At 74.8% G+C, this 115,343-nt stretch carries 88 protein-coding genes and 1 pseudogene (2 of these 89 cut by a window edge); 41 read left to right on the forward strand and 48 right to left on the reverse strand.

What is annotated here, in order from left to right:
• From ACFVVX_RS25250 to ACFVVX_RS25260, 3 genes are all read right to left on the reverse strand, one after another.
• A protein-coding gene (locus ACFVVX_RS25250) for a thioester reductase domain-containing protein (RefSeq protein ID WP_387948890.1) crosses the window boundary here: on the reverse strand, positions 1-1,493 show its start. The gene continues 2,011 nt to the left of window position 1, outside the view; only the first 1,493 of its 3,504 coding nucleotides appear in the window; it begins with the start codon at positions 1,491-1,493; its stop codon lies off the left edge, out of view.
• Positions 1,490-1,831, reverse strand: coding sequence for an acyl carrier protein (locus tag ACFVVX_RS25255; RefSeq protein ID WP_387948891.1), 342 nt, complete (start codon positions 1,829-1,831; stop codon positions 1,490-1,492). Before ACFVVX_RS25255 ends, ACFVVX_RS25250 begins: the two co-directional genes overlap by 4 nt.
• A gap of 98 nt (positions 1,832-1,929) precedes the next feature.
• Positions 1,930-3,735, reverse strand: a complete 1,806-nt coding sequence (locus ACFVVX_RS25260; RefSeq protein ID WP_387948892.1) for a non-ribosomal peptide synthetase — start codon at positions 3,733-3,735, stop codon at positions 1,930-1,932.
• 160 nt (positions 3,736-3,895) lie between these two features.
• Between ACFVVX_RS25260 and ACFVVX_RS25265 the strand changes: the two genes are divergently transcribed.
• Positions 3,896-4,591, forward strand: coding sequence for a 4'-phosphopantetheinyl transferase family protein (locus ACFVVX_RS25265; RefSeq protein ID WP_387948893.1), 696 nt, complete (start codon positions 3,896-3,898; stop codon positions 4,589-4,591).
• 319 nt (positions 4,592-4,910) lie between these two features.
• Positions 4,911-5,102, forward strand: a complete 192-nt coding sequence (locus ACFVVX_RS25270) for a hypothetical protein (protein WP_387948894.1) — start codon at positions 4,911-4,913, stop codon at positions 5,100-5,102.
• A 41-nt stretch (positions 5,103-5,143) separates the two neighbouring features.
• Here the strand turns inward: ACFVVX_RS25270 and ACFVVX_RS25275 are convergent, their stop codons facing one another.
• From ACFVVX_RS25275 to ACFVVX_RS25285, 3 genes are read right to left on the reverse strand one after another with little or no spacing between them, the layout of a single operon-like run.
• Entirely contained in the window at positions 5,144-5,419 is a 276-nt protein-coding gene (locus ACFVVX_RS25275) for a hypothetical protein (RefSeq protein ID WP_387948895.1), read from the reverse strand.
• Positions 5,416-6,015 carry a SigE family RNA polymerase sigma factor gene (locus ACFVVX_RS25280; RefSeq protein WP_387948896.1) on the reverse strand — a complete coding sequence of 200 codons (600 nt, stop codon included), beginning with the start codon at positions 6,013-6,015 and terminating at the stop codon, positions 5,416-5,418. The genes ACFVVX_RS25275 and ACFVVX_RS25280 overlap by 4 nt, the downstream gene beginning before the upstream one ends.
• Before the next feature lie 10 nt (positions 6,016-6,025).
• Positions 6,026-7,564 carry a sodium:solute symporter gene (locus ACFVVX_RS25285; RefSeq protein WP_387948897.1) on the reverse strand — a complete coding sequence of 513 codons (1,539 nt, stop codon included), beginning with the start codon at positions 7,562-7,564 and terminating at the stop codon, positions 6,026-6,028.
• Positions 7,565-8,028: 464 nt separating this feature from the next.
• On the opposite strand from ACFVVX_RS25285, the gene ACFVVX_RS25290 reads away from it, so the two are divergent.
• The 14 genes from ACFVVX_RS25290 (at position 8,029) to ACFVVX_RS25355 (ending at position 25,745) form a co-directional block, all read left to right on the forward strand.
• Entirely contained in the window at positions 8,029-9,573 is a 1,545-nt protein-coding gene (locus ACFVVX_RS25290; RefSeq protein WP_387948898.1) for a BTAD domain-containing putative transcriptional regulator, read from the forward strand.
• 422 nt (positions 9,574-9,995) lie between these two features.
• Entirely contained in the window at positions 9,996-10,184 is a 189-nt protein-coding gene (locus tag ACFVVX_RS25295; protein WP_387948899.1) for a hypothetical protein, read from the forward strand.
• 215 nt (positions 10,185-10,399) lie between these two features.
• Positions 10,400-11,209, forward strand: a complete 810-nt coding sequence (locus tag ACFVVX_RS25300) for a 2OG-Fe(II) oxygenase (protein WP_387948900.1) — start codon at positions 10,400-10,402, stop codon at positions 11,207-11,209.
• Between the two features lie 56 nt (positions 11,210-11,265).
• On the forward strand, positions 11,266-15,570 hold the full coding sequence (locus tag ACFVVX_RS25305) for an amino acid adenylation domain-containing protein (RefSeq protein WP_387948901.1): 4,305 nt from the start codon (positions 11,266-11,268) through the stop codon (positions 15,568-15,570).
• Positions 15,571-15,579: 9 nt separating this feature from the next.
• Positions 15,580-16,374 (forward strand): SDR family oxidoreductase, encoded by a 795-nt coding sequence (locus ACFVVX_RS25310; RefSeq protein ID WP_387948902.1) that lies wholly within the window; start codon positions 15,580-15,582, stop codon positions 16,372-16,374.
• A 90-nt stretch (positions 16,375-16,464) separates the two neighbouring features.
• Entirely contained in the window at positions 16,465-17,238 is a 774-nt protein-coding gene (locus ACFVVX_RS25315) for an SDR family NAD(P)-dependent oxidoreductase (protein ID WP_387948903.1), read from the forward strand.
• A 59-nt stretch (positions 17,239-17,297) separates the two neighbouring features.
• The gene (locus ACFVVX_RS25320; RefSeq protein WP_387948904.1) at positions 17,298-18,587 is read left to right on the forward strand and encodes an ATP-grasp domain-containing protein; all 1,290 of its coding nucleotides are present in this window, start codon (positions 17,298-17,300) and stop codon (positions 18,585-18,587) included.
• Positions 18,584-19,855, forward strand: a complete 1,272-nt coding sequence (locus ACFVVX_RS25325) for an acetyl-CoA carboxylase biotin carboxylase subunit family protein (protein ID WP_387948905.1) — start codon at positions 18,584-18,586, stop codon at positions 19,853-19,855. The genes ACFVVX_RS25320 and ACFVVX_RS25325 overlap by 4 nt, the downstream gene beginning before the upstream one ends.
• Entirely contained in the window at positions 19,840-21,090 is a 1,251-nt protein-coding gene (locus ACFVVX_RS25330; protein ID WP_387948906.1) for a hypothetical protein, read from the forward strand. The genes ACFVVX_RS25325 and ACFVVX_RS25330 overlap by 16 nt, the downstream gene beginning before the upstream one ends.
• Before the next feature lie 42 nt (positions 21,091-21,132).
• Positions 21,133-21,834, forward strand: coding sequence for an aspartyl/asparaginyl beta-hydroxylase domain-containing protein (locus ACFVVX_RS25335; protein ID WP_387948907.1), 702 nt, complete (start codon positions 21,133-21,135; stop codon positions 21,832-21,834).
• 109 nt (positions 21,835-21,943) lie between these two features.
• Positions 21,944-22,075, forward strand: a complete 132-nt coding sequence (locus ACFVVX_RS25340; protein ID WP_387948908.1) for a hypothetical protein — start codon at positions 21,944-21,946, stop codon at positions 22,073-22,075.
• A 4-nt stretch (positions 22,076-22,079) separates the two neighbouring features.
• Entirely contained in the window at positions 22,080-22,760 is a 681-nt protein-coding gene (locus tag ACFVVX_RS25345; RefSeq protein WP_387948909.1) for an alpha/beta hydrolase, read from the forward strand.
• 115 nt (positions 22,761-22,875) lie between these two features.
• A complete protein-coding gene (locus ACFVVX_RS25350) occupies positions 22,876-23,253 on the forward strand; it encodes a zinc ribbon domain-containing protein YjdM (protein ID WP_387948910.1) in 378 nt (125 codons plus the stop codon).
• Positions 23,254-23,867: 614 nt separating this feature from the next.
• The gene (locus ACFVVX_RS25355) at positions 23,868-25,745 is read left to right on the forward strand and encodes an FHA domain-containing protein (RefSeq protein WP_387948911.1); all 1,878 of its coding nucleotides are present in this window, start codon (positions 23,868-23,870) and stop codon (positions 25,743-25,745) included.
• A gap of 56 nt (positions 25,746-25,801) precedes the next feature.
• Here ACFVVX_RS25355 and ACFVVX_RS25360 read toward each other — a convergent pair whose 3' ends face one another.
• The 26 genes from ACFVVX_RS25360 to ACFVVX_RS25485 all read right to left on the reverse strand — a co-directional run bounded on the left by ACFVVX_RS25360 (position 25,802) and on the right by ACFVVX_RS25485 (position 57,642).
• The gene (locus ACFVVX_RS25360) at positions 25,802-27,163 is read right to left on the reverse strand and encodes a DUF6519 domain-containing protein (protein WP_387948912.1); all 1,362 of its coding nucleotides are present in this window, start codon (positions 27,161-27,163) and stop codon (positions 25,802-25,804) included.
• 66 nt (positions 27,164-27,229) lie between these two features.
• Positions 27,230-29,866, reverse strand: a complete 2,637-nt coding sequence (locus ACFVVX_RS25365; protein WP_387948913.1) for a hypothetical protein — start codon at positions 29,864-29,866, stop codon at positions 27,230-27,232.
• Positions 29,863-32,718 (reverse strand): putative baseplate assembly protein, encoded by a 2,856-nt coding sequence (locus ACFVVX_RS25370; RefSeq protein ID WP_387948914.1) that lies wholly within the window; start codon positions 32,716-32,718, stop codon positions 29,863-29,865. The genes ACFVVX_RS25365 and ACFVVX_RS25370 overlap by 4 nt, the downstream gene beginning before the upstream one ends.
• Positions 32,715-35,585, reverse strand: a complete 2,871-nt coding sequence (locus ACFVVX_RS25375; protein ID WP_387948915.1) for a hypothetical protein — start codon at positions 35,583-35,585, stop codon at positions 32,715-32,717. Before ACFVVX_RS25375 ends, ACFVVX_RS25370 begins: the two co-directional genes overlap by 4 nt.
• Positions 35,582-35,977: a GPW/gp25 family protein gene (locus ACFVVX_RS25380; protein ID WP_387948916.1), complete on the reverse strand. Its 396-nt coding sequence runs from the start codon at positions 35,975-35,977 to the stop codon at positions 35,582-35,584. The genes ACFVVX_RS25375 and ACFVVX_RS25380 overlap by 4 nt, the downstream gene beginning before the upstream one ends.
• A complete protein-coding gene (locus tag ACFVVX_RS25385) occupies positions 35,974-36,300 on the reverse strand; it encodes a hypothetical protein (RefSeq protein ID WP_387948917.1) in 327 nt (108 codons plus the stop codon). The genes ACFVVX_RS25380 and ACFVVX_RS25385 overlap by 4 nt, the downstream gene beginning before the upstream one ends.
• A 57-nt stretch (positions 36,301-36,357) precedes the next feature.
• On the reverse strand, positions 36,358-36,936 hold the full coding sequence (locus ACFVVX_RS25390; RefSeq protein ID WP_387948918.1) for a phage baseplate assembly protein V: 579 nt from the start codon (positions 36,934-36,936) through the stop codon (positions 36,358-36,360).
• Entirely contained in the window at positions 36,933-38,069 is a 1,137-nt protein-coding gene (locus ACFVVX_RS25395; RefSeq protein WP_387948919.1) for a hypothetical protein, read from the reverse strand. The genes ACFVVX_RS25390 and ACFVVX_RS25395 overlap by 4 nt, the downstream gene beginning before the upstream one ends.
• Positions 38,062-38,424 (reverse strand): LysM domain-containing protein, encoded by a 363-nt coding sequence (locus tag ACFVVX_RS25400; protein ID WP_387948920.1) that lies wholly within the window; start codon positions 38,422-38,424, stop codon positions 38,062-38,064. Before ACFVVX_RS25400 ends, ACFVVX_RS25395 begins: the two co-directional genes overlap by 8 nt.
• Positions 38,421-39,080: a hypothetical protein gene (locus ACFVVX_RS25405; RefSeq protein ID WP_387948921.1), complete on the reverse strand. Its 660-nt coding sequence runs from the start codon at positions 39,078-39,080 to the stop codon at positions 38,421-38,423. The genes ACFVVX_RS25400 and ACFVVX_RS25405 overlap by 4 nt, the downstream gene beginning before the upstream one ends.
• A complete protein-coding gene (locus ACFVVX_RS25410) occupies positions 39,077-39,430 on the reverse strand; it encodes a hypothetical protein (RefSeq protein ID WP_387948922.1) in 354 nt (117 codons plus the stop codon). The genes ACFVVX_RS25405 and ACFVVX_RS25410 overlap by 4 nt, the downstream gene beginning before the upstream one ends.
• A complete protein-coding gene (locus tag ACFVVX_RS25415; RefSeq protein ID WP_387948923.1) occupies positions 39,421-42,000 on the reverse strand; it encodes an ATP-binding protein in 2,580 nt (859 codons plus the stop codon). The genes ACFVVX_RS25410 and ACFVVX_RS25415 overlap by 10 nt, the downstream gene beginning before the upstream one ends.
• Positions 41,997-43,226 carry a DUF4255 domain-containing protein gene (locus ACFVVX_RS25420; RefSeq protein WP_387948924.1) on the reverse strand — a complete coding sequence of 410 codons (1,230 nt, stop codon included), beginning with the start codon at positions 43,224-43,226 and terminating at the stop codon, positions 41,997-41,999. The genes ACFVVX_RS25415 and ACFVVX_RS25420 overlap by 4 nt, the downstream gene beginning before the upstream one ends.
• Positions 43,223-44,164, reverse strand: coding sequence for a hypothetical protein (locus ACFVVX_RS25425; RefSeq protein ID WP_387948925.1), 942 nt, complete (start codon positions 44,162-44,164; stop codon positions 43,223-43,225). The genes ACFVVX_RS25420 and ACFVVX_RS25425 overlap by 4 nt, the downstream gene beginning before the upstream one ends.
• On the reverse strand, positions 44,161-44,994 hold the full coding sequence (locus tag ACFVVX_RS25430) for a hypothetical protein (RefSeq protein WP_387948926.1): 834 nt from the start codon (positions 44,992-44,994) through the stop codon (positions 44,161-44,163). Before ACFVVX_RS25430 ends, ACFVVX_RS25425 begins: the two co-directional genes overlap by 4 nt.
• A 4-nt stretch (positions 44,995-44,998) precedes the next feature.
• Positions 44,999-45,505 carry a phage tail protein gene (locus ACFVVX_RS25435; RefSeq protein WP_387948927.1) on the reverse strand — a complete coding sequence of 169 codons (507 nt, stop codon included), beginning with the start codon at positions 45,503-45,505 and terminating at the stop codon, positions 44,999-45,001.
• A 60-nt stretch (positions 45,506-45,565) separates the two neighbouring features.
• Complete coding sequence (locus ACFVVX_RS25440; protein WP_387948928.1) at positions 45,566-47,356, reverse strand: phage tail sheath C-terminal domain-containing protein; 1,791 nt, start codon at positions 47,354-47,356, stop codon at positions 45,566-45,568.
• Between the two features lie 34 nt (positions 47,357-47,390).
• Positions 47,391-49,031, reverse strand: coding sequence for a phage tail sheath family protein (locus ACFVVX_RS25445; RefSeq protein ID WP_387948929.1), 1,641 nt, complete (start codon positions 49,029-49,031; stop codon positions 47,391-47,393).
• Positions 49,032-49,193: 162 nt separating this feature from the next.
• Entirely contained in the window at positions 49,194-49,958 is a 765-nt protein-coding gene (locus ACFVVX_RS25450) for a BTAD domain-containing putative transcriptional regulator (protein ID WP_387948930.1), read from the reverse strand.
• A 243-nt stretch (positions 49,959-50,201) separates the two neighbouring features.
• Positions 50,202-51,296: an LLM class flavin-dependent oxidoreductase gene (locus tag ACFVVX_RS25455; protein WP_387948931.1), complete on the reverse strand. Its 1,095-nt coding sequence runs from the start codon at positions 51,294-51,296 to the stop codon at positions 50,202-50,204.
• 85 nt (positions 51,297-51,381) lie between these two features.
• Positions 51,382-52,431, reverse strand: a complete 1,050-nt coding sequence (locus ACFVVX_RS25460) for an LLM class F420-dependent oxidoreductase (RefSeq protein WP_387948932.1) — start codon at positions 52,429-52,431, stop codon at positions 51,382-51,384.
• A 73-nt stretch (positions 52,432-52,504) separates the two neighbouring features.
• Positions 52,505-54,124, reverse strand: a complete 1,620-nt coding sequence (locus ACFVVX_RS25465) for an ABC transporter substrate-binding protein (protein ID WP_387948933.1) — start codon at positions 54,122-54,124, stop codon at positions 52,505-52,507.
• A gap of 87 nt (positions 54,125-54,211) precedes the next feature.
• Entirely contained in the window at positions 54,212-55,087 is an 876-nt protein-coding gene (locus ACFVVX_RS25470) for an ABC transporter ATP-binding protein (protein ID WP_387948934.1), read from the reverse strand.
• The gene (locus ACFVVX_RS25475) at positions 55,084-55,866 is read right to left on the reverse strand and encodes an ABC transporter ATP-binding protein (RefSeq protein WP_387948935.1); all 783 of its coding nucleotides are present in this window, start codon (positions 55,864-55,866) and stop codon (positions 55,084-55,086) included. The genes ACFVVX_RS25470 and ACFVVX_RS25475 overlap by 4 nt, the downstream gene beginning before the upstream one ends.
• Positions 55,863-56,696 (reverse strand): ABC transporter permease, encoded by an 834-nt coding sequence (locus ACFVVX_RS25480; protein WP_387948936.1) that lies wholly within the window; start codon positions 56,694-56,696, stop codon positions 55,863-55,865. The genes ACFVVX_RS25475 and ACFVVX_RS25480 overlap by 4 nt, the downstream gene beginning before the upstream one ends.
• Before the next feature lies 1 nt (position 56,697).
• Positions 56,698-57,642: an ABC transporter permease gene (locus tag ACFVVX_RS25485; RefSeq protein ID WP_387948937.1), complete on the reverse strand. Its 945-nt coding sequence runs from the start codon at positions 57,640-57,642 to the stop codon at positions 56,698-56,700.
• Positions 57,643-58,226: 584 nt separating this feature from the next.
• Between ACFVVX_RS25485 and ACFVVX_RS25490 the strand changes: the two genes are divergently transcribed.
• The 7 genes from ACFVVX_RS25490 (at position 58,227) to ACFVVX_RS25520 (ending at position 66,036) form a co-directional block, all read left to right on the forward strand.
• Entirely contained in the window at positions 58,227-59,159 is a 933-nt protein-coding gene (locus ACFVVX_RS25490) for a LuxR C-terminal-related transcriptional regulator (protein WP_387948938.1), read from the forward strand.
• Between the two features lie 312 nt (positions 59,160-59,471).
• Positions 59,472-60,239 carry a hypothetical protein gene (locus ACFVVX_RS25495; RefSeq protein WP_387948939.1) on the forward strand — a complete coding sequence of 256 codons (768 nt, stop codon included), beginning with the start codon at positions 59,472-59,474 and terminating at the stop codon, positions 60,237-60,239.
• Positions 60,240-62,075 (forward strand): asparagine synthase (glutamine-hydrolyzing), encoded by a 1,836-nt coding sequence (gene asnB / locus ACFVVX_RS25500; RefSeq protein ID WP_387948940.1) that lies wholly within the window; start codon positions 60,240-60,242, stop codon positions 62,073-62,075.
• 86 nt (positions 62,076-62,161) lie between these two features.
• Entirely contained in the window at positions 62,162-62,695 is a 534-nt protein-coding gene (locus tag ACFVVX_RS25505; RefSeq protein WP_387948941.1) for a flavin reductase family protein, read from the forward strand.
• Positions 62,692-64,206: a 4-hydroxyphenylacetate 3-hydroxylase family protein gene (locus ACFVVX_RS25510; protein WP_387948942.1), complete on the forward strand. Its 1,515-nt coding sequence runs from the start codon at positions 62,692-62,694 to the stop codon at positions 64,204-64,206. The genes ACFVVX_RS25505 and ACFVVX_RS25510 overlap by 4 nt, the downstream gene beginning before the upstream one ends.
• Positions 64,203-65,045 (forward strand): class I SAM-dependent methyltransferase, encoded by an 843-nt coding sequence (locus tag ACFVVX_RS25515; protein WP_387948943.1) that lies wholly within the window; start codon positions 64,203-64,205, stop codon positions 65,043-65,045. Before ACFVVX_RS25510 ends, ACFVVX_RS25515 begins: the two co-directional genes overlap by 4 nt.
• Before the next feature lie 112 nt (positions 65,046-65,157).
• Positions 65,158-66,036, forward strand: a complete 879-nt coding sequence (locus ACFVVX_RS25520; RefSeq protein ID WP_387948944.1) for a helix-turn-helix domain-containing protein — start codon at positions 65,158-65,160, stop codon at positions 66,034-66,036.
• Between the two features lie 36 nt (positions 66,037-66,072).
• On the opposite strand, the gene ACFVVX_RS25525 is transcribed toward ACFVVX_RS25520, so the two are convergent.
• Both ACFVVX_RS25525 and ACFVVX_RS25530 read right to left on the reverse strand, forming a co-directional pair.
• Entirely contained in the window at positions 66,073-67,371 is a 1,299-nt protein-coding gene (locus tag ACFVVX_RS25525) for an MFS transporter (RefSeq protein ID WP_387948945.1), read from the reverse strand.
• Positions 67,372-67,605: 234 nt separating this feature from the next.
• Positions 67,606-69,036: a helix-turn-helix domain-containing protein gene (locus tag ACFVVX_RS25530; RefSeq protein ID WP_387948946.1), complete on the reverse strand. Its 1,431-nt coding sequence runs from the start codon at positions 69,034-69,036 to the stop codon at positions 67,606-67,608.
• A 335-nt stretch (positions 69,037-69,371) separates the two neighbouring features.
• Between ACFVVX_RS25530 and ACFVVX_RS25535 the strand changes: the two genes are divergently transcribed.
• Positions 69,372-72,578 carry a M28 family peptidase gene (locus tag ACFVVX_RS25535; protein ID WP_387948947.1) on the forward strand — a complete coding sequence of 1,069 codons (3,207 nt, stop codon included), beginning with the start codon at positions 69,372-69,374 and terminating at the stop codon, positions 72,576-72,578.
• 115 nt (positions 72,579-72,693) lie between these two features.
• Here the strand turns inward: ACFVVX_RS25535 and ACFVVX_RS25540 are convergent, their stop codons facing one another.
• The gene (locus ACFVVX_RS25540) at positions 72,694-74,028 is read right to left on the reverse strand and encodes a cytochrome P450 (RefSeq protein ID WP_387948948.1); all 1,335 of its coding nucleotides are present in this window, start codon (positions 74,026-74,028) and stop codon (positions 72,694-72,696) included.
• 378 nt (positions 74,029-74,406) lie between these two features.
• Here ACFVVX_RS25540 and ACFVVX_RS25545 point away from each other — a divergent pair, with 378 nt between their 5' ends.
• Positions 74,407-74,835 carry a protein-tyrosine phosphatase family protein gene (locus ACFVVX_RS25545; protein WP_387948949.1) on the forward strand — a complete coding sequence of 143 codons (429 nt, stop codon included), beginning with the start codon at positions 74,407-74,409 and terminating at the stop codon, positions 74,833-74,835.
• Between the two features lie 52 nt (positions 74,836-74,887).
• Here the strand turns inward: ACFVVX_RS25545 and ACFVVX_RS25550 are convergent, their stop codons facing one another.
• The 7 genes from ACFVVX_RS25550 to ACFVVX_RS25580 form a co-directional block, all read right to left on the reverse strand.
• Entirely contained in the window at positions 74,888-76,177 is a 1,290-nt protein-coding gene (locus ACFVVX_RS25550; RefSeq protein WP_387948950.1) for an MFS transporter, read from the reverse strand.
• Positions 76,178-76,269: 92 nt separating this feature from the next.
• On the reverse strand, positions 76,270-77,625 hold the full coding sequence (locus tag ACFVVX_RS25555) for a helix-turn-helix domain-containing protein (protein WP_387948951.1): 1,356 nt from the start codon (positions 77,623-77,625) through the stop codon (positions 76,270-76,272).
• A gap of 225 nt (positions 77,626-77,850) precedes the next feature.
• Entirely contained in the window at positions 77,851-78,918 is a 1,068-nt protein-coding gene (locus ACFVVX_RS25560; protein WP_387948952.1) for a DUF4157 domain-containing protein, read from the reverse strand.
• Between the two features lie 384 nt (positions 78,919-79,302).
• The gene (locus ACFVVX_RS25565) at positions 79,303-80,046 is read right to left on the reverse strand and encodes a hypothetical protein (protein ID WP_387948953.1); all 744 of its coding nucleotides are present in this window, start codon (positions 80,044-80,046) and stop codon (positions 79,303-79,305) included.
• Positions 80,043-84,407, reverse strand: coding sequence for an NEW3 domain-containing protein (locus ACFVVX_RS25570; protein WP_387948954.1), 4,365 nt, complete (start codon positions 84,405-84,407; stop codon positions 80,043-80,045). The genes ACFVVX_RS25565 and ACFVVX_RS25570 overlap by 4 nt, the downstream gene beginning before the upstream one ends.
• A gap of 49 nt (positions 84,408-84,456) precedes the next feature.
• On the reverse strand, positions 84,457-86,901 hold the full coding sequence (locus ACFVVX_RS25575) for a discoidin domain-containing protein (protein ID WP_387948955.1): 2,445 nt from the start codon (positions 86,899-86,901) through the stop codon (positions 84,457-84,459).
• Positions 86,902-87,333: 432 nt separating this feature from the next.
• A complete protein-coding gene (locus tag ACFVVX_RS25580) occupies positions 87,334-88,398 on the reverse strand; it encodes a LacI family DNA-binding transcriptional regulator (RefSeq protein ID WP_387948956.1) in 1,065 nt (354 codons plus the stop codon).
• A 132-nt stretch (positions 88,399-88,530) separates the two neighbouring features.
• On the opposite strand from ACFVVX_RS25580, the gene ACFVVX_RS25585 reads away from it, so the two are divergent.
• The 7 genes from ACFVVX_RS25585 to manA all read left to right on the forward strand — a co-directional run bounded on the left by ACFVVX_RS25585 (position 88,531) and on the right by manA (position 98,716).
• The gene (locus ACFVVX_RS25585; RefSeq protein ID WP_387948957.1) at positions 88,531-89,817 is read left to right on the forward strand and encodes an ABC transporter substrate-binding protein; all 1,287 of its coding nucleotides are present in this window, start codon (positions 88,531-88,533) and stop codon (positions 89,815-89,817) included.
• Between the two features lie 144 nt (positions 89,818-89,961).
• A complete protein-coding gene (locus ACFVVX_RS25590; protein WP_387948958.1) occupies positions 89,962-90,834 on the forward strand; it encodes a carbohydrate ABC transporter permease in 873 nt (290 codons plus the stop codon).
• A gap of 4 nt (positions 90,835-90,838) precedes the next feature.
• Complete coding sequence (locus tag ACFVVX_RS25595; RefSeq protein ID WP_387948959.1) at positions 90,839-91,813, forward strand: carbohydrate ABC transporter permease; 975 nt, start codon at positions 90,839-90,841, stop codon at positions 91,811-91,813.
• A 68-nt stretch (positions 91,814-91,881) separates the two neighbouring features.
• Complete coding sequence (locus tag ACFVVX_RS25600; protein WP_387948960.1) at positions 91,882-93,159, forward strand: glycosyl hydrolase; 1,278 nt, start codon at positions 91,882-91,884, stop codon at positions 93,157-93,159.
• A 117-nt stretch (positions 93,160-93,276) separates the two neighbouring features.
• Positions 93,277-96,330 (forward strand): alpha-mannosidase, encoded by a 3,054-nt coding sequence (locus ACFVVX_RS25605; protein ID WP_387948961.1) that lies wholly within the window; start codon positions 93,277-93,279, stop codon positions 96,328-96,330.
• Positions 96,331-96,421: 91 nt separating this feature from the next.
• Positions 96,422-97,372 carry an ROK family protein gene (locus ACFVVX_RS25610; protein WP_387948962.1) on the forward strand — a complete coding sequence of 317 codons (951 nt, stop codon included), beginning with the start codon at positions 96,422-96,424 and terminating at the stop codon, positions 97,370-97,372.
• A 9-nt stretch (positions 97,373-97,381) separates the two neighbouring features.
• Positions 97,382-98,716 carry a mannose-6-phosphate isomerase, class I gene (gene manA, locus ACFVVX_RS25615; RefSeq protein WP_387948963.1) on the forward strand — a complete coding sequence of 445 codons (1,335 nt, stop codon included), beginning with the start codon at positions 97,382-97,384 and terminating at the stop codon, positions 98,714-98,716.
• A 206-nt stretch (positions 98,717-98,922) separates the two neighbouring features.
• On the opposite strand, the gene ACFVVX_RS25620 is transcribed toward manA, so the two are convergent.
• From ACFVVX_RS25620 to ACFVVX_RS25630, 3 genes are all read right to left on the reverse strand, one after another.
• Positions 98,923-99,474 carry an acyl-CoA thioesterase gene (locus ACFVVX_RS25620; RefSeq protein ID WP_387948964.1) on the reverse strand — a complete coding sequence of 184 codons (552 nt, stop codon included), beginning with the start codon at positions 99,472-99,474 and terminating at the stop codon, positions 98,923-98,925.
• Positions 99,471-99,824: a hypothetical protein gene (locus tag ACFVVX_RS25625; RefSeq protein ID WP_387948965.1), complete on the reverse strand. Its 354-nt coding sequence runs from the start codon at positions 99,822-99,824 to the stop codon at positions 99,471-99,473. Before ACFVVX_RS25625 ends, ACFVVX_RS25620 begins: the two co-directional genes overlap by 4 nt.
• Before the next feature lie 188 nt (positions 99,825-100,012).
• Entirely contained in the window at positions 100,013-100,549 is a 537-nt protein-coding gene (locus tag ACFVVX_RS25630; protein WP_387948966.1) for a nuclear transport factor 2 family protein, read from the reverse strand.
• A gap of 291 nt (positions 100,550-100,840) precedes the next feature.
• Between ACFVVX_RS25630 and ACFVVX_RS25635 the strand changes: the two genes are divergently transcribed.
• From ACFVVX_RS25635 to ACFVVX_RS25650, 4 genes are read left to right on the forward strand one after another with little or no spacing between them, the layout of a single operon-like run.
• The gene (locus tag ACFVVX_RS25635; RefSeq protein WP_387948967.1) at positions 100,841-102,550 is read left to right on the forward strand and encodes an ABC transporter substrate-binding protein; all 1,710 of its coding nucleotides are present in this window, start codon (positions 100,841-100,843) and stop codon (positions 102,548-102,550) included.
• Positions 102,547-103,530: an ABC transporter permease gene (locus ACFVVX_RS25640; protein WP_387948968.1), complete on the forward strand. Its 984-nt coding sequence runs from the start codon at positions 102,547-102,549 to the stop codon at positions 103,528-103,530. Before ACFVVX_RS25635 ends, ACFVVX_RS25640 begins: the two co-directional genes overlap by 4 nt.
• Positions 103,527-104,384 carry an ABC transporter permease gene (locus tag ACFVVX_RS25645; protein WP_387948969.1) on the forward strand — a complete coding sequence of 286 codons (858 nt, stop codon included), beginning with the start codon at positions 103,527-103,529 and terminating at the stop codon, positions 104,382-104,384. Before ACFVVX_RS25640 ends, ACFVVX_RS25645 begins: the two co-directional genes overlap by 4 nt.
• Complete coding sequence (locus tag ACFVVX_RS25650) at positions 104,371-106,215, forward strand: dipeptide ABC transporter ATP-binding protein (protein WP_387948970.1); 1,845 nt, start codon at positions 104,371-104,373, stop codon at positions 106,213-106,215. The genes ACFVVX_RS25645 and ACFVVX_RS25650 overlap by 14 nt, the downstream gene beginning before the upstream one ends.
• Before the next feature lie 36 nt (positions 106,216-106,251).
• Here the strand turns inward: ACFVVX_RS25650 and ACFVVX_RS25655 are convergent, their stop codons facing one another.
• From ACFVVX_RS25655 to ACFVVX_RS25665, 3 genes are all read right to left on the reverse strand, one after another.
• Entirely contained in the window at positions 106,252-107,163 is a 912-nt protein-coding gene (locus ACFVVX_RS25655; protein WP_387948971.1) for a DUF6528 family protein, read from the reverse strand.
• Between the two features lie 293 nt (positions 107,164-107,456).
• On the reverse strand, positions 107,457-108,881 hold the full coding sequence (locus ACFVVX_RS25660) for an NAD(P)/FAD-dependent oxidoreductase (RefSeq protein ID WP_387948972.1): 1,425 nt from the start codon (positions 108,879-108,881) through the stop codon (positions 107,457-107,459).
• Positions 108,882-109,195: 314 nt separating this feature from the next.
• The gene (locus ACFVVX_RS25665; protein ID WP_387948973.1) at positions 109,196-109,678 is read right to left on the reverse strand and encodes a cysteine/serine endopeptidase inhibitor; all 483 of its coding nucleotides are present in this window, start codon (positions 109,676-109,678) and stop codon (positions 109,196-109,198) included.
• Between the two features lie 269 nt (positions 109,679-109,947).
• Between ACFVVX_RS25665 and ACFVVX_RS25670 the strand changes: the two genes are divergently transcribed.
• From ACFVVX_RS25670 to ACFVVX_RS25690, 5 genes and pseudogenes are all read left to right on the forward strand, one after another.
• Positions 109,948-110,148 carry a hypothetical protein gene (locus tag ACFVVX_RS25670; protein WP_387948974.1) on the forward strand — a complete coding sequence of 67 codons (201 nt, stop codon included), beginning with the start codon at positions 109,948-109,950 and terminating at the stop codon, positions 110,146-110,148.
• 221 nt (positions 110,149-110,369) lie between these two features.
• Positions 110,370-111,437 carry a 3-oxoacyl-ACP synthase III family protein gene (locus tag ACFVVX_RS25675; RefSeq protein WP_387948975.1) on the forward strand — a complete coding sequence of 356 codons (1,068 nt, stop codon included), beginning with the start codon at positions 110,370-110,372 and terminating at the stop codon, positions 111,435-111,437.
• A 4-nt stretch (positions 111,438-111,441) separates the two neighbouring features.
• Positions 111,442-112,263 (forward strand): 2-oxo acid dehydrogenase subunit E2, encoded by an 822-nt coding sequence (locus tag ACFVVX_RS25680; RefSeq protein WP_387948976.1) that lies wholly within the window; start codon positions 111,442-111,444, stop codon positions 112,261-112,263.
• Positions 112,260-113,345 carry an alpha/beta hydrolase gene (locus ACFVVX_RS25685; RefSeq protein ID WP_387948977.1) on the forward strand — a complete coding sequence of 362 codons (1,086 nt, stop codon included), beginning with the start codon at positions 112,260-112,262 and terminating at the stop codon, positions 113,343-113,345. The genes ACFVVX_RS25680 and ACFVVX_RS25685 overlap by 4 nt, the downstream gene beginning before the upstream one ends.
• Positions 113,346-113,462: 117 nt before the next feature.
• Positions 113,463-115,343, forward strand: a pseudogene (locus tag ACFVVX_RS25690) (type I polyketide synthase) (its annotated part continues 6,365 nt past the right edge of the window); the annotation flags it as partial.

A 115,343-nucleotide genomic window follows, 5' to 3' on the forward strand; every position in this document is an offset into this window, starting at 1 on the left:
TGCGCGGTCACCACGCGGCGCTCGGCGAAGGCCTGGCGGCCGGTGCGCAGGGTGTACTCGACGTCGGGGACGGCCGTCCCGCCGCGCTCCAGCGCGTCGGCCAGCCGGCGCGACTGCTCGTCCAGCTCGGCCCGGGTGCGGGCGGAGAGGACCAGTCGGGCCACCGGGCGGGCGGGTGCCACGGGCCTGGTCGGCTCGGGCGGCGGGGCGAGCACGGCGGCCGCGTTGGTGCCGCCGACGCCGAGCGAGTTCACCAGGACGTGGCGGTCCTGGTCCGGGCAGCTCTGCGGGCTGGTGGTGACGAAGAACGGGCTGTCGGCGAGCACCTCGGGGTCGCGCGGGCGGTCGAACAGCGGGTGCGGCGGTATCGCACCGGTCCGCGCGACGTGCACCGCCTTGATGAAGCTGGCGATGCCGGCGGCCGCGCCGGTGTGCCCGATGTTGGTGATCACCGACCCGAGCCCGCAGTACCCGCTCTTGCCGGTGGTCCGCCGGAACGCCTTGGTGAGCGCCAGCAGTTCGATGTTGTCGCCGACCGGGGTGGCGGTGCCGTGGGCGGCCACGTAGCGGATCAGCTCGGCCGGTACGTCGGCCACCTGCAGGGCGGTCGCCACCACGTCGGCGATGCCGGTCGGACTCGGGGCGACGTAGCCCATCCGGTCGCGCCCGTCGTTGCCGACGGCGCTGCCGCGCAGGACGGCGAGCACCGGGTCGCCGTCGGCCAGTGCGTCGGCGAGTCGGCGCAGCACCACCACGCCGATGCCGGAACTGTAGGCCGTGCCGGTGGAGTCGGCGGAGAAGGAGCGGCAGAAGCCGTCCTGGGAGACGCCCTCGTCCGGTCGGTGCAGATAGCCGCGGAAGGGGTCCACCACGGTGGCGCCGCCGGCCAGCGCGATGTCGCACTCGCCGGAGAGCAGGCTGAGCGTCGCGTAGTGCACGGCGTACAGCGAGGAGGAGCAGCCGGTCTGCAGGCTCAGCGCCGGGCCGCGGGCGCCGAACTTGTACGCGGTGCGCGAGGTGAGGAAGTCGGGCTGCCCGCCCACGGTGAGGTCGAGGTCCTCGACGGCCGAGCGCAGGCCGTGCCGGTTGGCGTGGGCGTGGAACAGCGCGGCCGAGTAGCCGCCGGCCGCACTGCCCGCGAAGACGCTGAGCACCAGGTCGCCGTCGGGCGGGTGTCCGGCGGACTCCAGGGCCTCCCAGGCGGCCTCCAGGAAGATCCGCTGCTGCGGGTCCATCAGCTCGGCGTCGCGCGGGGAGTAGCCGAAGAACTCGGCGGCGAACTGGTCCACGCCCGGCAGCGAGGTCGCCGTGCCGACGAAGTTGGGCGCCCGCATCTGCTCGGCGGTGAAGCCGGCGGCCGTCAGCTCGGCCTCGCCGAGCGGGCGCATCGCCACCCGTCCGCTGTCGATGTTCTGCCAGAACTGCTGGGGCGTCCAGGCGTCGGGATAGCGGCACCCGACGCCGACGACCGCGATGTCCGTGTCGCTCGTCATGATGCGCGCTTCACCCGGCCGAGCAGGTTCGCCCGCTGTTCGGCGCCCGCCGAGGCCTGCGCCCGGGTGGCGGTGCCGGCCAGCAGCCGGGCCTGGCCGCGCACCGTGCTGTGCTCGAAGAGGTCCGACACCTTCAGCTGCAGCTCGGTCAGCCCGTGCAGCTCCTCCCAGAGCATGATCAGCAGCAGTGAACTGCCGCCTGCCTCCAGGAAGTTGGTGTCCAGCGGGACCTGCGCGGGGTCGTCCAGGTCGAGCACCTCGGCCCACGCCTTGCGCACCTGGTCGGTCAGCTCGGATTCACCGACCGTTGACAGGCCGGTGGAAACGCCGTTATCCACGAATTCTCCTTGCGCGGGGCAGGGCTGTACCGCCCTGCCGTTCATTCAGGGAAGGGGACTGGCGGGAATCTTCTTGCGGTCCGGCGGTTTGGAATCGGCTATCGGCGGTTTTCGGCCGGGAATTCCGGCACCGCGCCGTTCTTTTCCGTCCGGAGGTCTTCCACCCGCGTGGCCAGCTCGCCCATCGTGGCGGCCAGCAGAATTTCGGCCGGCCGTACCCGGACGCCGAATACGCGGGAAATGCGGGAGGCCAGCTGGGTGGCGCCGAGGGAGTTCCCGCCCGCGTCGAGGAAGTTGTCGTCGGAGCGCGGTGACCGACCGCCGAGCACCTGCCGACAGAGTTCCAGCAGCTCGCTCTCCAGGGGTCCGGCCGGGTCGGCGCCCATCGGCGCGGCCGCCACGGCCGAGGCCAGCGCGGAGCGGTCCACCTTGCCCGTCGCGCCGAACGGGATCCGCGCCAGGACGTGCCAGCGCGGCGGCAGCATGTACGAGGGCAGCCGTCCCGCGAGCCGGGCGGCGAGCTCCCCGGGCAGGGCGGCGGCGTCGGTGCCGGGCGCCGGGAGGACGTATCCGGCCAGCACGGCCGACGGGCCGTCGCCCTCCTTCTCCACGAAGGCCGCGTCCACGAGTCCGGTCGCCGTGGCGGCCAGCTCGATCTCCGGGAGCTCGATCCGGAACCCGCGCAGCTTGACCTGGCGGTCGCGCCGGCCCAGCACCTCCAGGGCGCCGGAGGGCAGCTGCCGGGCGAGGTCCCCGGTGCGGTACAGGCCGGGTCCGCCGTCCGGGTCCGCGACGAAGCGCTCCGCGGTGAGCTCGGGGCGGCCCACGTAGCCGAGGGCGACCCCGGCCCCGCCGACGCACAGTTCGCCGACCTCGCCGGCCGTCACCGGGCGCAGCGCCTCGTCCAGGACGTACAGCTCGGTCTCCTGCAGCGGGTAGCCGACCGGCACCCGTTCCAGGCCGGCGACGCTCTGCCCGGTGCAGTCGAAGTAGGCGGCGAAGGTGGTGGTCTCGGTGGGGCCGTAGCCGTTGACCAGGCGGCCGGGCGGGCCGGCGGCGAGCACCCGCCGCACGGCCGGCAGCTCCAGCTGCTCGCCGCCGACCACCACGGTGGCGAGCGAGGAGCAGGCGTCCGGCACCTCCCGGGCGAGGGCGTGGAAGAGCGAGGTGGTCAGGAACATCGCGGTGATCCGCTCGCGGCGCACCAGCGCCACCCACTCGTCCATGGCCAGCTCGGCGACGGACGGCAGCACCACCACCTCGCCGCCGGCCACCAGGGTGTTCCAGACCTCGAAGGTGGTGGCGTCGAACGCCGGGCTGGAGAGCTGGGCGACCCGGTCGCCGGGCTCGACGGTGCAGAACCTGGCCGCCACCGCGAGCCGCAGCACGGCCCGGTGCGGCACCAGGACGCCCTTGGGCCGGCCGGTCGAGCCCGAGGTGAACAGGGCGTAGGCGGGATCGTCGCCGCCCGTCTCGGGGAGGACCGACCTGCCGGTGACCGGCGGCTGCTCGGCGGCCAGGACGTCGAGGTGGGGCGCGACGTCGGCGAGCACGCTGTCCGGGCGGCCGTCCGAGACCGCCACCTTCACCCGGACGTCGTCGAGGATCTCCGCCACCCGCCGGGCCGGCGCCCGGGTGTCCAGCGGGAGGTAGGCCGCACCCGCCCGGAGGATGCCGAGCATCGCCACCACCAGATCGGTCGACCGGGCGGAGTCCACCACCACCAGGTCGCCCGGGGCCACGCCCCGCCGCACCAGGGCGGCGGCCAGCCGGCCGGACCGGGACCACAGTTGCCGATAACTCAGGCTCTTCCCCAGGAGGGGGTCGGTCACCGCCGGAGCGTGTCGGCGTAACTCCACCGAACGTCTGACAGCATCCGCCACTCCAGGACCCCTACGTAACACCAGACCCCCCGGGCCTATGAGAATTCGGTTTCATCGCGTGTCACGGATCGATGTCATCTTGCTGGCCGTTCACCCTCTGCGTCAAGGATTGATCGAGAGTGACTGGAGCCGCCATCGGAATGCGATCTTCCGTATTCCATTCACTGTAAGAGGGGAATTCATGAAGGCTCAGACCACTGAAAACCACCCGTCCGATCGTACCCGAACCCTGGTGCTGACCAGCAGGTCAGCGGCCGTACTGGACCGGGTGCGCGACCCCCTCGCCGCCCTCACCCCGGCGGAGCGCCGACGGGCCGCCGCCCTCCCGGACCGGGACGACCGGGACACCTTCACGGCGGCACACCTACTCGCCCGGATCGCCGCCGCCGAGCTACTCGGCTGCGCCCCCGAGGATGTGACGATCCGTCAAGAATGCGAGTACTGCCCGGCGGAGCACGGCCGGCCGAGCATCCCGCTGGTTCCGGGCCTCGCCGTCGGCTGGTCGCACACCCGGGGCGGACTGGTGGCGGCGGCGGCCGGCGCCGGTCCGCTCGGCGTCGACATCGAGACCACCCCGGCCCGGCACTCCCCCGCCCTGGCCCGCCGGTCGCTCGCCCCGGCCGAGTACCGATGGATGTCCGAGGCGCCCGATCCCGCGGCGGCCTTCCTCGACCTCTGGGTCCGCAAGGAGGCCCTGATCAAGGTCGGCCGGCTCACCCTGGGCACCCTCGCCCGCGTCGACCTGGTCGGCAACGACCTTGAGCCCACGGCGAGTTGGGAAGGATTTCAGCTGGTCCCGGTCCGCCGTGGACCGCTCATCGGGGCCTGCGCCCTGCCCGCTCCGGCGGCCGACCGGCTCACCGTCCACCACCTGTGAGCGGGCACCCGGCACACCGCGATCCACCCACCGCGCGCAACGGTAGGCGTGGCCGAAACACGTGCACCCCGGCCGCCGGGGAGGGCGGCCGGGGCACCAACCGGCGGGGCACCGGCGGGCGGGGCGGGTCAGATCTGCGCGGTGGTGCTCGGCCTGTTCGTCCTGGCGGCGGGGTTCGCACCCTGGCTCGCCCCGCAGGACCCGGCCTTCGGCGAGCTCGGCAACGGCTTCGCCGGCCCCGGCCCGGACCACTGGCTCGGGACGGACGGCGGCGGGCACGACACCTTCTCGGCGCTCGTCGAGGGAGCCCGCAGCGGTCGTGCGCTACATCTGCGACGAGGCCCTGGTGATGTACCGCGGCCGGACGGTCGAGCACCGGCCCGTCGGCGACCTCCTCACCGCGCCCCGGCACCCCTGCACACGGCTGCCGCTGTCCTCCGTCCCGCGCCCCGGGTGGGACCCGGGGGCCATCGGCGCCCAGCGCCGCGAGCTCGCGGCGGCGGTCGGCTGAGGAGAGGCGAGGAGAGGAGGTGGAAGAGAAGGGAGACGGCGCTACGGAGAGCCCGGGGGGAAGAGCGTGCTGGGGCGGCGGGTGTGGTCGTCGAAGATGACGTGCTGGCCGGGGGAGGCGCCGGACAGCGCCCACAGGCCGATCGCGCAGGCGACGGCGACCAGGACGAGCGCGGTCGAGACCATGATCGCGCGGCGTCGCACCTCGCAGCGCTTCCACGTCCGTTGGGCGCGCTGGTAGGCGTCGGGGGGCGCATCGACGGTCGCCGCGAGATGCGCGAGAACGGTCCGCAACCGCTCTTCGGTGGAAGCGCTCATGCCTGGGTTCCCTTCATGACGCTGCTCAGCCTCGCCATCCCTCTGGAGGCATGGGACTTCACGGCGCCCGGTGAGATACCCATGATCTCCGCGATCTCCGCCTCCTTGAGGTCGAGCCAGTATCGCAGAACCAGCACCTGGTGCTGCCGGGCCGGAAGGGCCGCCAACGCCTTGACCACCAGCCGGTGTTCGTCCCTGATGATGGCCTGGGCCTCGGCCGACAGCTCCAGCCGCTCGATGTGGTGGGTGTGCTTGCGAACCACCCGGAGGTGGCGCAGCCGCATCCGGGCCATGTTGCAGACGGTGCCCCTGAGGTACCCCAGCGCGGCGTCCGGCGAACGCAACCGCGCCCATCGGCGGTGGAGTTGGTAGAAGGCCTCGGCCACCACGTCCTCGGTGTCCCCGTCGGCGCCGAGCAGGAAGGCCAGCCGGAGGAGTCCGCGGTGGTGGGTGGCGAACAGGTGGGCGATGGCGGCGTCCCGGTCGGCGTCGCGCAGGTCGAACTCCTCCGGCCGTCCGGGCTGTTCCCGGTCCGGCGGCCCGCTCCCCCGGTCGGCCACCATGAAGGCCTCGGACGCCTGGGCAAAGTGGCTCACGCCCCGCTCCTCATCCGTCGACCCGCACCGCGAATCGCGAGCCTCTGCGCTGGACATCCCCGACCTCCTCCCCCGGGGGCTCGGACCGGCGCGGCACACCGACGCGATCGAGTACCGGGGTCAGGACCACGACCACGAGGAGGTTGGCGCAGAGCGCCGTGACCGCGACGTACACGGGCAGGTGGACGAGCCCCAGGCCCACGTCGACGACCGAGGAGAAGCCGCCGCTGACCACCATCGCCGTCCCCAGCAGCATGCCCCCCGCCCAGCCGGCGAGCAGGGCCCGGTGGTGGAACCAGCGGGTGAACGGCGCGAGCCCGACCGCGGGCAGGGTCTGGCTGATCCAGACCCCGCCCAGCAGGTGGAGGTTGATCGCGTCCTGCGGGTGGAGGGCGAGCGCGAAGGCGAGGGCGCCCACGATGATCACCACGGCGGCGAACCGGGCCGCGCGGACCTCGTGCTTCGGGGTGGCGGTGGGGTTGAAGTACTCGGCGTAGATGTTGCGGGCCATCAGGGTCGAGATCCCGATGGCCATCACCGCGGCCGGGAGCAGCGCCGCGATCGCCAGCGCGCCGAGGAGCAGTCCCTCGACCGGGGGCGCGTCGAGCCGGCGGAGCAGCATCGGCACCGCCAGTTCCGCGTGCCCGACCGGGGTCCGGACGTCCAGCGCCAGCGCGACGAAGCCGAGGTAGGCGAACAGGCCCAGCGCGGCCGTCCACAGCGGCAGCGACAGGACGGCGCGGCGCAGGGCGTCGGTGCTGCGGGCGGCGAAGGACACCGTGAGCACCTGCGGGTACATCAGCTGGGCGAGCACCGATCCCAGGGCGAGCGTCAGGTAGGCGGTCTGGGAGCCGGGCGGGGTGAGCGAGCCGAGGCCCTCGGCGGACAGCCGCCGGCCGGCCACCTCGAACACCTCGCGGGGGCCGGCCACGTTCCGGGTGACCAGGACCAGCACCACGGCCAGCATGCCGAAGATCAGGACGGCCTTGAAGCGGGCGAACCAGGAACAGGCCCGCAGTCCGCCGGGGAGCAGGACGAGGACCAGTACGGCGAACACCCCGGCGAGGCCGAGGAGTCCGACGAGGCCGCCCGGGTCGATCCCCATGACCCGCAGGACGGCTTCGAGTCCAACCACCTGGAGGACCAGGTAGGGCATCGCGGCCAGGATGCCGGTGAGGGCGACCGCGAGCGCCAGCGCGTGCGAGCGGTGCCGGACCAGCGCCAGGTCGGCCGCCGTCATCAGCCCGTGCCGGACGGCCAGTCGGCGCAGTTGCGGGAGCACCACCATGGCGACGGGTTGCAGCAGTACGGTGTAGGCGAGCGCGTAGAGCCCGAACCCGCCGGTGGCGTAGGTGAGTCCGGGGACGGCCACCACGGTGTAGGCGGTGTAGACGGTGCCGCCCAGCAGGACGGCCGTGCCGCCCGGACCGAGCCGCCGGCCGGCGAGCGCCCAGCCCGACGGCTGCGGAAGATCCCCCCGGTCCGAGCGCCGTACGGCGACGCCCACGGCGACGGCCACTCCCCCCACAACCATGGCGAACGAGGCCAACGAAACATTGTAGGACATCTGCCGCCTTCGTCTGCGTTCCTGTTCAGGCGTTCGTCATGTTCATGCGACAGGACCGTAATCCGGCGACGTGACGGACGCAACAAACCCGGAGACTCTTCCCGCGTGCTGAAACACCCACGCGTCCAAACCGGGCGAATTGTCGCGAAGCTCGCCATATGCCCGCAGTCACGAACTGTGACGTGCCTCACATGCCCAATCCCGGGGTGCCGGTAAACCGAAGGGCCCGTCCCGGCAACTCCCCTGTGAGGCGGAGCCTTGGGCCGCCCGTACCGGGTGGGTACGGACGGCCGACAACGAACCTCGTGGAAGGACGACGGGGACGGTGCGCCGGTCACCGCAAGGGCCGGCGCTCACACGGAGGACCCTTTCCGAATATCCGACCGGAGTACGGAATGCCCCTTTCAGAAAGCTTTCGAGACATTCGAGACAACGGTGCCGATCCGATGCGGCTGCGCTCCCTGCCGGCCGGGGCCAGCTACGCGGCCCATGCCGCCCCGGCCGGCCGCGGCCGGCCGGCGCCCGCGCCGGAGACCCCGGCGAACCCCCTGCCGGACCGCCCGCCGCGCCCGGCGGCCGAGCAGGTGATGTTCCGGCTGCTGGGACCGCTGGAGGTGGTCCACGACGGCCGGCTGCTGCCGCTGGGCGGCGTCATCCAGCGGACCACGCTGGGGTTCCTGCTGCTGCACGCGAACCGGGTGGTCTCCACCACCCAGCTGCTGAAGGCGATGTGGCCGCAGGAGGCCCCGCCGACCGCGCGGAAGATGCTCCAGAACGCCGTGTCGGGCCTGCGCGGGCTGCTGGCCCGCGCCCGCGTCGACCCGCGTGCGGCCGAGCTGGTGAGCCGCGCGCCCGGCTACATGCTGCGGATCGACACCAGCCGGATCGACCTGGCGCACTTTCAGTCGCTCGTCCAGGAGGGCCGGGCCAGACTCGTCGCGGGCTCGCCGGGCGACGCGGCCCGGCTGCTCCGGGAGGCGCTGGACTGCTGGCGCGGACCGGTCCTGGAGGACCTCGCCGAGACCGGGATCGACTGGCCGGAGCTGGCCGCGCTCCGCAACTCCCGGATGGCCGCCCTGGAGGACTTCTTCGAGGCCGAGTTGGAGGGCGGCCGCCACCACGAGGTGATGGCCGAGCTGGAGGCCGAAGTCGCCCTGGCCGCTCCGCGCGAGCGGATGTGCCACCTGCTGATGCTGGCGCTCTACCGCTGCGGTCGGCACGTCGAGGCGCTGGGCGTCTACCGCCGGCTCCGGCCGCGGCTGCTGGAGGAGTTCGGGCTGGAGCCCGGCAGGGAACTGCAGGACCTCTACCGGGCGATCCTGCGGCACGACCCCTCGCTGGACCTGCCCGCGGCGCCCCGGGGCACGACCGGTCGGCCGGCCGGACCGCGCCACCAGCCGGACCGGCAGGGGGTCGGCCCGGGCACCGCGTACTGCGCCGAGCCCCTGCCCGGCCCGGGGCTCGGAGCCGCCCCGGAGCGCCGGGGCACCGTGCGGCCGGCCACCGCCCCGGAGCTCCCCGGAAGCGCCCTGAACTCCCCCGACCGGACGGCCGAACTCGACCTGCTGATCAGCCTGTTGACGCTCGTCCGGCGCAAGCGCAAGCCGCACGTGGTCACCATCCTGGGCAACCGGCACACCGGGAAGAGCGGGCTGGTCACCGACTTCGGCGACAGCCTGCGGCGGGACGGCGTGGCGACGCTCTGGAGCACCGACGGGGTCGCGCAGCCGCGCGGGCACAGCTCCGGCGGCCTGCACAGCGCGCTCGAACAGGCGGCGGCCGGCCACCCGCTGGTGGTCGTCCTGGAGGACCTGCACCACTCCGACGACCCGGTGCTGGACTCGCTCGGCGAGGCCGTCCGCACCCCCGGCCCGCTGCCGCTGCTGGTGATCGTCACGGCCCGGCCGGAGCTCGCGGACCGCCGGCCGAGCTGGGACGACACCGTCCCCTGGTCCACCACCATCACCCTCGAACCCCTCTCGGCGGCCTGACCGGGAGCGGACGGACCGTCAGGGGGCGGACAGCACAGAGAAGAACGGGCGCCTCGCCGCCCGAAGATGACGCACCGCCAGGAATCGGGGGACGGGCGCCTGCGCACGGTACGGCGACCCGACCGCCGTACGGCTCAGGCGCCGAACCGTGCGGCCGGTGCGCGGCCAGGGCGGCGCACCCGGGAAAGCATGGCATTTCGCCTTCGCGGCCGCCGACAGTTCGTCCATCATCCGGTAATCGCCGAGGAATCGGACAGGCAGTGGCGCGCCCGGTGGACCGCCGATTACCGCGGAGTGGAAATGGAGAGAGCGATCTCCCTGGACAGCCCGGACGGCGGTCACCTAGCGTGTTCCGGGCCGGGGCGGTCGACCGGCAGCGAAGATTCGTACAGAACACGGAATTCGGGGAGGGGTTCGATATCATGAACCGGCATCTCGATTTCCTTTCGCAACGCCTGGCGGACCCGACCGGCGGCAGCCCGTCCGAGATCGGTGCCCGGTACAGCAACGACCATCTCGGAGCGGGCCGGCGTAGCTCCGTGACCGCGGCCGTGCGGCGGGCCGTCGAGGATTTCCGTGCCGGTTCCGGCGGCCCCCGGAAAAACACCTGACCAATCACCACCACGTACTCCCGGAAAAGGATCCGGCCGATCTCCGGGCAAGGAGAAGGCTCTCCTGTTCACCTCCGGACATACCGCCGACGACGGCGCGCCCGCCGTCCCGGCCGGCCTTTCCGGTGAATGCACGGTATTCCCCCGGCCCGACCGCCGAAGGCACCGCGCCACCCCCGCACACCCCTTTCCGTCCACCAAAAGGAGCGCATTCCGTGACCGTCACCTCCCAGGTCGTCAGGTCGGCGACCAACAAGATCGCTGACGAGCTCACCACCGAGAGCCTGCTCCAGCTGGCCAACCGCGAGATCGGCGCGATCCACGTCCGCGGCTACTACCCCGTCGACATCGCCAAGGAGGTCGCCCAGAAGGCGATCAACCACCAGGCCCTCGGCAACTACCACAAGCAGCACACCAGCAGCGTCGGCCGCGTCTACATGCCGCACATCGACACCAAGTGGGACACCGAGCTGACCAAGAAGTACCACGACGCGGCCCTGCCGGCGATCGAGGACGTCCGCTCGATGTTCCACCCCTACCTCTCGCCGATCGACCGGGTCCGCCTCCAGCTCCAGGAGCTGTGGCCGACCGGGGCGAACCTGCTGCGCCTGCGCGGCCGGGCCTGCTTCGTCGGCGCCTTCCGGGTGTTCCAGCCGACCACCTCGGAGTTCTACCCGCACAACGACGCGATCGACCAGGAGAGCGACGCCCCCGAGATCGAGGGCGTGCTCAACCAGCTGGTCGCCAACGTCTACCTCCAGGTCCCGGCGGAGGGCGGCACCCTGCAGCTGTGGCTGCGGGAGCCCACCGAGGAGGAGACCAAGGTCATCCTGGAGGTCGAGGGCCTGGAGCGGGACTCCGTGGAGGCCCCGGTGGTCGAGATCCACCCGGACGCCGGCGACCTGATCATCTTCAGCCCCCGGATGCTGCACGCGGTGACCTCGGGCCAGGGCGAGCACCGCGTCGGCGCGGCCGCCTTCATCGCCTCCAAGGGACCGCAGGAACCGCTGCTCTTCTGGAGCTGATCCCGGCTCCCCGCCCGTCCATCGATCAAGAGTCGACACGCAGAGGACTACGGCAGATGCTCCCGGCGCTGGTTCACGCGCACGCGAAGGCTCATCCGAACCGAACAGCCGTCACCGCAGGTCGCGACCACCTGACCTACGCTCAACTCGACGACAGGGTTTGTCGGCTGATCCACCGCCTGCGCCACCGGGGCATCGGCCGCGGCCACCTCGTCGGCGTCTACCTCGACCGCACGCCGGACGCGGTGGCGGCCCTGCTGGCCGTGCTCGGCGCGGGCGCCGCCTACACGGTGGTCGACCCCGCCGAGCCGGCCTCGACGAACACGGGCGGCCTGGCGGCCGGCCCCGACCTCGTCCTCAGCTCGCCCCGGTACCAGGAGGACCTGCGCCGGCGCGGACTGGACGTGCTGGACGTCTCGGGCGTGTTCGAAGCCGTGGACGTCCGGCCGCCGCACGAGGACGGGGCCGACCGCCCCGGGCCCGAGGAGGGCGACACCGCGTACGTGCTGTTCACCTCCGGCTCCACCGGGGTGCCCAAGGGCGTCATGGTCACCCACGGGAACATCCGGCACTACACCGAATCGCTGCTCGACCGGCTCGCCGTCGACGAGCCGCTGCACTACGCGCACGTCACCACGCTCGCCGCCGACCTCGGCAACACCGGTGTCTTCCTCGCCCTGTGGACCGGCGGCACCCTGCACCTGGTGGACGAGGCGACCCGGCGCGACCCCGCCGGCCTGCTCCGCTACCTGCAGACCGAGCGGATCGACGTCCTCAAGACCACCCCCTCGCACTGGACCGTCCTCTTCCAGGCCTACGGGCTGGACGAGCACTCCCGGCCCGCCCTGCGCCACCTGCTGCTCGGCGGCGAGCTGCTGGCCCTGCCGCTCGCCCGCCGCATCCTCGCCTCCGGCGTCACCCGCACCCTGGTCAACCACTACGGGCCGACCGAGGCGACGGTCGGCGTCGCGACGCACCTGCTCACCGGTGAGGCCGACCTCGACGCCCTGGGCGACGCCGCCTCCGTCCCCATCGGCAGCCCGCTGGGGACGAGCCGGCTCTTCGTCCGCACCCCGGACGGCGTGTTCCACCAGCGGGACGCCACCGGCGAGCTGTACATCGCCGGGCCCTCGGTGGCACTCGGCTACCGGGCGAACCCGCAGGCCACCGCGGCGGCCTTCACCGACGAGCTCGACGCCGCCGTCCCCGGCACCGGCCGCGCCTACCGCACGGGCGACCGGGTGCGCGCCGACGCCCGGGGCGTCCTGGAGTTCCTCGGCCGCGGCGACCGGCAGGTCAAGGTCGGCGGCTACCGGGTGGAGCTCGGCCACGTCGAGGCCGGGCTGCGCCGGCTGCCGGCCGTGGCCGACGCCCTCGTCCTGCTGCTCCCCGGGGAGCGGACCAGACTGGTCGCCGCCGTCGCCGCCCGGGCCGACGCGGACGGCCCCTCCGCCGACCTGCGGGAGCAGTTGCGCGAGATCCTGCCCTCGTACATGATCCCCTACCGGATCGAGGTGTTCGAGGCCTTCCCCCGCACCGGCAACGGGAAGACCGACCAGGGCGCGCTGCGCGGCCTGATCGAGAGCCGGCTGGCCGACCGCACCGAGCAGGCCCGCGCCACCGACGACCCGCTGCTCGCCGAGGTGTGCGAGGCCTGGCGGCGCCAGCTCGGCCACGACGACTTCGGCGTCCACGACGACTTCACCCTGGTCGGCGGCAACTCCATCGACGCCATCCAGGTCATCGCGGACCTCCAGGCCAGGGGCCACCGGGTCTCGGCCGCCGCCTTCCTGGCCGAGCCCACCGCGGCGGCGCTGGCCGCCCGGCTGCGGGCCGGCCGGGCGGCCACCGAACCCGGCCCTGGCGCCCACCGCGGACCGGGCCCGGGCCCGGCCCCGGCGGACGACACCGCGCTGTCGCCGGCCCAGGAGTGGTTCTTCCGGCAGGAGTTCGCCCAGCCCGACCAGTGGAACCAGGCCCTGCTGCTGGACGCCGACCGGTCCGTGCGGCCCGCCGAACTGGCCGCCGCCGTGGCGGACGTGGTCGCCCTGCACCCCCTGCTGCACACCGCCTTCCGGCCCGAACCCGGCGGCGGCCACCGCCGGGTGGCCGTCGACCCCCCGGCGGTGTTCACCACCTCCGCCCTGCCCGCGGACGAGGCGGCGGCCGCCCGGCACATCCGGGACACCGCCGCCGACCGGCAGTCCCTGATCCGGATCGCCGACGGCACGCTCTTCCGGGCCCACCTCTTCCTCGGCCCCACCCGGGCCCACCTCCTGCTCGTCGGCCACCACCTGGCCGTCGACGCCGTCTCCTGGCGCATCGTGGTCAACGACCTCAGCCGCTGCTACAGCGAGCGGATCCGCGGCGCCGCCCCCGGCACCGCGGCGTCCCCGACCGACTTCGGCGCCTGGGCCACCCATCTGCGCGCCCAGGCCCCCGCCCTGCGGCCGGACCTGGCGCACTGGGAGGACCTCGGCCGGTTCCCCACGGTGCCGAGCCGCTCCCCGGCCGACGACAACCGGGAGGGGGACGCCCAGGCAGTCTGGTTCCGGCTCTCCCGCGCCGAGACCGCCACCCTGGCCCGCGCGGCGGCGGCGAGCACCGGCATGCCCCCGCAGGCGGCCCTGCTCGGCTCCTTCGCCCAGGCGCTCTCCCGCCGACGCGGCACCGACGAGATCGTGGTGGACGTGGAGAGCCACGGCCGGGTCTCCCTCGACGAGTCCGTCGAGGTCTCCCGGGTGGTGGGCTGGTTCACCTCGACCTTCCCCGTCCGGATCGACACCGTCGCCGACGACGCGGCCGCCACCGGCAAGGCCGCCGCGGCGGCCCTGGCCGACATCCCCCGCTACGGCGTCGCGTACGGCCTGCACGACCGGCCGCAGCGCACCGACGTGTGCTTCAACTACCTCGGGGCGCTGGCCCTGCCGCACGGCGACGACCTGCACCTGGCCCCGTCGCGCCAGCAGCTCGGCCCGGTGCGCGGACCGCTCAACGACCGCGGCCACGCCCTCAAGCTCACCGCCCGCGTCCACGACGGGCAGCTGGTCGCCGACCTGTCCTACCCGCCGGGGCGGCACGACCCCGAGCAGATGCTCGCACTGGCCCGCGCCACCCGCGCGCACCTCCTGGAGGTCGCCGGACTCCCCCCGGGCGAGGGGCAGTTCGTGGTGGAGCACGGCTCCAGCACCGGACTGCTCGCCCAGGTGCCGCGCGCCCTGCACTGCGAACCCCCGGCCGGCTCGGTCCGCGAGTACGACAGCGTGCTGCTGACCGGCGCCACCGGCTTCATCGGCGCGCACCTGCTGCACCTGCTGCTCACCCGCACCACGGGCCACGTGCACTGCCTGGTCCGCGGCCGGGACGGCCGGCCCGCCGCCGAGCGGCTGCGGGACGCCTACGCCTGGCACCTGCCGGGCGAGGACCTGGACCGGTACGCCGGCCGCTTCACGGTGCTGGCCGGGGACCTCGCCGAGCCCGGCTTCGGCCTCGCGGAGGAGGAGCACGAGCGGCTGCGCCGCGAGGTCGGCGCGATCTACCACCTCGCCGCCGACACCCGGCTGTTCGGCGACCGCGACACCTTCGACCGGCTGAACATCGAGCCCCTGCGGGCACTGATCCGGCTGGCGTCCACCGGCCGGCCCAAGGACCTGCACTACGCCTCCACCCTCGCGGTGTCCGGCAGCGGCCCGGAGGGCGCCGCGGCGGTCTTCTCCGAGGAGAGCCTGAACGTCGGCCAGCGGTTCCTCAACGAGTACGAGCGCAGCAAGTTCGACGCGGAGCGCCTGGTCCACGCGTTCGTCGCGGCCGGCGGCTCCGGGTTCATCTACCGCTCCGGCAACGTCTCCGGGCACTCGGTGTCCGGCCGCTTCCAGCGCAACGGCGGTGACAACCGGCTGGTCCAACTCCTGCGCGCCGCCGTCCGGATCGGCAGGGTGCCCCGGGTCGGCGCCCGGACCCTGGCGCTCAGCCCGGTGGACCTGGTGGCCGAGGGCATCCTGGAGATCTCCCGCAGCGAACGGGTGCGCGGCGGCACCTTCCACGTCGACACCCACCACGAGGTCGGCTACGAGGACGTCTTCACCGTCCTGCGCGAGCTCGGCTGCACGCTGGAGCAGGACGAGGCCGCCGACTTCGCCTCGCTGTTCGGGCGCTACCTCGGGGATCGCGACGAGCAGGTCGTCCTGGCGCACTTCTGGGCGAGCCGGCCCGAACGCAACGTCCGGTACGACCACACCCGCACCAGGCGCCTGCTCGCCCACCTCGACGTGGAGTTCCCCGCGCCCGAACGCGGCTGGCTGCACAAGTACTTCACCGGCCTGATCGACCAGGGCGAGTTCTCCCTCGCCGCAGAGAAGTAGGGGTACGACATGACAGAGGGACGCATCGCCGTCGTCACCGGGGCCTCCTCCGGGATCGGACGGGCCGTCACCCGCCACCTCGCCCGCCGGGGCGTCCACGTGGTGGCCGCCGGGCGGAACGCCGAACGACTCGCCGAACTCGCCGAACCCGCAGGCGAGTCGGGCGAGCTGGGCGAGTCGGGCGCGCCGGGCGACGGGCCGGGCCGCATCGTCCCGTTCGCCGGCGACATCACCGCGCCCGGCCACACCGAGGAGCTGCTCGCCGCGGCCGAGCGGGAGTGGGGGCCGGCCGACATCTTCGTCGCCTCCGCGGGGCTCGGCCTGCCCGGGACGGTCCTGGGCTCCGACCCCTCCAGGTGGGAGGAGCTCGTCCAGGCGAACTACCTCGCCGTGCTGCGACAACTGCGGGCCTGCGCCGCCGAGTTCGTCAAGCAGGCGGAGGCGGACGGCGGAGCCCGGGTGCGGGACCTCGTGGTCATCGGCTCCACCGTCGGCCGGCAGGTATCGGCGGCCAACCCGGTGTACGGCTCGACCAAGTTCGCCGTGCACTCGCTGGTCGAGGCGCTGCGCCAGGAGGTGTGCACGCACAACATCCGGGTGACCCTGGTCGAACCGGGCTTCGTCCGCTCCGGATTCCAGGCCGCCGCCGGGTACGATGCCGCGTGGTTCGAGGCCATCGCCGAGGAGAACGGGCCGCTGTTGACGCCCGAGGACGTCGCCGACGTCATCGGGTTCGCGATCGGTCGCCCGAAGCACGTCCACCTCGACGACATCCGCCTTCGCCCCACCCGCCAGCGGGCCTGAGGCCGGCGGTCGGTGCGCGGGGGGCCTCCGGCCCGGCCGGGCGCAGTACCCGCCCGTCCGCGAGTCCCGCCACCTTCGAAGGAGCCACCGTTGGACGCGTTCATCGACGACCTGTTCTCCCTGAAGGGCCGTCAGGCCCTCGTCACCGGAGGAAGTTCCGGAATCGGACTGGCGATCGCCTCGGCCCTGAGCCGGGCCGGCGCCGCGGTGGTCCTCACCGCGCGCCGCGCCGACCCGCTGGCGGAGGCGGTCCGCACGCTGCGCGCCGAGGGCGGCACCGCCGACTGGATCGACGCCGACCTGGGCGACCGCGACGCCACGCACCAGCTCGCCGACACCCTGCTGGAGCAGTACGGCGCCCCGGACATCCTGGTCAACTCGGCCGGGGTCAACATCCGCCCCCCGCTGGAGGAGTTGACCGAGTCCGACTGGGACCGCACGCTGCGCACCAACCTGGACGCGCCGTTCGTGCTCGGCCAGCGATTCGGCCCGCGGATGGCCGAGAAGGGCTGGGGACGGATCATCAACATCGCCTCCCAGCAGGCCGTCCGGGCGTTCGGCAACAGCGGCGCCTACGGGGTGTCCAAGGCCGCGCTGACCGCACTGACCCGCTCCCAGGCGGAGGCCTGGTCGGCGCGCGGCGTCTGCGTCAACGCCATCGCGCCGGGCTTCGTCCACACCCCCCTGAACGAGGCCGTCTTCCGGGACCCGGTCCGGACGGAGGCCATGGCGCGCCGCACGATGGCCGGACGCAACAGCGAACTGGGCGACTTCACCGGGGTCGCGGTCTTCCTGGCGAGCGCGGCCTCGTCCTACGTGACCGGCCAGACCATCTTCGTCGACGGGGGTTTCTCGGCCACCTGACAGCCGCGGAGCCCGATCCGCCCGTCGGACCAACAGCACGAGGAGCACGAGGAGTTCCGTTGTCACGCAACAAACCGGTGGTGGTGCTGGTCGATGCCTACACCTCGGGCAAGTACCTCCCGCCCGAGTTCATCGCGCTGGGCGCCGAGACGGTGCACGTGCAGAGCACACCCGAGTTCATGCCCTCGATGCCGGCTCCCGACCTGGGCGACTACCTGGCGAACATCGTCCACGAGGACGTCGACACGACCGTCGAACTGCTGTCCAAGTACGAGCCGGTGTGCGTGCTGGCCGGCCAGGAGCCCGGGGTGACGCTCGCCGACACCCTGTCGGAGCGGCTCGGCGTGCCGACCAACGGAACCCTGCTCTCCGAGGCCCGGCGGGACAAGTACCTGATGATCGAGACGCTGCGGGCGGCCGGGCTGCGCTGCGCCGAGCAGTTCAAGAGCGGCGAGGTGGCGGACCTGGTCGGCTGGGCGCAGCGCGCCGCGGCCTACCCCGTGGTGGTGAAGCCGCTCAAGTCCGCCGCCGGCGACGGCGTGTTCATCTGCGCCGACGCCGACGAGGTGCGGGCGGCCGCCGAGGCCGTCCTCTCCTCGGACACGATCTACTGCGAGACCAACCGGGAGGCGCTGGTCCAGTCGTACCTGCACGGCGCGGAGTACGTCGTCGACATGGTGTCGTACGGCGGCCGGCGCTACGTCTGCGGGGTGTGGATGTACCACAAGCGGCTGCTGCCCAACGGCCGCAACATCTACGACTGGGAGCACCTGCTGGGCGCCGACGAGGGCCCGGCGCCGGCCCTGATCGACTACGTGGACCGGTCGCTGACCGCGCTCGGGGTCGACTACGGCCCGACGCACGCGGAGGTCATCCTCACCCCCGACGGCCCCGCCCTGGTGGAGGTCGGCTCGCGGATCGCCGGGAACATGCACCCGGGCTTCCACGACGCGTGCGCGGGCGGCAACCAGGCCACCCTGACCGCGCTCGCCTACCTCGACCCGGCGCGCTTCCTGACCGAGTACGCGGGCCGCCGCTATACCCTGCGCGGCCAGGGCGTCTGCTCCACCACCTCCACCGGGCTGTCCGGCGTGGTGACCGGCGCCGACCAGCAGGTGGTGGCCGAACTCACCGGCCTGGAGACGGTGTTCGGGCTCAACCTCAAGATCGAGCCGGGCGGGCGGATACGCCCGACCGTGGACCTCTACTCCAGCACCATGAGGATCTTCCTGCACGGCTCCACGATGGACGCCGTGCGGCGCGACCAGCTGCGCATCGAGGAGCTCAAGGACCGCGTGTACCTGATCCGTCCCGACGAGTCCGTCCCGACGAGTGTGAGTGAGTCATGACCAGTGTGGTAGTTGCCATCGTCCCGGGCGCGGCCGTCAGGCCTGCCGAGATCGCCGCGGCCGCGGACGCCTGCGGGCAGACCCCGGTCTTCGTGGCCCTGGCCGGCGCGCTCGGCGAGGCGGAGCTGGCGGAGTGCGCGGCCCTCGGCCCGGTCCTCGCCTGCGACCCGCAGGCCCCGGGCCGGACGGTCGAACAGCTGCGGGCCCATCACCCGGCCGGCGTCACGACCTTCAGTGAGGCCATGGTCCCGCTGATCTCCGAGATCGGCGACGGACTGGGCCTGTCCTTCCACGACCCCGACACCGTCACCCTGCTCACCGACAAGTGGGCCCAGCGGCGGCGGCTGGCCGAGGCCGGGGTGGACGCCGTCCGCTGCACCGTGGTCACCGACCGGGACGCCCTGCTGGCCGAACTCGCGGCCCGGAACGGCCCGGTGGTGGTCAAGCCGGTGCGCAGCCAGGGCAGCCGCGACACCTACTTCGTGCCGGAGCCCGGCGCCCTGCCGGTCGGCCTGGTGCCCACCCCCGAGCGCCCGTTCGTGGTCGAGGAGTTCCTGGTCGGCCGCGGCGAGGGCGACTTCGCCGACTACGTCTCCGTCGAGGGGCTGGTGGAGGACGGCCGGGTGCAGACCCTCGCGATCAGCGGCAAGCTGCCGATGATCACCCCGTTCCGCGAGGTGGGCGCGTTCTTCCCCTCGCACCTGCCGGAGGCGGAGCTGGACGCGATCGCCCGGCTGGCCGCGGACGCCGTCCGGGCGCTGGGCGTGCGGCGCGGACTGGTCCACAGCGAGGTCAAGCTCACCGCCGACGGCCCGCGGCTGATCGAGGTCAACGGCCGCATCGGCGGGTACAAGAGCGAGCTGTACGGCCGGGTGACCGGGGCGGACTGGCTGGCCCTCGGCATCGCGGTGGCCTGCGGCCTGCCGGTGGGCACGGTCGCGCCCGCGCGCTCGGACACCGTCGAGTTCCAGTTCTTCAACAACCCGCCGCTGGAGGGCGGGGTGCTGCGCCGGGTCGAGGGCGTGGACGCGGTCCTCCGGGAGCCGGGGGTGATCGACCACCTCGCGCGGTTCCCGGTGGGCAGCACGCTGGCTCCGGAGGGCGGCACGCTCTGGATGGACCTGCTGCGCGGCAGCGCGCCGGACCACGCCGGCATGCTGAAGACCATCGACCAGTGCCTGGCGCAGATGCGGTTCCACATCGAGGCGCCGGACGGCGTCACCCGGGTGTGGCAGGCGGGCCGGGGCGGACTGTGCGCCGTCGACTAGCCGCCCTCCTCGGCGCGCGCCCGCCGGAGGGCACCGGCGGGCTGCTGGCCGCCACCCTGGTGCTGTCCGTCGGCAAGGGCACCTTCCTCGCCACCGTGATGGTCTACCTGCTGAAGACGGCCGGGCTGGGGACGCTGGCCGCGTCGACGGCGCTCTCGCTGTGGGGCGCGGCGTCGGTCGCGGTGGCGTTCCCGGTCGGGGCGCTGATCGACCGCGGTCTGGGCCGGCAGGCGGGGGCGCTGTCCGCCGTCTGCACGGCCGTCCTGGTGCCGCTCACCGGTCAGGTGCACACCCCGTGGCTGCTGATGCTGGTGCTCTGCGCGGCCGGCGGCTTCGACAGCGCCGGCAACGTGGTGCGCCGGGGCCTGATCGCGGGCGCGGCCGGCAGCGGGGTGAAGGGGCTCGCCTGGGCGCGCACCGTCACCAACGTCGGCTTCGCGCTGGGTGCGCTGGTGGCGGTGCGGCTGTTGTCGGCGAACTCCGCCTCCGGGTACGCCCTGGCCTACGGGGTGATCGGCGGCGTCTACGTGCTGATGGCCGTCTGCTTCCTGCTGACGCCGCTCGGCGCCCGGCCCGCACCGGCGGCCGCCACCGCGGCCGGGCGGGACGGCGGGGACGCCGCGGGCCGGCCGCGCGAGCGGCGCAGCGGCGGGCTGCTCGCGCTCTCCACGGCCATCCTCACCGTGCACACCACGCTGCTCACCACCGTGCTGCCGCTGTGGATCACCGAGCACACCGACGTCCCGGTGTCCGCGATGGGGTGGCTGTTCATGATCAACACCCTGATCACGATCGGCGGCCAGATCCCGGTGAGCCGGCTCGCCACGACCACCGAGGGAGCGCTGCGGTGTTTCCGGGGCTCGGCCGTCTGGACGGCGTCCTGCTGCGTGCTGCTGGGCCTGGTCAGCCATGTGCCGACCGCCGTCCAGGTGGCCGTGCTGGTCACCGCGACGATCGCGCTGACGGTGGGTGAGCTGCTGGAGGCCGCCGGCGAGTGGGGGCTGTCCGCGACCCTCGCCGCCGAGGGCGAGCACGGCTTCTACCAGAGCGCCTGCGTGGTCGGCGAGGCCACCCAGAGCGCCGTCGGCCCGCTGCTCGTCGGCAGCCTGCTCACCGCACTGCCGGTGGCCGGCTGGGTGCTGCTGATGGGCGGGATCGGCACCGGCCGGTACGTCGCGGGCCGGGTCCTCCCGTCCGCCCGGGCCGGCGAGGTCCGGCCGGCCCCCTCCCTCTGATCGGAACCACCGACGCCCAACCACGACAACCGGGAGCATTCCATGAAGGGTTCACCCAGCGTCAACGGTGCGCGACTGCGGGCCGTCACCAACTGGGTCTTCCTGCGCGCGGCGGGCGACAGCCGGCCGCGGATCATCCCCTCGCGCACCGTCTTCCCGGCGGTGCGGAAGCTGGAGACGGTCTTCCCGACCCTCCAGGCCGAGGTCGACGCGCTGCTGAAGACCAGGAACATCCCGAAGTACGGCACCTTCGACCCGGTCCGGGCCGCCCAGGTGTCGGAGGACTGGAAGCTGTACTACGCGTACATGTTCGGCCGGCCGAACGAGCTGGCCCGTACCGAGCTGCCGTCGCTGCTCGCCTTCGCGGAGTCCACGCCCAACGTCGTCAACGCCTTCGTCTCCATCCTCGACCCGAAGGTCCCGCTGCCCGCGCACCGGGACCCGTACGCGGGGATCCTGCGCTACCACCTGGGCGTGCGGATACCCAAGGACAACCCGCCCCGGATCCGGCTGGAGCGGGACTACTACACCTGGCGGGAGGGCGAGGGCACCGTCCTCGACGTCTCGCACGAGCACGAGGTGATCAACGAGAGCGAGGAGCCGCGGATCATCGTGATCGTCGACTTCCGGCGTCCGATGGGCGTGTTCGCCGACCTGCTCAACCGGTACTGCCTCTGGCAGAAGCGCAAGTGGGCGCCGCAGTTCGTCGAGGCGGCCAAGTACGACGTCATGCACGCGGCCTGACCCCACGGGGGCGGTGGCGGCGGGCGGGTCGGGGAGGTCCTCGGCCGACCCGCCCGCCGCGCCGCCCTGGAGTGCTCCGCGCCCATCGACATCGTGAAGGGGAGCCAGCGTGGACAGTCGGATCGTCATCACCGGGACGGGCGTGGTCACACCCGTCGGCGCGACGGTGGAGTCCTTCTGGGAGGCCGACCCGGCCGACCCGGCCGACCGGTCGGGGCTCCTCGCGGCGGCCCGGGGCTGAGCACGTGCTGGACGTCGTCGAGCTCTCCCTCGGACCGCCGCACTACGCGGACGAGCCGCCCGCAAGCGTGATCTGGCTGCACGGCATGGGCCAGGAGCCGTCCGCCCTGATCCCGACGGCCCGGCTGCTCGGCCCGCCGGGCCGGCCCCCGCGGGGGCTGTTCCCGTGCGCGCCCCAGCAGCCGGGCGGGCTCGGCGGTGGCCGCCTGGTGCGCGCCTGGTTCCCGCAGAGCGTCTTCCGCCTGGACCGGATCGGCCTGCCGGACGTCCTCGCCATGGCCGAGCGGCTGCGCGAGGTGGTGGACGCCGAGACCAGCCGTACCGGCGCGGGCCGGGTCCTGCTGGCCGGCTTCTCGCAGGGCGCGGTGATGGCCCTGGTGACCTGTCTGCTCCACCCGGCCCCGCTGGCCGGCCTCGCCCTCAGCGCCCCGTACCTGCCGGCCGGCCTGGCCGCGCACCTGGCGGAGCGCCGGACCGCGGCGAACGCGGCCACCCCGGTCTGGATCGCCCACGGCGCCGACGACTGGGTGATCCCGCCCGCGGCCGGCGCCCTGGTCCGGGACACCCTGCTCGGCTGGGGCCATCCGGTCAGCTGGCACCACCTCCCGGCCGGCCACACGCCGTTCCCCGCCCCGCCCGCCCTTCTGCACCACTTCCTGCACAGCTGTCAGGCCGGCCGCGGGTGAGCGGGTGCGGGGTGCGCGGGTGGCCGGGCGGGGGTGAGCGAGCCGGTCGCCGTCGCAGCGGGGGTCCGCTGCGCACCGAGCGGGGCGGGTGTCCGGATTCGGATACTCTGCCCGGGTGAGTGAGAACCTTCCCCCCTGCCCCGAGTGCTCCAGCGAGTACACCTACGAGATGAACGCCCTGATGGTCTGCCCCGAGTGCGGCAACGAATGGGTGGCCGCCGAGGGCGCCGCGGAGGACGCCGGCGCCGCGGGCGCCGCGGGTGCCTCCGGGGAGCGGGTGGTCAAGGACGCCGTCGGCAACGTGCTGGCCGACGGCGACACGGTGACCGTCGTCAAGGCCCTCAAGGTCAAGGGCAGCCCCTCGGGGATCAAGGCGGGGACCAAGGTGCGCAACATCCGGCTGGTCGACGGGGTCGACGGCCACGACATCGACTGCCGGATCGACGGCTTCGGGCCGATGCAGCTCAAGTCGAGCGTGGTCAAGAAGGCCTGACCGGCGGGGAGGAGCCGGGCGGGGTGCGCGCGCAGGAGTGCCGAAGGGGCGTACGCGAGCGCTCCCGCACGCCGCCGGGCCTCCGTGCGCCGAGCGGGCGGCGGAACCGCTGACCGGCGTCTCCGCCGGAACACCGCCGTGCAACTGATCGGCAACTTCCGGCGTCACGGCCTTGCGCGCGGCTGCCCGTGACGACAACCTGGAGCCCACCGATTGACACACGGAGTGACGGGCGTGGGGGCCATGACTGTCTGGGTTGGGTTGTCGATGTCCGGGACGGTGCGCGTCGGCGGGGTGGCGCCCGCACGGCCGGAGCGGATCGGGCGGCCGTCCGGGCCGACCCCTCCGAGGAACAACGCCGCAGGGTGAACCGCCTCCGCCCCTGAGCCCACCCCCGCTGCCGGCCCCGACGCCGCTGCTGAGCCCACTCCCGCTGTTTGCCCCGCCCCGCTGCTGGCCGATCCGCCGGCCGCCCCGCGTCCGGCCACCGGACCCGATCCCCGCCCGCCCCGATCCCTGTCCGCAGCACCGACGTTGGCGAGAGGCGATTCGGCGGCCCCAGGCCGGCCGCCGGTCGAGGACGAGTACCGACAGACCCAAGGAGCGGAGTGCTCATGCCAGCTGCGATCATCGGACGCGAGGGGCCCCTGACCGGGCGGCGGTTCCCGGTCGGCGAACGGCCGGTCACCTTCGGCCGCAGCAGCGACAGCAGCGTGGGGATCACCAGCGGAAGCGCCTCCCGCCTGCACGCGGAGGTGCTGCGGGAGGCCGGCCGCTATGTGCTGTACGACCGGGGAAGCCGCAACGGGACGCTGGTCAACGGCAGTCGGGTGACCTCCCACGTCCTGGTGTCCGGCGACGTGATCACGATCGGCGGCGAGGTCTTCCGCTTCGAGATCACCGACGCGATGGAGACGATCACCGAGCTGGTGGCCCCCGCGGCCGCCGAGCCGGTGCTGCACGTCACCGTCTCGGGCGGCGGCCCGGTGGGGCTGGGCTTCGCCCTGCTGCTGGAGCACCTGCTGGGCCGGCGGGTGGCCGTCACGGTGTACGAGGGCCGCTGGGTCCAGGACGGCTCCCGGGTCGTCTGGAAGACCCAGGCACAGGGCAACGTCCGGCGCCAGCAGGTCGTGACCGTCCAGAGCCGCCAGTACCTGAACCTCCCCGAGGAGGTCCAGGAGCGCCTGTTCGGCGCCGACGCCTACTCCGAGATGTGGCCGGCCGGGCCGGACTCGGTGCGCGGCTTCGCCCCGCGCAACATCCGGATCGCCTACATCGAGGACGTGCTGCTGGAGTTGGCGAACGAGAAGGCCGACCGGATCCGGCTCGTCCCCGCCAACTTCGACCCGGCCGAGCAGCGGGAGGAGCTGGCCGGGGACCACGTGCTCGCCATCTGCGAGGGGGGCCGCTCGCGCACCCGGGAGTACTTCACCGACAAGTTCGGCACCCCCGACACCTCGATCTACTCGCTGGACGGCCGGCACCTCCAGGACGTCGTGCTGGGGCTGCGGGTGAAGTCCGAGCTGTCCGACCCGATGTCCGTCCTGCTGACCGTGGCCCAGAACCGCTTCCTGCTCAACTCCCTGCGCGGCGAGGGCTTCCTCAACATGCGCCTCACCGACGCCGAGGCCGCCGAGGTGATCGGGGTCGACCCCGTCCGGCACGTGTTCGAGCAGTGCGTCGCCTCGCGGCCGTGCCTGATGGGCCGCAACGACGACGGCGACTTCCGCTGCGCCACCCACGGGACGCTCTTCCTGCCCGCGCTGGTCAAGGGCTCGGCCCTGTGGCGGCGGGTGCTGGAGGGCCTGGCCCTGTTCGGCGTCGCCGAGGAGAACCTGAGCGCCGTGACCGGGTTCCGGCTGGACATGGTGCAGCGGCCGCGCTTCACCGCCCGGCTCTACCCCCCGACCTCCGCCACCCCGGGGACGTACGGGTTCCTGCTCGGGGACGCCGCCAACGCGATCCACTTCTGGCCGGGGCGCGGGCTCAACAGCGGGCTGGCCTCGGCCATCTCGCTCGCCCGCTCGCTCACCGGCGCCTGGCGCGGGCGGGCCTTCCGCGACGCCGACTTCGTCCGGCACGAGGCGGCGATGTCGATGCTGCAGTACCGGCACAAGAGCCGGGCCTGGAACGCCATGGTGACCACCGACGAGGACGGCGGCAGCTGCGCGATCAAGGACAGGATCGCCCTGAGCATCGAGGAGCCCGCACCCGGGGCCGCGGACACCGAGGCGGACGTCGAGGCGCTGATGGTCCAACTGCGGTCGATCCGGGAGCGCCTGGCACCGCGTCTGCCCGGCCTGCCGGACGACGCCACCCTCCGCGACCACCTGCGCACCCTGAAGGGCGAGACCGTCCGCACCCTGCTCGCGAGCGGGGTCTGGGACACCCTGACCGTGGGCGGCGAGGAGGTCGACATCGACCTGTTCTACCGGCAGACCCCGCCGCCGTCCTCCCCCGCCAGGACCCCCGAGCCGCACCGCCGGTCCTGAGCGGTGCCGCCCGCCCGGGCCGGTGGCCCGTTCGGCGCGACGGGCCTGGCCGGCGGTCACACCGTGGTGGGCCGAAAGCCCCTCCGGAGGTCCTGGACGGCCGTGGCCCGGCCGCCCTCGACGGTGACCACGGCGAGCGGCCCGTACACGTGGTCCACTCCGTGAGGCGGGACGTCGGCGGGGAGGCCGTCCGCGCCCCGGGGCCAGCCGACGTCGCCGGTGAGGGTCCGGGCCGGGAAGGTCCAGTAGTCGCCCGTGCGGTAGACCGTGCCGGTCCCGGACGGCGGGCGGAAGCGGATCTGGACGCCGTCCTCCAGGGTCAGCCACCCCGCCCCGCCGGGCGCCTCGACGACCAGCGCGCCGTCGTCGGCACGCCGGGGGACGGCGCCACCGCCGTCCACGTCGGGGTGGTCCCAGCGGCGCAGCAGCGGGTGGCGGTCGGCCCCGATCGGCTCGGCGGGGCCGGTGGAGAGGTGGACGACGTACTCCTCGCCCTCGTCGTCGATGTCCAGGACGCGGGCCAGCAGGCCGGGCGTGCCGCGCAGCGTGCCGTGGTCGTCGACCACCTCGACCAGGCTGCCGACCGCCGGGGCGGTGCGCTTGTCCCGGGGCTGGTCGCGCAGCACGGCGGTGGTGCCGGCGATCCGCACCGCCGGGTGCACGACCGAGCCGTTGTCCCGCGACCAGCTGAAGGTCGGGGCACCGTCGGCACTGCCGCGCTGGATCTGGACCCGGTAGAGCTGGTTCTCGGGCCCGAGGTAGCCGGCCACCGGATCGGCGGCGCAGGGTTCCTGCGGGCCGGAGCCGCGGTCGGCCCGGACGGCGAGCAGGCCCCGGTCGGGCGGCTGCAGGAAGGTCTCCCAGGCGCTCCAGTTGGCGGCGATGTCGGTGGCGTCCATCGCCCGCCCCGGCGGGGTGTCCGCGGTGAGCCGGACCCGCCACACCAGCCGGGTGCGGGAGCAGGTGTCGGGGCCGCCGAGGGCGACCTCCCGGATGGTGTCGTCCTCCGCGGCCGAGAGATGCCGCTCCCAGACGTCGAGGTAGGCCAGGTGGACGCCGTCCTTCGGCACTCCGGCGTCGGGCAGGTCGGGCTGGGCGGTGAACAGGAGGTCCTCGGTGTCGTTCTCGCAGGCCCGGCCGTGCACCCAGTACCGGCCCCGGCCGATCCGCAGCACGCCCGTCCCCCCGTCCGCCGGCGGCTTGTCGATCCGGAAGCCCGGCCCGAGGGCGCCGCCGGAGGCCGGGGACGGCACTCCGTACGGGCCGATCAGGTCCTCGGCGAGCGCCTGGAGGTGGTGCAGCAGGATGGCGACCTGCTCGTTGCCGTCGGCCGGCAGCGTCACCCTGCCCTGCTGCTGGACCACGCGCAGGAAGTGCCTGCGCTGGTCGAAGCTGAACCGCTCGACGTCGGCGTGCATACGGGTCCTCACTTCACAGGGGCGCCACGGGGACGGGCGCGGGTCGGTTCGCGGAGCGGGCGCGGGTCAGTTCACCGGGATGACGGCGGCGTCCAGGCCCGCCGGGACGTACTCGGCGAGCCGGGCGCTCAGCGCGGCCAGCCGCTGCGGTAGGTAGAGGTCGTGGAAGGCCCCGAGTTCGGAGCCGTCGTCGGCGCCGCCGCGGATCTCCGCGGGACAGTCGGCGGCGAGCTGGGCGTACGCCGCCTCGGGGTAGCGGACGGAGGTGAAGCGCGGGCGCAGCCGGCGTTCGGTCTCGGTGACGAGGTCCGGGGGCGGTGCGTCGCCCAGGGCGGCCAGGGCGGTGTCGGGCTGGCAGTGGAACCGCCGGGGCGTGCGCGAGCCGGGCGGCACCCAGCAGAACCGGAGGCAGCCGGGGGACCGCCGGGCGGCCTTGATCCGGCCGGTGAAGACGGTGTTCTCCCCGCGTTCGACGGCGTGCACCTGGACGGTGCCGAGGACGGTCGTCCGGGTGATGTCGAGGACGGCGCGGGCCACGCCGGGGCCGCCCGCGCCGATCGCCTCCAGGGCGGGGTGGGTGGCGTCGAGGACGGAGTCGGCGACGCTCAGCCGGAGCGGCTCCCCGCGGCCCGGGGCGGGCTCGACCTGCACCGGGCCGGTGATCGAGTGGCTGATCTCCACCTCGGCGCCGGGCAGGGCGGACAGCTCCAGGGAGGGCGGGGCGGGCCGGTCGCCGTCGCAGCGCGGGCCGGGCGCCCAGCCGGGGACGAGCGTGCAGTGCCGGATCACCACCCGGGTGGTGGGCCGGCACCCGGGCCTCCCGTCCCCACCCTGGTCGCGGCTCTCCTCGCGGCTCTCCTCGCGGTTCCCGTCGCTGTTCTCGTCACGGCTTTCGGCACGGTTCTCGGCGCGGCTTTCGTCGAGGCTTTCGGCGCGGCTTTCGGCACGGCTTTCGTCGAGGCCTTCGTCGAGGCCCGCGTCGTGGCCGCCGTGGTCCCGTTCACGCCCGGACAGGTGCACCGCGCGGCCGCCCACGGTCAGGCCGTCCAGGGTCAGCCGGCCGCCGGGGGCCAGCGCGACGCTCAGCGAGTCGGGCTCGTCCGCGCGGCGGTCGGCGAGCCAGAGCACCGGGCGGGTGCGCTGGGCGGCCCGGACGAGCAGGTGCTGATCCGGCCCCACGACCAGCTCGGCGGTGGTCGCGAGCACCTCGCTGCGGGTGATCTCGATGACCGCGTACCGCGGCCTGGCCCGCCGCCAGTCGTGCAGGGCCCGCTGGAACTCCACCGTGTCGGCCACCCCCCGGTACCAGCGGGCGGGCTTGATCCAGGACGGCCAGAGCGCCTCCAGGTGCTGCCGGTTGGCCACCAGCAGCGGACCGCCGGTCGGCGCCGGCCCGTCCGGCCCGGTGAGTGCGAAGAGCGCCTCGTCCAGCAGCGCCGCGTTCAGGGCCTCGGCCAGCGCCGCCACGCCGGTCTCGCCCGACCAGTGCCCCCGGACCAGCGCGGCCGTCGGGTCGGCGCCGGTCCGGACCGCGGCCAGCAGGGCGTCCGGGTCGGTCAGGTCGGTGCGGTGGATCCGGTAGGTGTCGGCCTCCGGCGGTTCGGGCAGCGGACGCGGGTACTCCCCGCCGCCCAGGTCGGCGCTGAAGCCGTAGTGGTAGCCGACCTGGACCCGGGAGGGCGGGTTGCGGCGCGGGAAGAGCATCCGCCCGAGCACCGGGTCGACGGCGACGGTGCCCGGCAGCGGCCGGTAGGAGTCCCAGTCGCTGAGGTCCGCCGGGACCACCTGCTCCGCCGGCACCGGCCCGGACCGCCCGCGCCGGGGCCAGTCGAAGGCGTGGATCACCAGGGACCGCCCCTCGCCGTAGTACCGCCCGTCGGCGCGGCCGAGCGGGCCGAGGGCACGCCGGTCGATCGGGCCCGGCACATCGGCCTGCTCCCGCGGGTGGCGCCCGCGCTCGCCGTCCGCGCCGCGGCCGAACAGCTGCACCGGGAAGCCCATCGGGTCGAAGGTGAACGCCCACCGCCCGACCCGTTCGACCTGCCCGGCCCGGGTGTCCGTCACCGGGTAGGGGCGCAGGCGCCAGACGAACAGGCCCACCTCGGGGATGTTGTGCAGGCCCCGGGTGCGGCGCGAGCCCGCCCGGCGCACGTCGACGGTGTGGGCCGCACGGTCGAACGGCCCGCCGAGGCCGGCGAGCAGCGCGCCGTCGCGCACCTCGGTCGTCCGCCCCCGGCCCTCCTGGAGGTGGTTCGCCTGCTGGTGCCGGGCGAGCAGCCGGTAGGCCTCGACGGCGTGGCCCGGCAGCCCGGCGACGTCCCGGGCCAGCTCCTCCAGCAGCGCCTTCGTCCCCTTGCGGCGGCGGTGGCGCAGCGTGTTGGCGACGTCCTGGCGGGGGGCGAGGGCGGAGCGGCGGGCCAGGTCGCGGCCGGGCTGCCCGGCGGCCGTCCAGCCGGCGTCCGGGACGGGCGACCAGCCGACCAGGTCCGCCAGGTAGGGGACCGCCCAGTCCTCGGCGGTCTCCACGAACCAGTTCTCGTACTGCCGCGCGATGTCCTCCTCGACCACCTGGACCTGCTCGGCGATCACCCGCAGCAGGTCGCGCAGCGGGTGGCCCGCCGCCTCGTCGCGCATCCGGTGCACCAGCGGGAGCAGGTCGAACAGGCGGTCGGACGCGGTGGCGCCCGGGCCGGGCTCGGTCATGGGGCATCCTCCGTGAGTTCGAGGGCTTCGGGCAGCTCGGCCGCCGTGCAGAGGTGCTGCGCGGGCAGCAGGTCGTCGCCGCTGCGCCGGGCGCCCAGGGCCGCCAGCCAGGGGCCCGGGTGCCCGTCCTCCGGGGCGGACGGCCGGCCCGGTGCCACGTACGCCAGCCGCGGACCGCTGCAGGAGTGCACGCCGGGGACGGCCTGGAGGACCGCCGCCACCTCGGAGGCGACCAGGCGCTGCGCCAGGTCGCGGCGGAGCGGCCCGAAGGCGTCCAGCAGGGCCGCCCGGAGCGCCGGACCGACGGCGGACCAGCGGTGGTCGGGGAGCAGCCGCACCCGGGCGCCCACCGCGACGACCAGCCGCTCGGCGGGCAGCACCCGGATCCGGACGGCCGGGTCGCCGTAGCGGCGCAGCGCGGCCCGGAGGTGTCCGACCACGTCGGAGTCCGGGTGCAGCGGCGCGCCGTCCACGCCGGTGACGGTGACGGCGATCAGGCCGCCCCGGCCGTCGGCCAGCCGGTCGGCGGAGGCCTTGCCGACCCCGGCGAAGGCCCGGGCGAAGTCGGCGTGGTCGCTCAGCGAGACCAGCCGGTCGAGGGTCTTCAGCGGCAGCAGCGCGTTGGCCCTGGCCTGGTCGGGCCGCTCCGGGTCGGTGCCGCCGTCGGCGGGCAGCGGGTTGACCACGTCCCGGACCCCGAGCGGCTTGTCGGCGAGCAGGGTGATCCGGCCGGCCCCGGTGTTGCCGGCACTGCCGATCCCCGTCCGGTAGCGGGCCCGGATGTTCTCGGCACCGGTCGGGGGCCGTCGGCCGGCCGTGCCGTCGGGGAGGACGACGGTGGTGCCGGCGTGTTCGTCGGTCTCGGTGACGTAGCCCCGGTCGTCCGGGCCGAGGCCGAGGAACCGGGGGACCTCCGGCCAGTGGACGGCGTCCACGGTGAGGTCGAGGGTGCTCTCGACGCCGGTGGGGGTCGGCGCGGAGACGTGGGTGAGCGGGCCGCTGCGCAGGGCGAAGCGCTGGTGGGCCACGGAGGCGTCGCCGCTGCCGAGCACCTCGGTGCGGCTCTCGCCGTGGGTGGCGTGCACGACGTTCCCGTGGACGGCCACCGTGTCGCGCCGGTAGCGGTGGGCCAGCGGGCGTTCGAGCAGCACGAAGCCGTGGTTGCGCTCGCCGGCGACGGGCGCGGCCTCGGTGCCGCAGGGTCCGCGGCGGCGGGCCGTGCCCTGGCGCACCTCGGCGATCACGGCGAGTTCGGCGGCGCCGACACCGGCGACTCCCGGGAGGTCGGCCCGCTCGCCGGCGACCACCAGCAGGCGTCCGGCCCGCAGGCCGTCGACCAGCCCGGCGAGCTCCAGGACGTCGCCCTGCACCGGCTCGGTGACCGGGAGTTCGGCCAGCGGGAGCAGTTCGGGGGCGGCGTGGACGGTGACGGCCCTCAGCTGGTCCATCGTCGTCGGTGGCGTCCACTGTTCGCACCCGCCGAGGGTGATCCTGGTCGTCCTGAGCGCCAGGCCGTAGGCCGAGCGGGCCACCAGGTCGACGGTGATCGGGGCACCGGGCCGGGCGCCGAGGACCTGGAAGGGCTCGGTGCCCTGCGCCCGGCGGCTGTCCTGTGCCCGGCGGTCGCCCTGTGCGCGGCGGTCGCCCTGCTGCTGCGCGGCCACCGGGACGGCCACCACGACGAGGGTGCCGCTGCGGATGTCCGGGTACGGGTGGTCGAGGTGGATGACCTGCCCGCTCTCCGGCAGGTCCGCGGGAACGGTCCGGCCGTCGCCGTCCAGCTGCTGGTCCCAGTCGGGCCACTGCTCCACGGGCAGCGGCTGACCGCGCTGGTAGGCGGGCTTGCGCGACGCGTTGTGCCCGAACAGCGGTGCGGCGACCCGCAGCGCGTAGACCTCGACGGTCGGCGGGCCGGCCACGGTGGCCCCGGCCCAGGCCGAGTGCAGGGCTCCGGCGAGGTCGGGGTGGAGCAGTTCGGCCAGTCGGAGCCGGGAGTCCTCCTGCTCCGGACCGGGGAGCGGGATCCGCGGCACGGCGGGCGCGGACCGGTCGGTGAGGCGGTCGACCAGCTGTTGCAGGCCGTCGATCCGCTGCCACGGCGCGGGTTCCGGCTGCTCGCCGCCGACCAGCGCCACCCGGGTGCGCTGCCGTGCCGCGTCCTCCTCGACGGCCGCGACCCGGCGGGGCTCGTGGTGGACCTCCTCACCCGAGGCGATCCGGATGACCAGCAGGTCGTTCGGCCTCAGGCGGGTGGCGACGCCGTCGAGCCAGAGCTCCGGCAGCCGCGCGGCGTTGTCGTCGGTGATCTCCTGCGGCCGGGTGGCCCGGATCGGCAGCCGGTTGGCGGCGGCCAGCGCCGGCAGCGGGCCGCTCGTCTCGTACGTCTGGGCCAGTTCGCCGGGCCCGGGCAGGCTCTGCACCCTGGTGCCGGCCGGGATCACCTCGTCGTGCCCGGCCTCCAGGGTGAAGGAGAGGTGGGTGCCGGCCGCCACGCCCGGCCGGGGGCGGTAGCCGATCAGCCGGGTCAGCTCGTGCACCGAGCGGGGGTCGCCCGCGGTGCGCAGGTAGCCCTCGTTGCCGAGCCGCTCCTGGTAGAAGGTCAGCACGTCGGCGACGGCGGCCCAGGCGTCGCAGAGGGCGATCGCCGGGTCGTCGGCCGCGCGGGTGGTCAGGCCGGCGAGTCCGGGCAGCCCGGCCGAGGCGAGCCGGTCGAGCATCGCGGCCAGGAAGGTCGGGTGGGTGCCGACGCGCAGCCGCAGGGCGGCCAGGCCGGGCGGGTTGGCCGCCGGTCCGGGCATCGCTCCGGGCAGCGCGCCGGTGCATCCGTGGCAGCCGCAGGTGCGGTTGTTCATCGGCCACCTGCCGCGGTGACGGTGATCCGGCCGCCGCGCGGCCGGGTGGCGTCGAGGAGGACGATCTCGCGCGGGCCGACCGGCAGCACGCCCTGGTGGAGCGCGCCCTGGTCCGGCTCGCCCTGCCGGCGCAGCCGGGTGACCTCGGCGGAGGAGACTCCGGGGACGGCCTGGGCCGCGGCGAGGACCCGGCTGACGTACACGCCCTCGCCGAAGCCCCAGCGGTCCGGGTGGAACCAGCCGAGCCGCCCGTCGGGCAGCACCCCGGCCGAGAACTCCTCCCGCAGCGCCTGGGCGACCTGTGCCCGGATGCGGAACGGCTCCACGCAGACGGTGAGTTCGAGCTCCACCGGGACCGGGGTGGCGGGTGAGACCCGCAGGTCGTGGCCGAGCCGGCGGGCGCGTTCCAGAGCGGCGGCGATCTTCCGGCCGGTGCAGTCCGCGCCCCGGCAGCCGTCGCCCGGCGGGGGGCCGGCGTCTGGTGGGGGGCCAGCGTCTGGTGGGGCGGTGCCGGATGGTTGGGCGCCGACGGCTGGCTGGGCCGTGCCGACTGGCGGGGCGCCGGCGGGTGGTGGGGCGGTGCCGCCCGGCGGCGCGCAGCCGCAGCCCCCGGTGGGACCGCCGACGCGCAGGTCGAGGGCCACGTCGGCCTCGTACCAGCTGCCCGTCCAGACCAGGTCGGCCGCGGCCCCCTGCAGCCGGTCGCCGCCGGCGCGCCGGGCCAGCTCGGCGTAGTCCTCGGAGGTAACGGCCCGTTCGCGCAGGGCCCGGAAGGCCTGCGGGGCGGCCGGGCGGGCCTGCGCCGGAGTCTCGGGCGGGGTGCCGCCCGCCGCCGGCAGCGGGTTGCGCGGGCGGACGACGAGGTCGTGCCCGCGCACGCCGGGCCGCAGCGCCAGGTGGGTGATGGTCTCCGCGCCGACGTTGCCGACCGGTCCCTCGCCGATCCGGTAGCGCGCGAGGAAGGTCGCCCCCGGGTCGGGCCGCCGCCCGGTGCGGCCGTCGCCGAAGCGCAGCCAGGAGACCCGCTCGTCGTCCGTCTCGACCACGAACCGCCGGTCGTCGGGCGCGCTCGCCAGCAGGTCGGGGGCGGGCAGCCAGACCGCCCGGCCGACCGTCTCGGTCAGCCGGACCGCGGGGGCGGCGGCGCGCGGGTCGCGGTGCAGGAGTTCGGCGGCGCCCGGCGGGCCTCCGCAGCAGCCGTCCCCATCACGTCCGCCGCCGTCACAGCCGTTGCCGTCGCCACCGTCGTCGCAGCCGTCACCGTCGGAGGCGACCGGCAGCGGTTCGGCGTGGGTGAGGTGGGGGCGGGTGAGCCGGGGGCGGAACCGGCCGGCGGCGGGGGCCTGCTCGGCCGGCCGGCACTCGGCCTCGCAGCGCGGCGGCTCCTGGGTGCCGGGCACCGGGCCGAGCCACTCCTCGACCCGGGTGCCGTGGTCGGCCAGCAGGATGTTCCCCCGGGCCAGGGCGACCCCGCCGAGCGGACGGCAGTCCGGGGCGGGGCCGAGGGTGGAGACGCAGAGCGGGAACGGCAGGGCGTCCCGCTCGTCCCAGCCGACCGTCAGCACGGGGGTGCGGCACAGCGGGTCGTACCCCCGCCGCACCCAGGTGAGCCGGACCACGTGCCGATGCGTCGGGTCGGCGTCACCCGGGCGTCCGGTGCGCGGGCCGAGGACCTCCTCCAGGAGCAGGAAGTCGCCCGGCCCCAGCCGCAGCTGCCGGGGTTCGGGGGCGTCGGTCAGGGTGACGGAGGTGGCACCGGCGGGCAGCGAGCACTCGCCGTCGCCCCAGTCGTGGAACGGGATCGCGTTGTGCGCCGGGAAGAGCGGCAGGACGCCGTGCGGGTCGTCGGTCAGCGGCTCGAAGCCGTGGGTGCCGTCGAGAGCCTGCGGAGGCAGGTCCTCCCAGCGCAGCGGGTGCCCCGGCGGCGGCGCGCCGTCGAAGGCGGTGAACAGGGCGATCTCGTCGGCCCGCCAGGGCGGGGAGGGTTCGTCGTGGACGGCGAGGTGGACGAAGGCCCGGGCGTTGCATCCCTCGTGCACCCGGTAGTCGACCAGCCGGGCGTGGCGGCGGACGGAGATCCGGCGGCGGGCGGTGCCGAGGTAGGCCTCGGTGGCCACGGCGTCCTGGTGGTAACTGAGCAGGTCGGCGGTGTGGGCGAGGAGTTCGACCAGGGTGATGCCGAGGTCGGGGATGTGCCGCTCGCGCAGGCCCGGCACCAGCAGGCCCAGCCGGTCGAGGATCAGCTGCCGGAAGGAGGCGTAGTCCTTGGCCAGGTAGTCGAGCGCGGGCGCGGGCACGGCCACCGGCGGGCAGCCGGGCCCGGGCGGGCAGTCGGTGTCGGTGGCCCGGCCGGCGCAGAACCCGAAGGGCGCCCGGTGGTAGCGGAGGTCGAAGCCGTGCAGCGGCCGCCGGCCCGGGTGTCCGTGCGGACCGGGTTCGACCAGGGCCAGGTGGTAGGTGGTGGCGTCCCCCGTCCGGTCGAGGGTCACCTCCAGGCAGCCGTCCTCGTCCTCGTCGTGCGGCGGCCGGGCGCGGACGCCGAGCACGTGGACCCGGCGGGCGCCGGGAGCCGTGTCGATCCTCAGGTGGTGGACCGTCAGGTCGGCGGGCACCGGGCCGAGCAGGGTGACGCAGAGGGCGACCGTGCCGTCCCCCGGGTCGGGATCGGCGGCCTCGATGCCGTCGATCCCGTTGAGGCCGCGGCGGACCACCTGCTCGCGGCGGTGGTCGGTGGCGCAGCAGAGGTCGTCGGCGCGGTAGGGGCCGACGGCGGGGTGCTGGTCGGCGGTGTGCGGGTCGGTGGCGGGCCCGTCCCGGGTGGGCGGGTCCTGCGTGGGCAGGTGTCGGGTGGGCAGCTCGGCGGTCATCGGGGCACCTCCCGGACGAAGCGGGCCTCGGCCTCCTGCCGGGTCCGACGCACCACGTATCTGACGTCCACCGTCAGCACCGACTCCTCGGCGACGGCGCGGAGGTCGACCAGGTCGAGGACGTCGCCCAGCCAGCGCTGGACGGCGGCGCGGGCGGTGTACTCGACCGTGGCGGCGAGTTCGGGGCTGTTGGGGGCGAAGACCAGCTGGAGCAGCCCGCAGCCGAAGTCGGGCCGGTTGACCCGCTCGCCCGGGGAGGTGAACAGCAGCTGCTCCAACAGCTCGCCGACGTGCCGCTGGTGGTCCGCGGGCCGGGCCGTGCGCCCGCGCGCGTCGAAGTGGAACGGGAAGGCCACGTCGACCCGTTCGCGGTCGCCCGGCGGGCTGCTCATGTGGCCACCACCCGCTGCTGCGAGGAGACGACGAGCAGCGGCGCGCCGCTCGGCACGGCCGTCGCCCGGCTGTCGAAGAGCACCAGCGGCAGCCCGCCGCCCACGCTCACCCGCAGCGAGCCGGTCGTCCAGGGGGCCGTCACACAGGGCCCGTTGGCGGCGGGCGGCGGCGGCAGCGGGCAGCCCGCGACCAGGTGCGGCACCTGCTGGACGCAGACCGGCAGGCCGCCGACCAGCACCCGCGGATAGCTGCTCGGCGGCGCCGCGCGCCCGCCGTGGGCGCACTGGACGACGGCGCCCTCGTGCAGGACCGGTCCCGGCATCGCTGTCTCCCTCACGTCCGTTCACTGCACGACTCACTGCACGACTCACTGCACGACTCACTGCACGACGAGTGCGTTGATGTTGACGAGGACCTGGTTGCCGGTGAGCACCAGACTGGCCCCCCGGCCGTTCTGGATCACGATCCCCTGGTCGTTGACGGTGATCGAGGCCCCGCCACGGGCCTTGAGCAGGATCCCGCCGGCCGCGCCGGGGGCGTCCGAGATGGCGAGGGTGTTCTGGCCGAGGGTCTGCAGGACGATGCTCGGGCTGGCCGGGAGGCCCGCCCGGGCGAGCGCCGGCACCTCGGTCGGGCTGCCCCAGAACCCACCGGTCCAGATCGGGTCACCCGGATTCCCCTGCTCGAACTCCATCCAGACCCCGGCCCCGAACGGCGGCACCGCCCAGACCCCGCACTGCGGGCCGGCCACCGGCACACAGGGCAGCGCCCAGGTGGAGGGCAGCACGCCGAAGACGTCGGGGACGAGAGCCTGGATCCGGCCCTTCCCGAGCGGGTCGAGGTTGTTGAAGACGGTCCCCCGGTACTTGCCGTAGTAGCGCGGCTCGCCGCCGCCGTCCTGGCCGGCCGGGCCGCCGAGCGGGTCCCGGTAGTCGCTGTCGTCGTCGGTCATGGTCATACCGGCACCACCGGGAGGGTCGAGACCAGTCCGTTCCGGACCAGGGTGAACTGCTGGGTGAAGGAGCCCCGTTCGAGCCGGTGGTCGACCGACTGGACGAAGTAGAGGCCGTCGAAGGCGGTGCCCGCGCCGCGGACGCCGACCAGCGCGCGCGGGCGCAGCACCCGCCCGTAGCGCTGCACGTCGAGGCTGCCCTCGGCCCTGACCGCGTCGGCCGTGGCGGAGGCCCGGGCCATCCCGAGCAGCACGGCCTCGGCGACGCCGAGCTTGGCCGTCTCCCGGAGCCGGCGGATCCGGTGCGGGACCGGCTGGAGGGCGCCGAGCGGGGGGTTGAGCGGCGAGACGTTCGGAATGGGCACCGGGATGACCGCCTTGGTCTCCGGGTGGTGGATGAAGACCACCGGCAGGGTCGCGGACTCCGCGTCGTAACGGAAGGTGAGGGAACGGACGTTGGTCTGGACGTCCATGTCGACGTTGAGCGCCGGCTGCGGCAGGCCGATCTTCGCCTGCGGCCCCCAGTAGGCGACGCTGGCGCCCGGGACGGGACCGGGGATGTGGGTGAACACGTAGCCCGAGCGGGCGGCGAGCCGGCGCAGATAGGCGAGGTCGGTGCCCTGCTGCACCGGGATCCGCTCCAGCGGGTTGGGCACGTCGGCGACCAGCGCCGGCACCACCGCCGGGACCACCCCGAGGACGGCGTACTTGGCCAGCACCGTGAGCACCCGGGCCGCCACGGGCATGGCCGGGAACGGCGTGCCGGTGCCGTCGATCTTCTCCATCAGGGCGGTGAGGTCCATCCCGTGGACGGTCAGCACGGCGGGGGCACCGTCCGTGCCCGGCGCCAGGCTCGTGGAGGTCAGCACCCCGTCGATCAGGACCTCGGGCAGGCTGCCCACCGTCACCGCGACCACCACCCGCAGCACCGGCGGCAGGCTCCCGCCGACCAGGAGGAAGACGGCGGGCAGCGGGGAGTCCTTCTCCAGCTCGAAGGTCAGCTCGAAGGCGCTCTGCCCGCCGGGCTCGGCCGTGCTGTGCACGGTGACGCCGGTCAGGGCGTCCAGCACGAACCGGGGTACCGGCAGGGGGACGGCGGGGCCGACGAGCAGGGTGAGGTGGACCGGTCCGCTAAGCATCGGCCGCCCCCGGCACGCCCTCGGGCAGCGTGATCCGCAGCCGCCGGCCGACCTCGGCGGTCAGCTCGGCCGGGTCCAGCACGCCGTTGGCATCGCAGAGCAGCCAGAACCGCTCCGGATCGCCCAGCTCCGCGGCCGCCAGGGTGTCCGGGCGGTCCCCCGCCGCGACGAGGTGCTCGCGCAGGGCGGCGAAGCGCTCCGGCTGCGGGACGAACCGCCGGGTGACATAGCGCACCTGCCGGCCCTCCAGCTCGGCCGTCGCCAGCGGCAGCCCGCTGTAGCGGCTGGTCGCGGGGAAGGCCGGGGCCTGCGGCGGCTGCGGCAGGCCGCCGGGGAAGAGCTCGGGGAACGTCATGTCATGCCTCCGGTACCGAACACCGCGAAGCCGGCCGAGCCGGCCCGGGCGGCCAGCGCCTCCAGCCGTCGCTGATGGGCGAGGTAGAGCCCGCCGGCGCGGTGGCCGAAGCCGACGTCGTTGACCGACAGGACCCGCATGCCGAGCCGCACCTTGGCCCGCAGCGGGTTGAGGGCCGGGTCGAACGCCTCCTCCGTCACCGACAGCTCGGTGACCCGGACCGGCACGATCCGGCTGGGGCTCCAGACGAAGACGGTGAGCGGCGCCTCCATCGGCAGGATCTCCAGCGACCCCGCGGCGGCGGAGCGGTCGGCCGCGACGAGCTGGTCCACGCCCGGGTAGACCAGCAGCTCCAGCGCGGCCAGCTGCGGGTGCACCCCGAGCTTCCCGGCATCGGGGAAGGAGTCGGGGAACTCCAGCTGGTCGGCGGCGTCCAGCTCGGCCTCCACCGTGATGGTCTCCACCGGCGGCGCCTTGAAGCGCAGCGGCTGGGACCGCTGGTGGCGCTCCTCCCCGGTGTCCTGGACCTGGAAGCCGCGGGTCAGGCTGTCGGGGTTGTACTGCAGGGCGATCATCCGCAGCACCGAGCCGGAGGCCGGGTCGAGCTCGACGATGCCGCCCCGCATCAGACGCGGGGAGCGCGGGAATCCCGTCACACCGCACCTCCCCCGGCGGCGAGGCCGGCGCCCAGCGCCCGGCCCGCGGCCCGGCCGAGCGCCGACGCCCCTCCCGGGCCCAGCGGCCCGCCCGCCGGGAGCGGCACGGTCAGCCCGGTCGGGGGCCGCGCCGATGCCCGGGCGAGCGGTCCGGCGAGCGGCGGGGTGGGGGGTCCGGCGGGCGGCGGGGTGGGGTTCTGGGCCTGGGTCAGGGTCAGGGCCTGGGCCTGGGCCTCGCCGAGGGTTGTGGCCAGGGCCTCGGCCAGCGCCGCCCGCAGCCGCTCGGCGCCGCCCGGTCCGAGCTCCACACCATCGACCACCAGGTGCTCGATGTGCACGATCACGTCCATGCCCGGCTCCCGTCTCCCCCGGCCGCCAGGCCTGCCGCGGCCTGCGCGGGCTCCCACTCGGCGTCGAACTCGCTCTCGTCCAGGACGAGCCCGAGCTTGCGGCACTCCATCCGCAGGGCCGACAGCACCGTCGGCATGTCGGCGACCCGGCCGCCACCTCCGCCACCGATTCCCCCGCCACCGCCGGCGGCCGCGAAGGTGGCGTTCATCGCGATGTTGTGGATGCTGCCGCCGGCCAACCCGAACCGGGCCAGCCGGGCGTGGTCGAGGTCGGTGGCGACCCCGGGGGCGAACGCCCGGCGCCAGATCGCCTCGCGCTCGGCCGGTCCGGGGAACGGGAAGTCCAGCACGAAGCGCAGCCGCCGGGTGAACGCCTGGTCGAGCGCGCCCTTCATGTTGGTCGCCAGGATCGCCAGCCCCCGGTACGCCTCCATCCGCTGCAGCAGATAGCCGACCTGCACGTTGGCATAGCGGTCGTGGCTGTCCTTGACCTCGCTGCGCCGGCCGTACAGCGCGTCGGCCTCGTCGAAGAAGAGGATCGCTCCGCCGCGCTCGGCCGCGTCGAACAGCCGTCGCAGGTTCTTCTCGGTCTCGCCGATGTACTTGCTCATCACCGCCGAGAGGTCGATCCGGTACAGGTCGAGGCAGAGCTCCCGGGCGAGCACCTCCGCCGTCGTGGTCTTGCCCGTGCCGCTCTCCCCCGCGAACAGCGCGGTGATCCCGAGCCCGCGGGCCGTCCGCCGGGCGACACCCCAGTCCTCGTAGACCACCGCGCGGTGGCGCACCTGGTCGCGGATCCGGTCGAGCTGCTCGGTGATCTCCGCCGGGAGGACCAGATCCTCCCGGCGCGCGCGGACCTCCAGCCGCTGGGCCAGCAGGTCGAGCCGCGGCCTGGTCACCGCCAGACAGGCGCTCCACACCCGGGAGCGCAGTTCCTCGGCCGGTTCGGCCGCCGCGCCCGTGTCGCCGGAACCGCCGGAACCGCCAGTACCGCCAGTACCGCCGACAGCACCCGTACCGCCCGTATCGCCCGTACCGCCCGCCTGGTCGTCGGCGACCGCCAGCGCGGCCCGGCCGATGGCCACCGGGTCGAGGTCGAACTGGGCGGCCAGCTCGCCCGCGAGCCGCTCCCCGCCGGGCCCGAGCACATCCGCCCAGACGGCCCGCTGCTCCGCCGTGGTCGGCCCGGCCACGTCGACCACCAGGGCGCCAGGGCCGAGGTGCGGCCACGCCTCGCGGCTGTCCAGGAAGACCGGTCCGTGCAGCTGCGCCAGCAGCCGGGTGACGGCGGCGGCCGCCTCCGGGCCGGCCTCGGCTGCCTCGTCGCCCGCGTCCAGGTAGAGGGCCAGCGGCGCGAGCAGCGTCTCGCGCTCCCAGAGCCGCGCGACGAGGGCGGCGGCACCGGCCTGTACCGGCAGCGCGGCCACCGGGACGCGGACCAGGACCCGCCCCAGCCCGGCCGCGACCTCGCCCGCCAGCAGCTGCTTGCTGACCGTGTCCGGGCCCACCAGGTTGACCGCCGGCGGACGGCCGCCGGCGGCGGTCCGGACCAGGCCGGAGCGCAGCGTGTGCGCCGCCGCGCGCTGCGAGGCGCTGGGCCGCACGGCACCGCCACCGTCGCCACCGTTGCCGTCGTCACCGGTGTCCGAGGTGTCCGAGGTGTCCGAGGTGTCCAACGGGACCACCGTCTCGGCCAGCCGCTCGTCCAGGTGACCGAGGCCCTTGAGGTAGTTGACCACCCGTTCGTCCGCGCGCAGCACCCGGGCGGTGAGGCCGCCGGTGCCCTCCAGGGTCACGAGGTGCAGGCGGCGCAGCGGTCGTTCCGGGGAGAGGGCGTCCCAGGCCGGCTGATCGAACAGACGCAGGGCGAGGCCGAAGGTCGGGCCGGGCTGCCTGCCGCCGGCCCCGGCCGCCTCGCTGAGCGCGTCCACCGCCGGGTCGAACTCGCGGGCCGCGGCGAGCAGCAGGACATCCTGTTCGAAGGCGGTCAGCCCCAGCTTCCGGGCGAGCTCCTCATGGGCCGAGCAGACCGCCTCGGCCGCCGCGTCCCGGGCCTCGGCCGCCAGCGCGAGTTCGCGGGCCCTGGCGTGGGTGCCGGTATGGGCGCCGATATGGGCGCTGTCAGGGGTCCGCCGCCCGTGGGTCCCGTTCGGGGTGGGACCGGCGGGCGGTACCGCGCGGGGGCGGCGGCCGAACAGCCCCCGGTGGCCGGCGCCGCCCGGGCCGGACGGGGGCGGGGTGGGGTGCTGGGTCGCCGGGCTCTGTCCCGGGCGGCCATGGTCCGGGCCGTCCGGTTCTGCACCCCCCTGTTCTGCACGGCCCTGTTCTGCACGGCCCTGCTCGACGAGGTTCCGCAGGCGCAGGCGCAGCCAGTGCAGGGCCGCGCCGAGGTAGGCGTTGTTGCCGTCCTCCCAGCGCGCAGCGGCGGCAGCCTCTGCCGTTGCCCAGGCCTCCCGGGCCTCCCTGGTCTCCCTGATCTCCCCGGCGTCGCCGACCTCCCCGGTGTCGCCGTTCGGTTCGGTCTCGCCGGTCGCACCGGCCGAGCCGGTCGAGCCGTTCATTCCGGTCATGGCAGCACCACCTGCTGGGCGGGGTCGAAGGCCGTCGGCAGCGGCTTCGCCGGGTCCGCAGCCGGCTCGGGCAGGGGAACGGAGTCGATCCCGTCGACCCGCACCCGCAGGGTGAGCGGCGTCCGCGCGGGCAGCGTGCGCGGTACCGCGAAGGAGGGGGCGGTGCCCGGCTGGACGGGGGCCGTGGGCGGCAGTTGCACACCGCCGACGAGCAGCAGGACGGGCTGGTCCTTCACCAGCAGGCGGTCGCAGGGCACGGTGACCCGCACGGTCGTGGCACCCACCGCCCCGAGGGCCGGTGGGCCCAGCCGGACGGCGACCGCCAGCGGCAGGGAGTTGCTGGTGATCGCCGGGCCCTCGGGCGGCCCGATCGCCAGGGTCACGGTGGCGACCCCGGCGGGCAGCGCGGGCGGGAGCGGTAGCAGCACCCGCTCGGCCGTGGAGCCGGCGGCGGCGTCCGCCCAGAGCGGCGCGGGCAGCCGCGGGTGGTCGAACCTGGCCCGTACCCGCCCGCCCGCCATCCCCGCACCGTCGATCGCCAGCCGGTCCCCCGTCCGGGCCGGGAAGGAGGGGTTGCCGCGCCAGGCTCGCACGGTGAGGCCGTCGAGCCTGGGCGCCGCGCCGACGGACACCGGCACGCCCTGGTCCTGGCCGCGCGCGTCCAGGGGCAGTCGGCCGCGTCGGAGCACCGGGAGCGGGGCCTCGGGCTGCTTCAGGGCGTCGATCAGCACGACGGACGCCCGGTACGCCACCGAGAGCCGGTAGTTGGTCTGGAAGCCCGACCAGAGCTTGGACTGCTCGTCGATGCCGAGGTGGACCGGCGTCAGTCGGATCCGCTCCGGTTGCAGGTGTACCCCGGCCGCGGCGAGGACGCCCGAGAGCTTGGCGCGCGTCAGCACCGCGCCGTCGTGCAGCAGTTGCATGGCCTCGCCGAGCAGACGGTGGGCGGGGGCCTCGTCCTGGGTGTCGCCGTACGCCGTCAGCAGGTAGGACAGGTCGAGGGCGAGCGGCGGGTGGAGTGCGCCGCCGGCGGACCGGCCGGGCGGTTCGAGGTTGCGCCAGGCCGGGTTGGGCGCGACGTCGTAGAGGAAGAGGTTGAGCTGCTCCCCGCCCGTGCCCGCTCCCCTGGCCCGGTCCAGCGGGCGCGCGGTGACCTGCGCGGCCACCTGGCCGAGCAGCGAGCGGAGGGTCTGGGTGACGGCTTCGATGGCGCGCCCGGTGCTCATCCCCGGTCCCTCGCACGTCGCCGGAGGTACTGGTCGAGCGTGGTCACGGCGGGCTCCTCGGAGCGGCCCCGCTCGGGCCCGGTCGGGCCTGCGGGGACGGCGCGCACCTCGACCCGGCCGATGGTGACGTGGACGACCGGGGCCGGCGCGGACGGCCGGCCGCGGCGGGCCTGCGGCATCGGCCACTCGGTCGGCCCGACCCCGTCGAGGGGCTCGTCGGAGTGGGCGGCCGACGGCGGCCGACGGTCGGGCGGCTCCGACCGGCCCGGCGCGGAGCGGGACCGGGGCCGGGGCCGGGGGCCGTCCCGACCGGCGAGGCCATCGCGGGCGGCGCGGTCGGCACCGTCGGCGCGGCCATCGGCGTCGGTCCGGTCGGCCGCAGGCCCGGCCGCCGGGCGACCCTCGGCGGTGCGCGGCGCCTGCTCGGGCCCGGCCGGGGCAGACGCCTCGTCCGAAGCGGCGCCGACCGCCGCCGCGAGGCCCGACCAGGCGGCGGCCGACAGCTGCTCAGCACGTTCGGCAGGCCGGACAGACCCGGCAGACCCGGCAGACCCGGCGGGACCGGGCCGTGCCGGGGTGGTCCGCGACGGCCGAGGGTCCACCGACGACCCGGCGTCCGCCGCCCCGCCGGGCCGGTCCGGCGAACCCGCCCGAGGGCCGGCCGAGGGGCCCGCCGGGGCGAACCGGTCGGTGGCCTGTCGAGCGGCGCCGACCGGCGGGGCGCTCCACGGTGACGCGGGATCGGGGTACGGGTCCGCGCCACCGGGGCTCCCGTCCGGCGCGGCGCCGCCGTCCTCGCGCAGCCGCTCGAACCGCGAGACCGGACGCGGACGCAACCGCCCCGGCCCGCTCACGCCCTCCGCGCGGGCGGCGATCCGGGCCAGGAAACCGCCTGCTCCGGCGGTGGGCGGCGCGGTCCGCCCCGGCTGCTCGCTCATGCCCTCACCAGGTCCAGATAGCGGCGGCGCCGGATCCGGCCGAGCGCCAGGATGTCGGACTCGCGCCAGCCGTAGGCCCGGGCGAGGGCGTCGACCTCGCCCAGGGTGTGCAGCGCCAGCCGTTCGACCTCGGCCCAGAGGAAGGCCCCGAGGTCGAACGGCGCCCACCACTGGGTGTCGCAGGCGGGGCAGTCGAGCCCGAGCAGCGGCTCGGCCTGTGGGTCCGCGGCCGCCAGGGCCTCCTCCACCGAGGCCCGGACGCCCTCGGGGAGCTCCCCGGCCGGTACCGCCTCACCGAGCCGGACGGCCCCGGTGACGCAGCGCGCCAGCAGCGCCGAAGCGGGGTCGGCGGCACCCCGGACGGCGAGGACGTCCCCGGTGGTGACGGGACGGCAGCGGACCTCATGCCCCTCGGCCGTGACGCTCAGCTCCGCGCCCGATTCCGGGTCAGGCCCGTCCGGGCCGACCGGCCCACCAGGGCCGCTCCCGGACAGCAGGCTCAGCGGAAAGCCGACCTCCACCAGGCCCGCGCAGGACGGGCAGGACGCCACCGCCTCCACCGCGTCCCCGACCAGCGAGCGGCGCAACTCGGCGAGCCGGGCGGTGGACCGGCCGAGCGGCTCGGCGGCCAGCCGCTCCCAGCCGTGGCCCGGCCAGACCGCGGCCAGCAGGGCGAGCGGCCGCCCGACCGGAGCGAGCGCGCTCGCCCGCTCCCAGGTGTCGAGCAGCAGCTCGTCGGCCAGTGGACGCGGACCGGGGCCGCCCCCCACCGGCTGTGCGCGCGACTCCGTTCCCGTCTCCGGGCCCGCTTCCGTACCCGAGTCGGTCACCCCCTCACCCCTGTTCCTGGGGTTCGGGGATCTCGGTGTCGCGCTCCCAGCCCTCGTTCTCCAGCTTGAGGTGCTGGATGGCCACGGCGTTGGCGTTGGCATCGAGGTCCGGCAGGGCCTGGTACTCGGAGACCCAGCAGCGGTACACCTTGTAGGCCAGGACCAGCTGGCCCGCCTCGTTGTACAGCTCGATGGTGACGTCCTTGCGGAAGCTCTTCAGCGCGGACTCGGCACCGACGGAGCCGTAGTTCCAGACCTTGTCGGCCCACTGCTCGAACTCCGGGTCATGGGTGACACCCCGCTCCAGGGTGATCGCCTCGTACTCGGTGCGGCCCGGGGACTTCCGGCTGCTCGACGGGTCTCCGCCCTCGCGGTGCCTGACCACCTCGGTGGTGCGTTTCAGCCCGCTGACCTTGCTGACGCCGAGGACGTACCGGCCGTCCCAGCGCACGCGGAACTTGAAGTTCTTGTAGGGGTCGAACCGCTGGGTGTTGACGGTGAACTGGGCCATGTCGTCTGCGCTTCCTCGTCGTGTCCCGGTCGTTCTGCCCGGTCGTCTGTCCCCGCCCGGTCAGGACGGGAGTTGCTCCGACAGCTGCTGCACCTGCACCACCACGAACTCCGCCGGTTTCAACGGCGCGAACCCCACCCGAATGTTCACCACCCCCAGATCCCGATCCGCCTGCGTCGTCGTCTCCGCATCACACTTCACGAAATACGCCTCACGCGGCGAACGCCCCTGCAAAGCACCCTGACGGAACAACTGCTGCATGAACGCCCCCACATTCAGCCGCACCTCCGCCCACAACGACTCACCATTCGGCTCGAAAACCACCCACTGCGTCCCCCGGAACAAACTCTCCTCCACGAACAACGCCAACCGCCGAACCGGCAGATACTTCCACTCCGACGCCAACACATCCGCCCCCGCCAACGTCCGCGCCCCCCACACCACCCGACCCACCACCGGAAAAGACCGCAGACAATTCACCCCCAACGGATTCAACACACCGTTCTCACCGTCCGACAACCGCACCGAAAGATCCGACACCCCCACCAGACCCGCCTCCAACCCCGCCGCCGCCTTCCACACCCCACGCACCCCGTCCGTCCGCGCCAACACCCCCGCCACCGCACCACACGGCACGAAGGAGTCCAGTGCGTCGGCCTTGAACGGGTTCGGCTGGCGCAGCCGGGGGAAGTAGACCGCCGCATTCGGCCCGCGCCCGCCGAGTTGGTCGGCCTCGGCGCGAAAGCCCGTCCGTGCGGCCTCCGCCGTCGTCCAGCCGGAGGGCGGGTCGACGAGGAGCACGGCCCGGCGACGCCTGCAATAGGCGGCGGCCCGGTCGAAGACCACCGGCTCGACGTCCGCGCCGCTCAGCCGGTACGGCGGGATGCAGAGCAGGTTGAACAGGTCGGCCCGGTCGAGCAGCCGCTCGTACTGGCCGATGACCTCCTCGGTGTCGGGCAGGTCGGCACTGTCCGCCCCGCCGAGGCCGGCCGCCGCCGCGGCGGCCTTGGCCTTCTCGTTCGCCAGGGCGGTGCGCAGCCCGTCCACCGCGGCGCCGGCCGTGGCCTGCTCCTCAGCGGTCTGCTCGTCAGCGGCCCGCTCGTCCCTGGCCCCGGCGGCCTGCGCCGGGTCGGCGGAGGCGTCGGAGGCGTCGGCGGACACCCGCGCGTACCCGGCGAGGGCCTCCTTCAGCGCGGCCGCGGCCGCAGCGACCTCGGCGTCCGCCTGACCCGCGGCGTCCTGCCAGGCACCGGCGGTGGCCGACGCGTCCGGGCGGACGCGGGTGCCGCCCGGGGGCGGTGGCGCCAGCGGGTCGACGGCCCAGCGCACCAGGGAGGACTCCCGCTCCAGAACGGTACGCACGCAGCGGGGGTGGTCGGAGTAGAGGGACACCCCGGCGTACCGCTCGGTCCGCCCGGTGCCCTGGTCCAGGACGACGAGGGTGAAGAGTTCACCGGGCGGCGCCCCGGTGAGATCCACCCGGGCCCGCAGGCCGTTGCCCCAGGCCCCGGGCGAGACCGCCTTCAGGGCGACCTGCCTCGCCCCGCCGCCGAACGTCAGCCGGGCGTGGCCCGAGCCGTCCGCCGGGTGGTAGAGCCGACAGATCACCGCCTGGCCGCCGCCGTTGAGGAAGAAGTCCCGGACGGCGAAGCCCAGCAGGCTGCCGGCCCAGAGCCCGCCGAACTCGCGGACGAAGCCGTCGAACCCGGTGACGGTGACCGGCTGGTCGACACTGCCCCGGGCGGCCCGGCCCACGAAGGCGGCGACGGACGTGGCCACGCCGGTGACGGTGTGGACCCCGCTCGGGATCTCCTCGATGTAGACGCCCGGCTGGGCGAGCTGCTCAGGCACGGCCCCTCCTCGTTCCGCTGGTCACCCCGCCCGGTCAGGACGGGAGTTGCTCCGACAGCTGCTGCACCTGCACCACCACGAACTCCGCCGGTTTCAACGGCGCGAACCCCACCCGGATGTTCACCACCCCCAGATCCCGATCCGCCTGCGTCGTCGTCTCCGCATCACACTTCACGAAATACGCCTCACGCGGCGAACGCCCCTGCAAAGCACCCTGACGGAACAACTGCTGCATGAACGCCCCCACATTCAGCCGCACCTCCGCCCACAACGACTCACCATTCGGCTCGAAAACCACCCACTGCGTCCCCCGGAACAAACTCTCCTCCACGAACAACGCCAACCGCCGAACCGGCAGATACTTCCACTCCGACGCCAACACATCCGCCCCCGCCAACGTCCGCGCCCCCCACACCACCCGACCCACCACCGGAAAAGACCGCAGACAATTCACCCCCAACGGATTCAACACACCGTTCTCACCGTCCGACAACCGCACCGAAAGATCCGACACCCCCACCAGACCCGCCTCCAACCCCGCCGCCGCCTTCCACACCCCACGCACCCCGTCCGTCCGCGCCAACACCCCCGCCACCGCACCACACGGCACGAAGTCGGTGATCAGGCCGCCCTGTTCGGGGTCGGGCCGGCGCAGCCTCGGGAAGTAGGCGGCGGCGTTCTCCCGCGGGCCGTCGATCTGGTCCAGCCACTGCTCGGGCGGCAGGCCCCCGATCCTCCAGTCCTGGCGCGGGTCGACCAGCAGGATCGCCCGGCGGCGCTTGCAGTACGCCAGCGCGGCGGAGATCAGGCCGGGCTCCAGATCGGCGTCGGCGCGGCGATGCGGGGGGATGCAGAGCAGGTTGAAGACGTCGAGGCGGTCCAGCGCGTAGAGGCCCTTGTGCGCGGCCTCGGCGCCGTTGCCCAGGAAGTCGGCGGCGGTGAGGGCGGCGCCGTCGCTCACCGCCGCACGGGCGTCGTCCACCGCCTTGCGCAGGGCGAGTTCGGCGGCGTCGAGCTGCGGCTTCTTCGTGCCGTCCTGCTGGTACGCCGCCCGTGCGAGCCGGACGGCCTCCTCGGCGGCGCCCAGGACGTCGAAGCGCTTCGCCGGGTCGATCGGGCCCGGATCGCCGGCCACCCGAACCAGGGCGGAGCCGGCCTCCAGCACGGTCTTCACATTGCGGGCGTTCGCCGCGGTGGAGAGGTTGTGGAAGCTCTCCGTCCTTCCGCCGGGCGTCGATTCACGGATCGTCAGATTGAACAGTGCGGCCCGGTCGACGCCGAGTTCGTCCGCGACGCTCTGACTGGTGTCGAGCTGGTCGACCTCCGCCCGGAGCGCGACGCCCCACGACCCGGGCTCCAGGGCCTCCAGGGTGAGGCCGCCGACCGCCAGTCTGACCGCGGTGGTGCCCGCGGAGGCCACCCGGACGATCTCAGCCCGTCCGCCGCCGTTGGCGAAGAAGTCCTGGACGGCGTAGCCCAGCGGGCTCTCGCTCCAGAGCCCGCCGAAGCGCCGGGTGAACTCCTCGAAGCCGAAGACCGTGGTCGGCACGTCCCGTGGACCGCGCCGCGTCCGGCCGACGAAGGCGGTGATGGACGTGGGCACGCCGGTGATCGTCCGTACGCCGCTCGGGATCTCCTCGACGTACACGCCCGGGTAAGTGAGTTGGGGGCCCATCTCCGCCTCCTCTGCCAGCAGATGGGGCTCAGCCTGACAGAGCGGATGTCACCACCGTGTCACCGATCCATCACCAGAGGTGACCGGCGAGTGACTCGTTCGGGCGGTTTCAACCCGCGCCGACCGTTCCCGCCCCGGCAGGCCAGTCAGGACCTCGCCCCGCTACCGGCCGGCCGGGGGATCCACCGGGTCCAGCAGGGTCCGCAGCAGGGGCGAGGGGTCGACGCCCAACTCCCGTCGCAGGACCACCCGGCAGGCGTCGAACTGCCGGACCGCCTCGCCCAGGTTCCCCTCGGCCAGGTGGACCCGGATCACCGCCCGGTGGGCGCTCTCCCTGGTCGGCTCCAGCTGCACGACCCGCAGGGCGGTGTCCAGCGCGTCGGCGTACCGCCCCTCCTCCACCAGCCGCCCGGATACCGTTTCCAGGGCGTGCAGTTGGAGCTGGCGCAGCCGTTCGCGCTCGGCCAGCACCCAGTCCTCGTACCAGCCGGGGAGCAGGTCCCCCACGGGCTCGACCGGGGCCGCCCGCGGGGCGTCGGCGGCATCCGGGTCGTCGAGCAGCCGGCGGGCGGCCCGCGCCCAGGTGCTGACGTCCACGTCGACCCCGGCCGCGAGGGCGAGCCGGCCGCGGCACTCGACGATCGTCCGGCCGGTGCGCTGGAGCCGCCACAGGGTGGTACGCAGCCGGCCGCTCGCCTGCTGCTCGGACACCTCGGGCCAGAGGATGCCGACGGCCTGGCCCCGGGTGGCCGCCACCCGCAGGGCGAGCAGCGCGACGAGGCGCTGGCTGTTCAGCGGGAGGGCCAGCCGCTCCGGGCCGCAGCTCAGCTCGAAGCCGCCGAACAGCCGTAGTTGAAGGCGTTCGGACCGTCCGGGCGAAGGCCCGCCCTCCGTCGCCGGCTCGGTCGCGGACCTCGACTCGACCACACGCGCCTCCACCTCTGCTCGCCACCCGCTCCCCCGTGCCTGCACGAACAGTCAGCTGATACGCGGATCGCGCGCCGGCCAACCCCGGTGCCCGGCGGATCAATCCTTACGAGTGACCGGCGGCACGCGCGGTCGACGGGCCGACGGCTGCGGCGGTCCGACGGGTGCGACCGGTCGAGGGCCACGGCGGTCCGACGGCTGGATCGCGGCGCCGCAGAGCGGGGCGCGATCACCGGCAGGCGATCACCAGCCGCGGGCGGCGGCGAGGGTGCCGCGGCCGGTGCGCAGCCGGGTGACCAGGGCCCGGCGCAGTTCGCGGTCGTGGTCGGTCTCCACCGGGAGGTCGAGCTGCACGATGTCCACGCCCGCCGAGCGCAGCAGCCCGATCCGGGCGGCCACCGTGGCGGGCGAGCCGGCGTAGGCGGCGGTGAGCGAGCGGCGGATGTAGGCGGCGACCTGGTCCGTCCCGTGGCGCGGGTCGGAGCGGCCGCGTTCGCGGTCCCGGTCGAGCTGGACGGCCTCCGCCCAGCGCCCGTCGCCGGGGCCGGAGGTGAGGCGCAGGGCGTCGTGGCGCAGTCGGCGGACGCGTTCGCGGGCCTCCTCGTCGGTGTCGGCGAGGACCACGGTGACGTGCCGCCAGATCCGCAGGGTGCGGCCGTGGCCCGCGGCGGCGGCCCGGACCTCGGCGATCCGGCGGCGGGTGTCGGGCAGCGGCAGCGGGCCGACGGCGTACACCTCGGCGTAGCGGGCGGCGAGGTCGAGGCCCTGCGGGGAGGAGCCGCCGAAGGAGAGCAGTTCGCCGCCGGGGCTCGGGCGCAGGCCGGGGCGGGCGGCGTGCGCGGTGTAGAACTCGCCCTTGTGGTCGATGTCCTGGCCGGTGGCCAGGTAGCGGGTGAAGAGCTCCAGGTACTCGCCGGCCCGGCGGTAGCGGTCCTCCTTGTCGAGCCGGTCGCCGTCGCGGGCGGTGTCGAGGTCGCTGGAGCCGACGATGACGTGGGCCGCCGCCCGCCCGCCGGAGAGCCGGTCCAGGGTGGCGAGCGAGCGGGCGGCGACGGTGGGTGCGGTGGTGCCGACCCGGTGGGCGACCGCGATCCGCAGCCGGCTGGTGGCGGCCAGGGCCCAGCCGGCCACCAGCCACGGGTCGGGCCAGGAGCTGGACTGCACCACGAGGGCGCTGTCCAGTCCGTCCTCCTCGTTCTCCCGCGCGGTGCGGGCCACGTGGGCGGGGTCGGCGGTGCGGTCCCGCAGGTCGGGGGCCCAGCGCAGCGCCTGGCGTTCCTGCGGAGTGCGGCCCGGCACGGCGGCGGCGCGGACCCCGCCGCGGATCTCGAGTTCCATGGGTGCCTCGCAAGGTGACGTGGAGGGTCGGTGGCGGGCCGGGCCGCGCGCAAGGTCCTGCTGTCGGACAGGCCCCGGACTGGGCCTAGTGCGCGGCGGGGCCGAGCCGGGCCAGGGTGTCGAGCAGCCGGGAGCGGCTGACGAAGACCTCGGGCGGCAGGGAGATGTACAGCTGGATGGTGGTGACGCCGGGCCGGTGGTAGGCGAGGATGCGTTCGCGGCACTCCTCGGGGGAGCCGCTGACGAACAGTCCGTCGACCACCTCGTCCGGCAGGGCCTTCTGGGCGCCCTCCGGATCACCGGCCGCCCAGCGCCGGTGGGTCTCGGCGAGCAGCTCGCCGTGGCCCAGCCACTCGTGGAACTTCCGGTACGGCTCGCGGTTGAGGATCCAGGCGAGGAAGGGCCGGCTGGCCCGGTGCGCGTAGTCGGTGTCCTCGGTCGGACAGACGAAGACCTTGACCACCAGCTCCTTGCCGGGCGGCTGCGGGCCGACGGCGTCCAGGATCTTCGGCACGTCCTGCGGGAACAGCAGGTTGGTGATGGCGCCGTCGCCCTCGGTGAAGCCGAGCCGCAGCATGTTGGGGCGCAGGGCGCCGAGGATGACCTTCACCGGGTCGGCGGGCGGGTGCGGCAGCCGGTAGCCGCTGATCGAGAAGGTGTCGAAGTCCCCGGAGACGTGTTCGCCGCGCAGCGCCCTGGTGACGAAGCGCAGGACGTCCCTGGTGCGCTTGAACGGCTCGTCGAACGGGATCCCGTTGATGTCGGTGACGTGCGCGGGCACCGAGGCTCCGATGCCCAGCAGCAGCCTCCCGGGGGCGAGTTGGGCGAGGGTGGCGGCGGTCTGGGCGAGCACCGCCGGGCCGCGGGTGTGCACCGGGACGATGCCGGTGCCGATCCGCAGGCTGGGCGACCAGGCGGCGGTGGCGGCGAGCGGGGTGAAGGCGTCGGTGCCGCCGCCCTCGGCGCTCCAGACGTCGGTGTAGCCGAGGTCGGGGAGCCGTTCGACGAGGAACCGGTGCCGGTCGATGGTCAGGCCCGGCAGCGGGAGGGTGACGCCCCACTTCGGCGGCGCGGCGGGCGGCGCGGTCGCCGGGACGGCCTCGGTGCGGTGGTGCGGCTGGTGCGGGGCGGTCATGGGAATGGCCGTCCTTCCTGTGGTGCCTCGGGTGTGGTGCGTGCGCCGCCCGGTCGGGGACGGGTGGGGCGGGCTACTTCCCGACCCGGACGGTGGTCAGGTCGAGGAACCAGGACTGCGGCTGGACCAGGCCCTGGACCCTGGGCGACAGGGCCCGCGGGTTGCGGTCGTTGACCACGAAGAGCCAGGGCGCGTCCTGGGTGACCAGCGAGAGCGCCTTGCGGTAGCCGTCCTGGCGGCCGGCCTGGTCGGCGGAGCCGGCGGAGGACGCGAGCAGGTCGTCCACCTGCGGGTTGGCGTAGTGGCCGGTCCAGAACGGGCTCTTGGAGCCGATGAACAGCGGCAGCAGCGCCTCGGACTGGAACAGCGTGGTGGACTGGGCGATGGCGTCCGAACCGAGCGCGACCTGGCCCTTGGCCTCGGCGCCGATCAGCGTCGTCCAGTCGGTGGTGCGCAGCTCGACCTTGATGCCGACGGCGGCGAGGTCGCGCTGGAGGGCCTCGGCGATCGGCACCGGCAGCAGGTTGCCGGAGCCGCCGGTCGGCACGGTGACGGAGGTGGCGAAGCCGTTCGCGAACCCGGCCTCGGCGAGCAGCTGCCTGGCCTTGGCCGGGTCGTAGGAGTAGAGGTCGCCGGCCGGGTCGTAGGCGGCGGTGGCCCGCGGCGCGGCCTGGTAGGCGGGGTCGGCGGTGCCGTGCAGCAGCTTCTCGGCGATGGCCTTGCGGTCGATCGCGAAGTTGGCGGCCCGGCGGACCTGCGGGTTGTTCCAGGGCGCCTTGGCGGTGTCCAGGATCCAGTACCAGAGGTGGTCGTAGCTGTTGCTGACGATCCGGACGCCGTCGGCCTTGAGGCTCTCGATGTCGTCGGGGTTGGGGTACTCGATCCAGTTCACCCCGCCGGAGCGCAGGGCGGCGGTGCGGGCGGCGGCGTCCGGGAGCGCCTTGATCACCAGCTTGTCGAGCTTGGGGGCGCCCCGCCAGTAGGTCCTGTTGGCGACCAGGTCGATCTCCTGGCCCTCGGTCTGCGAGGCGAAGGCGAACGGGCCGGTGCCGACCGGGTGCTTGGAGAAGTCGGCGGAGCCGGTCTTGCGCACCGCGGTGGGGCTGGCGATCAGGACGTGGGCGAGGTCCTCGGGGAAGTGGCCGTTGGGCTCCTTGGTGACCAGTTCGATGTGGTCCTCGTCGGTCTTGCGGTACGAGGTGATGCCGCCCGCGTACTCCTTGGCGGCAGCGCCGAGCGCGTCGGTGTACTCGGGGCTGTTCCTGTCCAGGTAGCGGGCCAGGTTGAAGAGCACGGCGTCGGCGTCGAACGGGGTGCCGTCCTGGAAGGTGACGCCCTTGCGGAGGGTGAACGTCCAGGTCCTGGCGTCGGCGGCGACCTCCCAGGAGGTGGCGAGGGCGCCGGTGACGGCCGGCGGCCGGTCGGTGTCCTTGAGGAGCTCGTAGCGGGTGAGGCCCTCGTAGATCTGGAAGCCGACCAGGCGCTTGCCCTCGAAGCCGGCGCCGCCGATCACGGTGTCGGTGTTGGGCAGCTTGCCGGTGGCGCCGATCACCAGGGTGCCGCCGCGCTCGTCGCCGCCCGCGCCCGCGGCGCCGCTGCCGTCGGTGCCGGAGGCGCAGCCGGCGGCCGTGAGCAGGACGGCGGCGGCCGACAGCGCGGCGGCTCTGGAGCGGATGCGGGCGTTGTGCTTCATGGGTTCCTCGTTCGGTCGGGGCGTGCGGGTGCGGGTACAGCGGGTGCTGCGGGTACAGCAGGTACGGGTACAGCGGGTACGGGTGGTTCAGGTGCCCGGCGCGCGGCCGGTGGCGGCTTCGAGCAGGGCCCGGGTGTAGGGGTGGGCGGGGGCCTCCCAGAGCTCTGCGGCCGGGCCCTCCTCCAGCACCCGGCCGTGCCGCAGGACCAGCACCCGGTGGGCCAGGTGCCGGACCACGGCGAGGTCGTGGGAGATGAACAGGTAGGCCAGGCCGGTGCGCTGCTGGAGTTCGGTGAGCAGGTCGAGCAGGCGGGCCTGGACGCTGCGGTCCAACGCGGAGGTCGGTTCGTCGCAGACCACCAGGTCCGGACCGGTGGCCAGCGCCCGCGCCACGGCCACCCGCTGGAGCTGCCCGCCGGACAGCTCGCGGGGGTAGCGGTCCGCCAGGCCCGGGGCGAGGCCGACCTGTTCGAAGAGCCGGGCGACGGCCGCGGCCCGGTCGCCGCGGGGGGTGCCGTGCAGCCGCAGCGCGAAGGCCACCGCCTCGCCGGCCCGCAGAGCGGGGTTGAGCGAGCCGCGCGGGTGCTGCGGCACGAACTGCAGCCGGCCGCGCAGTGCCCGGTCGGCGCGTCCGCGCAGCCGGGACGGGTCTCGGCCGGCGAAGCGCACGGTGCCGGCGTCGGGGGCCAGCAGGCCGAGGGCGAGCCGGGCCAGGGTGGACTTGCCGGAGCCGGACTCGCCGACCAGGCCGACGGTCTCGCCCGGTGCGACGGTCAGGCTGACGCCGTCCAGGGCGGTCCGGTCGCGGTAGCGCTTGACGGCGCCGTCGACGGTGAGCAGGGCGGGCGGGCCGCCGCCCGGCGGTTCCCCACCGGTCGACGGTTCCCCGGCAGTCGGCGGTTCCCCACCGGTCGACAGCTCCCCGGCAGCCGGCAGAGCACCTGTCAGCGGCGTTCCCGTCATCGGCGTGCTCCCGGTTCGGCGGCGACCAGGGCCGCGGTGAAGGCGTGGTCCGGGTCGGCGAGGACCCGCTCGGCCGGACCGTGCTCGACGACCCGGCCCGCCCGCATCACCGCGACCGTCCCGCCGACCCGCCGGGCGGCCGCGAGGTCGTGGGTGACCAGCAGCACGGCGATGCCGCAGTCGGCGCGCAGGGTGGCGAAGAGGTCCAGGATGCGGCCGCGGACCAGGGCGTCCAGGGCGGTGGTCGGCTCGTCCGCGATCAGCAGCCCGGGCCCGCAGCAGACCGCGAGGGCGATCGCGGCCCGCTGGCGCAGCCCGCCCGAGAGCTCGTGCGGGTAGGCGCGGGCGACCCGCTCGGGGTCGGGGATGCCGGCGGTGGCGAGCAGCTTCGGCACGGCCGCGCGCGCCGCCCGGCGGCCCTCGGCGACCCGGTGGCGGCGCAGCACCTCGGCGAGCTGGGGGCCGATCCGGCGCAGCGGGTCGAGCGAGGCCGTCGGGTCCTGCGGCACGTACCCGATCCGCCGGCCGCGGATCGCGGACAGCTCCCGTTCGCCGAGGGCCCCCAGGTCGGTGCCCTCCAGCCGGACCGCGCCGGTGACCAGGGCGCCTCGGCCGGGCAGGCCGAGCAGGGTGCGGGCGACGGTGGTCTTGCCGCTCCCGGACTCGCCGAGCAGCACCAGCGCGCCGCCCGCCGCGAGGGTGAGCGACACCCCGTCCACCGCCCGGACCCCGCCGGGGTACTCGACGGTGAGGTCCTCGACCTCCAGCAGCGCACTCATCGGACGGCCTCCGCGAGGTGGGCGGCGCTGTCGCCGATGCGGGTGCGCAGGGCCTCGCCGAGGGTGTTGAAGACGACCGAGACCACCAGGATGGCGAGGCCGGGCAGGACGGCCACCCACGGGTGGGTGAGCAGGGCGGGCCGCAGCTCGTCGAGCATGGCGCCCCACTCGGCGGTGGGCGGGGCGACGCCGAGGCCGAGGAAGGAGAGGCCGGCGGCGTACACGACGGAGAGCCCGACCAGCGAGGAGGCGTACACCAGCACCACGGGGGCCACCACCGGCAGGACCTGGCGCAGGACCAGGGCGCCCCAGCCGGCGCCGCTCACCCGGGCGGCCTCCAGGTACTCGGCGGCGCGGATCCGCCGCGTCTCGGTGAACGCCACCCGGGCGACCGCCGGGGTGAGCACCACGGACAGGGCGAGGACGGTCGCACCGAGGCCGGGCCGCAGCAGGGTGGCGACGGCGATCGCCAGCAGGACCCCGGGGAAGGCGTAGAGCACGTCCAGGGAGCGCAGCAGGGCCTGTTCGGTGAACCGGCTGCCGAGGCCGGCCGCGATGCCGAGCAGGGCCCCGGCGACGGCGGCGACGGCCACCGGGACGAGCCCGCCGGTGAGCGAGGCCCGGGCGGCCCAGATCAGCCGGCTCAGCAGGTCGCGGCCCTGGCCGTCGGTGCCGAGCAGGTGGCCGGGGGTGCCCGGGTCGAGCAGCCGGTCCTGGAGGCGGCCGGCCGCCGGGTCGTCGGGGGCGAGCAGCGGCGCGGCGGCGGCGACCAGCACCAGCAGGACGGCCAGGGCGGCGGGGACGAGGACGCCCGCTCTTCTCCACGGCATGTCAGCTCCTCACCCGGGGGTCGATCGCCGCGTGCGCCGCGTCGACCAGGATGTTGAGGCCGACGAAGGCCACCGCGACCACCAGGACCCCGCCCTGGACCAGCGGCAGGTCGCGGGCGGTGAGCCCGTCGTAGAGCAGCCGGCCGATGCCGGGCCAGGCGAACAGGGTCTCCACGAAGACCACCCCCTCCAGCAGGTAGGCGAGTTGCAGGCCGCCGATGGTCAGCAGCGCGGGCGAGGCGTTGTGCACGCAGTGCCGCAGGACGGCGGCCCGGCCCAGGCCGCGGGCGCGCAGGCCGTCGGCGAGATCCCCGGCGAGCACCGAGCCGAGTGCGGCCCGGAACACCCGGGCGGTCAGTCCGAGCGGGACGAGCGCGGCGGCGACGGCGGGGAGCACCAGGTGCCGGAGCAGGTCGGCCGGGCCGCCGGAGCCGAACACGTCGTGGGTGCCGCCGGCCGGCAGCCAGCGCAGCTGGACCGAGAACACGGCGATCAGCAGCAGTGCCACCGAGTACTGCGGGGCGGAGACCGCCAGGGTGGACAGCGCTCCGGAGAGGCGCCCGCCCGGTCCGTGCGGGCGCAGGGCGCCGAGCGCGCCGAGGGCCGTGCCGCCGAGCAGGACCAGCAGGAAGGCGGCGGCGGTCAGGGTCAGGGTCTGGCCGAGTGCGGGGAGCAGCAGTTCGGCGACCGGGCGCTGGCTGGACACGGAGGTGCCGAGGTCGCCGGTGAGGGCGTGCCCCAGCCAGTCGGCGTACCGGACGGGCAGCGCCCGGTCCAGGCCGAGCCGTTCGGTGAGCTCTTGGCGGGCTTCGGGCGGGGCGCCGGGACCGAGGAAGGCCGCGACCGGGTCGCCGGGGACGAGGGCGACGGTCGCGTAGACCACGGCGGTGACGCCGAGCAGGGTGGGGACGGCCAGCAGCAGGCGGCGGAGCAGGAAGCCGGTCACCCGCCGGCCCTCCGGGTCGGGGCGCCGGACGGGCCGGCGGCGGGCCGGTGGGGCGGGGCGGGCATGGGGCGGGGTGTCCTTCCGGGGCGGGCTGGCCGCGAGCCGCGGCGCAGGTCCGCCGGCTCCGGCCGATGTGAGGAGGGTTGCGGAGGTGCGGACCGGACAGCCAGTCAGGAGTTCATGCTGTTACCGCTGATCACAGGATCGGCGGTGGGCGGTGAACCGCTGCCCCGGCCGCTGGGGCCCGGTCCTGTCCTTGACCTGCAAGAGCAGCCGGAACTAGGGTTCCCACATGGTTTATCGGCGGACCGACTTCACCCTGGTCGGGATCGGCGGCTCGTGGCACCGCAGGTGCTTCGACGAGCTGTGTCCACTGCGCGACGCGCGCTGACCCCTCCGAGACCACACCCGCGGCCGGTCGGCGCCCTCCTCCTCACCCCGGATCCGTCCCGCGCGCCCCGTCCGGCGCCGCCCCGGATCCCCGCCGTAGCGCCGTGCCCACCGGGCCGGCCCGCCACCTCCGAGGGGACCGCATCCGCGATGCCGTACCACACCGACCTGCCCTCCGTAGCCGGAGGCCCGCGATGGCAGCAGTGAGCAAGTTCTCCGCCCCGGCCGGCCACCGCGGCCGCCGCCACCCCGCCCGCCGACCGCAGCGCGGCGCGGCCCTCGGCGCCCCGGACCCGTCCGCGGTCCCGGGCGCCCCGGTCGAATCGCTGCACGCCGAGATCGACAACCCGCTCGACCTGATCGCCGGTCACCAGCTGCTGGCCGAACCCGCGCCGGTGGCCGCGGCCGCCCGGACGATCGGCGGCTGCGCCTGCGGCCACCCGATGTGCGCGGCCGACGACCGCCACCACCCCACCGCCACCCGGGTGTTCCTGGTCGAACGGCACCCGGTGGCCAGTGCCGGGCTGCGCAGCGTGCTGGCCACCGTGCCGGGTCTCAGCGTGGTCGGGTCCACCGGGGACCCGGTGCGGGCGGTGGCCGCCGTCCACCGCGTCAGACCCGACGTGATCCTGCTCGGCCGGGGTGCCTGCCTCAACGACGACCTGGCCGCCGTGGTCGCGCTGCGCGGGCCCGACGGCGCACCGGGCGCCCGGGTCCTGCTGCTGCGCCGGGCCGAGTCCACCGCCGAGGCCAGCCGGATCCTGCTGGCCGGGGCCAGCGGCTGCTTCCCGCTCGACCTGGCCGAGGAGCGGATCATCGGCGCCGTCCAACTCGCCGCGGCCGGCGGGTCGGTGTTCCTTCCGGCGCCGCCGGCCGCCCGTACCCACCAGGCCGGGCCGCCGTCGCACGCCGCCGAACCGCCGCCGCAGCAGGCCGGGTTGACCGGGCGGGAGCGCGAGGTGCTGGCCAAGCTCGGGCTCGGCCTGAGCAATGCCGAGATCGGGCGCGAACTCGCCCTGGCCGAGGCCACCGTGAAGAAGCACCTGACCCAGGCCATGCGCAAGACCGGCCAGTCCGACCGGCTGCGTGCCGCGCTCTACGCCCACCGGCACGGTCTGGCGGGCTGACCAGCCCGGTCCGAACGAGCCCGACCCGAACGAGCCCTGACGAACCGCCCCGAGGGCGGGTCCCGCCGACTGCGGGGCCCGCCCTCCGCCGTGTGCGCAACCGCGGGCCGCGAAGCAGCCGGGCGGCGGGCAGCGGGGGCGCCCCGGACGGCCGGGGGCCCGGTCCGGGCGACCTTCGGAGCATCCGGACGGCGACCATCGGCGCCCCGGGCGGCGCCGTTCGGGGCTTCTGGGGCGCTCTCCCCGCTCCGTAGCGTGGCGGCAGACGACAAGCGGTCCGAGCTGCACGTGAAGCCGAAGGGAGACGGCCCGATGGGTGATGTGTCCGACGGAACCGGTGATCCGAACGGGCCGGAGGCCGGGCGGCTGACAGCCGTGCTGGCAACAGCGGGCACCGGCGGCGGCCCCCGGCCCGAGACCCGGTCCCCGTACCGGGCGATGCCGGACGCCGACCGGTCCGCGCTGTGGCGCCAGCGGCTGCACGAGGCCGAGGCCGGCCTCACCCGCTACCTGGTCTCGCGCGGTGACGAGCTGCACCTGACCGACTGGTTCGCCCTCCAGTCGGAGATCTTCGCCGACCTGCCGGGGCCCGGTGCCCCCGCCGCCGAGTGGCAGCGGGTGTTCTTCCGCGGCCAGGCGCTGATGGAGCGGTTCCTGGTGGCCCGGTACGGCGAGGAGGTGCTGGCCGCCTGGGCGCGGTCCAACGCCGAGGTGCACCGGGAGGTCGAACCGGACTTCGGCCGGGGCGCCGCCGACCCGATCCACCGGATCGCCCGGCAGGCCGAACTGTACGGATCCGACTACGAGTTCGACGACGACGCGGCGCCCTCCGCCGAGCGGGCCGCGCTGACCATCACCCACTGCGCGATCTGGGACTACCGCGAGCAGGCCCGCCGCTCCGGTGTCCGCATCACGCTCGCCTCACCGTGCACCTACTGCACCGAGGCGCTCTCCGCCAACATCCGGGCCAAGGGCCACCGCCCCTCCCACCGCCTGCACAACGGCCCGACCGGCCACGGCTGCCGCTGGGAGGCCTGCGCACCCGAGGCCGCCACCTCCGACGAGTCCCGGGAGTCCTGAATGTGCGGAGTCACCGGCTGGATCGACTGGCGCACCGACCTGCGCCACCAGGAGCGCGTGCTCCGGGAGATGACCGCCACCCTGGTCTGCCGCGGCCCCGACGCCGACGGCGTCTGGCTGTCCCGGCACGCCGCGCTCGGCCACCGCCGACTGTCCGTGATCGACCTCGACGGCGGCGCCCAGCCGCTGCCCGACCACCCGGCCGGGCCGCCCGGCACGGTCCTCGGCTACAACGGCGAGCTGTACAACCACCGTGAGCTGCGGGCCGAGCTGGAGGCCCTGGGGCATGTCTTCCGGACCCGCTCCGACACCGAGGTGGTGCTCCGCGCCCACCTCCAGTGGGGCCGGGACGCGCCGAGCCGGTTCAACGGCATCTTCGCGTACGCCCTCTGGGACGACCGGCGCGAGGAACTGCTGCTGGTCCGCGACCACCTGGGCATCAAGCCGCTGTACTGGCACGCCCACCCGGACGGGGTGCTGTTCGGCTCCGAGCCGAAGGCGGTGCTGGCCAACCCGCTGTTCCGCGCCGAACTGGACGCCGAGGGCATCGCCGAGCTGTTCGCCCTGCCGGCCGCGCCGAGCGCCGGGCACGGGCTGTTCCGCGGGCTGCACGAGGTCCGCCCCGGCCACCTGGTCGCCGTCACCCGCGGCGCCACCCGTGAACTGCGGTACTGGCGGCTGGAGTCGGCCGAGCACCCGGACGACGCGGCGACCACCCGCGACACCGTCCGCGCCCTGCTCGCCGACGCCGTGGAGCGGCAGCTGATCAGCGACGTCCCGCTCTGCACCCTGCTCTCCGGCGGCGTGGACTCCAGCGCCGTCACCGCCCTGGCCGCCGCCGCCCGCGAACGGGCCGGCCAGGGCAAGATCGCCAGCTTCTCGGTGGACTTCCCCGGCAGCGCCGACCGCACCCCCGACGCCTGGCGCACCACCCTCGACGCCCCCTACGTCCAGGCCGCCGCCGAGCACATCGGCACCCTGCACACCTCCGTGCTGGTGCCCGACGACGACCTGCTGGACGCCCGGGACGCCGTGCTGCGCGCCCGCGACCGGCCCGGCTGGGGCGAGATGGACGCCTCGCTGCACCTGCTCTTCCGCGAGGTGCGGCGGCGCTCCACGGTGGCGCTCTCCGGCGAGGCCGCCGACGAGATCTTCGGCGGCTACCCCTACTTCCACGACCCGGCGGCGCTCGCCGCGCCGACCTTCCCCTGGCTGCACGGCCGGACCACCCCGGCGGCGCTGCTGCGCCCCGAGGTGGCGGCCGAGGTCCGCCCCGAGGAGTACACGGCCGCCGCGTACCACCGCTCGATCGCCGAGGTGCCGCGGCTGGCCGGGGAGTCGCCCGAACAGGCCCGGATCCGCGAGGTGTTCCACCTGGCGCTGACCCGCTGGCTGCCCCCGCTGCTGGACCGGGTGGACCGGGTGTCGATGTCGGTGGGCCTGGAGGTGCGGGTGCCGTTCTGCGACCACCGCCTGGTGGAGTACCTGTGGAACGTCCCCTGGGCGCTGAAGGCGCCGCAGGGGCGTTCCAAGGGCCTGCTGCGCGACGCCGTCCGGGACCTGCTGCCCCCGCAGGTGGCCGACCGGCCGAAGAGCGGCTACCCGTCCACGCCGGCCGTCCGCTACACCGAGGTGCTGACGGAGCGGGCCCGGGAGCTGCTGGCCGACCCGAACGCGCCGGTGTTCGACCTGGTGGACCGGGAGGCCGTCCGCGGCCTGCTGGCGGCGGGCCGGCCGCTGCCCGGGCCGCGGACCGCGCCGAACCCGGTCGGCGGGCTGGACCACCTCGTCCAGGTCGACGAGTGGCTGCGCGCGTACCGGGTGAGGCTGCGATGAGCGCCCCCGCCCGGAGCCCGCGGGCGTCCGCACCCGCGGCGCACGCAGCGCCCAAAGCACCGCCCGCAGCGCCCACAGCGCCGGCCGTGTCCGAAGCGCCGGCCGCACCCGCCGCCGAGGAGGCCTTCCGGGCCGCCGCCCGCGGCTGGAGCACCGGGGTCGCGGTCGTCACCACCCGGGCCGGGGACGAGGTGTTCGCCAAGACGGTGTCCTCGTTCTGCACCCTCTCCCTCGACCCGCTGCTGGTCACCGTCGCGGTCAGCCGGCACAGCCCGCTGGTCGCCGCGGTGCGCGGCTCCGGCCTTTTCGCCGTCTCGATCCTGACGGACCGTCAGCGCGATGTCGCCCGGCGCTTCGCCGCGCCCGGCTCCGGCCGCGCGCTCGGGGTGTTCACCGCCGTGCCGATGCGGCCCGGGACCACCGGCGCCCCCGTCCTGGAGGACGCCCTGGCCTGGTTCGACTGCCGGCTGCACGGCCTGCTGCCCGGCGGCGACCACACCATCCTGGTCGGCCGGGTCGCCGCCGCCGACACCGGCTCCGGAGAGCCGCTGCTCTACCACGACGGCCAGTACCGGCTGCTGGCCCCCACCCCCCTCACCTCGACAGGAGTCGGCACATGACCCTGCTGGAAACGGACCGCGGCCCGGGCACCCCCGGCGCCGCCCGCGGCCTGCTCACCGGCGACCGGTACCGGGCCGAACTCGACGACGGCCGCGAGCTGTACCTCGACGGCCGGCGGATCGACAACCCGGCCGAGCACCCCGCCTTCCGCCCGGCCGCCGACGAACTCGCCCGGCTGATCGACCTCCAGCACGACCCCGAGCACCACGACCTGCTCACCTGGAAGGACCCGGAGAGCGGTCTACGGCTCGCCCGCGCCTACCAGCCGCCGCGCACCCCGGAGGACCTCCGGCTGCAGCGCCGCAGCGCCGAGTTCTGGCACGCCGAGGCGCTCGGCCAGCAGGGCCGCTCCCCCGCCTTTATGGCCTCGATCGCCGTCGGCGTCTACGACTTCCGCCACCGGCTGGCCTCCGCCGACCCGCGCTTCGGCGCCAACGCCGAGGCCTGGTACCGGCACTGCGCCACCAACGACCTGGTGCTCTCGCACGCCCTCGGCGACCCGCAGATCGACCGCTCCGCCGATCCGGTGGACGACCCGGACCTCGCCCTGCGGGTCCTGGAGGAGAACGAGCGCGGCATCGTGGTGCGCGGCGCCAAGCAGCTCACCACCCTCGCCCCGCTCGCCCACGAGGTGCTGGTCTACCTGTCGGCCTCGTTCACCCAGCGCCGCGGCGAGCAGTTCGTGGTCTGGTTCGCCCTGCCGCTGAACACCCCCGGCCTGGTCACGCTCGCCCGCGAGCCGCTCGGCAGCGCCCCCTGGGGCCACGCCCACCCGCTCGGCGCGCGCTTCGACGAGCAGGACGCGATGCTCTTCTTCGACGACGTGCTCGTCCCCTGGGACCGCGTGTTCCTGCTCCGCGACGGCGAGTTGGCCCGCACCGGCCTCGGCCGGATCAACGCCTGGAGCGCGTACGTCGGCCACATCCGCTACCGCGAGCGGCTGCGCACCCTGCTGGCCACCGCCACCCTGGTCGCCGAGTCGATCGGCGTGGACGGCTTCCGCAACATCCAGGAGGACCTGGGCCGGCTCGCCGGGTACGCCGAGCTCACCGAGTACTTCCTGGACGCCGCCGAGGCCCGCGGCGCCCTCACCGACGGCGGCCTGTTCGCCCCCGGCGACACCGCCGCCTCCCGCGTCTGGTCCGCCGAGGTGGCCGGCAGCGCCGTCGAGATCGTCCGCCGGATCGGCGCCTCCGGCCTGCTGATCCAGCCCACCGCCGGCGACCTCGCCAACCCCCGGCTGCGCCCGCACCTCGACCGCTACATGCGCGGGCGCGGCATCGACGCCGAGCGCAAGTCCCGGCTGTTCCGGCTCGCCTGGGAGCTCACCGGGGACGGCTTCGGCCAGCGCCAGGACCTCTACGAGTACGTGCACCGCGGCGACCTCGCCCGCAACCGGATCAACCTCTACCGGCGGTACGACCAGAGCGCCGCCCGACAGCGGCTGCTGGACCTCGTCGACCGACCCGCCGCCGACCACCCCACCACCCCTTCGGAGGCCCGACCGTGACCGCGTCCGCCGTCGAGATCCAGTCCCGCACCCTCGCCGGTTACGCCGACGCCAGTCGGCTGCGCCAGGTCCAGGACCGCGACTGGGTGCTCGACCAGCTCACCACCGCCCCGCAGACCCTGATCGACCTCGGCAGCGGCATCGGCCAGCTGCTCCAGGCCGCCCTGGAGCGCTTCCCCGGACTGCGGCTCGCCGTGGGCCTGGAGCGCTCCGAGCACCGGCTGGCCGAGGCGGCCGAGCGGCTGCGGCCCTACGGCGCGCGGGTCGCCCTGCACCGGGCCGACCTCACCGTGCCCGAGCCGCTGCCGCACCGGGCGGAGGTGATCACCCAGACCTCCGTGCTGCACTGGCTCCACCCGGACGAGGAGCGGATCTTCGCCTGGGCCGCCGCCCACCTCGCCCCCGGCGGCCGGTTCCTGCTCACCACCTACCACCCGGCCCGGGACGCGCACGGCCTCGGCGGCGAGGACGAGCTGGTCCGCGACGCCCTGGTCGCCCTCGGCACCCCGCAGGACGCCGTCCCCGGCGTGTTCGAGCGCGGCGGGGTGCTGCCGATCGCGGTGCGCACCCGGACCACCGACGACCTGGCCCGGGTGCTGGGCCCGCACCTCGCCGTCGACGGCCATCTGGAGCGCGACGCCGTGGTCACCGTCGAGAGCGCCGAGCAGTACGAACACTTCCACGCCGCGACCTTCGGCGACTACTACAGCCGGCTCGTCCCGGCCGAGCAGCGGGCCGCGTTCTTCCGCGCCGTCGGCGAGAGCGCCTGGCGCCGGCAGCGCGAGCGCGGCCACGTCAGCCACATGCCGGTCCGGCTGTGGCAGCTGACGCCCCGCTGACACCGCGCCATCGTTAACACTGTGTGATGCCCGCCGGCGAGGCCCCCGCCACCGGCGGGCACCGCCTACTCTGGAACGGCCCCGCACCAACCTCCCGCCGAGGAGCACCACCGTGTCAACTCCCGCCGCCGGCCAGGAACTCGGCGCCTTCCTGCGCGCCCACCGGGAACTCCTCAAGCCCGCCGACGTCGGCCTCACCGCCACCGCCCGCCGCCGCACCCCCGGCCTGCGCCGCGAGGAGGTCGCCTCGCTCTCCGGCGTCGGCCTGGCCTGGTACACCTGGCTGGAGCAGGGCCGGGTCACCGCCTCCCGGCAGGTCCTGGAGGCCGTCGCCCGGGCCCTGCGGCTGGACGCGGCCGGGCTGCGGCACGCCATGCGGCTCGCCGGGTACCACGAGCCGGCGCCGGCCGGCGGCGAGCAGGGCCCCGGCCGGCTCGCCGAGGCCGTCCAGCCCGTCCTGGACTCCTGGCCGACCAGCCCCGCCGTGCTGCTCGACCGCTACTTCGACCTGCTCGGCTGGAACGCCGCCTGGGCGGCGCTCTGGGGCGCGCCCGAGGCCGTCCCCGCCGACCGGCGCAACCTGATGTGGCTGATGGCCGCCGACGGACGGCTGCGCGCCGTGCTGCACGACTGGGAGCCGCTCGCGATGAACGTCTTCCAGCACTTCCGCGCGCAGGCCGGGCCCGCCCTGGCCGACACCCGCACCGGCGAGGTCTACCGCCGCCTGGACGCCGACGCGCCGGAGCTCCGCCACTGGTGGGGCTGCCACTCGGTGGCGGAGCTGACCGCCCGGACCGTCACCGTCGAACCGGCCGGGATCGGCCCGGTCCGGCTGGCGCTGTCCTCGTTCCACCCGGTCGACGACCCGTCGGCGCTGGTGCTGCTGTTCACCCCGGCGGGCGCCGCCGACCGGGCCCGGATGACCGACCTGGTCGAGCACCCGCTGCGGGCCGTCCCCGGCGGCCCGGCGGAGGACCGCCGGGCCGGCTGAGGACCGCGGACGCCCGCGGACGCCGTTCGGGCGCCGTCAGGCGGCGGCCCGGCGCAGGCGCAGGTTGACCGCCAGTCCGCCGAGCGCGGCGAGCAGGGCCAGCCCCCCGCCGACCAGCAGGGTGCCGTCCGCCACGTCGTCGAACGCGCCCACCGCCCAGGCGCCCAGACCGGTGCCCGCGTACATCGTCGAGGTCAGCCAGGCGCTGGAGGTCGCGCGCAGCTCGGGGGCGAGGGTGCCGGCCAGCGTCTGCTGGTCCGTCACGAAGCTCCCGGAGGCCAGGAACCAGACCACCACCCCCGCCAGCGCGACCACCAGCACCGGGCCCTGCGCGAAGACCACGACGCCGACCGCCAGCAGCACGCCCCACAGCGGCAGCAGCGGGAGGTCGCTGCGCCCGGCCGCCCGCGCGCGGTCGCCGAGCCGCCCGCCCAGCAGCGAGCCCGCCACACTGCCCGCGCCGACCAGCACGCCCACCAGGCCGAGCGCCTCCACCGACAGGTCGAAGCGCTGCACCAGCACCGCGCCGAGGAAGGTGTACGCGCCCAGGTTCGCCGCGTGGAAGACGGTGTTGACCAGCAGGGCGCGGCGCAGCGCCGGATCGCCCCAGCCCGCCAGGACCGCCCGGACCGCCCCCACCTGCGGGCCCGCCGGCGCGGTGCTCCCCTTCACCTGGCGCAGCAGCAGCGGGACGGCCGCCGCGGTGCCGACGGCCAGCGCCCAGAACGCCGAGCGCCAGCCTGCCAGTCCGGCCAGGAAGCCGCCCAGCGGCACGCCGATCACCTGGCCGGAGGAGAACAGCGCCATGCCCAGGCCGAGCGCCCGGCCGCGGACCGCGTCCGGCGCGGTCTCCGCGATGTGCGCCCAGATCGCCGGACCGGCCGCGGCCGCCGCCAGTCCGGCCACCGCGCGGGAGAGCACCAGCAGGGTCAGGCCGGTGGAGAGTGCGGCGGCCGCGTTCGAGAGCACGAACAGCAGGGTGCCGGCGAGCAGTGTGCGCCGCCGTCCGAAGCGGTCACTCAGCAGGCCGAGGAAGGGCGCGGACACCGCGTACACCAGGACGTAGGCGGTGACGCTGGCCGCGGCCGCCGACTCGCTCGTGCGGATCGACTCCGCGATCGTCGGGAGCAGCGGCGACACCAGGAAGGTCTCGGTGCCGAACAGGAACAGCAGCACGAACACCCCGGCGTAGCGCCACCGGTCGAAGCCCGGTGCGGGGTCGGCCGCCGACGGGTCGGCCACCGCGGTCGCCGGTGCCTCGGTCGCCGGTGCCTCGGCCACCGTGGGCCCGGTCCTCGTCCGCTCGGGCAGGGGCGGGTCGGAGATGCTGCTCACAGCGATCACCACCTTGTCGTTCGGGCGCGGCCGCGCCCTCGGACGACGGGCGGATGGCGGCCGCGGCGGCGGGCAGGGCGTCCGATGCCGCCATCGTCGGGTCGGCCGGGGCGGGGCAGCCAGACAGGCGATCATCCTGTGACCCCTGCTCACAGGCTGCTCCGCCGGGGCGCGCGGGCGGCCCGGCGGATGAACTCGGCGGGCGGGCCCGGCGGGTGAGCCCAGCAGTTGGGCTCAGCGGGTGAGCTCGGCCAGCCGGTGGGTGGCGGCGGTCACGCCCGGGTGCCGGGTCGGGTGGGCGTCCAACCGGCCACGCAGGCCGCGCAGTTCGTGGCGGACCAGGGCGGGCAGCGCCGTCCCGGTGCCGGCCAGCAGCGGGTCGAGGAGCTCGACGGCGGCCTGCGGGTCGTGGGCGCAGAGGTGGCAGTCGGCGATGCGGATGGTGAACAGCAGCCTGGAGCTCGGCAGTTGGTTCGGCGCCAGGAGCCGCAGCGCGGTGTACGCGGCGTCGGCGGCGCGCAGCGCGAGGCGGGGGTCGCCGACGGTCGCGGCGGCGTCGCGCAGGGCGGCGGCGGCGCCGGCCTCGACCCGCAGGCGCATCGAGGCGATGGAGAGCCAGGGCGCGTCGGACTCGTCCCCCGCGCCGATGTGGTCGAGGTGCAGCCGGGCGCGGGCGATGTGCCGGACGGTCTCGCGGACGTCGCCGGCCAGGCCGTGCGCACGGGCCTGGGAGACCTGGGCCATCGCGCCCGCCCAGTGCCGGCCGGGGGCGGCGCGGCTGATCTCGCGGGCGTAGCCGAGGGCCGAGGCGGCGTCGCCCTCCAGCCGGGCGAGGGTGCTCATGTCGCTGAGCGCGGCGACCTGGGTGCCCGGGTCGTCGGCCAGTTCGGACCAGGTGAGCGCCCGGTCGAAGCAGGCCATCGCGGTGGCGTTGCGGCCGGTCTGCATGCGCAGGCCCCCGGCGGCGTGGGCGTACTCGGCGGCGAGCCGGGCGAGCGGGCGGCGGGCGCGGGCGTCCGCGGTGAGCGCGAGCCGCCGCAGGATGGCGCGCAGGGTGTGTTCGACGGTGGGCAGGCCCGGGCGCATGCTCTCCTCTCCGGCCCGCAGGTGGACGGCGAGGAGTCCGGTGAGGGCGTGCGCGGTGTCGGCGTCCAGGGGCGGCGGGCCGGCCGGGCGGGCCGCGCAGAAGGCGGTGTGCAGGGCGGCGATGTCGGCGGGCCCCGGGACGGCGCACCCGGCGGCGCCGTGCAGCGGGCAGAGCAGCCCGTAGTCGGGGAGGCGGGCGGGCAGCAGGGCGGCCAGCGGCGGCAGCGGCGCGAGGCCCTCGTCGGGGGCCGGGAGCGGCGGGCGGGCGAGTCCGGTGGGGACGGGCGGGCGGCCGTCCTCGTCCTGTTCCTCGGCCCGGCGGCAGGCGGTGAGCAGGTCGCCGTCGGCGGCGAGCAGTTCGTCGAACCGGGCGGCCAGCCGCGGGCCGGCCCGGCGGGTGCCGTGCTCGAACCTGCTGATGGCGGTGTGGTCGTAGCCGACGGCGGCGCCGAGCTGGGCCTGGGTGAGGCCGACGCGTCGGCGCCAGAGGCGCAGCCGGGTGCCGAAGGTGCGCCAGGCGTCGGCGGAGGCGGGCCCGGGCGGGGCGTCGGTGGGCGCGTCGGCGCGGTCGCGGTGCACGGGCAACCCTCCCCGGTCCCCTCGGTCTCCCCCCGCCGGCGGGCACTTCGGGTGGGCCGCCGCTGTCTGGACGGTACTCGACCGGGACCCGGTCCGTACATGAGGTGGTCTCAACCAATTTTCGGACCGCCCGCTCGCCGGAGCGCCGGGTTTGACAGAACTTGCCGAAGCCGCCGTCGCCAAGACCAAGCCGTTGACCGGGGCATGACGGCGTGTGAGGGTTCCGGCACCCGAGCGCGGACACCCCCCGCACCGGCCGTCCGCCGGGCGGCCCCGTAGAGAGCGCCACAAGCGCGACGTCCGCGGTCGAGGACCCCCACCTCCGAGGAGCCTCGATGCAACGCAAGATAACCAAGGGCAGATTGCTGACGGCCGGAACAACCCTGACCGTCCTGGCCGGACTGCTCGCCACCACCACCGGCGGGGCGGCCACCGCCGCGCCCAACCCGTCACCGGCCCCGCCGAGCGCACTGGCCGCCGCCGTCTCGGCCGCCGACCAGGCGACCGCCGCCGGTCTGGACGCCCTCGCCAAGGGCCCGGACGAGAGCTACGAGCGGCAGACGGTGACCCCGTGGGTCGACGGGATCTACTCCGTCGCCTACGAGCGCAGCTACCGCGGTCTGCCGGTGGTCGGCGGCGACGCCGTCGTGCTGGCCGACGGACAGGGCCGGATCCGCGGCCTCCAGTCCGCCGCCACCGGACCGATCGGCGTGCCCACCAAGGCCACCGTCAGCGCCGCCCAGGCCGAGAAGACCTCCCGCGCCAAGCTGGCCGCCGTCACCGGCGTCGAGAGCCGCCGCCTGGTGGTCCGGGTCAAGGACGGCACCAGCCGCCTCGCCTGGGAGACCGTGCTCTCCGGCCGCACCGACAGCGCCCCCAGCCGGCTGCACGTCTTCGTGGACGCCCACACCGGCGAGGTCGTCGACAGCTACGACGACGTCCAGGCCGGCACCGCCAACAGCAAGTGGAACGGCCCCGCCCCGGTCACCATCAGCACCACGGCCTCCGGCAGCACGTACTCGCTGCGCGACCCCAACCGGCCCGGGCTCACCTGTGCCGACTACAGCAGCGGGCAGGTGTTCTCCAAGTCCTCCGACTCCTGGGGCACCGGCAACCCGACCAGCAAGGAGACCGGCTGCGCCGACGTGATGTTCGCGGCGCAGAAGGAATGGGACATGCTCCGTGACTGGCTGGGCCGCAACGGTCACAACGGCAACGGCGGCAGCTGGCCGGTCAAGGTCGGCCTGAACGACGTCAACGCCTACTGGGACGGCACCTCCGTCTCGATCGGCCACAACAACGCCAACGAGTGGATCGCCTCGATCGACGTCGTCGGCCACGAGTTCGGCCACGGGATCGACCAGTACACGCCGGGCGGTGCCAACAACGAGAACGGCCTCGGCGAGGGCACCGGCGACATCTTCGGCGCGCTCACCGAGGCGTACGCCAACGAGCCCGCCCCGTACGACAACCCCGACTACCTCGTCGGTGAGATGATCAACCTGGTCGGCAGCGGGCCGATCCGCAACATGTACAACCCCTCGCTGGTGAGCAACAACCCCAACTGCTACTCCTCCTCGATCCCGAGCACCGAGGTGCACGCCGCGGCGGGCCCGCTGAACCACTGGTTCTACCTGCTCGCCGAGGGCTCCACCCCGGGCGGCGGCAAGCCCACCAGCCCGACCTGCAACAACTCCACCGTCACCGGTGTGGGCATCAAGGACGCCGGGCGGATCTTCTACGGCGGCATGCTGCTCAAGACCAGCGGTATGACCTACAAGAAGTACCGGGTCACCACCCTGACCGCCGCCAAGAGCCTCGACACCAGCTGCACCGCCTTCAACCGCACCAAGGCGGCCTGGGACGCGGTCAGCGTGCCCGCGCAGAGCGGTGAGCCCACCTGCACGCCGCAGGGCGGCGACGAGTTCTCGCTGACCCTCGCCCCGGGCTCCGGCTCGGTCCAGCCCGGCTCCTCGACCACCGCGACGCTCAACACCGCCGTGGTGTCCGGCTCCGCGCAGACCGTCAACCTGAGCGCCTCGGGCGCGCCGAGCGGCGCCACCGTCACCTTCAACCCGTCGTCGGTGCAGACCGGTTCGTCCTCGACGCTGACGGTGTCGACCTCCGCCACGACGGCCCCCGGCACGTACCCGATCACCGTCACCGCCGCCGGCTCGGTCACCCACACCGCGCAGTACACGCTGACGGTGAACGGCGGCACCCCGGGCGGCACCCCGCCCGACATCGACGTGGCCAAGGTGCAGGCGCACCTGACCCAGCTGAACACCATCGCCTCGCAGAACGGCGGCAACCGCCGGGCCGGCAGCGCCGGGCACTCGCAGTCCGTCGCCTACATCAAGGCCAAGCTGCAGGCCGCCGGCTACACCGTCTCCGAGCAGACCTGCACCTCCTGCACCTACTCCTCCAACAACCTGGTCGCCGACTGGCCGGGCGGTCCCACCGACCAGGTCACGATGTTCGGCGCCCACCTGGACAGCGTCGCCGCCGGCCCCGGCATCAACGACAACGGCTCCGGCTCGGCCGTCCTGCTGGAGACCGCGCTCGTCCTGGCGCAGCAGAACCCCACCCTGACCCGGCACGTCCGGTTCGCCTGGTGGACCGGTGAGGAGCAGGGCCTCCAGGGCTCCCAGTACTACGTCAACCAGCTGGGCTCCACGCAGCGTTCCGCCATCAAGGGCTACTACAACTTCGACATGGTCGGCTCGCCCAACGCCGGCTACTTCATCAACAACATCAACTCCGCCGCCGCCGCGCCGATGAAGGCGTACTGGGACTCGCTGAGCCTGCAGCCGGAGGAGAACGTGGAGGGCCAGGGCCGCTCCGACGACTACTCCTTCCAGCAGGGCGGCATCCCCACCTCCGGGTACGCGGCGGGCGCCAGCGCCACCAAGTCCTCGACGCAGGCCGCGAAGTGGGGCGGCACGGCCAACCGGGCGTACGACTCCTGCTACCACCAGTCCTGCGACACCACGGCCAACATCAGCTCCATCGCGCTGGACCGCAGCGCCGACGGCGTCGCGTACACCCTGTGGAAGACCTCGGTCGGGGGCACCACCACGCCGACCGACGACTACGCCCTCGCGGTGAGCCCGACGACCGGCAACGCCCTCCCGGGCGGCACCACCACCGCGACGGTCAGCACCTCCGTCATCTCGGGCAGCTCGAAGACGGTGAACCTCACCGCCTCCGGCGCGCCGAGCGGCACCACCGTCTCCTTCAACCCGTCCTCGGTGCAGGCCGGTTCGTCCTCGACGCTGACGGTGTCGGTCGGCTCCTCGACCGCCCCCGGCACGTACACCATCACCGTGACCGGTACCGGAAGCGCCACCCACACCACCACCTACTCGCTGGTCGTCGGTACCGACCCGGGCAACCCGGGCGGCACCTGGGCGGCCGGGACGGTCTACAAGGCGGGTGACACCGTCACCTACAACGGGGTGAGCTACCGCTGCATCCAGGGCCACCAGGCCCAGGTCGGCTGGGAGCCGCCGATCGTCCCCGCCCTCTGGCAGCGCCTCTGACCCCATCCGAGGGACCAGGGTGTGCCGCGGCCCGTTGAGGGGCGAGCCGCGGCACAGCCGTTGAAGGCGGCCCGGCCCGGGGGCTTCGGGCCGGGCCGTCGGCGTGCTCCGGGCGTCACCGCCGGGTGATCACGGCGGGGACCGGGCCGTCGGGGCGGACGGTGAAGTCGAAGACCGGGCCGGGCGGGGCCGTCCGCAGCCGGGGCAGGTACGCGGGCAGCAGCCGCTCCAGCAGGACGGTCGTCTCGCGCAGCGCGAACTGCAGGCCCAGGCAGGCGCGGGCGCCGATCCCGAACGGCAGGTAGGCGCCCGGGTGCGCGGGCCGGCGGCCGGGGGTGGTGAAGCGCTCGGGGTCGAAGCGGTCGGGCTCCGGCCAGAGTTCCGCGACCCGGTGGGTCAGGTAGGGCGACACCAGTACGTCGGTGCCCGCCTCGATCCGGTGGCCGGTGACCAGATCGGCCTCGGTGGCGTGGCGCGGGAGCAGCCAGGCGACGGGGTAGAGCCGGAGGGTCTCGCTGACCAGGGCCTGGATCGCGGCCCGCCGCTCGGGCGACTGCGGCCCGCCGGCGGCCAGGGCCCGCTCCAGGGCCTCGGGGTGGCCGTCCAGGAAGAGGTACAGCCAGGTCAGCGTGGTGGCTGTGGTCTCGTGGCCGGCGACCAGCAGGGTGACCAGCTCGTCCCGGATCAGCCGGTCGGTGTACTCGGCCCGGTCGGCGCCGGCATCGAGCAGCACGTGCAGCAGGCCCGGTCCGTGCGGTCCGGGGCCGCCGGTGCGGGCGGCGTCGATCGCGCGGAGGGCGACGGCGTCGATCCGGGCGAGCTCCTCGGCCACCGCGGCCCGGGCGTCGACGGCGTCGGCGGGCAGCACCGGCAGGGCGGTCACCACCCGTCCGACGGTGGCGAGTTCGCCGGCCGTCCGGTCGTCGAGGGCGTGGCCGGTGAGGGCGCGCCAGATGGTGTCCAGGGCGAAGTGCCGCAGCTCCGCGGCAAGGTCGACCTCCTGCCCGGTCCGGGCGTACCCCGCCCAGCGGTCGGCGCAGCGATCGGCGGCCCGGTCGATCCGCTGCTCGAAGCGGCGCATCCCGGGGCCGGTGAACTGGCTCTGCAGCACCTTCCGTTGACGCTTCCAGGCGTCCCCGGCAGCGGACAGCACGCCGTCGCCGACCAGGATCCGGGCACGGTGCGAGCGCTTGACGTAGCGGTCCGGGTGGTGGGCCAGGACGTGCTGGACCGCCTCCGGGCCGGTGACCAGGACGGTCGGCTGCGGGCCGAGCCGGACGGCGGCCACCGGGCCGAGCCGCTGGACCAGGCGCAGCAGGTCGACCATCCCGCCGCCCTCGGCGCGCCAGCGGTCCACGGCGGCGGCGGGCAGCTCCGGCGGGGGCGGACCGTCGTCGGCGCCGGGCGGCTGCGGGAGGACGGGGGCGGTGGGCGGGATCCGGGTGGCCACGGGCTACTCCTGCGCGACGCCGAGAGCGGGCGGCTCCGACCGGGCCCGCGGTGCGCAACGCACTCCGGGGCCGCTGACGGAGCGTCAAGGACGCTGCGTATGCTACCCGCAACCCTGCGCGCCCGAGCGGGGTTCCGGCGCCCGGGCGCCGGAGGCTAGTGCCGCGTCAGGCAGCTTTTGCCCGTCAAGGAGCGGCGTCCGGTGCGTGCTATCGGCGTGCCGGCCGGAAGTCCTCGTACTGGACGTACTTGGGCTTTCGGCCGGTGCGGCGAGAGTGCGTGCCGGGCGTCGCGACGGGGCGAAGGTTGCCTGACGCGGCACTAGTGCCGGGCGTCGCGACGGGGCGAAGGTCGCCTGACGCGGCACTAGGCTCGCACCGTGACTGCTACATGGGACCTCACGACGCCGGGCGTGCTCCGACTGCCCTCGGGCCGGCTCGTCCGCGGCCGGGGGCTCAGCCGGCCGCTCCCGCAGGGCCCGCAGCCCACCTTCGCGCTGTACCTGCTGGGCCACCGGCCACCGCAGGTCGCCTGGGAGAGCCGCTGGCTCCGCTGGCCCGACTTCTGGCTCCCGTCCGACCGCGCCGCGGCCGCCGACGCGCTGCGCGAGGCATGGGCCCGCGCCGGGACCGAACGCGTCGAGATCGCCTGCGCCGGCGGACGCGGACGGACCGGCACCGCGCTGGCGTGCCTCGCCGTGCTCGACGGGGTGCCCAACCGTGAGGCCGTCGCCTACGTCCGGGAGCACTACGCTCCGCGCGCCGTCGAGACACCCTGGCAACGCCGTTTCGTCTCCCGCTTCCGGTAGCGGCATCGTCCGTCGGCCACCGGGGCCGGGCGCTTCACTCCCGGCTGCGGCACTAGGCGCCGTCGGGAAGCGGGGTCCCGTCGGGCTGTCCCTGGGGCGCGCCGGCCGTCTCGTGGCCGGGGCGGCGGGTGCGCTCCGCCCAGGCGGCCACCGGCGGGCCCGCCGCGCCCAGGGCCGCGAAGAACACGCCGAGCAGCAGCCAGCCCGCGTGTCCGAGTCCGAGCACCGCCGTCGTGAGGACCACCGGGGCCAGGGCCTGCCCGGCGTTGAAGGCGAGGCCGAAGAAGCCCTGGTACTGCCCCTGGGCGTGGTCGGGGGCGAGTTCGAACGCGAGCGTGTAGCCGCCCGAGGACTCCCACACCTCGCCGAGGCTGTGCACGCACACGGCGAGGACGGCGAGCGCCGGCGCGACCCAGGTCGGGACGTCCGCGGTCAGGGCCATCAGGGGGCAGCTGACCAGGAAGAGCAGCCCGGCGAGGCGGAACGCCCGGCCGCCCTGGCTCGGTGTCTCCACCCGGGAGCCGATCCGGCTCTGGAACAGCACGCACACGCCGCTGTTGACCGCGTAGACCACCGCCACGGTCCAACGGGGCGCGTCGGAGTGGGCGGAGAGCCAGATCGGCAGGAGCAGGGAGACGGTCTGGTACTGCAGGCCCATGGCGCCGTAGAGCGCGGCGAAGGACACGAAGGGCCGGTCGGACAGGACCGCCCAGCGGTGGTGCTCCTCCGGTCGGGGCAGGGGCCGGTAGTTCGGGACGCCGATCAGGCCGATCAGGCCGGCGGCGGCGAAGCTGGCGGCGTTGGCGAGGATGAGCACGGTGTAGGCCGCCCGGGTGTCGACCGAGACGGCGAAGGCGGCGCCGAGGGTGCCCAGGACCACGCCGAGGTTGACGTACGTGCGCAGTCTCGCCCTGAAGGCGGCCGGGCGTTCACCGCCGCTGCGGGCCACGAGCGCACCGCCCGCGGAGCCGCCCGCCGTTGCCGCCAGCCGGTCCAGGGTCGCGATGAGCGTGAACGTGACCCAGTCGTGGATGAGGACGAAGGCGGCCATCGTCACGGCCTGCATCGCGACGGCAACCAGCCAGACCGTGCGCGGCCCGTACCGGTCGGCCAGGTTCCCGGCCGGGATCCCCGCCAGCAGCCCGACCAGCCCGGCGATCGTGAGGCCGGCACCGACCTGTCCTGCGGGCAGGTGCACGACCAGCGTGAAGTAGAGCGCCGAAGCGGTGTTGAACAGCCCGTTGCCCACCCGGCTGATGAAGCTCGCGGCGATGAGGGCACGCTGCGGGCCGCTAGGTGTCGGCACGTCGGGTATCTGCGGACCGGCACTCTTCCTGATCATGCCAAACAGGCTAACAGCGGCCCTCGGAGGCCCTCCGCGCGGCCAGGTCACGGGAACTGAGACGCCGTCGGCGGGCGGCCAGCCGCCGACGGTCAGCCGCCGCCGGGGGCCCAGCCCCTGCGCTCGTCCTGGTAGAAGTAGTGCGGCGCGCCCTTCAGGCCCGCGGTCCGGAACGGGCGGCCGTTGTCGTCGACCCTCAGCGTCCCCTGGCGGTCGCCGCTGCTCCACACCAGGTCCAGGTACCAGCTGACGTCCTGCGAGGCGGTGCCGGCGTCGATGTTCAGCACCTGCGGATCGGTGGCCGAGACCTGGTACGGGAAGTCCGAGGTCCGGGACTTCGCGGCGCCCTCCGTCCCCGCGACGGGGACCGGCCGGGGAGCCGAGGCGTCGAGGTCCACCGAGAAGGCCGCCGGGGTGAGACCGCCGCCGCAGCCCGAGCCCATCGTGTAGGCGTTCCACTTCGGCGCCGGCCCGGCGCTCACCACGTGCACGTAGAGGGTGTGCAGGACGACCGGCTTGGCGCTCGCGCCCTGCGCCGTCAGCTGCAGTCGCAGGTGCCCGCCGGGGACGGCGTGCTGGGCGGCCGCCCAGCTGTCCGTCCGCGGGGTGGTCGGCGGCGCGGGCATCGCGCCCGGGGCCTTGGCCGCCAGGAACCACTGGTCGCAGGCGCTGCCCCAGTTGTCCGTCAGGACGTTCACGTGGAAGGGCGGAGGGTCCTCGGCGGCGCCCGTGGCCGAGGCGGTGGGCGCGGGCCCGGACGCTGCCGACGCTGTCGGGGTCGAGGTCGGGGGAACCGGGCCGGCCGAGGAGGGTGCGGCGGCGGTCGCGGAGGGTGCGGGCGGTCCGGACGCCGCGGCCGGGGCGCTGCCGTCGGCCGCCGACGGCTGCGGGGCCGCGACCGGGGCGGGGGCGGGGCTGGGGCTGCGGTCGCCCAGCCCGAGGACCGGGATCGCCGCGGCCAGGACGACCACGGCCGCCGCGCTCAGCAGGGCCCGGGGGTACGGCAGCCGCCGCCGGCGGCGCTCGGCACCGGCCCGCTCGACCTGGTCCGCCAGCTCCACCTGGGCCATCTGGGCCGCCTCGGCCGCCTCGGCCGCCTGAACTACCTTGGCCGCCGGCTCCGGTTCGGGTGCCGGCTCCGCCTTCGGCTCGGCGGAGGGCGCCGGCGCACCGGCCCGGGCCGCCGCCCCGCCCGGCTCCCTGCGCCGGGCCGCGTCCGCCAGGATCCAGCGGCGGTGCAGCTCGACGAGCTCGTCGGCACCCGCCCCACAGACCCGGGCGAGCCGCTCCACCGGCGCGTACTCGGTGGGCACCGCGGCCCCGTTGCAGTAGCGGTGCAGGGTGGAGGTGCTGACGTGCAGCCGGGCGGCGAGCGAGCCGTAGCTGCGGCCCGAGCGGTCCTTCAGTGCACGCAGCATCGCCGCGAGATCGTCGCTCTCCGCACCCATCCCAGCATCCCCTCGTTCCGTTCCGGCGTTCCCGACCTCGCCGAAACCGCAGCTCAGGGTATCTGCCGCCACTCCGCCGCCCCGAGCCGCCCGAGCCGCCCGGGCAGGCCGACGGCCGGGAGGGGGCCGGCACCGGAGTGCGGGCAAGCCCTCCCGGACGACGGAGTCCCTACCTCGACACGTCGCCGCGCGCCGTCCGGTTCCCCGGTGTCGGCACCGGACCCGTCACGGTGAGGTGGACATCCGGTTGGAGGAATCGCTGTCCGAGGAGGCGATGAACTCCCGGTCGCTGGTGTGTTCCGAGTCGTCGTCGCCGCTGAGGTACTCGCCGGCGGCGTTCCGCTCGAAGTCGTGGCTGCGGTTGCAGGTGGCGCACTCGATCTGCAGGTTGTTCAGGTCGTTGTAGGCGACCCTCGCCTCGTCCATGGTGGTGACGCCCTTGGCCCGCAGGTACTGCTGCCACGGCACCCGGTGCCCGATGTCGATGCCGGGGTACGTGACGCCGCGCCGGCAGGACGCGCACTGCCACATCAGGACGGGCTGGCCCGTCTCCGAGAACGGGTCGACGACGCTGCGGCTCTCGGAGTTGTCGATCAGGGACTCGCGGGTACGCGCGTACCAGTCCAACCGGTCCAGCCCGTCGACGAAGGCGTTCACCTGGGCCTGGGTCTGGGCGTTGCGCGGCTGCTTGACGGGGATCTCCCGAGGCCCGTTGAACAGCAGCGGATCGGCCTGGTCGTCGTACCAGCGCTGGACCGGCCCCGAGGCGGTGGCGGGCGCGCCGGCGCCGCCCGCGCCCTGGCCCTGTACCGTGCTGGTTCCGCCCGAACGCATCCGCGCCGCGTTCGACGCCGCCTCGCGCTCCTCACCGTCGTGCGGATGGGTCATGTTGAACCCGCCGCCCGTCGGGTGTCCCGTCGAGGTCCGCTGCTGGTTGCGGACCACGTGGGTGAGTTCGTGGTCCAGCGTCTGCGCGTCGCGGCCGTGCTCCCCGATCACGATGTCCTGGTTCACCGTGAACGCCCGCGCCTGGACGGAGGCGGCCGCCTGCCGGGCGACGGCCCCCGTGTGCACCCGCACCCCGGACAGGTCCGCCTGGAACTGGTCCTCCTTGCGGGCCAGGGTGTCGCGGTCCAGCGGGCGGCCGTGCGTCCGCAGGCCGGCCTCGACCTCGGACCGCTGAACGGGCTGCTCGTGCCCACAGCCCTCACCGTGCTGGTGCTCCTCTTCCTCCCGCGCACGCTGCATCATCCGCAGCACCGTCTGGTTGCCGACACTCGCCTGCAGTCCCATCAGCCCGCCGGGCGGGCCCGAGCGTGCCGCCCTGCCGCGGACGCCCGGAGCGGCGGATCGGGACGTCCTGTCATGCGCGTGCATCCGGCCTCCTCGGTTGAAGCTCTGATGATCCGAACCTAGAGGCGTCGCGTTGTCTCAGGAACCCGTGGCCGCACGGCCTTTCGGGCGGGTGGCCGCCGACTCCCGCTCCACCTGCGGCGATGCGCTCCCGGAACATCGGCGCCGCACTCGACTCTACCCAAAAGGGCACCGGGGCTACCCCCGGTCCTGTCCGGCCGATCCTGCCGGTCAGGAGCAGGCCCGCGTCGGTCGGCCACCGCCCGGAGCTGGTCCGGGCCGGCCTGCCGAGCGGGCGCGAAGTGTCCGCTCGGCAGGCCGGTTTCAGTGCCGGTGGTGGTTGTCCGGTTGGGCGGGGTCGCCCGGGTGCTCCAGGCCCGGGACGAGGGTGAGGCGTTCGGCCCGGGCCCGGTCGAGCCAGCGGACGAAGGCGGCGCGGCGGGCGGCCGCCCCGACCCCGGCGGCCGGGTCGGGAGCCTCGGGAGCATCGCGGGCCTCCGAGTACCGGGCCGCCGTCCAGGGACCCGCGGTGACCCACTCCCCGGGTGCGGCCCGCCGGAGGGCGGCGGCCAGGGCGGTCGGGAGGGTCTCGGGGTCGGCCTCGAACTCGCCCTCGGGGGTGGCCACGCGCCACACGGTGCCGGGCGGCCTGCGGTCGGTCAGCGACCGGTACCGCTCCACCTCCCCCGGTGCCGGCGCGACCTGCGCCGTGACCGCCGCGTAGACCGCCCGGACGGCGGCGCTGCCCTCGTAGGCGGCCGCGGTGATGGAGCCGAGCTCGACGGCGGCCCGCTGGTCGAGCCTGGCGGGGGCCGAATCCGCCGGGTCCGCCGGGTCGGCCGGGTCACCGAGGCCGCGCTCGGCGGCGACCGCCGCGCACAGCGCCTCGGTCAGCAGCACCTGGGCGACCCACCGCGCCAGTTGCCGGTCCTCCGAGCTGCCGGGCCGGGGCAGCGCTGCGGAGCGCGGGCCCGCCCGCAGGGCGGCGAGCCGGCGGTCCAGTTCGGTGCGCGGCAGCGGGCGGCCGTCGAGCAGACCCAGTACGGGGGCCTCGGCGGGCGCGGTCACGGCTCCACCACCAGGGCGACGGTCGGCGAGTACTGGCAGCGGCCGAACCACATCACCTTGGTGAGCGCCCAGTAGGCCCCGGGGTTGGTGTCCTCGGGGACGGCGACCTCGAACGCGAACCGGTCCTCGGCGCCGGCCGCGAGGGTGAACCCGCGGACCGGCGCGGCCACCGCCTCCCAGCTGCCCCAGGGCGAGACGAGCTGGAGTTCGCCGCGGATCTCGCCGCGGGTGCGGTTGGCCAGCAGCACGTCGAGGGTGGCGCGGCCGCCGGGGGCGACGTGCAGCGACGCCTGGCCCGCCGCCACCGTCAGGCCGGTGTCCCGGCCGGTGGCGGCCTTGGTGCCCTGGGCTGCGGTCCAGTCCTCCGGGGCCTCGCCGGGCGCCGGGAGCAGCTCGGGCAGCGCGCCGACCGCGACGGTCACCACGTCCTCGATCTGCTGGCCGCCGTCGAAGATCCGGACGGCGGCGAAGTACAGGCCGGGTTCGACGCCGGCCGGCGGGGTGAGGGTGACGGGGAAGCGCAGGTGGCCGCCGGCCTGCAACCGGTAGGGGCGGGCGCCCGGTCCGGCCTGCCAGCCTTCGGGGGGCAGTACCGTGGCCGTGCCCTCGACGGCGGCGTCCGTCAGCTGGGAGGAGAGGGCGACGGACAGCTCGACCGGCTCGCCCCCGGTGCGCAGCAGTCCGGGTGAGACGCCGACCGAGACGGGGAGGTAGCCGAGCGGGGCCGGGCCCCGGTTGTGCAGCCAGTAGCGGGCGTGCACGGGCTGCGCGGCCTCGGCGACCTGGCCGAGCACGGGTGCGTCCGGTGTGCCGGCGGCGGCCAGGGTCGGCCGGGCCAGCACGGTGGCGATCTGCGAGCCGGTCAGCTCGACCAGGCCGGGGAGTTCGGCCGTCGGGCGCTCCAGCAGGTCGGCGCGGCGCAGCCCGGTCAGACCGAGGGCTCCGCCGAGGACGGCGGTGCGGCCGAGGCCGGTGGACTCCACCAGCCTGAGGGCGAGGTCGCCGCCGGTCGGGGCGGCCGAGCCGTGGGCGATCGGGTTCCCGGCCGGTTTGAGGGTGCCGAGCAGGACCTCGCGCTGCGGCTCGACGCGCAGCCAGGAGAGGCTGGCGGGCAGCGGGCCGTCCTGACCGCCCTGGCCGGCGCTTCCGTCCCGGCCTGCGCTTCCGCCCTGGCCTGCCGTTCCGCCCTGGCCTGCCGTTCCGTCCCGGTCGCCCTGTTCCCCCGGTCCGCCGGAAAGCCGGGCGTACAGCGGGTGGTTGAACTCCTGGCCCTGTGCGGGCAGTGCCAGGGCGCGCCAGTCGCCCGCTCCGCCGGTCAGGGCGTAGCTGAACTCGTGCGTCCAGTGCTGGAGTTGGAAGGAGGATCCGTCGGGCAGGGTGCGCCGGGGCGGGTCGATCCAGACCCCGGAGGGCCAGCCGGTGCAGGAGCGCAGCAGCGAGAGGTGCAGCGCGCCGGTGGCGTCCACGGCGAAGCCGGGCAGGCCGTAGGTGAGCAGGGCGACGGTGTGGTCGGCGAGTTGCTCGTGGATGGCGCCCGGGCAGACGGCGCCGATCCGGGCGTCGGCGAGGTCGCGGGTGAGCGCGTCCGGGTCGGTGGTCACCAGGGCGGGCAGCGCACGCAGGTCGCGCAGGTCGGCGCCGGGCTGCCAGACCTCGGCGAGCGGGGTGAGCGCGGGCACCCAGACGGCGCCGTGCGCCTTGAGCGCGGCGGCGTACTCCTCGCCCGCACGCTCGATCAACTCCCGTGCGGCGTCGTTCTCCTCGGGTCCGCCGAGGACGATCCGGAAGTCCGGCAGGTTGGAGTCGACGTCCAGCCAGCCGTACCGGGCCCAGTCGGCGCCGGAGGTGGTGGCGGTGACGCCGACCCGGGCGAGGGCGACGACCAGGTCGCGGGCGCCGGCGGCGGCGTCCAGGTCCGGCACGACCACCTCGGCGACGCCCAGGGCCCGTTCGCCAAGCGGGGTGCCGGCCGGGTCGGTGAGGACGGCCCGGGCGGTGGCCCCGAGGCCGAACCAGGTGTTGGCGGGGTTGTCGAGGGTCCAGGGCGCCTCGGCGGAGTCCACGTCGGGCAGGGCGAAGCCGCGGCCGACGACCGCGTCGGCGACCTCGCTGACCGGCAGCGCGCCGGGGACGTCCACCGGGAAGCGCAGCCGCAGCAGGCGGTCGGCGCCGGAGTAGTCGACCACCCTGGTCCGGCAGTCGACCCGGTCCAGCCCGTGCCAGAGGGTGACGGTCTGCTCGTAGCGGACGGCGTCGACGGTGCCGGCGATCACCAGGCGCTCGCCGAGCGGGCCGCACTCGCGGCGGACGGCGGCGGGCCGCTCGCCGGAGCCGATGACCGGGCCCTTGGGGACGAGGTGCCAGGGGCCCTCGCCGAAGTCGGGGTGCTGCGGGTACTCCTCGTAGACGCGCAGTTCGTTGCCGATCCGGCCGCCCTGGATCAACTCCCTTTCGTGCAGCAGGTCGTGGACGCTGGTCAGGCCGCCGCCGCGGGCCGGGTCGGCGGTGACGCGGTACCGGCCGTTGGCGGCGGTGGAGCCTTCGGCGGGCGACCAGGCGGGGGCGGCCCGGCCCGCGACCAGGCGCCAGGTGCGCCAGCCGAGGGCGGGCACGTCGGCGGCGAGGAAGCGCAGGGTGCCGCGGTCGACGCTGCTGGGCACCTCGGCGCCGGTGTCGTCCAGCACCCGGACGGCGCGGTCGCCCTCGGGGAGCCGGACGACGGCCAGGTCGGTCCGGTCGAAGGAGAGCGTGTTGGTGACGACCACGGCCGTGCCCGGGCCGCGGGTGTCGATCCGGGCGGTCAGGGCGTCCAGCGCGGCGTCGCGGACCTCGGCGGCCAGGTCGTGGGCCTCGCGCCAGCCGCCGAGCAGGTCCAGGTACACCTGGTCGGACTCGGAGCCGGTGATCGCGTCGTGGTGCGCGCCGTAGGCGAGTTGGCGCCACACCTTGTCGAGCGCGGCCTCGGGGTAGCGCCCCAGGCCCTGCACGGTGGCGAGGGTCGCGAGCTTCTCGGCGTCGACGGCGGCGACCTCGGCGGCCCGCTGGGCCTGCTTGGTGTCGATGTAGGAGACGTCCTTGCCCGTGTACACCGGGTTCATGTCCCTGGTCTGCGGGCTGGGACGGCGGCCGGTGGCGGCGAGTTCGGCGCGGACGGCGTCCAGGAAGTCGCGCGGGGTGCCGCAGACGAAGCGCGGCCAGAGGTACTTGGCGGCCCAGGAGCGGTGGATCCCGGTGACCCACTTGTTGGGCGGGGTGTAGTCGGTGCCGACGGGCAGCAGCAGGTTCTTCGTGGCCCCGACCGGCTTGAGCTTGCGGTACAGCTCGTAGACGGCCTGCTCGGCGGTGGCGAGGTCCGGGGAGGAGTCCATCCACCAGCCGGCCGAGTAGTGGTGCGGCATGTAGTGGGTGAGCACGCCCTCGCCCGAGGGCGCGATCCACTCGAACTCGCTCGGGAACTGCATCACCCGGGCGTCGTCCTTGGCCTCGCGGAAGTTCTTCTGGATCGGCCCCCACTGGTGGAACGGGCCGCGCGCCCAGGCGCTGCCGGTCAGGCCGGCGGCGGCGAGGTGTCCGGGGAACTGCGGGTCGTGGCCGAAGACGTCGAGCTGCCAGGCGGTCTGCGGGTCGCCGCCGAGGATGTCGCGTTGGTAGCCGATGCCGTAGACGATGTTGCGGATGGTGGTCTCGGCGCCGGTGAGGTTGGTGTTGGGCTCGTTGTAGGTGCCGCCGACCAGCTCGACCTGCCCGCGCTCCAGCAGCAGCCGCAGGGTCTCGCGGCGCTCGGGGTGCTGGTCGAAGTACGGCTTCAGGTAGTCGACTTCGGCGAGCACGAAGCGGTAGACCGGGTCCCGCAGCGCCAGGTCCAGGTGGGCGTCGACCAGGGCGAAGCCGTTGCGCTCCCAGAGCGGGCGGGTGGTGGCGTCGGCGGAGAGCAGCTCCCACGGGGAGGTGTACGCGGCCTGGGTGTTCCACCAGACCGGGTCGTAGTGGAAGTGCGAGACGAGGTACATGGTCCAGCCGGGTTCGGCGACCTCGACGACGCCCTCGGCCTCGACGACGCCCTCCCCATCGACGACTCTTCCGGCCTCCGCACCCCCGGCCTCCGCACCGCCGTCGGCCGCGCCGCCACCGGTGGCGAGGGCGGTGACGGTGACGGGCAGCCGCGCGCCGGGCCCGGCACCGGTGATCTCCAGGGGGACTTCGACCAGCCCCGTGCCGGCCGCCTCGCCGCGCACGCCCGGGCCGCTGACGGCGATCCGGGCGGGCGGGCCGTCGAGGGTCACGCGCAGCAGCTGGCGCGGCGCGTCCTCGGGGCCGGTGAACAGGTCCGTGCTTTCGACGGCGGTGATGGTGACCGGCACGGGGAGGGTCCTTTCGGGAAGGGGTGGAGCGGGGTGGCGCGGGCGGGTGCTACGCGCCCCAGGCCTCGAACTCGTAGACGCGGGCGGCGGGGTCGGAGGTCTGGGTGGGCCTGGTCACGACCAGGCGGACGTAGCGGGCCGTGGTGGAGACCGGATGGGTGGTCGTCCCGGCGGTGTTGCCGGTGACGTTGGCGACGGTGGTCCACGGGTCGGTGGTGGAGTTGCGGACCTGCACGGAGAAGTCGCGGGTGTTGTAGGAGGCGCTCTCACCGCCGGCCGAGGCGTGCTTGACCACGAACTTCGACAGCGGCTTCGCCGAACCGAGGTCCACCTCCAGCCACTTGGCCGAGGTGGTGGTGCACCACTTGTCGCCGTTCCCGCCGTTGACGGTGCCGTTCACCGCCTTCGCCGGGGCCTCGTTGGTGTTGCACTGGCCGGAGGCGGTGGCCGGGCGGTTCAGCGCCAGGTTGCCGCCGGCCGGCGGGGTGCCCGTCCAGGAGACGGTGGCGGTGGCAGCGGTCGAGCGGCCGTACTCGGTGGAGACGGCCTCGACCTCGACGGTGCTGGCGCTCTCGGTGCCCACCCGGTCGAGCCGGTTCACGAAGTAGGCGTCGGACGGGGTCGCGCCGAGGAAGGTGCGGGTGCCGTCCGGGTTGCGCCGGTAGAGCTCGTAGTGGTGGACGGTCCCGCTCGTGGAGGCCGTCCAGGACAGCCGCAGCGACTGGCTGGTGCCGGGCACGGTGTCGGTGGCGCCGAGCACCGTGAGCCCGCTCGGCGCGGCGGGGGCGTCCACCGCGCCGTCGTAGACCGCTATCTGCCCCACCTTCACATCGTAGGAGGGGTTGGAGCCGTCGGCCTGCAGGGCGACCTGGGCGATCGTGCGGCCGGCGTAGGCGGAGAGGTCGAGGGTCCTGCGCTCCCAGCCGTTGCCGCCGGTCGAGCCGAGGTCGAGGGTGGTGAAGCTGGTGGGCGCGTCGGTGAAGGAGATCGCGGCCTTGAGGCCGGTCGCCCCGGCGGCCGGGGTCTTCAGGACCACCGAGAGCCTGCTGTCCGCCGCGACCGGGAGCCTGGTCTCGTAGAGGCGGACGGTGTTGACGGCGTCGAGCCGGCCGGTGAGGCGCAGCGTGGAGCCGCCCTCGTAGGCGTCGGTGAAGTCGATCGAGGGCGTCAGCTTGCTGCCGGTGGAGCTGACCAGCCAGCGGTAGGTGGGCGGGACGTCCTGGAGCGACAGGTTGTTCCAGCCGCCGGTGGCGACCCGGGTGCCGCCGGAGTTGTAGAAGTCGCCCTGGCCGGAGTCGAAGTTGGTGACGAAGGGCTTGGCGGTGATCGGCGAGGACTCCGCGAAGTACGTCGAGAGACCCTTCCAGCTGGACGAAGTCGTGGTGTTGGACGGGTCGTTGTTGGCGCCGACCCAGTAACGGGCGTCCTTGGCGTAGAAGTCGGCGCGGTCGGTGGCGGACTTCCAGGTCCACTCGGGCCGGTAGAGGCCGAGCGAGGTGGTGTGCGGCTTGCCGGCCGGGAAGAGCGTGCTCCAGTCGACGCCGCTGTTGTAGCCGTTGGCCTCGGTGTCGATGCCGGAGTAGAGGTCGTACTCGCTGCGCCCGAGGCCGCGGGCGAGGCTGCGGGAGGAGTCGAGGCCGCCGGAGCTCCAGTTGAAGTTGAGGAACATGGAGTCGGAGGTGCGGCGGGTGCCCTCCTGGAGGAAGGAGTCGTTGGCGGTGGTGAACGCGTTCTGCCAGGAGACCGAGCCGGACTCGGTCATCGCGTCGTACCACATGAACTCGGTGGAGCTCTTCGCCTTGGTGTACTGCATGAGGTTGCGGACCTCGGTGGCGAGGGCCGAATCCCCGCCGCCGGTCTCCTGGTTGATGAACCAGCCGTCGAAGCCGTAGTACTGGGCGGCCTGGGCGAGCTTGTCGGCGACGGGGTAGCTGCTGCCGGACTTCTGGACGAAGTCGCGGACCCACTGGAGCTGGCCGCCGTAGGCGGCGGGCGGGAAGAAGACGGTGCCGTAGACCTTGACGCCGTTGCGGTGGGCGGCGTCGATGACGGTCGGGTTGGGCGCGAGGATCAGGCCCTCGCCGGCGGATCCGCCCCAGAAGACCAGCTTGTCGACGTACTGCCAGTAGCCGAAGGCGTAGTAGTTCGGGTCGGCCGAGCCCTGCGAGGGGTTGTTGGAGGTCGGGCCGAAGGAGACCAGGGAGGCCACCTTGCCCTCGCCGGCCCGGGCGTTGGGGTTGGCCCTGAGCGCCGGGTCGGTGGTGCGCGGCTGGAGCGGGACGCGGGAGCGGTTGAAGCGGGCGTCCGGATCGGTGGCCGGGTCCCAGTTCAGGATGGTGTTCGGGTACCAGTACGAGGCGTACGGCTGGCTGCCCGGGGCGGCCGCGGCGGATGCCGGGGCGGCGGGTGCGGGCTCCGCGTGGGCGCCGGGTGCGGCGCCCAGCACGGCGGCCCCGAGGGCTGCGCTCAGCAGAAGGGGGAGGCGTCGGGACATGCGGTGGCTCCGATCGGGCGGAGGAGGGTGGGGGCGGGCCCGCCCGGGGGCGGTCCGGGTGTGTGCGAGCGCGGCGGTGCCGGTGGTGCGGGGTGCTCGGGCAGCAGGGGCGTGCGCGGGCAGGGGTGCTCGGGCAGGCCGGGCCCGGCCTGGCGCCGCCGGCCGGCGCCCGGCGCGGCGGTGCGGGACTGCGGCGGTACGGGTCTGCGGCGGTACGAGGTGCGGGTCTGCGGGAGTGCGGACTGCGGGAGTGCTGCGGTGCGCGAGCGGCCGTACGGGGTACGGGACTACGGCGGTACGAGGTGCGGCGGTGCACCGGACCGCCGCCACTGCCGGGTGCGGCGGCGGCGGAGTGCGGCGACGGGCGGCGGGAGCGGGGCGGTGCCCCGCCCGCGGTGACGCGCCGAGCGTGCCCCGCTCGGCGCAGCGAGGCTAAACCGGTTCAGATCCGCTGTCAACGGTCCGCGCAGCGCCCGGCAGGCCGGGCGGCGGCGAGGTGGACTCCCGGACGGTCAGGCGGGGCGTGGGCATCTGCAGGTCACGGCCCGGGCCGGCCTCGTCGAGCACTTCGAGCAGGCTCCGGGCCACCTGCTCGCCGAGCGCGAAGGTGTCCCGGCTGAGCGCGGTCAGCGGGGGGTGCACGATCCGGGCGAGCACCGAGTCGTCGAAGGAGACGATCGACAGCTCGCCGGGCACCGCGACGCCCATCTCGCCGGCCACCCCGAGGCCCGCCACCGCCATCACGTCGCTGTCGTAGACGATCGCGCTGGGCCGCCGCGGGCGGGAGAGCAGCGTCCGGGTGGCCGCGGCGCCCTCGGCGTCGCTGAAGTCGGTGGGCACCGAGACCGCCTCCTCCAGGCCCAGCCGCCGGGAGGCGTCGCGCAGCGCGCGGATTCGCCGCTGGGTGTGCTGGAAGTGCGGTAGGCCGGCCAGGTGCGCGATCCGCCGGTGGCCGATCGCGGCCAGGTAGTCGACGATCGAGAGCATCGCCTCCCGGTCGTCGGCCCAGACCCGCAGCGGGCCGCCGCCCTTGCCGGGGCCGCCCAGGACGACGGCGGGCAGGGCGAGTTCCTCCAGCACCTCCGGCCGCGGGTCGCGGACCTGGAGGTCGACCACGATGAACCCGTCGACCCGGTGCTCGGAGGCCCAGCGCCGGTAGACCTCGATCTCGGCGGCGGTGTCCTCGACCACCATCAGGTGCAGCGCGACCGAGCGGGCCGAGAGCACCGCCTGGAGTCCGGACAGCAGCTGGCTGAAGAACGGCTCGACGCCGATGGTGCGGGCCGGGCGCGCGATCACCAGCCCGACCGCGTCGGAGCGGGCGCCGCCGAGGGCCCGGGCCGCACTGTGCGGCCGCCAGTTCATGTCCTCCGCGACCCGCAGGATCCGGGCCCTGGTCGCCTCGCTCACCCCGGGTCTCCCGTTCAGCGCGAAGGACACCGCGCCCTTGGAGACACCGGCCTGGCGCGCGATGTCGGCGATCGTCGGTCTGCCCACAGGTTCCGACTCCTCTCTTGACATCCAAGTTTAGGCGGGAGCATAGTCCCTGCAACAGCTAGACCGGTTTAGTAAGTCAGGTTCTGCACGTCAGCACAATCCCCCACCCACCCTCAGGACCGGGAGACCCTCATGCGAAGAATCTGGGCGGCACTGACGACGGCGGCGGTCACCACCGCCCTGCTCAGCGGCTGCGGGCTGAGCTCCGACACCAAGAGCGACGACACCGCGGCGAGTGCGGCCGCCACCGGTGAGGTCAAGGGCAAGGTCTCGCTCCAGACGTGGGCGCTGAAGCCGAAGTTCACCGACTACGTGCAGGGCGTGATCGACGGCTTCAAGAAGCAGCACCCGGGCGTCGAGGTCGAGTGGCTGGACCAGCCGGGTGAGGGCTACTCGCAGAAGGTGCTCAGCCAGGCCGCGGCCGGCGGTCTGCCGGACGTGGTCAACCTCCCGCCGGACTTCGCACTCCCGCTGGCCAGGCAGAACATGCTGCTCGATGTCGCCAAGGCCGATCCGAAGCTCGCCGACGAGTACGTCGCCGGTGGCGTCGACGCCTACCGCTTCGCCGGCCAGGACGGCACCTACGGCTACCCCTGGTACCTCAACACCGATGTCAACTACTGGAGTTCGGAGCTCCTCGGCAAGAACGGCCTGGACCCGAAGACCCTCCCCACCACCCTAGACGAACTCATCGCCCAGGCCCGGGTGATGAAGGAGAAGTCCGGCGGCCAGACCTATCTGATGAGCCGTAAGCCCGGCCTCGGCGACCTGGTCAACGCCGGCGTCAAGGTGATGTCCGACGACGGCAGGTCCTTCACCTTCAACACCCCCGAGGCGGCCGCGCTGCTCGACAAGTACCGCGACGCCTTCAAGGAGGGCCTGCTGCCGAAGGACGTCCTGACCAACACCTACGCCGGCAACTCCAAGCTGTTCAACTCCGGCGCGGCGGCCTGGACCACCGGCGGCGGGAACTTCATCACCAGTCTCGCCACCGACAACCCCACGCTCGCTCCGAAGATCGTCCCCTCCCCCGCGATGGGTACCCCGCCGCTGTACGTGCAGGGCCTGTCGATAGCCAAGGGCAGCAAGAACCCGGCTGCCGCGGTGGCCCTGGCCCGCTGGGTCACCAGCCCCGAGAACCAGGCCGCCTTCGCCCACCTGACCAGCGTGTTCCCGTCCACCAAGGCGTCCGCGGGCGACCCGTTCTTCAGCAAGGGCGACGGCACCAACGCCGGCGACGCCAAGGTGATCGCGTTCACCTCACTGGCCAAGGCGAAGATCCTCCAGCCCGTCCAGGTCGACGACGCGATGAGCACCGTCGTCAACCAGCAGATCGCCCTGGCGATCAGCGGCGACGCGAGCTCCAAGCAGGCCCTGGACACCGCCGTCGAGCGGTGCAACCAGCTGCTCAAGGGCTGACCCGGCCCCCGCAGGACCTCGTACCGGTGGAGCGGCGGCACCTCCCGGCCTCCGGGGCTCGTCCGACGAGCCCCAGGCGCCCGGGACCCCCGGGAGCCGCCGCCCACCGGGAATGACCCGCACCGCCCCCAGGAAGGCAACGGCATGACCCACCGGCGTTGGTTCACCCCCTGGCTGCTCGCCGGGCCCGCGATCATCTGGCTGGTCGTCTTCAACCTCTGGCCGACGCTCAACACGGTGATCCTGTCGTTCACCAACGCCAAGCCGCTGGGCGGCGGGCGGTTCACCGGCCTCGACAACTACGAACGCGTATTCAGCGACGAGCAGTTGGCCGACGCCCTGCTCAACAGCATCGTCTACCTGCTGATCTGCCTGCCCCTGCTGACGGTCCTGCCGCTGCTGCTCGCCCTGCTGGTCCAGCGCAAGCTGCCCGGCATCACCTTCTTCCGCACCGCCTTCTACACCCCGGTCATCGCCTCCGCCGTCGTGGTGGCGCTGATCTGGGGCTGGGTCCTGGACGACCGCGGCCTGGTCAACGGCCTGCTCCAGCAGACCGGACTGGCCGACTCCCCGGTCGCCTTCCTGACCGACCGCTGGCTGCTGCTGCTCAGCTCGATCGCCCTGACCACCTGGAAGGGCCTCGGCTACTACATGGTGATCTACCTGTCCGCCCTGGCCAACGTCGGCCGCGAACTGCACGAGGCCGCCGCCGTGGACGGCGCGAGCGCCTGGCGCCGGTTCTGGCACGTCACCCTTCCCGGGGTCCGGCCCACCATGATGCTGATCTCGGTACTGATCTCGGTCTCCTCGCTGCGCGTCTTCGCCGAGCTGTACGTGCTCTCCAACGGCACCGGCGGCCCCGGCGGCCGGGACATGTCGGTGGTGATGCTGATCCAGATGTACAGCCGCGGCTTCACCGGCCACCTGGGCTACGCCTCCGCGCTCAGCCTGCTGCTGTTCGTCATCACCCTCGGCCCGATGCTGCTGCTGATGCGCCTGAACCGGAAGGCGGACTGACCCCGTGACCCGACCCGCCGCCCCGACCGGCCCCACCGGCTCCACCGGCTCCACCGCCCCGACCGGCACCCTCCCCGCACCCCGCCGCACCCCGCCCGGAGCGGCCGCCCCCGCCCGCCCCACCCGGCGCCCCCGCCGCACGGGGAGCTTCAACACCCCCTCCGCCGCCCAGAACGCGCTGCGCTACCTGCTGCTGCTGGTCGTGCTGCTGCTGGTGATCGGCCCGTTCCTCTGGCAGCTCTCCACCTCGCTGAAGGGCCCGGGCGAGGACGTCTTCACCCGGAGCCCGAGCTTCATCCCCGAGGACCCCACCTTCGCCAACTACGGCAAGGTCGCCGACACCATCCCGGTCTGGGCCTACGCGGGGAACTCGCTGGTGGTGGCCGCGATCGCGATCTTCGGCAACGTGGTCGGCACCACCCTGGCCGGCTACGCCCTCGCCAAGCTGCGGTTCCGCGGCGCCCGGCTGGTGTTCGGCCTCTTCCTGGCCACCCTGGTCCTGCCCGGCGAGGTCACGATCGTCTCCCAGTACGTGACCGTGCGCAGCCTGGGCCTGGCCGACACGCTGACCGGCGTCGCCCTGCCCGGGGCGATCGCCATGCTGAACGTGCTGCTGATGCGCACCGCCTTCGCGGCCGTGCCGCCCGAGCTCGACCAGGCCGCCCTGGTGGACGGCGCCAACGTCTGGCAGCGGCTGTGGCACGTCGGACTGCCGAACGTGCGCGGCATGCTCAGCGTGATCGTGATCTTCACCTTCATCGGCGCCTGGGACGACTTCCTCTGGCCGCTGATCGTGCTCAACGACCCGCAGAAGTACACGCTCACGGTCGGACTCCAGTACCTCAACGGCACCTTCTCCGCCAACCCCCGGCTGATCGCGGCCGGCACCATGATCGCCTTCCTGCCGATCGTCGTGGTCTTCGGCGTCTGCCAGCGGTTCTTCTTCCGGGGCGTCGAGGAGGGAGCCGTCAAGGGGTGACCACCGAACCCGCCCGACCCGTCGCCGAACCCCGCGACGGCCGCTCTCACCGAGGAAGCCGACCGAGCATGACCGCCGACCAGGACCGCACCCCGGACGCCCGCGCCCCGCGCTTCGGCGTCAACTACACCCCCGCCGAGGGCTGGTTCCACCACTGGCTCGACTTCGACCTCGACGCCGTCCGGGCCGACCTGGACTCGATCGCCGAGCTCGGCCTGGACCACGTCCGGGTCTTCCCGCTCTGGCCGCTCTTCCAGCCCAACCGCACCCTGATCCGCCCGCGCGCCGTCGAGCAGCTGGTCGAGCTGGTGGACGCGGCCGGCGAACGCGGGCTGGACGTCTCGGTGGACGGCCTCCAGGGCCACCTGTCGAGCTTCGACTTCCAGCCCTCGTGGACGCAGACCTGGCACCGCCGCAACATCTTCACCGACCCCCTGGTGATCAGCGGCCAGACCGCCTACCTGCGCACCCTGGCCGCCGCGCTGGACGACCGGCCCAACTTCCTCGGGATGACCGTCGGCAACGAGATCAACCAGTTCTCCGGCGACCCGCACCCCGACCCGGACCGGATCACCCCCGAACAGGCCGAGGACTGGCTGCGCCGGATGCTCGCCGCCTGCGAGGACGGCGCGCCCGGGCGGCTCCACCTGCACGCCTCCTACGACGCCGCCTGGTACCTGGACGAGCACCCGTTCACCCCCTGGCACTCGGCCCGGATCGGCGCCGCCACCGCCGTCCACTCCTGGGTGTTCAACGGCACCGCCCAGCGCTACGGCGCCCACTCCACCGCGGCGGCGCAGCACGCCGCCTACCTGGTCGAGCTGTCCAAGGCCTGGGCGGCCGAGCCGCACCGCCCGGTCTGGCTGCAGGAGGTCGGCGCGCCGGCCCCGCACATCACCGCCGAGGACGCCGCCCGGTTCACCGGCGACACGGTCGCCGCCGTGCTGGACTGCCCCGACCTGTGGGGCGTCACCTGGTGGTGCTCGCACGACGTGGACCGCTCGCTGGCGGACTTCCCCGAGGTGGAGTACAGCCTCGGCCTGCTCACCACCGACCGCCGGGTCAAGCCCGCCGGCCTCCGGATCGCCGCCGCCGTGGACGAGCTGCGCAAGGGCTGGCGGCCGCCGCGGCCGCGCGGCACGGCGCTGGTGGTCGACACCGGTGACGCCGTCACCTCGCCCAAGCGCTCGGTCTGCGGCCCCGGCGGCGCCGTGTTCGAGGCGTTCATGCGGCTCACCGAGGCCGGCGCCCGGCCGACCGCGGTGCTCGCCGAGCACGCCGCCGATCCGGCCCACCTCGCCGCCCGGGGCATCACCGAGGTCGTCCACCCCGACGACGTACGCTGACCACTGCCTCCGTCCGCCGCCGTCCCGAACCCGCCCCGACCCGCCCCGCAGAACCGCCCGCCCCGCGTCACGCACCACCAGTCACACACCCTCAGCCATGCAACGGAGCCTGCCGACATGCACGATGACCGCACCCTCGTCGAGTCCCGTCTCAAGCGCGTCCTCGACGAGCGCATCCGCCCGGCGATCCACCCCGAGTCCGTCCCCCTGGAGGTCGGCATCTGGACGGCGCCCGGCGAGCCCGTCCCGGTCGCCGAGGGCCTGGCCGCACCCCGCACCCCGATCGCCGTCGGCGAGGCCTGGGGCGCGCCGTGGGGCACCAGCTGGATCACCGTGACCGGCACCGTGCCCGAGGCCTGGGCCGGGCGGACGGTCGAGGCGCTGATCGACCTCGGCTTCGACGCCAACATGCCCGGGTTCCAGTGCGAGGGCCTGGTCTACCGCCCGGACGGCACCCCGGTGAAGGGCCTCAACCCGCAGAACCAGTGGGTGCGGATCGCCGCCCCGGCGGCCGGCGGCGAGCGGGTCGAACTGCACGTCGAGGCGGCGTCCAACCCGGTCATCCTGGACTACCACCCCTTCCTGCCCACCACCCTGGGCGACAAGGAGACCGCCGGCGACCGGCCGCAGTACAAGCTGGAGCGGATGGACCTCGCGGTCTTCGACGAGACGGTCTGGCAGCTCGTCATGGACCTGGAGGTGCTCGGCGAGCTGATGGCGGAGCTGCCGGTCGACGGCGCCCGCCGCTGGGACGTGCTGCGCGCCGTCGAGCGGGCGCTCGACGCCGTCGACCTCCAGGACGTCAACGGCACGGCTGCCGCGGCCCGTTCGCACCTCGCCGAGGTACTGGCGGCGCCCGCCGTGCCGTCCGCGCACCGGATCAGCGCGGTCGGCCACGCGCACATCGACTCGGCCTGGCTGTGGCCGCTGCGCGAGACGGTCCGCAAGGTCGCCCGGACCACCGCCAACATGACGGCGCTGCTGGAGGACGAACCGGACTTCGTCTACACCATGTCCCAGGCGCAGCAGTTCGCCTGGATCAAGGAGCACCGGCCCGAGGTGTACGCCCGGGTCAAGAAGGCCGTCGCGGAGGGCCGGTTCGTGCCGGCCGGCGGCATGTGGGTGGAGTCCGACACCAACATGCCGAGCTCGGAGGCGATGGCCCGCCAGTTCGTCCACGGCAAGCGCTTCTTCCTGGAGGAGTTCGGGGTCGACAACCAGGAGGCCTGGCTGCCCGACACCTTCGGCTTCACCGGCGGGCTGCCGCAGATCATCCGCAACGCGGGCTCCAAGTGGCTGCTGACGCAGAAGATCTCGTGGAGCCAGGTGAACAAGTTCCCGCACCACACCTTCCAGTGGGAGGGCATCGACGGCACCCGGATCTTCACGCACTTCCCGCCCGTGGACACCTACAACTGCTCGATGAAGGGCAGCGAGATCGCGCACGCCGCGCGGAACTTCAAGGACAAGGGCGTGGCCCGGCACTCGATCGCGCCGACCGGCTGGGGCGACGGCGGCGGCGGCACGACCCGCGAGATGATCGCCAAGGCGGCCCGGCTGCGCGACCTGGAGGGCTCGGCCACCGTGGTCTGGGAGCGGCCCGCCGAGTTCTTCGAGAAGGCGCAGGCCGAGTACCCGCAGCCGCCGGTCTGGGTCGGCGAGCTGTACCTGGAGCTGCACCGGGCCACCCTGACCAGCCAGGCCAGGACCAAGCAGGGCAACCGCCGCAGCGAGAACCTGCTCCGCGAGGCCGAACTGTGGTGCGCCACCGCCGCGCTGCGCACCGGGCTGGCGTACCCGTACGAGGAGCTCGACCGGATCTGGAAGACGGTGCTGCTGCACCAGTTCCACGACATCCTGCCGGGTTCGTCGATCGCCTGGGTGCACCGCGAGGCGGAGCAGACCTACGCGGGCGTCGCCGCGGAGCTGGACGCGCTGATCGACCGGGCGCAGCAGGCCCTGGCCGGGGACGCGGCGGGCGGGCGCGAGCTGGTCTTCAACGCGGCGCCGCACACCCGCTCGGCGGTGCCGGCGGGCGGGGCCGCGCCGGCCGGTCCCGCGGTGCGGGACTGCGTGGTGACGGCCCGGCCGCAGGGCGGGTTCGTGCTCGGCAACGGGCTGCTGGACGTCACCGTGGACGGCGACGGCCTGGTGGTCTCGGTGGTCGACCTGGCGGACGGCCGGGAGACCGTCGCGCCGGGCGCCCGGGCGAACCTGCTCCAGCTGCACCCCGACTTCCCGAACATGTGGGACGCCTGGGACGTCGACCAGTTCTACCGCAACACCGTCACCGACCTGACGGCGGCGGACGAGGTCGCGGTGGCGGCCTCCTCGGCCGACGCGGTGGCGGTGCGGGTGGCGCGGTCCTTCGGCTCGTCCACGGTCGTCCAGACGCTGACGCTGCGCGCGGGCGCCAAGCGCCTCGACATCGACACCGAGGTGGACTGGCACGAGACGGAGAAGTTCCTCAAGGCCGCCTTCCCGCTGGACGTGCACACCGAGCGGTACGCCGCCGAGACGCAGTTCGGCCACCTGTACCGGCCGACCCACACCAACACCAGCTGGGAGGCGGCCAAGTTCGAGGCGTGCAACCACCGCTTCGTGCACCTGGACGAGCCCGGCTGGGGCGTCGCGCTGGTCACCGCCTCGACGTACGGGCACGACGTGACCCGCACGGTGCGGGAGCAGGACGGCGGGACCACCACGACGGTCCGGTTCTCGCTGCTGCGCGCGCCGCGTTTCCCCGACCCGCAGACCGACCAGGGCCTGCACCGGTTCCGGCACGCGCTGGTGCCGGGCGCGGCGATCGGCGACGCCGTCCGCGAGGGCTACCGGATCAGCCTGCCCGAGCGGCGGGTCACCGGCAGCGCCGCGTCGGTCCCGCCGCTGGTGGCGGTGGACAACGACGCCCTGGTGGTCAGCGCCGTCAAGCTGGCCGACGACGGCAGCGGGGACCTGGTCGTGCGGGTGTACGAGGCGCACGGGGGCCGCGCCCGGGGCCGGCTCGTGCTGTCCTTCCCGCTGGCCGGCGCGGTACCGTGCGACCTGCTGGAGCGGCCGTGGGACGGCACGCGCGGCGAGGTCGTGGCGGCCGAGGACGGCGTCGAGCTCGGACTTCGGCAGTTCGAGCTGGTCACCCTGCGGCTGACCCCCGGCGGCGCGGGCGCCTGACGTCGCCGCCCCCCGTCCGTCGTGCGGCGCCCCGGGCTCCCCGGGGCGCCGCGTCCCGTCCCCACTCCCTCCCCCTCTGGAGTCCCCCTCGATGACCGTGTCCTCCTCCCCGCTGTTCGCCGCCGTCGACATCGGCGGCACCAAGATCGCCGGGGCACTCGTCGACGACCGCGGGGAGCTTCGGCACCGCCTCCAACTTCCCACCCCGGCGAAGGAGTCGGCGGAGGCGGTGGCCGCCGTGGTGCACCGGGTGCTCGACCGGCTCGCGGCACAGCCGGACTGGGCGGAGGTGGGCGCGGTCGGCATCGGCAGCGCCGGGCCGGTGGACCTGGCGCACGGCACCGTCAGCCCGGTGAACATCCCCGGGTGGCGCGCCTTCCCGCTGACCGCCTCGGTCGCCGCGCACCCGGCCGTGGCGCACCGGATCCCGGTCGCCCTGGCCGGGGACGGGGTCGCCATGGCGGCCGCCGAGCACTGGCGCGGCGCGGCGCGCGGCGCGGACAACGCGCTCTGCCTGGTCGTCTCCACCGGGGTCGGCGCCGGGCTGGTCCTGGACGGCGCGGTGCGGCCCGGCCCGAGCGGCAACGCCGGCCACCTCGGCCACATCTGCGTGGACCTGGACGGCGAGCCCTGCCCGTGCGGCTCGCGCGGCTGCCTGGAGGGCATCGCCAGCGGGACGGCGATCGCCCGGTACGCCCTCGACCGGGGCTGGCGGCCCGCCGGCGCCGACGCCTCGGCCCGCGCCGTCGCGGCGGACGCGCTGGCCGGCGACCCGGTCGCGCTCGCGGCGTACGACCGGGCGGCCCAGGCCCTGGCCGCCGGGATCGCCGCCACCGCCGCCCTGGTCGACCTCGACCGGGTCGTCATCGGCGGCGGCGTCGCCGAGTCGGGCGCGGCGCTGTTCACCCCGCTCGACCGCCACCTCGACCGGTACGCGGCACTGCCGTACATCCGCGGACTGGACGTCCGGCGCGCCGAACTCGGCACCGACGCGGGCCTGATCGGCGCGGCGGCCATCGCGGCCACCGGCCCCGGACGCTGAGGGAGCGGCATGCCGATACCCGACCGGTCCCCCTTCGCCCGGCTCGCCAACCCCGTCCGCGACTACGCCTGGGGCTCCGTCACGGCCATCCCCGGGCTCACCGGCGACGCGCCCACCGGCGCCCCGCAGGCCGAGCTGTGGATGGGCGCCCACCCGTCGGCGCCGTCCGCGGTCGTCGCCTTCGACGACGACGGCCCGGTCCCGCTCGACCGGCGGATCGCCGACGACCCCGAGGGCGAGCTCGGACCGGACACCGTGCGGCGGTTCGGCCCGCAGCTGCCCTTCCTGTTCAAGGTCCTCGCGGCCGAGCGGGCGCTCTCCCTCCAGGTCCACCCCACCCTGGCGCAGGCCCGGGCGGGCTTCGCCGCGGAGGAGGCCCGCGGCATCCCGCTGGACGCTGCGCACCGGACCTTCAAGGACCCGGGCCACAAGCCCGAACTGATCTGCGCCCTCGGGGACTTCGAGGCCCTCTGCGGCTTCCGCCGGACGGCGGAGACGGCCCGGCTGCTGGAGGAGCTGGCCGTCCCGCTGCTGGCACCCTGGGCCCAGGCGCTGCGCCACCGGCCCGCCGAGGAGGTGCTGCCCGCGATGCTGCGGCACGTGCTGGACGACGTCCGCCCCGCACCGGCCGACCTGGCCGAGGTCGCCGCGGCGCTGCGGCGGACGGCCGAGGGCGGCGGACCGTTCGCCCCGGCGTGCGCCGCGTACGCGCGCGCCGCCCGCGACTACCCCGGTGACCCGGGCCTGGTCGCGGCGCTGCTGCTCAACCACGTCCGGCTGCGGGCCGGCCAGGCGCTGTTCCTCGACGCGGGTGTGCCGCACGCCTATCTGCACGGCCTGGGCGTCGAGTTGATGGCCAACTCGGACAACGTGCTGCGCTGCGGCCTCACCGCCAAGCACATCGACGTGGACGGGCTGCTGGCGGTGACGGCCTTCCGGCCGGCCGAGCCGCAGCTGCTCACCGCCGTGCCGGCCACCGCCCTGCCGGCCACCGCCGGTAGTACGTGGTCCGCGGTCACGGACTGCGGGGTCGCGGACTGCACGCTCGGAGCCCCCGGGACCGGGGAGTCCGGGCTCGGGGAGGCCGCGATCGAGGAGTGCTTCGCCTCGCCCGCCGAGGAGTTCCGGCTCTCCCGGCTGCGGCCCACCGACGCCCCGGCCCGCGTCGACCTCCCCGGCCCGCAGATCCTGCTCTGCACCGCGGGCCGGGCCCGGCTGGGCTCCGACCGGGGCCACACCCTCGACCTGCGCCGGGGCGAGTCGGCGTACCTGCGCCCCTCCGCCGGACCCGTCCGGCTGACCGGGCCCGGCGCGGAGCTGTTCCGCGCCACCACCGGCGGGTGAGCCGGCGCGGCCGCATCGGGCAATCCCCGCCCGGGCGACCGCATCGAACGGCTCCGTCGAACGACTGTGTCGAGCGCCTGCGACTGGCGGCCGCGGAAGCGGCTCCTGGCTCGGGGCGGGACCGGTCGGGCGGCCCCGCCCCGCTCTCCTTCACCCGGCCGCGGCGGCCGGCCGCGACCGGGGCGTCGGCGCCGGAATCCGTCCGGTCAGCGCGCCGAGGCGCGGCAGCGTCTGCGCGCACGGTGGGCCGGGGCCGGCGGCTTGCCACGCGCGGCCTTCACCGGCACCCGCAGCGGCGGGGCCGAGGACAACGGCTCGACCGACCCCTCTCTCGGCTCCCTCGGCAGAAACGTCGAGAGAAACCGCCGCTCGGTCTGGCTGAGTTTGCGGGAACGCCCGGATTCGCGATCCCGGGCGACGACCACGGTGCGCGCCCGCATATAGGTCAGCGGATCACGGCAGACATTCACCACGACATGGGCCGAACTGCGCCCCAGCTGCTCCACCGTCAACCGCACCAGCAGCGGCTCCGGCTGGTGGTGCAACTGCTCCAGGTAATCGATCTCATGACGGGCGATCAGGAATCCGGACGGAAAAAGGGATTCCCGGACGGCCTCCGCATGGTGGCAGAACAGGTCGTAAATCCCCTCCTGGACGTAGGAGACCAGCCGGGCGTTGTTGATGTGCCCGTTCTCGTCGACGTCGCTCCAGCGGGTGGGGCAGGTCAGGACGTGCGCGTTCGAGTGCGGCGCGCTCACCGCTTCTTCAGCCCGGAGTCGCCCATCCCGGCGGCTGCCGCAACGGGCAGCAGCGCCCGCTGCAACCGGGCGTAGTAGACGGCGTGTTCGGACGCCATCCGGGCCGCGGTCCAACCCTCCTCCGCGGCCTCGGCGGCGGCCTGCACGACCAGGCTGTCGAGCACCCCGTCGACGGCCCGGCAGAGCTCGGCGACCGCCGCCAGGCGCTCGGGGACATCGGCCCCCATGGCCCCGCCCCGGGCCGGGAACGCCGCGAGCGAGTCCACAGCGAGCTGCAGATCGTCGGCGGTGCCCGGCCGGATTTCCGAAAGGCAATTGCGCACGTTTTTCTCCCGAAACAGATACGGCATGGTCAGGTGTGTTCGAATTGACCAGAGCGGTTCGTACCCCCCGGCGCTACGGACGCTATCCCAGCGCGGGCGGCGGGCCGAATGTTTGGGGAAGCCCGCGGGAAACTGACCACCATTGGAGTAGTTTGCCGGGGCATAAAATCTGCCGCATCATCCGAATGCCTTCGGGCGGGGCCCGGCGGCGGCCGTCAGGCCTCCTGGTCGGCCCCCTGCACGGTCTCCTGGTCGGCCTTCTGCGCGGCGGCCTCCTGGTCGGTCTCCTGGCCGGCCTTCTGCGCGGGCAGCAGCTCCGCCTCCTCGCCGACGGTCCGCACCTCACGGGCGGTGAGCAGCCAGCGGCCGTCCTCGGTGCGCACGAAGCTGTCGTGGTAGCGGCCGACGACGTAGACCTGGTAGCCGCCGCCCTCGGCCAGGCCGAGGAAGGTGTAGTGGGTGATGCCGGTCGCCGTGCCGGCCACCGGGTCGACGTCGATGCCCGGCTCGCTCAGGAAGTGGGAGCCGCGCCAGTCCGACCAGAAGGCCTCGCGCTGGGCGTCGGCGATCGCCCGGATCTCCGCGCGGCCGCGGGCGACCGTCCCGTGCGCGGTGAACACGGCGTCCTCGACGTAGCCCTCGATCCAGTCGTCCAGCTGGTCGGTGTCCCGCAGGTGCGCCTGGCGGGAGAGCAGGCGGCGGATCGCGACCACGTCCTCGGCGGTCCGGTCGCTGACGGTGGTGTCGCTCATGGTGCGGTCTCCCTGCGGGCGTCGTGGATATGACGGACGGACAGTTCCGTTCGGCCGAAGCCATGTTGGCAGCGGAGACCGCCCGTCGACATCCGAGGAATTACCTACGCCGGCTACCTACCCGCCCGCCACGTGCGGAATTTAGCGCCGGTTTGGCGCTCGGCGGCAGACTGCCGTTGACAGCGGCCCCCCGGTCTGCCCTGCGCCGTCCCCCACCCCCGACGGCGCGGCGGAGCGCCCGCCTCCCCCGGGGCCGTTCACCATCACACCTCTCTCGCGCTGGAGTTCCCCGTGCCCATCACCGCGCCGCAGCAGCACGCCGCCGACCGCCTCCCCCCGAGACCGCACCGCAGCCGCGCCCGCGTGCTGGGGCCGGTGGCCCTGGCGGCCGCCGTCCTGGTGGCGACGGCCGCGTGCGGGTCGTCCGGGTCCGGCGGGGGTGCGGCCGGGGCGGCCGCGAGCGGCAGTACCCCGGTGGACGGCGGCACCCTGCGGTTCGCGGCGGAGGTCGAGCCGGACTGCCTCGACCCCGCGGTGAGCCCGGCGGACATCACCGGCGTGGTGGACCGGAACATCTTCGACTCGCTCGTCCGGCTCGACTCCGCCGGGAAGTTCCACCCCTGGCTGGCCAGCAGCTGGGAGGTGGCGCCGGACGGCCTGACGTACACCTTCCACCTGCGCTCCGGCGTCACCTTCCACGACGGCACCCCGCTGGACGCGGCCGCCGTCAAGGCCACCCTGGAGCACGCCGTCAACCCGGCCACCAAGTCGCTCTACGCGGCAGGCCTGTTGGAGGGCTTCACCGGGGCCACCGCCCCCGACCCGGCCACGGTCGTGCTCACCCTCGCCAAGCCCAGGGCCGCCCTGCTGCAGGCGCTCAGCACCCCGTACCTGGGCATCCAGTCCCCCAAGTCGCTCACCGACAACGCCGCGGACCTGTGCCGCAAGCCGGTCGGCTCGGGCCCGTTCTCCTTCGTCTCCTGGGAGAAGAACAGCAGCCTGACCCTCAAGCGCAACACCGGCTACGGCTGGGGACCGGAGGGCGCTGCGCACACCGGGGCGGCGCACCTGGAGAAGCTGGTCTTCCAGATCGTCCCCGAGGAGTCCGTCCGCCAGGGGCAGTTGAGGAGCGGCCAGATCGAGGTCGCCGGGAACACCTCCCCGGCGAAGATCGCCGACCTGAAGGCCGCCAAGGGCTTCCAGGTGCTCCAGCAGGAGGCGCCGGGCCAGGTCTACGCCCTGTTCCTCAACCCGGTGACCGGCGTCCTGGCCGACGAGAAGGTGCGCACCGCGCTCGCCCGCTCGCTCCAGCTCGACGCGCTGGTCAAGTCCGTCTACCACGACACCCGCCGGCGCGCCCAGGGCCCGCTCGGCCCGACCACCGTCCACTACGACAAGTCCGTCGAGGGCACCTCGCCCTACGACCCGGCCGCCGCCGGCAAGCTGCTCGACGAGGCGGGCTGGACCGCCCGCGACGCCGACGGCTACCGCACCAAGGACGGCAAGCGGCTCACCGTCACCTGGCCGACCTCGGCCTACCTGGCCCGGGACAACCGCGACCTGCTCGCCCAGGGCATCCAGGCCGACGCCAAGAAGGCCGGCATCGACCTGCAGTACCTCAACCAGGACCCGGGCACCTTCGCCAAGAGCGCGGTGGGCGGCACCGCCGACATCCTCGGCTTCAGCTTCGTCCGCCCCGAGGCCGACATCCTGCGGCACTACTTCGGCTCCGCCTCCACCGCGGCCGGCGGCGGCTCCAACCTGTTCAAGATCTCCGACCCGCAGCTGGACGGCTGGCTCGACCAGGGCGCCGCCAGCAGCGACCCTGCGGTCCGCGGCAAGGCGTACGCGCAGGCGCAGAAGTACATCGTCGACCACACCCTGGAGATCCCGCTCTACGTGCCGGTCACCGCGCTCGGCGCCACCTCCCGGGCCCAGGGCATCGGCTTCGACGCGGCCGCCTTCCCGCAGTTCTACGACGCCTGGCTGGCGGCGAAGTGAGCCGAGGCCCCGGCGGTTCGCCACCGCGGCGCTGGCTGCCGGGCCGCCGGGTGCTGCGCCACTGGGTGGTGCGGCGCCTGGCGCTGGCCGTCGTGGTGGTCCTCGGCGCGGCCACCGCCGCCTTCGCCGGGCTCTGGCTGGCGCCCGGCGACCCGGTCCAGCTGATCGTCGGCAGCCACGAGGTCACCCCGGAGACCGCCGCCCGGGTGCGCGCCGACCTCGGCCTCGACGAGCCGCTGATCGTCCAGTACGGCCGGTTCCTGCTCCGCCTGCTGCACGGCGACCTCGGCCAGTCCTACCAGCTGTCGCAACCCGTCTCGGAGCTGCTCGGCGGACAGGCCGGGGCGACGGTCGCCCTCGCCCTCACCGGGTTCCTGCTGGCCGCGCTCGGCTCCGTGCTGCTGGCCGTCGCCACCGCCGGCCGGCGGCCGCTGCTGCGCCGCGCCTCCTCCGCCGTCGAACTGGTGCTCAGCTCCACGCCCGCGTTCTGGGCGGGGATCGTGCTGCTGACGCTGTTCTCCTTCCAGTGGCAGCTGTTCCCGGCCGTGGACGGCGGCGGACTGGACGGCTTGGTGCTGCCCGGCGTGACGCTGGCGCTGCCGATGCTCGGCGTGTTCACCCAGGTCCTGCGCGAGTCGATGGAGCGCTCGCTGGAGGAGCCGTACGCGCTCAGCGCCCGGGCCCGCGGCTCCGGCGAGACGGCGCTGCGGCTGCGGCACTCGCTGCGGCACACCCTCGTACCGCTGCTGACGCTCTCCGGGTGGACGGTCGGCTCGCTGCTCAGCGGCGCCGTCGTGGTGGAGACCGTCTTCAGCCGCCAGGGCATCGGCCGGATCGCCGCCTCCGCCATCTCGACCCGCGACCTGCCGGTGGTCACCGGCGTGGTGGTGGTCTCGGCCGTCGTGTTCACCCTGGTCAACCTGCTGGTCGACGTGCTCTACGCGGTCGCCGACCCCCGGCTCAAGGAGGCCTCCGGATGACCCTGCCCGCCGTCGTACCCGTCCGCAGGACCCTGCGCGCCGTCCCGCTCGGACCGGCCCTCGCCTGGACGGTGCTGGCCCTGCTCGCGGTGGCCGCGCTCTGGCCCGGCCTGCTCGCCGGACAGCCGCCGAACGCCGTCGACCCGATCAACGCGCTCACCCCACCCGGCGGCGAACACCTGCTGGGCACCGACCAGTTGGGCCGCGACGTGTACAGCCGGCTGGTGCACGGCACCCGCGACTCGCTCACCGTCGGCCTCGGCGCCACCGGGATCGCCCTCGGCGCGGGCTCGCTGCTCGGCGTCCTGGCCGCGATGGCGCGGGGCGTCGTCGACGAGGTCCTGATGCGGCTGACCGACATCCTGCTGGCCTTCCCCGGCCTGCTGCTCGCCCTGCTGGTGATCGCCCTGCTCGGCCCCGGCACCGGTCACGCCACGCTGGCGATCGGCCTCTCCGCCCTGCCGGGCTTCGTCCGGCTCGCCCGGGCCCAGGCCCTGGTGGTCGGCCGGGCCGACTACGTGCACAGCGCCGTCGGCTTCGGCCAGCGCCGCTGGGCCGCCCACCTGCGGCACGTGGTGCCCAACGCGCTGCCGCCGCTGGTGGTCTTCGCCACGCTCGGCATCGCCGGCGCGGTGATCGCCGGCTCCTCGCTCAGCTTCCTCGGCCTCGGCCCGCAGCCGCCGGACCCGGAGTGGGGCTCGATGCTCGCCGAGGGGCGCGGGCAGTTCGAGGACGCCTGGGCGCTCGCCCTCGGCCCCGGGGTGGCCGTGCTGCTGACGGCCGCCGCGCTGACCGTCGTGGGACGGGACCTGCAACGCCGCCTGGAGGGAAGGAACGGCCATGGCCGTCACTGAGCAGGACACCGCGCCACCGGCCGCCACGGCCGAGGACGCCCCGGGACCGGTGCTCGTCGCCGAGAACCTGCGGGTGGCCTTCGGCCGCGGCCGCGCCGAGGAGGTCGTCCGGGGCGTCGGCTTCGCCCTGCACCCCGGCCGCTGCCTCGCCGTGGTCGGCGAGTCCGGCTCCGGGAAGTCCGTCACCGCGCGGACCCTGCTCGGCCTCACCGGCCCCGGCGCCACCGTCCGCGCCGACCGGCTGGAACTGGACGGCCTCGACCTCACCGCGCTCGACGACCGCGGCTGGCGCGACGTCCGGGGCCGCCGGGTCGGCCTCGTCCTCCAGGACGCCCTGGTGTCCCTCGACCCGCTGCGCCGGATCGGCTCCGAGGTGACGGAGGTGCTGGCCAACCACCGCCTGGTCGCCTCGGCGCAGCGCCCGGACCGGGCCGTCGAACTGCTCGCCCAGGCGGGCGTCCCCGAACCGGAGGTCCGGGCCCGGCAGTACCCGCACGAGCTGTCCGGCGGGCAGCGCCAGCGCGCGCTGATCGCCTCCGCCGTCGCCGCCGACCCGGCCGTCCTGGTCGCCGACGAGCCGACCACCGCGCTGGACGTCACCGTGCAGGCCAGGATCCTGGACCTGCTCGCGCAGAAGAAGGCCGAGGGCGCCGCGCTCCTGCTGATCAGCCACGACCTGTCGGTGGTGGCCCGGCTGGCGGACCGGATCGCGGTGATGTTCGGCGGCGTCTTCGTCGAGGAGGGCCCGGCCGAGCAGGTGCTGCGCTCCCCCGCCCACCCGTACACCCGGGAGCTGCTGGCCGCCGTCCCCGGCAGGCACCCGCGCGGCACCCGGCTCTCGCTGCGCCCGCGTGACCTGCCGGTGGTGGCGGTCGGCGGCGAGGGCTGCCGGTACGCGGTGCACTGCCCGCTGGCGGAGGACGCCTGCCGGGAGGCCGCGCCGCCCGCGGTGGCACTGCCCGGCGACCGGGTGATCCGCTGCCTGCGGCCGGAGGAGCCGTGGCCGGCCCCCGCCGCCCGGACGGCGGGCGGTCCCGCGGACGGGTCCGCGGACGGGTCGGCCGACAGGTCGGCCGGCCCGGGGAAGACGGTGCTGGCCGCCGAAGGCCTCGTCAAGTCCTACCGGCGGCCGGACGGGACGCTGCACCGGGCGGTGCGCGGCGTCTCGCTGGAGCTGCGGGCGGGGGAGGTGCTCGGGGTGCTCGGCGAGTCCGGCTCCGGCAAGACCACGGTGGCGCTGATGGCCATGGGCCGGCTGCGCCCGGACGCCGGGACGGTCACCCTGCTGGGCGAGCCCTGGCCCGGCGGCCCCGGCGACCGGCGGCGGGTTCAGCTCGTCCAGCAGGACACGCTGAGCGCCTTCGACCCGCGCTGGACGGTCGAGCGGCTGGTCGGCGAGGCCCTCGGCGCGCCCGGGCGGCGGGCGGCGCGGCGCCGCCGGGCGGAGATCGCCGAGGCGCTGCGGCTGGTCGGCCTCGGCCCGGACCTGCTCGGGCGCCGGCCGCGCGAGCTGTCCGGCGGCCAGCGCCAGCGGGTCGCGATCGCGCGGGCGCTGGCGGTCGAGCCGGAGGTGCTGGTCTGCGACGAGCCGGTCTCGGCGCTGGACGTCTCGGTCCAGGCCCAGGTGCTCGACCTGCTCGCCGAGGTGCGCGAGCGGACGGGCGTCTCGGTCCTCTTCATCTCGCACGACCTCGGGGTGATCCGGCACACCAGTGACCGGGTGCTGGTGATGAAGGACGGCGAGGTGGTGGAGGAGGGCGCGGTGGAGCGGCTGTTCGCCGACCCGCGGCACCCGTACACCCGGCAGCTGCTCGCGGCGCTGCCGGACTGACCCGGGCTGCCCGTCGCTCACCGGACCGACCCGGGCTCACCGGCCGGAGCGGCCCGTCCACCAGCGCGCCTTGTAGAGGTGCGCACCGGTCAGCAGGCGGGTGCCCTCCGGGCGGTGGAGGGTCAGCGCGGAGGTGCACCAGGTGCAGGGCCCGGCGTGGTCGGGGGCGGTGGTGAGCAGGCGGCCGGTGCCGGGCTCGTCGCCGATGCTCTTGATGTCCCGCGCGGCGCCCTCGGTGGCGAACCGGACGGGGTCGAACCGGTCCGCCGCCGGGTCGAACCGCCACAGGTGCGCGGCCGTGCTCACCCAGAACCGGCCGGGCGCGGCCAGCACCGGCGCCAGGTCGTGGCCGCCGTCCTCCGGCAGCGGGACGGTCCGGACGGGCGTGAGTACCGGCGCGGCCGCCGTGCCGCCCACCCGCAGGGCGGTCAGCACGCGGTCGCCGAGGGCCCAGAGCAGCCCGGTGCGCCCGTCCCAGTGCACGCCGTGCGCGCCGGGGAGCGGGTAGGCGGCGTGGGCGGTGCTGCGCGGTCCCTGCGAGGCGGTGTAGAGCCGGATCCAGCCGCCGCCGCTGGCGGCGACCGCCACGTTGCCGTCCGGGAGCAGCTCCAGGCTGTGCGGGTTGGCGCCGCTCCCGGTGTCGGCCGCCCAGTACGGCGTGCCGGTCGCGGTGTCCACCACGGCCGCCAGGCCGCCGGAGGCGGTGGTCAGCAGGTAGCGGCGGCCCTGGCGGACCCGGCTCTTGGCCTCGTCCGGCATCGACCAGCTCCGGGCGGGTTCGAGGTCCGCCAGCCCGGGCTCCCGGTCCGCGCTCCAGGACCACACCACCGGGAGGCGGTCCGGCCCCTGGTAGCGCATCAGCTCCCCCGCGCTCTGCAGGACGAGGATCCGGCGGGACGCCTGGTCCACCACGACCACCGGTCCCCCCGGCCGGGCGGCCTGCGCCACGCCCGTCGCCCCCGTCGCCCCCGTCGCCCCCGTCGCTCCGCCAAGCATGAGTACGACCAGGCCGACCAGAACGGATCTCCGCCTTCGCACCACGACCACCCCTCCGCCCGTCAGGCCCTGCCACCGGCACGGCCGCCCGCTCCACCGTGCGGTGCGGCGGGCGGTCGTGCCAGTGGGCGGAGCCGGACGGGCGGAGCGGTCGCGGGGCGCACGGGTGCGCGCCGGGCCCGTCCCGGCCTGCGTCACCGACCGGCCTGCGTCACCGACCGGCCAGGGTCACCGGCCGGCCAGGGTCACCGGCCGGAGATCCGGTCCGCGAGGAGGGCGAGCGGCGAGGTGGTGGCACGGCCGCCCGCCTCCTGGCGGTCGGCCGCGTGGTAGACGGCGTACAGGGCGTGCACGCCGAGCCAGCGCAGCGGCTCCGGCTCCCAGCGGCGGACGGTGTGGCCGACCCAGGGCAGCCGGGTGAGCTCGGTGTCCCGGCCGAGGACGAGGTCGCGCAGGGTGCGGCCGGCCAGGTTGGCGGTGGTGACCCCGCTGCCGACGTAGCCGCCCGCCCAGCCGAGGCCGGTGGCCCGGTCGAGCTCCACGGTCGCGCACCAGTCCCGGGGCACCCCGAGGACGCCGGCCCAGGCGTGGTCGATCCGCGCACCGGCGGCGCCCGGGAAGAAGCGGTCCAGGATCTCGCGCAGCTGGCGGACGGTGGCCTGCTGGGTGGTGCCGTCGGAGTCGGTGCGCGAGCCGTAGCGGTACGGGACCCCGCGCCCGCCGAGGGCGATCCGGTCGTCGGCGGTGCGCTGGGCGTACATGTAGGCGTGCGCGAAGTCGCCCAGCACCTCCCGGCCGGCCCAGCCGGTCTCCGCCCAGAACGAGGCCGGCAGCGGTTCGGTGGCGATCATGGCCGAGTTCATCGGCAGCCAGGTCCGCTTCTCGCCGCGCAGCCCCGCGGTGAAGCCCTCGGTCGCCCGCAGCACGTGGTCGGCGGTGATGGTCCCGTACGGGGTGACGGCCCGCGGGCGCCGGCCGGGCGCGCCGGGGAGGATCTCGGTGACCGGCGTCCCCTCGTGGATCCGCACCCCGAGCGCCGCCACCACCCGGGCCAGGCCCTGGGCCAGCTTCGCGGGCTGGATCCGGGCCCCGTACCTGGTCCAGGTGCCGCCGAGCGCCCCGGCCACGCGGATCCGGTCGGCGGTCTGCGCGGCCGACAGCAGTTCGACCCGCTCCGCCCCGAAGCCCTGCTCCGTCGCCGCGAACTCCCGCAGCCGCAGCAGCTGCGCCGGCGTCCGGGCCACCTCCAGCACCCCGCCCTGGACGAGGTCCGCGTCGATGCCCTCGGCGGCGGCGGTACCGGCCACCTCGCCGACCGCCTCGTCCATCACCCGCTGCATCGCGGCGGCCCGCTCCCGCCCGTGGCGGCGGGCGAACGCGCTCCGCCCGGCGAACCCGTTGTACAGCCAGCCGCCGTTGCGCCCGGACGCCCCGTACCCGCAGAACCGCCCCTCCAGCAGGGCCACCCGCAGGCCGGGGTCCGCCTTCTTCAGGTAGTAGGCGGTCCAGAGTCCGGTGTAGCCACCGCCGACGATGCAGACGTCGACGTCCAGGTCCCCCGTCGGCGCCGGTCGGGGGTCCGGCAGCCCGGTCCGGGCGTACCAGAAGGAGACCCCACCGTTGACGGCCGGAAGCTCGCTGCGGCTCACCGGAATCTCCCTTCGCTCCATGACCTGCCAGGACGCTATCCGCCGTCCCGAACGGCGGACCACGGACACAGTGCCAGGAACCGCCCACCCGCCGCTGCACCCTGTCAGGGCGCCCCGCCCCCGCCGCCACCGGCCGGGCCGGGGCGCCCGGACAGGCCCTGAGGCCGGGTCTAGTGCCGCGTCAGGCAACCTTCGCCCCGTTGCGACGCCCGGCACGCACTCTCGCCGCACCGGCCGAAAGCCCAAGTACGTCCAGTACGAGGGCTTCCGGCCGGCACGCCGATAGCACGCACCGGACGCCGCTCCTTGACGGGCAAAAGTTGCCTGACGCAGCACTAGCCGATCGTCGAGCCGGTGACGGGCTCCGAGATCGGGATCGTCTGGCCGGCGAGGCCGGTCTTGACGAACTGCCAGGTAAGCCCGTTGATGACGCCCTGGCCCAGCGGGGCGAGCTTGGCGAAGGCCGGCTGGCTGAGGTCGATGTGGGTGGAGTCGCAGGACGGACACTGGTCCCTGACCGGCACGGTGACGGTCTTGCCCTTGTAGCTGACCTTGACCGAAATGCCCTTGCAGACCGGGTCGTTGTTGGGGTTGGCGGTGGTCCACCAGGTGTGCGAGACGGCCACCAGCAGCTGGGTGGCGGCGTTGATCTGCGTACCGCAGGCGCCGAATCCGGCGTCGTTGTAGTAGGTCGCCTTGCCGGTCATCGGCTTGTTGACCGGTATCGCGGCGGCGGCGGTGCCCGCGCCCAGGGCGAGGAGTGCGGCAGCGACGAGCGGGGCTCCGGCCAGGATGGTGAGGTGCTTGGCGACTCGCATGGTTCCCTCCGGTTCGGTGCGGCTGACAGGACCGGGAACGGGTCGGCGCCGATGCCAAGTAGCAGTCGGCGCCCGATAGTTCGAGTAGGACCGGACCCGCCCGGAGCCGCAACGTACGCCAGGACCGTCCATGGGGTCCAGACCTTTGATGTGTTGTCATGAACACAAGGCAGGAAACTTTACCAATGCCGCCAAAGGTTGGACCATACGTGACCGCACGGGACGGCGCGGCGTTGACAGACCACGTCCCGCACCCTCCCGGAGGCCCCATGCGCACCATGCTCCGCACCGCCCTCACCGCCGCGGTCCTCGGCGCCGCCCTGCTCCCCGCCACCGGCGCCGCCGCCCACCCGGCGCCCAGGGCCGCGAACCAGGGCTACAGCATCCCTGTCGGCGGGATCACCGACCTCGGCGCGCTGCCGGTGCTCGGCTCCCTCGGGAACGACTTCGCCCGCCTGCTCGGCCAGTAGGCCGGCCCACCGCCGCGGGAGGCGGCCCGGCTTACGCGATGGCTTAGGGCAGATTTAGCCGACCGACCCAGGCTGAGGGTGCCGGATCCCCGCCACGCCCCCGGCGGGGGATCCGGCGGGCATCCGGCGCCCCCTGCTCGACCGGGCCGGCCAGGTCGAGCGGCCGACCCGGTCGGGCGGCCGGATGCCACGTCCTGTTCCCGCAGCAGAGAGGCCCGGTCGTGGCACTCCCCGCACGCCCCGCACCCGCCGACGCCCGCGACGTCCGCGACGTCCGCGTCCTGTCGGTCGGCACCGCCCTCCCGGGCGCGCCCGTGGACAACCTGGCGCTGGCCCGGCGGTTCGGCCAGAGCGAGCAGTGGGCCGAGTGGGTGGACGTCTTCGTCGGCACCCGCACCCGGCACCTCGCGCTGGACCTCGAACGCGGCACGCTCACCCACTCCCTGGCCGACCTCGCCACCACCGCGGCCGCCCGGGCACTGGCCGAGGCGGGCCTGGCCGCCGGGGACGTCGACGCCCTCGTCCTGGGCACCGCGACGCCCGACCTGCTGATGCCCGGCACCGTCAACATCGTCGCCGACCGGCTCGGCCTCGACCAGGTACCGACCTTCCAGCTCCAGTCCGGCTGCACCGGCGCGTTCCAGGCCATCGCCCTCGGCCGCCAGCTGCTCCTGACCGGCGAGCACCACACCGTGCTGGTCATCGGCGGCGACGTCTGCTCCCGGGCCTTCGACCTCGCCGCCGACGTCTCCGCCCTGCCGCCCGAACAGCTGGTCAACGCCATGCTGTTCGGCGACGGCGCGGGCGCGGTCGTGCTCTCCACCGCCCCGGTCCCCGGCGCGCCGGTGGTCCGGGACGTCTTCACCCGGCTGGTCGGCCTCGGCCAGGCCCCCGGCCAGACCCTCGCCTGGTTCGGCCCCAACGACCGCGACGCCGGCACGCCCGCCGTCAGCGAGGACTACAAGGCCATCGAGGCCCGGGTGCCCGTGCTCGCCGAGGAGATCTACCGGGAGCTGCTGGAGCGCCTGGACTGGAAGCCCGACGGGCTCGACTACCTGCTGCCGCCCCAGCTCTCCGGCCGGATGACCCGCCGGATCAGCGAACTGCTCGGCAACACCTCGGCCGCCGAGATCAGCGTGGTCACCAGCACCGGAAACAACGGAAACGGCCTGCCCTTCCTCCAGTTGGAGCAGCTCCTGCCGCAACTCGCCACCGGTGAAAGGGCCCTGGCGATCGCGGTGGAGTCCAGCAAGTGGATCAAGGCCGGCTTCGCCCTCGAAGGAGCCTGAGCAGATGACGTCCATACCCCCCAGCGCCGGCCCGCAGGTCGGCCCGCCCGCCCGGCAGCGGCGGCACACCCTCTACTTCCTGGACGAGATCCGCTCGTTCGCCCCGGTGCACCTGGACACCGAGGTCGACATGACCAGGGTCCTCGCCCACCGGGCGGCCGCCCGCGCCGACGGCACCCGGTACTCGCTGGTCTCCTACGTCCTGCTGGCCGCAGGCCGCACGCTCGCCCGGCACCCGGAGGCCAACGCGGCGGTCCGCGGGCGGCTGCGCCCCCGGGTCGCCCGCTATCCCTCGGTGGCCGGAAAGCTCGTCCTGGACCGGCGGTTGGACGGGCAGCGGGTGGTGCTCGCCACCGTCGTCCCCCGCCTGGAGCAGGCCGAACTCGCCACCGTCCAGGACCAGATCGACCAGTACCGGGGTGAAGACGCCTCCGAGCGGCCCGAGTTCGGTCCGGTCCGCGCCCTGCACAAGCTCCACCCACTGCTCGGCCTGCTCGCCTACCGGGCCAGTGTGCGACCGCTGCGGCGCCGGGCCGAGCGGATCGGCACCTTCGCCGTCAGCTCGCTCGGCCACGCCCCGGTGGACGGCTTCCACTCGGTCGGCGGCACCACGGTGACGATCGGCGTCGGCCGGGTCGCGGACCGGGTGGTCGCCCGCGAGGGCCGGCCGGCGGTGGCCCCCGTCCTGCGGCTCAACCTCACCTTCGACCACCGGGTGATCGACGGCGCCGAGGCCGCCGAGGTGCTCGGCGGGATCAAGGAGGCGCTGGAGGAGTACCCGGCGTACGAGGCCGTCGGCGCCGGGAGCGCGGTGGCGGCCCGGTGAACGACGTCGGCGAGCTCAAGCAGTACATCGAGGTGCACGCCCGCGCCCAGCGCATCCCCGACACCGAGCGGCGGCTGATCCTCGACCGGATCCACGACGACGGCGACGGCGACGGCTCCTGGGCCCGGGAGTGGGTCCGGGCCGGCGAGCAGGCCGAGAAGGCGGGCCAACTCCAGGCCGCCGTCCGGCACTTCACCACCGCCCGCTTCCCGTACGTGGACGGCCCGGCCCGACAGGAGGCCACCGACCGGGCCGCCGCCGCCTTCGAGCGGTGGCGGCAGGCGGAGGCATCCGTCATCGAACCGCTCACGGTGGACACCCCGGCCGGCACCGTCCGCGCCTGGACCGCCGGGCTCTCCGCCCGCGACCCCAAGCCGCTGCTGCTGTTCTCCGGCGGCATCGTCAGCACCAAGGAGCAGTGGGCGCCGGTCCTGCTGCAGGTCGCCCGGCTCGGCATGGCCGGGCTGGTCACCGAACTCCCCGGCATCGGCGGCAACACCCTCGTCTACGGACCCGACAGCCACCGGCTGTTCCCGGCCCTGCTGGACGCCGTCGCCGACCGCGCCCGGACGGCGCAGAGCTACGCCGTGGCGCTCAGCTTCAGCGGGCACCTCGCACTGCGCGCCGCCCTCGACGACCGGCGGCTGCGCGGCATCGTGACCGCCGGAGCGCCGCTCCACCACTTCTTCACCGACGAGGCCTGGCAGCGGCAGCTGCCCCGGATCACCGTCGACACCCTCGCCCACCTCTCCGCCGTCGAGCCCGCCGACCTGGGCCCGCACATCCGCGACTGGGCGCTGAGCGAGGACGAACTGGCCGCCCTCGACATCCCGCTCGCCTACCTGGTCAGCGGGCGCGACGAGATCGTGCCCGCCGGGGAGGTGGCGCTGCTGCGCCGACAGGTCCGGCGGCTCTCCCTGCTGGTCAACGACGACGTCCACGGCTCGCCCCGGCACGCCGCGGAGACGCCGCTCTGGGCGGTGCTCTCGATCCTGCGGATGCGCGGCGTCCGCGATCCGCGGCGCGCGCTGTTCGGCGCGCTGTGGCGGCTGGCCCGGCTGCGCGCCCGCCGGGCGGGCTGAGCGCCCGTCCCCCGCCTGCTCCGCCCGCTGTCCGCTCACCGCTCACCCACCTGCTCACTGCCTACCGCTCACAGCTTGCCGCTCACCGCTGCCCGAACCGAAGGATGGAACCGCCCCATGGCGAACGAGGAGAAGCTCCGCGACTACCTCAAGCGGGTCACCGCCGACCTGCAGCGGGCGAACCAGCGGGTGGCGAAGCTGGAGGCCGACCGGGACGAACCGATCGCCATCGTCGGAGCGGCCTGCCGCTACCCGGGCGGCGTCGCGTCCCCGGAGGACCTGTGGCGGCTGGTCGCGGACGGCGTCGACGCCGTCGGCCCGTTCCCCACCAACCGCGGATGGGACCTGGAGAGCCTCTACCACCCGGACCCGGACCACCCCGGCACCGCCTACGCGCGCGAGGGCGGATTCCTGTACGACGCGGGGGACTTCGACGCCGCGTTCTTCGGGATCGGCCCGCGCGAGGCGCTGGCCACCGACCCGCAGCAGCGGCTGCTGCTGGAGACGGCGTGGGAGGCGATCGAGCGGACCGGCATCGACCCGGTCTCGTTGCGCGGCTCGCGGACGGCCGTCTTCGCGGGGGTCATGTACTCGGACTACGGCGCCCGCCTCAACCCGGCGCCCGAGGGCTTCGAGGGCTGGATCGGCAACGGCAGCGCGGGCAGCATCGCCACCGGGCGCGTGTCGTACACGCTGGGCCTGGAGGGTCCGGCGGTGACGGTGGACACGGCCTGCTCCTCCTCGCTGGTAGCCGTGCACTACGCGGCCCAGTCGCTGCGGTCCGGCGAGTCCACGCTGGCGCTCGCGGGCGGGGTGACGGTGATGGCCACACCGGGCACCTTCGTGGAGTTCAGCCGGCAGCGGGGCCTGGCGCCGGACGGCCGCTGCAAGCCCTTCGCGGACGCGGCGGACGGCACCGGTTGGGCGGAGGGCGCGGGCCTGCTGGTCCTGGAACGGCTCTCCGACGCCCGGCGCAACGGGCATCCGGTGCTGGCGGTGCTGCGCGGCTCCGCCGTCAACCAGGACGGGACCAGCAGCCAGCTGACCGCGCCGAACGGGCCCTCGCAGCAGCGGGTGATCCGACAGGCCCTGGCCAACGCCGGGCTCACCCCCGACCAGGTCGACCTCGTCGAGGCCCACGGCACCGGCACCACCCTCGGCGACCCGATCGAAGCCCAGGCCATCCTCGCCACCTACGGCCAGGACCGCGAACTCCCCCTCTACCTAGGCTCGGTCAAGTCCAACCTCGGACACACCCAGGCCGCCGCCGGCGTCGCCGGCATCATCAAGATCATCGAAGCCTTCCGGCACGGCGAGATCCCCCGCACCCTCCACCTCGACCAGCCCTCCCACCACGTCGACTGGCAGACCGGCCACGTCGAACTGCTCCCCGACCACCGCCCCTGGCCCGACACCGGCCGCCCCCGCCGCGCCGCCGTCTCCTCCTTCGGCATCAGCGGCACCAACGCCCACCTCATCCTCGAAGCCCCCGAACCCCGGACGACCGCGGACAACGAGCACACCACCGGCCCCCACATCTGGCAGCTCTCCGCCCGCACCCCCGACGCCCTACGCGACCAGGCCCGCCGCCTCGCCGCCCACACCAAGGACGCCCGCACCAAGGACGCCCACCCCGGCGACATCGCCCACGCCCTCGCCACCACCCGCACCGCCTTCGACCACCGCGCCGCCCTCGTCCTCCACAACCCCGACCAGGCCCACGACGCCCTCACCGCCCTCGCCGACGGCCGACCCCACCCCACCCTCACCACCAACACCGCCACCCCCGACAACACCCGACCCGTCTTCCTCTACTCCGGCCAGGGCAGCCAACGAGCAGGAGCAGGGCGCCAGTTGTACGAGACCTTCCCCGCCTACGCCAAGGCCGTGGACGACCTCACGGACGCGTTCCGCCCGCACCTCGCCACTCCCCTGCGGGACGTCCTGCACGCCGAACCGGGCACCGAGGCCGCCGCACTTCTCGACCGCACCGAGTAC

Origin of the sequence: Kitasatospora sp. NPDC058170 (assembly GCF_042883905.1) — a bacterium.
GTDB lineage: Bacteria > Actinomycetota > Actinomycetes > Streptomycetales > Streptomycetaceae > Kitasatospora.

What these genes read in the sequence shown, in the direction of transcription:
- ACFVVX_RS25380 (WP_387948916.1), bottom strand. Translation starts at nt 35,977, where the DNA reads ATGAGCAGCCCGCCGGGCGACCGCGAACGGGTCGACGTGGCCTTCCCG.
- ACFVVX_RS25385 (WP_387948917.1), bottom strand. Translation starts at nt 36,300, where the DNA reads ATGCCGGGACCGGTCCTGCACGAGGGCGCCGTCGTCCAGTGCGCCCAC.
- ACFVVX_RS25660 (WP_387948972.1), bottom strand. Translation starts at nt 108,881, where the DNA reads ATGGAGCGAAGGGAGATTCCGGTGAGCCGCAGCGAGCTTCCGGCCGTC.
- ACFVVX_RS25290 (WP_387948898.1), top strand. Translation starts at nt 8,029, where the DNA reads ATGCGGCTGCGCTCCCTGCCGGCCGGGGCCAGCTACGCGGCCCATGCC.
- ACFVVX_RS25265 (WP_387948893.1), top strand. Translation starts at nt 3,896, where the DNA reads ATGAAGGCTCAGACCACTGAAAACCACCCGTCCGATCGTACCCGAACC.
- manA (WP_387948963.1), top strand. Translation starts at nt 97,382, where the DNA reads ATGCCGATACCCGACCGGTCCCCCTTCGCCCGGCTCGCCAACCCCGTC.
- ACFVVX_RS25400 (WP_387948920.1), bottom strand. Translation starts at nt 38,424, where the DNA reads ATGACGTTCCCCGAGCTCTTCCCCGGCGGCCTGCCGCAGCCGCCGCAG.
- ACFVVX_RS25665 (WP_387948973.1), bottom strand. Translation starts at nt 109,678, where the DNA reads ATGCGAGTCGCCAAGCACCTCACCATCCTGGCCGGAGCCCCGCTCGTC.
- ACFVVX_RS25495 (WP_387948939.1), top strand. Translation starts at nt 59,472, where the DNA reads ATGGGTGATGTGTCCGACGGAACCGGTGATCCGAACGGGCCGGAGGCC.
- ACFVVX_RS25435 (WP_387948927.1), bottom strand. Translation starts at nt 45,505, where the DNA reads ATGGCCCAGTTCACCGTCAACACCCAGCGGTTCGACCCCTACAAGAAC.
- ACFVVX_RS25325 (WP_387948905.1), top strand. Translation starts at nt 18,584, where the DNA reads ATGACCAGTGTGGTAGTTGCCATCGTCCCGGGCGCGGCCGTCAGGCCT.
- ACFVVX_RS25355 (WP_387948911.1), top strand. Translation starts at nt 23,868, where the DNA reads ATGCCAGCTGCGATCATCGGACGCGAGGGGCCCCTGACCGGGCGGCGG.
- ACFVVX_RS25575 (WP_387948955.1), bottom strand. Translation starts at nt 86,901, where the DNA reads ATGTCCCGACGCCTCCCCCTTCTGCTGAGCGCAGCCCTCGGGGCCGCC.
- ACFVVX_RS25550 (WP_387948950.1), bottom strand. Translation starts at nt 76,177, where the DNA reads ATGATCAGGAAGAGTGCCGGTCCGCAGATACCCGACGTGCCGACACCT.
- ACFVVX_RS25555 (WP_387948951.1), bottom strand. Translation starts at nt 77,625, where the DNA reads ATGGGTGCGGAGAGCGACGATCTCGCGGCGATGCTGCGTGCACTGAAG.
- ACFVVX_RS25335 (WP_387948907.1), top strand. Translation starts at nt 21,133, where the DNA reads ATGAAGGGTTCACCCAGCGTCAACGGTGCGCGACTGCGGGCCGTCACC.
- ACFVVX_RS25670 (WP_387948974.1), top strand. Translation starts at nt 109,948, where the DNA reads ATGCGCACCATGCTCCGCACCGCCCTCACCGCCGCGGTCCTCGGCGCC.
- ACFVVX_RS25390 (WP_387948918.1), bottom strand. Translation starts at nt 36,936, where the DNA reads ATGACCATGACCGACGACGACAGCGACTACCGGGACCCGCTCGGCGGC.
- ACFVVX_RS25480 (WP_387948936.1), bottom strand. Translation starts at nt 56,696, where the DNA reads ATGCCGTGGAGAAGAGCGGGCGTCCTCGTCCCCGCCGCCCTGGCCGTC.
- ACFVVX_RS25490 (WP_387948938.1), top strand. Translation starts at nt 58,227, where the DNA reads ATGGCAGCAGTGAGCAAGTTCTCCGCCCCGGCCGGCCACCGCGGCCGC.
- ACFVVX_RS25590 (WP_387948958.1), top strand. Translation starts at nt 89,962, where the DNA reads ATGACCCACCGGCGTTGGTTCACCCCCTGGCTGCTCGCCGGGCCCGCG.
- ACFVVX_RS25410 (WP_387948922.1), bottom strand. Translation starts at nt 39,430, where the DNA reads ATGGACGTGATCGTGCACATCGAGCACCTGGTGGTCGATGGTGTGGAG.
- ACFVVX_RS25610 (WP_387948962.1), top strand. Translation starts at nt 96,422, where the DNA reads ATGACCGTGTCCTCCTCCCCGCTGTTCGCCGCCGTCGACATCGGCGGC.
- ACFVVX_RS25275 (WP_387948895.1), bottom strand. Translation starts at nt 5,419, where the DNA reads ATGAGCGCTTCCACCGAAGAGCGGTTGCGGACCGTTCTCGCGCATCTC.
- ACFVVX_RS25425 (WP_387948925.1), bottom strand. Translation starts at nt 44,164, where the DNA reads ATGAGCGAGCAGCCGGGGCGGACCGCGCCGCCCACCGCCGGAGCAGGC.
- ACFVVX_RS25395 (WP_387948919.1), bottom strand. Translation starts at nt 38,069, where the DNA reads ATGCTTAGCGGACCGGTCCACCTCACCCTGCTCGTCGGCCCCGCCGTC.
- ACFVVX_RS25560 (WP_387948952.1), bottom strand. Translation starts at nt 78,918, where the DNA reads ATGGGACTGCAGGCGAGTGTCGGCAACCAGACGGTGCTGCGGATGATG.
- ACFVVX_RS25645 (WP_387948969.1), top strand. Translation starts at nt 103,527, where the DNA reads ATGACCCTGCCCGCCGTCGTACCCGTCCGCAGGACCCTGCGCGCCGTC.
- ACFVVX_RS25535 (WP_387948947.1), top strand. Translation starts at nt 69,372, where the DNA reads ATGCAACGCAAGATAACCAAGGGCAGATTGCTGACGGCCGGAACAACC.
- ACFVVX_RS25585 (WP_387948957.1), top strand. Translation starts at nt 88,531, where the DNA reads ATGCGAAGAATCTGGGCGGCACTGACGACGGCGGCGGTCACCACCGCC.
- ACFVVX_RS25310 (WP_387948902.1), top strand. Translation starts at nt 15,580, where the DNA reads ATGACAGAGGGACGCATCGCCGTCGTCACCGGGGCCTCCTCCGGGATC.
- ACFVVX_RS25460 (WP_387948932.1), bottom strand. Translation starts at nt 52,431, where the DNA reads ATGACCGCCCCGCACCAGCCGCACCACCGCACCGAGGCCGTCCCGGCG.
- ACFVVX_RS25600 (WP_387948960.1), top strand. Translation starts at nt 91,882, where the DNA reads ATGACCGCCGACCAGGACCGCACCCCGGACGCCCGCGCCCCGCGCTTC.
- ACFVVX_RS25630 (WP_387948966.1), bottom strand. Translation starts at nt 100,549, where the DNA reads ATGAGCGACACCACCGTCAGCGACCGGACCGCCGAGGACGTGGTCGCG.
- ACFVVX_RS25680 (WP_387948976.1), top strand. Translation starts at nt 111,442, where the DNA reads ATGACGTCCATACCCCCCAGCGCCGGCCCGCAGGTCGGCCCGCCCGCC.
- ACFVVX_RS25445 (WP_387948929.1), bottom strand. Translation starts at nt 49,031, where the DNA reads ATGGGCCCCCAACTCACTTACCCGGGCGTGTACGTCGAGGAGATCCCG.
- ACFVVX_RS25365 (WP_387948913.1), bottom strand. Translation starts at nt 29,866, where the DNA reads ATGACCGAGCCCGGCCCGGGCGCCACCGCGTCCGACCGCCTGTTCGAC.
- ACFVVX_RS25650 (WP_387948970.1), top strand. Translation starts at nt 104,371, where the DNA reads ATGGCCGTCACTGAGCAGGACACCGCGCCACCGGCCGCCACGGCCGAG.
- ACFVVX_RS25370 (WP_387948914.1), bottom strand. Translation starts at nt 32,718, where the DNA reads ATGAACAACCGCACCTGCGGCTGCCACGGATGCACCGGCGCGCTGCCC.
- ACFVVX_RS25475 (WP_387948935.1), bottom strand. Translation starts at nt 55,866, where the DNA reads ATGAGTGCGCTGCTGGAGGTCGAGGACCTCACCGTCGAGTACCCCGGC.
- ACFVVX_RS25470 (WP_387948934.1), bottom strand. Translation starts at nt 55,087, where the DNA reads ATGACGGGAACGCCGCTGACAGGTGCTCTGCCGGCTGCCGGGGAGCTG.
- ACFVVX_RS25295 (WP_387948899.1), top strand. Translation starts at nt 9,996, where the DNA reads ATGAACCGGCATCTCGATTTCCTTTCGCAACGCCTGGCGGACCCGACC.
- ACFVVX_RS25360 (WP_387948912.1), bottom strand. Translation starts at nt 27,163, where the DNA reads ATGCACGCCGACGTCGAGCGGTTCAGCTTCGACCAGCGCAGGCACTTC.
- ACFVVX_RS25415 (WP_387948923.1), bottom strand. Translation starts at nt 42,000, where the DNA reads ATGACCGGAATGAACGGCTCGACCGGCTCGGCCGGTGCGACCGGCGAG.
- ACFVVX_RS25455 (WP_387948931.1), bottom strand. Translation starts at nt 51,296, where the DNA reads ATGGAACTCGAGATCCGCGGCGGGGTCCGCGCCGCCGCCGTGCCGGGC.
- ACFVVX_RS25420 (WP_387948924.1), bottom strand. Translation starts at nt 43,226, where the DNA reads ATGAGCACCGGGCGCGCCATCGAAGCCGTCACCCAGACCCTCCGCTCG.
- ACFVVX_RS25625 (WP_387948965.1), bottom strand. Translation starts at nt 99,824, where the DNA reads ATGCCGTATCTGTTTCGGGAGAAAAACGTGCGCAATTGCCTTTCGGAA.
- ACFVVX_RS25465 (WP_387948933.1), bottom strand. Translation starts at nt 54,124, where the DNA reads ATGAAGCACAACGCCCGCATCCGCTCCAGAGCCGCCGCGCTGTCGGCC.
- ACFVVX_RS25605 (WP_387948961.1), top strand. Translation starts at nt 93,277, where the DNA reads ATGCACGATGACCGCACCCTCGTCGAGTCCCGTCTCAAGCGCGTCCTC.
- ACFVVX_RS25305 (WP_387948901.1), top strand. Translation starts at nt 11,266, where the DNA reads ATGCTCCCGGCGCTGGTTCACGCGCACGCGAAGGCTCATCCGAACCGA.
- asnB (WP_387948940.1), top strand. Translation starts at nt 60,240, where the DNA reads ATGTGCGGAGTCACCGGCTGGATCGACTGGCGCACCGACCTGCGCCAC.
- ACFVVX_RS25375 (WP_387948915.1), bottom strand. Translation starts at nt 35,585, where the DNA reads ATGACCGCCGAGCTGCCCACCCGACACCTGCCCACGCAGGACCCGCCC.
- ACFVVX_RS25510 (WP_387948942.1), top strand. Translation starts at nt 62,692, where the DNA reads ATGACCCTGCTGGAAACGGACCGCGGCCCGGGCACCCCCGGCGCCGCC.